The organism is Micromonospora sediminicola, assembly GCF_900089585.1.
GTDB classification, from domain to species: Bacteria; Actinomycetota; Actinomycetes; order Mycobacteriales; family Micromonosporaceae; genus Micromonospora; species Micromonospora sediminicola.
Window position 1 is genome coordinate 1,390,512 of sequence record NZ_FLRH01000003.1, and the last position, 110,834, is coordinate 1,501,345.

Genomic DNA, 110,834 nt, shown 5'->3' on the forward strand with positions numbered 1-110,834 from the left:
TGCATGCGTTTCTACGACGACGACACCCGGGTCGGCCTGCGTCTGGTCCGGGAGATCGCGGCCCGGCCGGGCCTGGGCTGGTCCGCCGACGAGGTGCGCTGGCTGCTCGACCGGTCGCACGCGGCCGGGCCCGCCGCCGCGCACCGTTTCACGCTGCCGTTCGCCGCGGCGGCGGAGCTGCCGCCGGGCGCCCTGCCCGAGGGGGTGGCGACCGACGACTGGCGCCGGTTGCTGGCCGGCTGACGGTGCCGCCGTCCGCCGCCGGCGCGCCCCGGGAGCTGACCGAGCACCATGGCGGCGACCGCCACCGCGAACCCGGCGAGCTGGGCCGGGCCCAGCGCCTCCCCGAGCACCAGCCAGCCGAGCGTCGCGGCGGTCAGCGGGCTCAGCGCGCCGAGCACCGACACCCGGGTGGCCGGCAACCGCGCCGCCCCCCGGAACCACAACGCGTAGGCCAGCGCGGTGCCGACCAGCCCGAGCCAGGCGTACCCGAGCAGGGCCGGGCCGTCCGGCGCGGGCGGGGCGCCCTCCACGGCGGCCGCGACCGGCAGGATCAGCAGGCCGCCGGCGACGAGCTGCCAGCTGGTCACCGTCAGCGTGCCCACCCCGGACGGCCGGCCCCAGCGGCGGGTGAGCACCAGCCCGGCCGCCATGGCCGCGGTGCCGGCCAGGCCGGCGGCGAGGCCGAGCGGGTCGAGGCCGGCGTCCGGCCGCAGCACCACGAGTCCCACGCCGGCCGGGGCGGCGACCGCCGCGAGCAGCGCCGGTCGGCCGGGCCGGTCCCGGAGCAGGGCGACGGTGAGCGCAACGACCAGCAGCGGCTGCACGGCCCCGAGCACGGCCGCGGTGCCGCCGGGCAGCCGGTACGCGGCCACGAAGAGCAGCGGGAAGAACGCCCCGATGTTGAGCGCGCCGAGCAGGGCGGCCCGGCCCCACCACACGCCGTGCGGCCGTCGGCGGGTGAGCGCCAGCAGGAGCAGGCCGGCCGGCAGGGCGCGGACGGCGCCGGACCACAGCGGCCGGTCGGCGGGCAGCAGCTCGGCGGTGACCAGGTAGGTGGTGCCCCAGGTGATCGGCGCCAGGGCGGTGAGCGCGACGTCGCTGCGCCGGTGGGTCATGGGAACTCCTTACCTCGCCACTAATTTGCTTAGCCCTAAGATAGTTAGGGCCGAGGAAAAGGGGAAGTGCGAGGTGCGGCACAATCGGCAACCGTGGCAACGGACGAGGTGGACCTGATCGTCGAGCAGTGGCGCCGGGAACGCGCCGGCATGCGACCCGAGCCGATGGCCGTCTTCGGTCGCATCTACCGGCTCGCCCGGCTGGTCGGCGACCGCCAGGAGAAGGTGTACGCCGGCTGGGGCATCGGCCGCGGCGAGTTCGACGTGCTCGCCGCGCTGCGCCGCTCCGGACCGCCGTACACCCTGGCGCCGAAGGCGCTCGCCGGCTCGCTGATGCTGACCTCCGGCGGGATGACCGGCCGGCTCGACCGGCTGGAACGGGCCGGGCTGGTCCGGCGCGCGCCCGACCCGGCGGACCGGCGGGCCCTGCGGGTCAGCCTCACCGAGACCGGTCGCCGGGTGGTCGAGGAGGCGGCCGAGGCCGGGCTGGAGGTGCAGCGGCGGATCCTCGACACGCTGCCCCCCGCCGACCGGGAGCGGCTGGCCGACCTGCTGCGTGCCCTGCTGGCAGGGGCCGAGGCGGAGCCGCCGGATCGGGCAGGATGATCTCGGACGCCAACGACCGGAAGGACGGGCATGCCTGCCACCGAACCGACCATCGTCGCCACCAGCATGGGTTTCTTCAGCCGCCGCCGCGGGCCGTGGGACGCCCGGCCGAGCCAGCTCTTCCCGCTGATGGCCGAGCTGGCCCGGGCCGGTGACGCCCCCCGGATCTGCTACCTGGGTCAGGCCGTCGGCGACCAGCCGACCGGTTACACGGTGTTCTACGGCGCGTTCGCCAACACCCCGTTCCGCCCGTCCCACCTGGCGCTCTACCCGATGCCGAACGTCGAGGACATCCGCGCCCACCTGCTCGCGCAGGACGTCGTCTGGGTGGGGGGCGGAAGCGTCGCCAACCTGTGCGCGGTGTGGCGGGTGCACGGCCTGCCGGAGATCCTGCACGAGTGCTGGCAGGCCGGTGTGGTGCTGGCCGGGGTCTCCGCCGGCTCGATCTGCTGGCACGTGGGCGGCGCCACCGACAGCTACGGACCGACCCTGCGGGCCTTCACCGAGGGGCTGGGCTGGCTCCCGTACGGCAACGGCGTGCACTACGACAGCGAGGAGCAGCGCCGGCCGCTGATGCACCGACTGGTCGCCGACGGCACGCTGCCGACCAGCCACTGCACGGACGACGGCGTCGGGCTGATCTACCGGGGCACCCGGCTGGCCGAGGCGGTGGCCGACCGTGAGGGCGTGGCGGCGTACGAGGTGAGCCGCGCCGAGGACGGCACCGCGCGGGAGACCCGGATCGAGCCGCGCCTGCTGCCCGCCGTGCCGGTCTGAGCGGGCCGCCGGACCTGCCTGCCGGTCACCGGCCGCGAGGCGCGTAAGCTGGTTCGTCGTGAGTCTCACCATCGGCATCGTCGGCCTGCCCAACGTGGGCAAGAGCACCCTGTTCAACGCGCTGACCAAGAACGACGTGCTCGCCGCGAACTACCCGTTCGCCACGATCGAGCCGAACGTCGGCGTGGTCGGGCTGCCCGACGAGCGGCTGGCCACGCTGGCCGAGATCTTCTCCTCGCAGAAGGTGCTGCCGGCGCCGGTCTCGTTCGTCGACATCGCCGGCCTGGTGCGGGGCGCCTCGAAGGGGCAGGGCCGGGGCAACGCGTTCCTGGCCAACATCCGCGACGCCTCGGCGATCTGCCAGGTGGTGCGCGCCTTCTCCGACCCGAACGTGGTGCACGTCGACGGCAAGGTCTCCCCGGCCGACGACATCGAGACGATCAACACCGAGCTGATCCTGGCCGACCTCCAGACGCTGGAGAAGGCGCTGCCCCGGTTGGAGAAGGAGGCCAAGCTCCGCAAGGACCGGGCCGCCGCCGTCGAGGCCGCCAAGAAGGCCGCCGAGGTCCTGGACAACGGCGTCACGCTGTACGCCGGCGCCGCCGCCGCCAAGGTCGAGCTGGAGCACCTGCGTGAGCTGCACCTGCTCACCACCAAGCCGTTCCTCTACGTCTTCAACGTCGACGAGGCGGAGCTGGGCAACGCCGAGTTCCTCGACGAACTGCGCGGGCTGGTCGCCCCGGCCGAGGCGGTCTTCATGGACGCCAAGATCGAGTCCGAGCTGGTGGACCTGCCCGAGGAGGAGGCCCGCGAGCTGCTGGAGTCGATCGGGCAGTCCGAGCCGGGCCTGAACCAGCTGGTCCGGGTGGGCTTCCGGACGCTCGGGCTCCAGACGTACCTGACCGCCGGCCCCAAGGAGGCGCGGGCCTGGACCGTCCCGGTCGGCGCGACCGCGCCGGAGGCCGCCGGGGTGATCCACAGCGACTTCCAGCGCGGCTTCATCAAGGCCGAGGTGGTCTCCTACGACGACCTGGTCGCGGCCGGATCGATGGCGGCGGCGAAGGCCGCCGGCAAGGTCCGGATCGAGGGCAAGGAGTACGTCATGCAGGACGGCGACGTGGTGGAGTTCCGCTTCAACGTCTGAGTCCCGCGGGGCGAACCGCCGCGACCCGGCGTAAAAGTGGATCGCTTGCAGCACATGCGCATATTGGCTGGCAAACCGATCGATTCCATCACGCAAATTCTCGTGTGGTCCTTCTTGATTCCGTCCGCCTTTCCGGCTTAAGGTTTTGACGCCGGGCAATGTATTTGAACGGCCCGGCGTCACTTCCACGGGGGAAGGAATCGCCATGCGATACGGAATCGCCATCGCCATGTCCGCCGCCTTGATCGTCGGTGCCGCGACGCCGGCGTCCGCCGCTCCGATCGGGACCGCCGCCCTGTCGACGTGCAACAACTGGCGGTCGTACAACGGAGCCGACGTGCCGTCCTACGGCACCAACATCAGCTGTGTGATGCGCCGGGGCAACACGGGCAAGGGCGTCTTCCAGCTCCAGGTCACCATGAACGTCTGCTACGACTACGTCCTCGCCATCCAGGGCGTCTACCCGCTGACCGCGGACAGCCAGTTCGGCCCGAGCACGGAGAAGGCCCTGCGGGCGGTCCAGCGGGCGGTGAGCGAGACCGACGACGGCATCTACGGCCCGGCGACGCGCAACGCGATGCTCCACCAGGGCTCGAATGGCGCCGGCTGCAAGTTCATCTGAGTTTCTCCGATGATGCGCCGTCGTCTTCTCCGGGCGGCGGCGCAGATTCGCGCCCGTGCTTTTTGCGCTCGCTCGATCCCACCGGAAGAACCGATTACCGCAATGTGGTCCGCTGTTCCTGCCAGCGACCAGAATTGACCCCCACCCGGGTTGCGCTCGATGGGTTGGGGTCGGGATGCGGCCCGACCGTGGACGTGAACTCCTCGACCGAGCGAGCGGGTGCGGGTCCGGAGCGTCGGTGGCCCGCGGGGCGGATGACGAGGTGCCAACGGGGCGACGGCGGGTATACCCGACGATACGGATCGACATAGACGAGCCGAGGGCCGCCGAGCAGTTCTGGGAGGGCATGCGGGAGGTGGCTGCCAGTGCCGCCCGACACCAGGACCGCGATCTCTACCGGTCTCTCGTCAAGATCGGTCGGGCGGCGCTGGCCCAGGGCGCGGAACTCGTCCCGTCCTGCGGCCTGTTCCTACCGTGTCCGGTCTGCGACTCCCTGCCCGGCGAACGGTGCATCAACGTGCCCGGTCAGCCGCTGGACGACGCCACCCTTCACCCCCAGCGCGTCCAGATGGCGGAGCGGGCGCTGCGGGGAGAGGTGCCGCTGCCCTCGCCCCTCGGCTGACCGGGCGCCGCACTCGCGCTGACCGGCTGCCGCGTCGGCTTCATGGACGGGTCCACAGTGTAGAGACTCGGCCCGTCGGGGGATGGGAGGGCGAGCCCCGGGTGCACTAGCCTGCGGCGCATGCGGACCGAGCGCGGGGTACGTCGATCTCTGCTGGCCGCCCTCGTCCTCACGGTGACCAGCATCGTCGTGAACTACTCGACGTCCCAGGTGCCCGCCTTCCTGGCCGGGAACCTGTGGATCGCGTGGACGCTGACCGTCCTGTGCGTCGTCGGTTACCTGGTGCTGGAGTTCCGGCCCGCCGTCGATCCGGCGGAACTGGGACAGGTCAGCCCGCGGGTGCGGCGACGTCACCTGCGTCCCGCTCTCGAACTGGACGCGATTCCTGTCGCGTCCAACGTCCGGATCAGCGCGGTCGAATACGGCGAGGGCCCGCAGAAACGGGTGCTGGTCCCGGGCCGGGACCTGTGCGTCCTACCGGCCGACTGGTCGCTGGCCGCCGCGGGGGCGGCGAACGCTGGCCGGCTCGACCTGCACACCGCCCTGACCGGGACGGACCTCGCCCGCGCCACGCCGCTGCCACACCGGTTCGTGGTGCGCGGCACGTGTCGCGCGGCAGCCACCGTCGTCCTGCACATCATCACCGACCTCGCCTACCTGCAAGCTGTGTCCGGGCGGCCCCCGCAGCGACGCTTCGCCGCGGTCGGCCTGCTCGACCGCGGCGGCATACTGCCCTACGTCGACGGAGTGGCCCTGCACAGCGGGCACGTCGAGGTGGCGCGATCGACTGGTACACCGGGGCTGGTCGTCGCGGTCGAGTGCGTCGGTGGCCGGCCGGTGTCACGCACGCCCTACCTTCTCGTCGTCCGTGCCGGAATCCGCTACCCCGAGGACGTCTGGCTGTCACCGGCGACCGGTCGTCCGCTCCTGTCGGGTCCGGACCCGGAACGCGCCCGGGTGGCGTTCGAGTCGCCGCAGCCGAACGGGCTGGCGACCGACATGTTCGCTTGCGACCTCGACGGCCGACGGATGAACAACCTGACCCGCAAGAGCGTCGACAGCTACGACGGTTTCGGGGACGGCACCCAGGTGACGTGGGTGGACCAGACGCACCTGCGGGTGTTCTCGGAGCTGGCTCCCGACCAGAGCACGCGCATCGTCCAGGACCGGGTCGAGGGGCGGAGTCGCCACGGCGACGAGGTGCGGTAGCGGTCGGGTGCGGTCAGGAGCATCATGGTCCCACGGGAGTCGTCCCGCTGATCTAGCTTGGTCCGGTGGCTTCGAAACCCGTGACGACCGTCCTGTTCGACTTCGCGTGGACCCTGTTCGCCAGAGACCCGGACCGCTGGGTCGGCAGCGCCGCGGCACTGATCGGCCGGGAGGTGGCCGCCGGTGACGCTCAGCGCATCACCGCGGATTTCGCCGAGATGTTGCGGGCAACGGCTGCGGACCCCGCTCATGTTGCCCGCGACCTGGACCCGCAGGTGTGGGACCGGGCGATTCTGGCCGTCCTGCAGCAGATCCGTGGGGTGGACCTGCCGTTCGCGCGAGCCCTGCACGAAACGCACGCCGAAGCACTCGAGCCGTACGCGGACACGTCCTCCACTCTCGCTGCCCTCAGCGCCCGCGGTATTCGTCTTGGCGTGGTGAGCAACACCGGCTGGGACATTCGCGAATGCTTTGCCCGGCACGGACTGGACCGCTACATCGACGCATACGTGCTTTCCTACGAGGTCGGCTTCATCAAGCCCGACGTGCAGATCTGGCGCACCGCACTCGACGCCCTGGGGGCACAGCCGGATCGGACGCTGATGGTCGGCGACCATCCCAGCGGCGACGGTGGTTCCGTGGCCGCCGGCATACCGGCCCTGGTGCTACCGATGACGAGTTCGCCGGCCCAGCTTCGCGGATTCCACCACGTGCTGACGTTGGCCGGCATGTGAGATCGATGCGGCTCCTGATTGTCGACGTTGCCCCGCGTACTACCCGGAGGGCACCGAGTTCCGCGTCGCCTGACGCCCCGGTCAGTCGATCCGCGGGCTGCGCCGTTCGATCAGCGTGACGTCCCGCCACACGCCGTGGTGCCGGCCGATCCGCTGCCGGGTGCCGACCACCCGGAACCCGCAGCGCTCGTGCAGGGCGAGGCTCGCGGTGTTCTCCGGGAACACACCGGACTGGATGGTCCAGATGCCGGCCGCCTCGGTGGAGGCCGCCAACGCGTCCAGCAGGGCCCGGCCGACGCCCCGCCCCCGCGCCCCGGGGTGCACGTAGACGGAGTGCTCGACCACGCCGGCGTAGACGCAGCGGTCCGAGACCGCCGAGCAGGCCACCCAGCCGAGCACCTGCCCGGCCGGGTCGAGCGCCACCCACCGGTGCCCGGGCAGCCGGGTGGCGGTGAACCGGGACCAGTCGGGCGGCTCGGTCTCGAACGTGGCGTCCCCCTCGGCGATGCCGAGGCGGTAGATCTCCAGCACGGCGTCGGCGTGCGTGTCGTCCATCGCGGCGACGGTGACGGTCATCGACCCCTCCTGACCCTGTGGCGGCCGAGGCCCGGCCGCGCCAGCGTAACCGGCACGACCGAGGGCCGGGAGGAACGGTCCCGGCCCTCGGCGTGGCCGCTACCGGTTCCGGTAGACCGAGATGTGCGCCCGGCTGTCGGCGTCGAACGGGGTCCGGTCCCAGTCCGCGTACCGCTCGGCGAGGCGCAGCCCGGCGCGTTCCGCCATCTCGTCGATCTGCTCCGGCCAGGCGTAGCGCATGGCGAACGGCCTGAGGTGCACACCGTCGGCGTCGAACGTGACGGTCTGCCGCACGAACGTCTGCGCCGCCCGGTCGTACCGGTGCAGTCGGATGGTGGCCGAGTCCTCGGTCACCTCCCGGACCTGGACCTGCTCGTCCCGGTCGAAGTCGGCCGGGTCGGGCACGTAGGTCTCGACCACGAACGCCCCGCCGGGGGTCAGCACCCGGGCGACGTTGCGGAAGCAGGCCGCCTGGCGCTCGGCGTCGACCAGGTTGAACAGCGTGTTGAACACCAGGAAGACCAGACGGTACGGCCCGGCCACCGGGACGTCCGCCATGTCGCCGATGGTGACCGGCATGTGCTCGCCGCCCGGCTTGGCGCGCAGCTGCGCCACCATCTCCGGGGACGCCTCGACGCCCTCCACGGTGAGGCCGCGGGCGGCCAGCGGCAGCGCCACCCGGCCGGTGCCGACGGCCAGTTCGAGCACCGGGCCGCCGTCGGCCAGCGGGGCGAGGAAGTCGACAGCGGGAGCGGGGTCGGGATTGCCCGGGCCGTCGTAGGTGGCGGCCCAGAGCCGGCCGAACAGGCCGGGATCGTCGAAGACGGACATCACGGCAGCAGACCAGCCCTCCGCCACCCGCGACAACCGGATTACCGCGCCTCAGCCGGCCCGCAGGGCGTCGTCGACAGCGGTCTCCCGGCGACCCAGGTGCACCGGGTCGCGGCCGGAGAGCACGTCCGCCGCGGCCTTCACGGCGGCGCCGTACTCCCGGGTCGTGCTGATCCGCCACTGGTCGGCGTACCGGCGGGCGGTGTCGTCGCCGACGCCGTTGGTGTCGATGCCGAGGCGCCGGCAGAGCGTCACCGCGCGGGGCAGGTGGAACGACTGGGTGACCACGGTGGCCTGCCGCACCCCGAAGACGCGTCGGGCCCGGGCGCACGAGTCGTAGGTGTCGAAACCGGCGTGGTCCAGCACCACCCTGTCCGCCGGCACACCGCGCTCGACCAGCCAGCGCCGCATCGCGTCCGGCTCGTCGTAGTCCCAGTTCATGTGGTCGCCGGAGACCAGCACCACCCGGACCTTGCCGGCCGCGAAGAGTTGCCGCGCGATCTCCAACCGGCCGGCCAGGAACGGCGACGGCGTCCCGTCGGGCTCGACCTTCGCGCCGAGCACCAGCGCCACCGGCGCCTCCGGCACGTCGGCGGCGGTGAACACGTGCCCCTCGGCGCCGTCGCGGACCCAGACCACGCTGCCGGCGGTCACGGCGGCCGACAGCACCGCGCCGGCGGCGCCGACCAGGAGGAGCCGGCGGATCAGGCGTACGACCCGCCGGTCGGTGGCCCACCAGGCGCGCCACCGCGCGACTCGTCCCCCCATGGCGGCGATTGTGTCACCGTCCGATCAGGAGATGTGGTGCAGGATCACGTTGTGTACGTGGTGGCTCTTCTCCGAGCCACGGAACTCGACCTCGTAGGTGTGCGTGCCGACGTGCACGGCGATCGCGCCGGTGGAGAAGAACGAGCCGCCCCAGTGCTTGTTGCTCACCACGCTCACGCTGGTGATCTTCGAGTAGGGGATGCTGGTGATGGCGTACCGCTTGCCGACGAAGGAGCGGTCCTGGATGATCACCCGCCGGTCGGTCAGGCCGATGAAGCCGGTGCCGGTGCCGATCGCGTCGTAGACGGCGATGATCTGCTCACCGGGCAGCAGCCCGCTCTGGATCTGCTGGAACTGTTCCTTGCGGTCGTACGTCGGGCCAGACATGTCCTCGACGGTAGGGCAGGCGCGCCAGCGCTCAGCGCTCGGTGACCGCCCGGACGGCGTCCTCGATGCGCGCGGCCAGCAGGACCTCACCCTCGGTGAGTGGTTCGTCGTCGCCGTGCCCCACCTTGATCTGGGTGCGGTCGGCCCGGCGGCTGATCTCGGGGCGCAGCCGCAACGCGTCGGCCACCACTGCCACCCGCTCGGTGAGCGCGGCGTGCTGGGTGTCGTCGAGGACGAGCGTGCGGCGGATCTGCTCGCCCTCCCGGGTCCATCCGGACAGCAGGGCGAGCGCGTCGCTGAGGTAGTCGTGCTTCGCCCGGCCGCTGAACAGCACGCGCATCACCGCACCTCCCAGGCGTCGTTGCCGGCTTGTGGCCAAATCGTCGCCATCCCGTGTCCCAGTCGACGCCCTCTAGTTTGTCGCCGCACAGATGGTGTGTCCACGCCCACACTTCCGTGTTCTGTTGGCCTGACGGTCGACTCAGCTACCCAAACCGCCGATTGATCTGGCACGCTGGTGGCTCGTGCGGACCGAACGGGTTACCGGGAACGGGCAGGCCGACCGGCGGGAGCCGAGGGTGGTCGTCGGGGCGGCGATCATCGTGGCCGGCCGGGTCCTCGCCTGCGAGCGTTCCGCGCCCCCCGAGGTGGCGGGGCGGTGGGAGTTCCCCGGCGGCAAGGTCGAGCCGGGGGAGACCGAGACCGAGGCGTTGGCCCGGGAGTGCGCCGAGGAACTGGGCGTCCGGGTCGCGGTCGGCGCGCGGGTGGGACGGGACGTGCGGATGGCCCACGGTCGCTCCGTCCTGCGCGTCTACGCCGCCCGTCTGCTTCACGGCGACCAGCCGGAGGCGCTGGAGCACGCCGAGCTGCGCTGGCTCTCGGCCGCCGAGCTGGACAGCGTCGACTGGCTGCCGGCCGACGTGCCGATCGTGCCCGCGCTGCGCCCGCTGCTCGCCGCGTCCGCCTGAGACCACGAACCGGACAACGGGTCGGAAACGAGACGGGGACCGGCGGCGTGTGCCGCTGGCCCCCGTCATCGTCGCGCTGCTCAGTGCTTCGGCTCGTCCTGCTGCGGGTGGGCGAAGTTGAGGTGCTCCGGCGGCAGCGGGAACTCCACGTCGTCGCCGAACGGCGACGGCGCGGCGGCCCGGTCGAAGGTCAACTCGGTCAGCGGCAGCTTGCCGCTCGAGTCGACGGCCGGGGCGGTCGGGTGCGGCACCTCGCGCTGCCAGTTGACACCCTGCTGGGCCTGGCGCTCGGCGCCGCTGTCGTGCGAGCCGCCGGCGTGGGAGTGCACCCCGCCGTGTGCCGCGCCGGCGGTCACCGCACCGCTGACATGCCCGCTGGTCGCGCTGGTCTGAGGCACCTGACCCCTCCGGAAGATCTTGTTACCGAGCCACACAAGGGGATCGTACCTGCGGTCGACGACGCGTTCCTTCATGGGGATGATCCCGTTGTCGGTGATCTTGATGTGCTCGGGGCAGACCTCGGTGCAGCACTTGGTGATGTTGCAGAAACCGAGCCCCATCTCGGACTGCGCGTACTCCTTGCGGTCGGTCTTCGCGTCCAGCGGGTGCATGTCCAGCTCGGAGGCCCGGATGAAGAACCGGGGCCCGGAGAAGGCCTGCTTGTTCTCGTCGTGGTCGCGGATCACGTGGCAGACGTTCTGGCACAGGAAGCACTCGATGCACTTGCGGAACTCCTGCGAGCGCTCGACGTCGACCTGCTGCATCCGGTAGTCACCGGGCGCCACGTCGGCCGGCGGCGCGAACGCCGGCGTCTCCCGGGCCTTCTCGTAGTTGAACGAGACGTCCGTGACCAGGTCCCGGATCACCGGGAACGTGCGCAGCGGGGTGACCGTGACGGTCTCGGTCTCCTCGAACGTCGACATCCGCGTCATGCAGCCCAGCCGCGGCTTGCCGTTGATCTCCATCGAGCAGGAGCCGCACTTGCCGGCCTTGCAGTTCCACCGGCACGCCAGGTCCGGCGCCTCGGTCGCCTGGAGCCGGTGGATCACGTCGAGGACGACCTCACCCTCGTTGACCTCGACCGAGTAGTCCTTCAGGTCGCCGCCGGTCTCGTCGCCCCGCCAGATGCGGAACTGGCGCTTACTTCCCATCAGTGTTCGCCTCCTCGGTGAGGGCGTCGAACTCGGCGAGTTCGGAGTCGGTCAGGTACTTGGACAGCTCCGCCCGGTCGAACAGCCCGATCAGCTCCGGCCGCATCTTCGGCAGCGGCTTGTGGGTCAGCCGGACCGTGTCGCCGTCGAGCGAGCAGACCAGGTTGACCCGCCGCCACTTCGGGTCCATCGCCGGGTAGTCCTCCCGGGTGTGCCCGCCGCGCGACTCCTGCCGCTCCAGCGCCGCCTTCGCGGTGCACTCCGAGACCACGAGCATGTTGCGCAGGTCGAGCGCCAGGTGCCAGCCCGGGTTGTAGCGCCGGCCGCCGACCGCGCTCACCTTCGCGACCCGCTCCCGCAGCTCGGACAGCCGGCCCAGCGCGTCGGCCAGCTCGCCCTCCCGCCGGATGATGCCGACCAGGTCGCCCATGACCACCTGGAGGTCCTGCTGGAGCTGGTACGGACTCTCGCCGGTGTCCCGCTGCAACGGCGCCAGGGCCGTCTCCACCGCGGCCTCCACCGCCGCCACCGACACCGCCGGGCGCGCGGTGAGCTGGTCGGTGTACGTGGCGGCGTGGCCGCCCGCCCGCTTGCCGAAGACCAGCAGGTCGGACAGGGAGTTGCCGCCCAGCCGGTTGGAACCGTGCATCCCGCCGGAGACCTCGCCGGCGGCGAAGAGCCCGCGTACGGTGCCCGCCGCCGCGCCGGAGTCGGGGTCCACCTCGACGCCGCCCATCACGTAGTGACAGGTCGGTCCGACCTCCATCGGCTCCTTGGTGATGTCGACGTCGGCCAGCTCCTTGAACTGGTGGTACATCGAGGGCAGCCGGCGACGGATCTCCTCCGCCGACTTGCGCGAGGCGATGTCCAGGTAGACGCCGCCGGCTGGCGTACCCCGACCGGCCTTGACCTCGCTGTTGATCGCGCGGGCGACCTCGTCGCGGGGGAGCAGCTCCGGCGGACGCCGGTTGTTGTCCGGGTCGGTGTACCAGCGGTCCGCCTCCTCCTCCGTCTCCGCGTACTGCTTGCGGAAGACGTCGGGGACGTAGTCGAACATGAACCGCTTGCCGTCGGAGTTCTTCAGCACGCCGCCGTCGCCGCGCACCGACTCGGTGACCAGGATGCCCTTCACCGAGGGAGGCCAGACCATGCCGGTCGGGTGGAACTGGAGGAACTCCATGTTGATCAGCGTGGCCCCGGCGCGCAGCGCGAGCGCGTGACCGTCCCCGGTGTACTCCCAGGAGTTCGAGGTGACCTTGTAGGACCGCCCGACCCCGCCGGTCGCCAGCACCACGGCCGGCGCCTCGAAGAGGACGAACTCACCGGACTCGCGGTAGTAGCCGAACGCGCCGGCCACCCGGTCGCCGTCGAGCAGAAGCTCGGTGACCGTGGTCTCGGCGAACACCCGGATCCGGGCGTCGTAGCTGCCGAACTCCCGCTTGTCCTCCTGCTGGAGCGACACGATCTTCTGCTGGAGCGTGCGGATCAGCTCCAGGCCGGTCCGGTCGCCGACGTGCGCCAGGCGCGGGTACTCGTGGCCGCCGAAGTTGCGCTGCGAGATCTTGCCGTCGGAGGTGCGGTCGAAGAGCGCGCCGTACGTCTCCAGCTCCCAGATCCGCTGCGGCGACTCCTTGGCGTGCAGCTCGGCCATCCGGAAGTTGTTGAGGAACTTGCCGCCGCGCATGGTGTCCCGGAAGTGCACCTGCCAGTTGTCGCGCGAGTTGACGTTGCCCATCGCGGCCGCCGCGCCGCCCTCGGCCATCACCGTGTGCGCCTTGCCGAACAGCGACTTCGAGATGATCGCGGTCTTCTTGCCGGCCAGCCGGGCCTCGATCGCCGCGCGCAGGCCGGCGCCGCCGGCCCCGATCACGACGACGTCGTAGTGGTGTCGTTCGATTCGCGTCTCAGTCATCTCAGGGGCCCTCAGTTGATGAACCGGAGGTCGGTGATCCACTTGGCGGCCACCGCCATCACGTAGAAGTCGGTCAGCGCCAGCGTGCCCAGGGTGATCCAGGCGAGCTGCATGTGCCGGACGTTCAACCAGGACACGCCGGTCCACGCCTTGTAGCGCACCGGGTGCTTCGAGAAGTGCTTGAGCCGGCCGCCGATGATGTGCCGGCAGGAGTGGCAGGAGATCGTGTACGCCCAGAGCATCACCACGTTGATCAGCAGGATGACGTTGCCCAGGCCGAAGCCGAAGCCCTCGGGGGAGTGGAAGGCGTAGATCGCGTCCCAGGTGTTGATCAGCGAGATGATCGCGGCGGCGTAGAAGAAGTAGCGGTGCAGGTTCTGACCGAGCAGCGGGAACCGGGTCTCACCGCTGTAGGACTGGTGCCCGTCCGGCACCGCGCACGCCGGCGGTGACAGCCAGAACGACCGGTAGTAGGCCTTGCGGTAGTAGTAGCAGGTGAGCCGGAACAGCAGCAGGAACGGCAGGGTCAGCGCCGCGTCCGGGATGATCCACCAGCCGGGCAGGAAGCTGCCGAAGTGCGAGGAACCCTCGACGCAGCGCTCGGTCACGCAGGGGGAGTAGAACGGCGTCAGGTAGTGGTACTGGTCCACCCAGTACCACTTGTGCATGAAGACCCGGACGGTCGCGTAGATGACCCACGCGCTCAGCCCGACGACGGTGATCAATGGCGCGAACCACCAGCGGTCGGTCCGCAACGTCTTCGCCGCGATGGCGGCACGTGCCCGCGCTCCCCGCGGTCTCGTTGCCGTTGATGTCATTCGAGTCATCTCCCTGACGTCACTGTCACGTCCTGCGCACGCGCGGGACCACGCCGGTGAACCAGCGCGGCTAAGTGACACACGTTACGCCGATCTTCACGGCCCGGCCGCGCAACGCAGTGTCCCGTGTGTCCCGCTGGTTGGAAAGACCCGGATCATGATCAATATCCGGACGGCGTGGCCGCGTCGGTGTTCCGGATCAGCCGGACGCGCCGCCGGTGAAGTTCCACGACGACAGCCGCAGGGCGGGTCCCTCCCACCAGGACCCGTCCATCCGGTCCGGCTGGCGGAGCGGCGACCGGCCCAGGCCGAGCACCCGGCCCGGCCCCAACGCCCGTGGGTACGACTCGGTGAACCGGAGGTCCCGCACCGCCCGCACCGGCACGCCGTCCTCGACCAGCCAGACCCCGTTGCGGGTCAGCCCGGTGACGACCAGCTGCTTCGGGTCCAGCACCCGGGTGTACCAGAAGTCGCTGACCAGCAGTCCGCGCCGCACGCCGGCCACCAGGGCCGCGGTGTCCGGGTCGCCCACCGCCCCCGTCACCCCGGCGCTCACCGGTCCGGCCGCGACCCCGGCGTCGACCGTGTCCGGCGCGCCCGCCAGCAGGCGGAGGTTGTGCGGGATCGGCCCGAACGTCGACCCGCCGGCCATGCCGTGCCCGGTGGACGCGACGCCCGCCTCCGCGCCGCTGCGCCTGTCGTACGCCACCGCCCGGGTGGTGCCGGCCTCCACCAGCGGCAGCGCCCGCCGGGGCGTGCCCTCCAGGTCGAACGGCAGCGTCGAGGCGTGCAGCGGGTCGTCCACCAGCGTCACCGCCGGGTCGAACTGGGCGGCGCCCGGCTCGGCGAAGGACTGCCGTTCGGCGTACCGCTTGCCGTTGAAGCCGAACCAGGCGAGGTTCTGCAACAGGTCGGCCACCGCCGCCGGTTCGAGCACCACCTCGTAGCGCCCGGGCGGCAGTTCCACCGGGTCGGCCGCGGCCCGTGCCTTGGCCGCCGCGCGAGCGCCGAGCGCTGCGCCGTCGAGGTCGGCGAGGCGGTCGGCGCAGTGCCGGGCCACGCCGTCGGCGCTCCCGGTGCGGGCGATGCCGTCCATGGCCGCCTCCGCCGCCCGCCCCTGCGCCGAGTGCCCGGCGGAGCTGGCGAACGCGCCGGACCGGTACGCCGTGCGGCAGTAGCCCGCCGCCTCCAGCCCTTCGACAGCGTCCACGAAGGCGCGTACCCGGGCGGCCCGCTCGTCGGGTGAGGCGTACGCGGTGGCCTCGTCGACGCCCGGGCCGGACGGCGTGGGCGTCGGCGCGGTGAGCCCGGGCCAGGCCGGGTCGGCCGGGGCGAGCCGGGCCGCGGCCCGGGTCCGCTCGACCAGCGCGGCCAGCCCGTCGGCGTCGACCCGGTTGCCGCCACCCGCGGCGGTCCGCCCGTCGGCGTGCAGCCGCAGCTGGATCGCGGTGCCCGTCTCGGCGACGTTCTGGTGGATCGAGGAGTTGGCGAAGCGGGTGAGCGCGAGGTCGGTGCGGGTCACCAGCACCTCGGCCTCCGCGCCCGGCCCGGCCACGCGCCGGACCAGCTCCACCACCCGGGCGGCGAGATCCTGTTCGGCGCTCACGCGCGCACCCCCACCCGGACGCCGCGGAAGCGGGCCGGGGCGGCCGGATGGCCGGTGTGCCCGACCTGGCCGGGCTGCCCCTTGCCGCAGTTGGGCGTGCCCCACGGGACGATCTCCGAGGAGAGCATGTCCATCGACCGCCAGAAGACCGGCCCGATGCCGGTGTAGGTGGGATTGCGCAGCATCCGCCCCCGGCGGCCCTTCTTCACCTCCCAGCCGACCTCGCAGCCGAACTGGAAGTTGAGCCGCTTGTCGTCGATAGACCAGGACCGGTTGATGTCCATCAACACCCCGTCGTCGGTGGCCGCGACGATCTCGTCGAGCGTGTGCGGGCCGGGTTCCAGGCCCACGTTCGTCATCCGCACCATCGGCAGCCGGGCCCAGCCGTCAGCGCGTACGCTGCCGCCGTAGCCCAGACCGGCGACGGCGGCCGAGTCCCGGCCGGCGAGCACCCCGACCCACCGCCCCTCGCGGACCGCGTCCCGCGACACCGCCGGGGAGCCCTCGTCGTCGAAGCCGAAGCTGCCCAGCGCGCCCGGGATGGTCGGGTCGATGGTCACGTTCATCAGCTCGGAGCCGTAGCGCAGCGAGCCGAGGCGGGCCAGGTCGAGCCAGGAGGTGCCGGCGAAGGCGGCCTCCCAGCCGAGGATGCGGTCCAGCTCGATGGCGTGCCCGACCGACTCGTGGATCTGCAACGCGAGCTGCTCGCCGCCGAGGATCAGGTCGGTCTCGCCCGCCGGGCACTCCGGGGCGGTGAGCAGCTCGCGGGACTCCTCGGCGATCCGGGCGGCGTGCGCGGCCAGGTCGAGTGAGGTGACCAGCTCCCACCCCGTGGTGCCGTACTGCCCCCGGTAGCTCGGATAGGACCGGCGCTGGGTCTCGCCGTCGCCGATCGAGGTGGCCGAGATGCCCCCGCCGCACTCCCGGATGTGCTGGTCGATCCGGTGGCCCTCGCTGGAGACGAACCACTTTGTGGTGTCCCAGATCTGGTAGAGCCCCTCGGCCAGGTCGGCCCCGTGCTCCCGCATGGTCGCGGTGGCGCCGACCAGCAGGTCGCCCTTGTCGGAGAGCGGCACCCCGAGCGGATCGACCGCGCAGGTCGAGGCCCAGCTCGCCACCGCCGCCCCGACCGGCACGAGGTCGATCGGCGGGCCGGAGACCCGCGCGCTCGCGGTGGCGATCGCCGCGGCGCGCCGGCCGGCGTCGCGGGCCGAGGCGTCGGACAGCTCGGGTACGGCCTGGAAACCCCACCCGGAGCCGACCAGGGCGCGCACCCCCAGGCCGATGCTCTCGTGCTGGGTCAGCTCCTCGACGTCACCGTTGCGCGCCGACATCGACTCGTAGCGGCGGTGCATCACCCGGGCGTCGGCATAGCGGGCCCCGGCGTCGAGGGCGGCCTGCACGGCGGCGGTGGCCGCGGCGAACTCGCTCATGACGGCACTCCGCTTCGCTCCGCGCCGCCAGGAGGCACGGCGGCGCCGCGGTGACGATTCGCTCGATGGCGCTCGCTCATGGGCCGACCCTAGGCGAGCGCACCGACATCCGTCAGGGGACGAGATCCTCCGGGCGGATCGTCGCCCGGACGGGGTCCGTCAGCTCCAGCACGTCGGCGGGCTTGGTCACCGACACCTCCCGGTAGTGCCGGCCCTGGCGGCGGTAGAGGTGCAACGTGCCGGTCTCCTGCTCGACCAGCAGGTACCACTCGATGCCGGCGGCGGCGTAGTAGTGCATCTTGAGCACCTTGTCCGTCGCCGCGTTGCTCGGTGAGATGACCTCGCAGACGAGCCGGACGTCCCGCGCCTCGATCATCGGTTCGTCGAAGTCGATCGGCTCGGTGACGACCAGGTCGGGAATCGGTATCCGGCCCGGCTTGAGCCGGACGTTGACCGTATCCAGCAGCTCCAGGCCCACGCGCCGCGCCGCGGTTTCGAGCAGGTTGCCGAGGTTCCGCTGGATCCGCTGGTGCCGCGGGGTGGGCGCTGGGGTCACGTGGAGGCTCCCGTCGAAGAGTTCGACGCGTTGCTGCGTCTCACTGAGGGCGAGGTACTCCTCTTCGGTCCACGGGCCGTCGTGGCCGAACACCGCCGCGGTCATGGTCACCTCCACCTCGTGTCGCGGGAATCTTCCCTTCGTCGCCGGGACCATGGTCGCACCTCAGGTGCGCCGACGAGACGACGATGCCCACTCGCGTCGGTGAATGTCCCTGGTGAGGGCTGTTCAGGTCGGAAACCGAGTCGTTACGCTCTGACCGCTGACAGCCCGGCCTTTGTAGCTTATTTTCGCCTCCAGAGGTTTCCTGTAGGTTCTCTTCATCAGGAGGGGGAGGCGGTCATGGGCAGGTCGGAGGCGGTGCCGTCCGGGGAGCCGGACCGCCCGGAGGTGCCGGAGCAGCGCTCCGGCGAGGGCCCCTATCTCCAGGTTCGGGACCTGCGGGTGCGGTTCGACACCGAGGACGGTGTGGTCCGGGCTGTGGACGGGGTGTCGTTCGCCGTGGAGCGGGGTCGCACGCTCGGGATCGTGGGCGAGTCCGGTTCCGGTAAGAGCGTCACGTCGTTGGCGATTCTGGGTCTGCACAACTCCAAGCGGGCGTCCATCACCGGGGAGATCTCGGTGGGTGGGCGTCAGTTGGTGGGTCTGCCGGAGGAGGAGGTGCGGCGGCTGCGGGGCCGGGACATGGCGATGATCTTCCAGGATCCGCTCTCCGCGTTGCACCCCTACTACACGGTCGGCAAGCAGATCGCCGAGGCGTACCGGGTGCACCACCCGAAGGCCGGCAAACGGGAGGCGCGTGCGCGGGCGGTGGACATGCTGGGCCGGGTGGGGATTCCGCAGCCGGCGCGGCGGTTCGAGCAGTATCCGCACGAGTTCTCCGGCGGGATGCGGCAGCGGGCGATGATCGCGATGGCCCTGGTCAACGACCCGGATCTGGTGATCGCCGACGAGCCGACGACGGCGTTGGACGTGACGGTGCAGGCGCAGATCCTGGACCTGCTCAATGATCTTCAGGAGGAGTTCCGTTCGGCGATCATCCTGATCACCCACGACCTGGGTGTGGTCGGTCAGGTGGCCGACGACGTGCTTGTCATGTACGGCGGTCGGGCGGTGGAGCACGGCAGTGTGGAGCAGGTGTTGCGGCGGCCGCAGCACCCGTACACGTGGGGGTTGTTGTCGAGCGTGCCGTCGTTGCACGGTGACGCGGACGCGGACCTGGTGCCGATCCCCGGCAACCCGCCGTCGTTGATCAACCTGCCGCCGGGCTGTGCGTTCCATCCCCGTTGCCGCTATGCCGACGTCAACGGCGACCGGTCCCGCACCGAGGTACCGGAGCTGGGTTCGGCGGGGGTGGCAGGGCATCTGGTGGCGTGTCATCTGCCGGTCGCCGCGCGGGAGCGGATCTACCGCGACGAGGTAGCCCAGGTGGGGGTGGCCCGATGAACGTTGTGCCGAACGGACACACGCCGGTGGCCGGCACGTCGGAGGCGGGCCGCGAACCGGGCGGCGCCGCCCGGATCGCGGCTGAGCCGTTGCTGTCGGTGCGAGGGCTGACCAAGCACTTCCCGGTGCGGCAGGGCCTACGGGGTAAGGCGGCGGTGCGGGCGGTCGACGGTCTGGACTTCGACGTCCGCCCGGGCGAGACGTTGGGTCTGGTCGGGGAGTCGGGGTGTGGGAAGACCACGACCGGGCGGATGCTGGTGCGACTGCTGGAACCCACCGCCGGCAGCATCACCTTCGCCGGGCGGGACATCACCCACGCCCGCCGGGGCGCGTTGCGGCCGCTGCGCCAGGACCTGCAGATCATCTTCCAGGACCCGTACGCGTCGTTGAACCCCCGCCACACCGTCGGGCGGATCGTGGCCATGCCCCTGCAGGTCAACAACATCACCCCACCCGGCGGCGTCAAGAAACGCGTGCAGGAACTGCTGGAACTGGTCGGACTCAACCCCGAGCACTACAACCGCTACCCGCACGAGTTCTCCGGCGGACAACGCCAACGCATCGGCATCGCCCGCGCCCTGGCCCTCAAACCCAAACTCATCGTCGCCGACGAACCCGTGAGCGCCCTCGACGTGTCCATCCAGGCCCAGGTCATCAACCTCCTGCGCGACCTGCAACGCGACCTCGACCTGGCGTTCGTGTTCATCGCCCACGACCTGGCCGTGGTCCGGCACTTCTGCCACCGCGTCGCCGTCATGTACCTCGGCACCATCGTCGAGATCGGCGACCGCGACACCATCTACACCCGCCCCCAACACCCCTACACCCGCGCCCTGCTCTCGGCCATCCCCGACGTCACCACCCTCGGCCCCGCCGGCCGCATCCGCCTCACCGGCGACGTCCCCACCCCCCTGGCCCCACCCAGCGGCTGCCGCTTCCGCACCCGCTGCTGGAAAGCCACCGACCGCTGCGCCACCGAAACACCCGCCCTGACCACCCGCGACGGCGGCACCCAGCTCACCGCCTGCCACTACCCGGAGAGCGGACCGGTGGACGCCACCGAGCCGGCGACGGTCGGCGGCGGCACTGGCACTGCCGGACCGGCGGCGGTCGGCGGTGGCACTGTCGCGCCCGCGGCGGTCGGCGGCGGCGACGCCCCGAAACTGAAGGAGGTGGCGGAATGAGCCTGTCCCCGGTCGAGGGCGTGGCGCTCGCGGAGATCGAGTCGCCCGGTGACGGCGACGAGCGCCGGGACAAGGAGTTCGTCGGCCGCTCACCCGGCCAACTCGCGCTGGCGCGGCTCCGGCGGGACCGCACCGCCCTGGTCAGCGGCTCCCTGCTCGTCTTCTTCGTCCTGGTCGCGCTGGCCGTGCCGCTGATCGAGGCGCTGTACGGGGTGGGGCCGAAGGAGCAGTTCCAGAGCCGTCTCGACGGCTACGGCATGCCGCTGGGTTACGCCGGCGGCGTCACCGGCGACCACTGGTTCGGGCTGGAGCCCGGCCTGGGTCGGGACATCTTCATCCGCATGGTGCACGGGCTGCGGACGTCGCTGTTCATCGCGTTCGCCGCCGCCGTGCTGACCGCCGTCATCGGCGTGACGCTGGGTACGCTCGCCGGCTACCTCGGCGGCTGGCTGGACTCGGTGATCAACTGGATCACCGACCTGACCCTAGCGATGCCGTTCCTGATCATCGCGCTGGCGCTGATGCCGACCGTCGCGCTGCGCTTCTACGGCCAGCGGGAGGCCGTCCCGGCGTCCTTCCAGATCGGCGTGCTCATCTCGATCTTCGCGTTGTTCGGCTGGACCAGCACCGCCCGCCTGGTCCGGGGCCAGATCATCGCGCTGCGCGAGCGCGAGTTCGTGGAGGCGGCCCGGGCCAGCGGGGCCGGGCTCGGGCACATGCTGTTCCGCCAGCTGCTGCCGAACGTGTGGGCACCGATCCTGGTCGCCTTCTCGCTGGCGGTGCCGCAGTACATCACCAGCGAGGCGGCGCTGTCGTTCATCGGCGTCGGCCTCACCGACGCGACGCCGAGCTTCGGCCGGATGATCTACCGCAGTCTCGACTACCTGCAGACCGACCCGGCGTACGTCTTCTTCCCCGGCATCACGATCTTCGCGCTCGTGTTCGCCTTCAACCTCTTCGGCGACGCGCTGCGCGACGCGCTCGACCCGAAGTCGTCCCGGTAGGAGGCCGACCCATGACGCGTTTCCTCGTCCGCCGGCTGCTCTCGGCCGCGCTCACGCTCTTCGCGGTCAGCGTGCTGAGCTTCCTGATGTTCTTCGCGCTGCCGCGCGACCCGGTCAGCGGCATGTGCCCGAAGAACTGCAACCCCGAGCGGCTGGAACGGGTCCGCCAGGAGCTGGGCCTGAACGACCCGCTGATCAGCCAGTACGCCGGCTACATGAAGGGCATCGTCACCGGGCGGGACCTGGGCAGCGCCCAGGGCGGCCAGTGCGACGCGCCCTGCCTCGGCTGGTCGTACGTCTCCAACGAGGCGGTCTCGGACACCATCGCCCGGGTGCTGCCGGTGACGCTGAGCATCGTCATCCCGGCGGCCATCCTGTGGCTGCTGCTCGGGGTCGGCCTGGGCATGCTGTCCGCGCTGCGCCGGGGGAGCTGGCTGGACCGGGCGGCGATCGGTTTCTCGCTGACCGGCGCCTCGCTGCAGCTGTACTTCGTCGGCGCGGTGCTGCTCATCGTGTTCGTCTACAACCTGCGCCTGCTTCCGGTGCCCAGCTACACCTCGTTCTTCGACGACCCCCTGAAATGGAGCAGCGGGCTGGTGCTGGCCTGGTTGGCGCTGGCCTTCCTCTTCTCCGCCATCTATGCCCGGCTGTCCCGGGCACAGATGTTGGAGACGCTGTCGGAGGACTTCGTCCGCACCGCCCGCGCCAAGGGCCTGGCCAAACGCAAGGTGTACGGCCGACATGCGCTGCGGGCCGCGATCACGCCGGTGGTGACCATCGCCGGCCTGGACGTGGGCGGGGCGCTCGGCGGCACCGTGATCACCGAGACGACATTCGGCCTGAACGGGATGGGTCGGACCGCGGTGGACGCGGTCCGCTCCGGTGACCTGCCGACCATCATGGCGACCGTGCTGATCGCGGCGGTCTTCGTGGTGCTCGCCAACGTGGTGGTGGACCTGCTCTACGCGGTGATCGACCCCCGGGTCCGGCTCGGCTGACCAGCCGGTCCGACGAAATTTATCGAAAACTGTTACACAACTCGTAGTTTTTCTTCTTTACGATCCTCGGGACGTCGGCGGATGCGCCCGGCGTACGGGTGGAGGAGGTAGGACATGCGACCACGCGCAGCGGCCGCCGTCGGCGGCGCCATCGCACTGGTTGTGGGGCTGGGCGCCTGCTCGGAGAACACGGGCGAGGGCACCAAGGTGGACGGCAACCGGCAGCAGACCGGGGTCATCGCGACCGACCCCAAGGACTCGCAGGGGCCGGCGGCCGAGGTGGAGGGCGCGGCCAAGGGCGGCACGTTCACCATCATCCGGGAGACCCCCATCTCCCACCTGGACCCGCAGCGGACGTACTCGTTCGCCGGTCTGATGGCCAACCCGCTCTTCAGCCGCTACCTGACCACGTGGAAGGACGACGGCAAGGGCGGCCTGGTCCTGGTGGGCGACCTGGCCGAGACCCCGGGCAAGAACGTCAACAACGACTGCAAGGTCTGGGAATTCACGATCAAGGACGGGGTGAAGTTCGAGGACGGCAGCCCGATCACCTCGAAGGAGATCGCGTACGGCATCGCCCGGTCCTTCGACCCGGACCTCACCGGCGGCCCCACCTACATCCAGGAGTGGCTGGCCGACACCCCGCAGTACGACACCAAGTGGGACTTCAAGAAGAACAAGACGTCGCTGCCGCCCGGCCTGACCACGCCGGACGACAAGACGCTGCGCTTCGAGTTCGCCAAGCCCCGCTGCGACCTGCCGTTCGCGGTTTCGCTGCCCACCACGGCGCCGCTGAAGCCGGAGAAGGACACCGGGGTCAACCTGGACCAGAAGCCGTTCTCGTCCGGCCCGTACAAGATCGCCAAGAACCAGGTGGGCGTCCAGCTCACGCTGGACCGCAACCCGAACTGGGACGCGAAGACCGACCCGGTGCGCCACCAGTACCCGGACCAGTTCGTGTGGAGCTTCGGCCCGACCGCGGACGCCGCCAACAACCGGGTGATCGCCGACAACGGCGCCGACCAGAGCGCGATCGCCTTCAACGCCGTGCCGGCCTCGCTGGTCGCCAAGGTGGCCGGTGACCCGGCCCTGAAGGCCCGCACCCTGCTGTCCCCGACCCCGAGCGCCAACCAGCTCGTGATCAACACCCAGCGGGTCAAGGACCTGAAGGTCCGCCAGGCGCTCAACTACGCGATCGACCGCGAGGGCCTGGTCAAGGCGCTCGGCGGCCAGACCGTGGCCCAGCCGATCACCACCCTGATGCCGCCGTCGACCATCGGTTACAAGGCGTACGACGCCTACCCGGCGGGTGCCAACGGCAACCCGGAGAAGGCGAAGGAGCTGCTCGGCGGCCAGACCGTGGAGCTGGTCCTCGGCGTTGCGGACAACACGACCGAGCAGCAGGAGGCGGTCCAGCTCAAGGGCAACCTGGAGCGCGCCGGCTTCAAGATCACCGTCCGGAACATCCCGGACGACGCGAAGCTGGACGAGGTCAAGAAGAAGGACAACCCGTGGGACCTGTACATCGGTAACTGGGCCGCGGACTGGCCGAGCGGTGCCTCGATCCTGCCGGTGCTCTACGACGGCCGCACCATCAAGGCCGAGGGCAACAGCAACCAGTCGTACTTCAACGACGACGCGATCAACGCCGAGATGGACCGGATCCTGGCGCTGCCCCCGGCCGACCAGGGCCCGGAGTGGGGCAAGCTGGACGAGCGGATCATGAAGGAGCACGCGCCGGTGGTGCCGCTCTACGTGAACGTGGCCTACAACGTGCACGGCTCCAAGGCCGGCGGGGTCTTCATCTCCTCCGTGTTCGGCTACCCGAACTTCGTCAACGCCTTCGTCAAGCAGTAGCCGTACCTGTGGTTGAAGGAAGGGCCCCTTCTTAACGCGCGACGTTAAGAAGGGGCCCTTCCTCTACCGCAGGCGTTAACAAGGGGCCCTTCCTTACGCCAGGTAGCGGCGGAGGAAGTCCAGTTCCAGGCGGAGCAGGCGCTCGGACACCCCGCCGGCGGCCAGGTGGCTCGCGCCGGTGAGCGGCAGCACCGCGTGCGGGCGGCCGGTGGCCAGCAGCGCGGCGGAGAGCCGCAGCGTGTGCGCGGCCAGCACGTTGTCGTCCACCAGCCCGTGCACCAGCAGCATCGGCCGGGCCTGCGCCGGGTCGCCGAGCGGCTCGGCGGCCAGCTCGACCAGCGAGTGGTGCGCGTAGACGTCCATCCCGTCGTCCGGCATGCCGAGGTAGCGCTCGCTGTAGGCGGTGTCGTACAGCGCCCAGTCGGTGACCGGCGCCCCGACGATCGCGCACTTGAACAGTTCGGGGTGGCGCAGCACCGCCAGCCCGGCCAGCCAGCCGCCGAACGACCAGCCGCGCACCGCCACCCGCTCCAGGTCCAGGTCGGGGTGCTTGCCGGCGAGCGCGGTGAGCGCGTCCACCTGGTCGCTCAGGATCACGTCGGCGACCCGGCGGTGGATCGCCTTCTCGAACGACGGCGCGATGCCCGGGGTGCCCCGGTTGTCGATGGTCACCACCGCGAAGCCCTGCTCGGCCCACCACTGCCGTTCCAGCCAGGCGCCGCGGGCCGCGATCACCTCCTGGTGGCCGGGGCCGCCGTAGATGTCCAGCAGCACCGGCAACCGGGTGCCCTTGACGTGCTCGACCGGGTAGAGCACCGCGCTGGGCAGCCGCCGGTCGGTCACCCGGACCATCGTCGGCCGCGGCGCGTACGAGCAGGTGGCGGCCAGTGAGCGCAGCTCGCCCACCTCGCGGTCGCCGTGCCACACCCGCCACCGCACGCCCGGGTGCTCCAGCGAGGCGATGCCCACGACCAGCGTGGCCCCGCCGATCGCGGCGGTGTGCCAGCCCGGGTCGCTGCCCATCCGGCGGGCGTCCATCCCACCGCCGATGGTGGTCCGCACCCGGTAGAGGTGGCGTTGGCTCGGCTCGCCCTCGCTCGCCTCCACCAGCAGGTCGGCCGCCTGGTTGGCGCCGGCCGGCAACCGCCCCACCACCCGCCGCACGTACAGCGAGGGTGGGGTGAGCAGCGTCCCGTCGGCGAAGAGGCAGCGGGCGTCGTACCCGTCGTGGGCCAGCTCGCCGCCGACCAGCACCCGCCCGTCCGGCAGGTGCGCCGGGGTGCCGGGGATCGGCTCCACCCAGCGCGGGTCGGCCAGCTCCGCGTGCACCTGCGTCTCCCCGGTGCGCGGGTCCACCGCGAGCACCAGGCCGTGCTGCTGCGAGCGGCGCAGCACGGTGATCAACGGCCCGCCGTCCGCCCAGTCCACCGAGCTGAGATAGGGGTAGGTCTCGCGGTCCCAGTGCACGTCGACCCAGCCGCCGTCGAGGTCGAGCAGGTGCAGGCTGACCTCCGCGTTCGGGCCGCCGGCGACCGGGTACGCCAGCGACGTCGGCGGGCTCGCCGGCTCGGCCGGGTCGTGCAGGTACCAGCGCTCCAGGCGGGACTCGTCGACCCGCGCGGCCAGCACGCTGCGCCCGTCCGGGGCCCACCAGTAGCCCCGGTAACGGTGGAACTCCTCGGCCGCGATGTGCTCGGCCAGCCCCCAGGTCACCCCGCTGTCCTCACCGGCGAGCAGGTTGTCCGTACCGTCCGGCTCGACGACCCGCAGCTGGCCCCGGCGGACGCCCTCGGCCGCGTCGGTGACGTAGGCCAGCCGTTCGCCGGCCGGGTCGGGTCGCGGGTCGATCACCGGCCCCACGGCGGCGACCTCGACCACGTCACCGTGCACCAGGTCGGCCCGGAACAGCCGCCCGGCCAGCGCGAACGCGGCCACCCGGCCGGTCGCGTCCAGCGCGTACGAGCCGATGCCGCCGGAGCTGAGTCGCAGCCGCTCGCGCAGCGCCCGCTCTCCGGGAGCGAGCCGGGTCGGCTCGGCGTCCGTGCCCAGCAGCACCGCCGGGTCCGCGACCAGGCGTTCCTCACCGCTGTCGACGTCGAGCAGCCAGAGCGCGTCGGCCGGGTCCTCCGGTCCCGCGGACCGCAGGAAGAGCACCCGGGAGCCGTCCCCCGCGACGGAGACGGCGCGCGGCGCCCCGTGGCTGAACCGACGGGTACGGGCGGCCAGCTCGGGAAAGTCCACGCCTGCAGATCGTAGGCGGGTGCCGGGCGTGATGTGGCCGACCTGGGCGGACGCATGAGCGCCGAGCGGGCAGGACCGCCGGTTAGAGTGACGGGCGTGACGACCCTGCCCGACCGACGCCTCCTGCTGGTCCACGCGCATCCCGACGACGAGTCGATCGGCACCGGCGCGACGATGGCGCACTACGCCGCGGCCGGCGCCCACGTCACGCTGGTGACCTGCACGCTGGGCGAGGAGGGCGAGATCCACGTGCCCGAGCTGGCCCAGCTCTGCGCCGCCGAGGCGGACCAGCTCGGCGGCTACCGCATCGGCGAGCTGGCCGCGGCGTGCGCCGCGCTCGGCGTCACCGACCACCGGTTCCTCGGCGGCGCCGGCCGCTACCGCGACTCCGGGATGATGGGGCTGGCCACCAACGACCACCCGCGGGCGTTCTGGCGCGCCGACCTCGACGAGGCCGCCGGGCACCTGCTGGAGGTCATCCGCGAGGTCCGCCCGCAGGTCGTGATCACGTACGACCCGAACGGCTTCTACGGGCACCCCGACCACATCCAGGCGCACCGGGTGGCGATGCGGGGCGTGGAGCTGGCCGCCGCCGAGGGGATCGCCCCGGCCAAGGTCTACTGGACGGCCATGCCGCGCAGCGTGCTGGACGCCGGCCTGGAGGCGTTCACCGAGTCGTCGGACAATCCCTTCGCCGGCATCGACGACGTCGACGAGCTGCCCTTCGGCACGCCGGACGCGCAGATCGCGGCGCGGATCGACGCCACCGAGCAGCACGCCGCGAAGGAGGCGGCGATGCGCGCCCACGCCACCCAGATCCCGGCCAACTCGTGGCTCTACTCGATCGCCGGCAACTTCGGCGCCGAGTTCATGGGGGTCGAATACTTCACGCTCGCGGTCGGCGGCAGGGGCCCGGGCGTCGGCCCGTACGGCTGGGAGGACGACCTCTTCGCCGGGTTGGGCCTGGACGGGCCGGACCGCACCCCGGTCGCGGCGGCCGGTCTCCGGTGACGCTGCCCGCCGCACCCGTGTCGATCCTTCCCGAGCCGCAGCCACCCGCGTCGCCGTCGCGCGCCGAGCGGGCGCTCGACCGCGTGGTACGCGTGGCCGGTGGCGTGGTGACGGTCTGGGCCGGTGTCCTGGCCGCGCTGCTCGACCTGATCTTCGCGACTTGGGCGTGGGAGACGGTGCAGGGCCGCTCCGGCGGCGCCCAGGCGCTGGTCGGGATCGGTCTGGTGCTCGCCGGGATCGCGGCCGTGGTCGCGTCGACGGTGCTGCTGGGCTCGTTCGCGCACCGGTCGACCGGCACCCGGTGGGCGGTGGCGCTGGCCGCGTTGCCCTGGTTCCTGGTGATCGTCGTGGGCGGCTTCCGCACCACCGAGGGGGACCTGGCGCTGGCCGGTGACAACGTGCTCGGCCTGGCGCTGATCGTCGCCGGTGCGGTCACCTTCGCGGTGCTCGGCTTCCGGCAGATCGTGGTGCCGCCGCCGGTCTCCCGGTGAGGTGCTGACGCCGCACAGGTGGCGGTGGTAGACATTCCTGCCAGAGGCCCGCCGCGGGGGCGGGTGGTACGGCGGGAGGCGTGCGATGGCTCAGAGGTGGCGTGCGGTCGGCGTGCTGGCGGCCGCGTTGTTCGCGGTGAACGTGGCGGCCCGGCTGGTCATCCGGTTCGCGTTCCCGGACGACGACACCGCCTCCGGCCGGGTCTCCCTGGCGATGTTCCTGGTGATCGGGCTGGTCCTGGCCGTCACCTCGTTCCGCTGGGGCGCCGACCGGCCGCTCGGGCACTGGGCGGGTGACCTGGCCGTCGGCGTGGTCGTGGCGCTGGCGCTGACCGTGTTCGTCGGCCCGCTGCTGGTCGGGGAGAACCCGTTCGGCGGGGGCGCGGGTCTCTTCTTCGCCCAGATCTGGCTCTACCTCGCGGCCACCCTGGCCGGCGTGCTGGTGGGCTACCTGATCCTCACCGCGCTCGGCCGGGACCACCGGTCCCGCCAGCTCAAGCGGTACGCCGAGATGAAGGCGTCCCGGCCCCGCAAGATCGTCCGCCGCTGACCTCAGGGGGCGACCCGGGTCAGGTAGGTGTGGTGGGTGGTGAAGCCGAGCCGACGGTAGAGCGCCACCGCGCCCACGTTGCGCTGCTCCACCTGGAGAAACGCGCGGGACGCTCCCTCCGCCGCGGCCCACCCGGCCAGGGCGCGCACGACCGCCGCGGCGAACCCCTGCCGGCGGGCCTCCGGCAGCACCTCCAGCAGGCTGACGCCGAACCAGCGGCCCTCGCCGGTGACGGTGCCCCGGCCCACCGCGAGCAGCCGCCCGTCGACCCGCAGCTCGGCGAAGCGGACCCGCGCCACGGCGGTGAGCACGTGCCGCGCCTCCGCCGGCAGTCCGCCCTTGCGGTCGGCGGCGACCGCCAGCCAGTCGTCGGCGGGCGCGTCGGCCAGCGTCACCCGCCGCTCCGGCGCGGCGTCGGCGTCCGGTGCGGTCAGGGTGGCCAGCGGGACGGTCTGGACCAGCACCGGCGGGCGGGACGTCCAGCCGCGCGCGTCCAGTTCCGCGCCGACCGGGGCGGCCAGCGGCAGCGGGGTGTTCACCAGCGCCGGTTGGCCCCGGTCGGCGTACCAGCGCTGCACGGCGTCCAGCGCGGCGGGCAGCGGGCGGTCCGGGTCGCCGATCGGCAGCGCGCTGTTCGCCCGGCCGGTCCAGCCGGCGGCCGAGCGCAGGCGCCAGTCGCCGAGCCGTCCGCGTACCGGGGCGGGCCAGGCCTCGTCGGCGGCCACCTCCAGGTCGACCACGGCGGCGGCGGTGGGCCGGCGGGCCGGCGGCACCCGCTTGGCCCGGTGCACCTCGCCGACCGGTACGCGCAGCGGACCGGCGTCGGTGGCGAGCGTGATGTGCGTCTCGCTCAGCTCCACCAGCTCGCCGAGCGCGTCGGAGAACAGCGGCCGGCCTCCCCGAATCCCCACAATCCGGCGGACCACGATCCGGTGTCCCACGTCCTGCTGTCGGAGCACGATCGACCCCCTCCCCGGCGAGATACTAGGCTCTTACCGTTGCGGATGATCGCGACGAGTCTTGCGGAGGAGAAGACCGGTGACCTACATCATCGCCGAGCCGTGCGTGGACGTGCTCGACAAGGCATGCATCGAGGAGTGCCCGGTCGACTGCATCTACGAGGGCAACCGGATGCTCTACATCCACCCCGACGAGTGCGTCGACTGTGGTGCCTGTGAGCCGGTCTGCCCGGTCGAGGCGATCTTCTACGAGGACGACGTGCCGGAGCAGTGGAAGGACTACACCGGCGCGAACTACGAGTTCTTCGAGGACCTGGGCTCGCCCGGGGGCGCCTCCAAGATCGGCAAGGTGGAGAAGGACGCCACCTTCGTCGCCGCGCAGCCGCCGCGCGGCGAGGGCCACTGAGCCGGCCCACGCCGGTCTCGGCACGGCTGCCCGAGTTCACCTGGGACACGCTGGACGCCGCGGCCGCCACGGCCGCGGCGCACCCGGGTGGTCTCGTCAACCTCTCCATGGGCACGCCGGTCGACCCGGTGCCACCGTTGATCCGGCAGGCGCTGGCCGACGCGTCGGACGCGCCGGGCTACCCGTTGACGGCGGGCACGGCCACCCTGCGGGACGCGATCGCGGCCTGGGTGGCCCGGGCCTGCGGCGCGGGCGTCGACGGGCTGGGTGTGCTGCCGACGATCGGCTCCAAGGAGCTGGTGGCCTGGCTGCCCACGCTGCTCGGGCTCGGCCCCGGTGACGTGGTCGTGGTGCCGTCGGTCGCCTACCCGACCTACGAGGACGGGGCGCGGCTGGCCGGCGCGACCACGGTGCGCAGCGACTCGCTGACCGCCCTCGGCCCGGATCCCCGGGTGCGCCTGGTCTGGGTCAACTCGCCCGGCAACCCGACCGGCCGGGTGCTGCCCGCCGCCCACCTGCGCAAGGTGGTCGAGTGGGCGCGGGAGCGCGGGGCGGTGGTCGCCAGCGACGAGTGCTACCTGCCGTTGGGGTGGGACGCGCAGCCCGTCTCGGTCCTCTCGCCCGAGGTCTGCGGCGGGTCGTACGCGGGCGTGCTGGCGGTGCACTCGCTCTCCAAGCGCTCCAACCTGGCCGGCTACCGGGCCGGCTTCGTCGCCGGCGACCCGGCGCTGGTGGCCGAGCTGCTCAAGATCCGTAAGCACGCCGGCATGATCGTGCCGGCCCCGGTGCAGGCCGCCATGGTGGCCGCGCTCGGCGACCAGGCCCACGCCGACGCCCAGCGGGAGCGCTACCGGGCCCGGCGGGAGAAGCTGCGGGCCGCGTTCACCGGTGCCGGCTTCACCGTCGAGCACTCCGAGGCCGGGCTCTACCTGTGGCTGACCCGCGACGAGGACTGCTGGGACACGGTCGACTGGCTGGCCCGGCGGGGCATCCTGGTCGCCGCCGGGGTCTTCTACGGCCCGGCCGGCGCCCGGCACGTCCGGGTGGCGCTGACCGAGTCCGACGAGCGCGTCGACGCGGTGGCCGGTCGGCTGGCCGGGTCCTGACCACCCGGCCGCCGGCCCCCGACCGGGGCCGGCGGCCGGAACGGGTCAGCCGTTGATCCGCCGGAACACCGTCAGCAGCGTGTCCCGGCTGCGCTTCTCCAGGAACTCGCTGGCCATCAGCTCCTGCATCTGCACGGTGCGGCCGTCGAACAGGGTCAGCGTGGCCTTCAACGGCACCTCCCGCCGCACCTCCACCGAGGTGATCTCCTCGTACGGCAGGTACGGGTGCCGGCCGGCCAGCTCGGCGACCGGCACCGAGCCGACCAGCGCGGTCAGCCGCTTCTCGCCCTCGCCGGCCTTGCCCGGGTCGGGGATCAGCACCAGGCCGTTGTCGAGCACCAGCACGTCGTGCTCCCGGCCGTCGATCTTGATGTTGGCCAGCCCGCCGATCAGGTCGGCGTCCCGGGCCGACGCGCGGGCCTGCACCACCGTGGCGGCGCCGACGTCGATCCCCAGCGCGGCCAGCCGGGCCAGCGCCTCGTCCAGGCTCTCCGGCGCGACCGCCAGCTTGGCCACCTCGGCCAGGTCCCACGGCTCACCCGCCGGACCGACCAGCTGCGCCGGTCCGGACCAGGAGAGCTGCCACCGGGCCCGCCCGGCGCGGACCGCCGCGTTGTCCAGCAGGGTCTCCATCGGGCCGGCGAAGGCGGCGGCGGCCTCCTCGCGGGTGGCGCCGCCGAAGAACCGCTCGGCGAACTCGCCGAGCCGACCGGCGCGGACCAGCTCCAGCACGGTCGGCAGTCCCGGCCCGGCGTTGCCGGTGAACCGGCCGGCCGCCCGGTAGATGCCGTCCGCCTGCCGCTGCACGCCGGCAGCCACCGACTCGGCGACGAACTGCGGCCAGGGCAGCAGCCGCCGGGAGCCGTGCTCGACCACCAGTGACTGGAGCGCGCGGCCGGCCCCGGCCACGTCGGCGAGCAGGATCCAGGCCGGTCGGTCGTCCGCACCCGCCGCCGTCGGCGGCACGGACGTCATCGCGGCGACGCGGACGCCGATCGGCGGGTGGGTGTCCCACCGGGACGGAGTGCCCTCCGGGGCGTTCTCCCGCAGCTCGTCGATCTCGTCACGGCGCGCCTGGAGCAGGTGCGCGAAGCCGCCGAAGAGGTCGTCCGGCGCGAGCCCGGCCGACCAGCCCGGCTCGACGTAGCGGCGCATGTAGAAGCCCCAGGCGGCGTCCAGCGCCGGCAGCGTGCGCAGCGCCGAGGTGGCCGCCTCGGTGCCGGCGAGCGCGACGGAGGCGCGGTCCGCCTCCAGCTCCTGACGGCGCGACGCGGCGTTGTCGACCATCAGGTAGAGCATCGCGTAACCCTTGAACACCCAGCCGATCGGGTTGCGCGGGCTGATCCGCTCGATGGTCTCCCCGATCGCCACCCGGCCCCGGTAGGCGACGCCGCCCAACCGGGTGTGCCGGCCGGAGTAGTGGCCCAGCTCGTGCGCCAGGACCGACCGGAGCTGGTCGATCCGCATGGCCTGGAGAAGCGGCAACCCGAGGTAGAGGGTGCGCCGTCCGGCGATCAGGCCGAGCAGCCTGCTCTGCTCGCCGACCGCCGCGTTCACCTCCGGCACCAGCCGGATCTCGTCCGGCGCCCGGGTGCCGACCGCCGTCGCCAGCTCACGCACGGTGGCCCAGAGCTGGGGCGCCGCGCGCTCGTCCAGGATCAGGCCGGGCGCCGGCTCGTTCTTCGTACGGATCGCCTTCCACATCCCCACGCCGACCGCGCCGAGCGCGACCACCAGCGGCAGCAGCAGCTTGCCGGTGATCACGCCGCTGGTGTGGCCGAACAGCCAGACCCCGAGCGCGACCACGGCGGCGAGCTGGAGCAGCGCGACGACGTAGAAACCGATCAACATGACCACCGAGGCGAGCGCCCGGTACGTCGCGGACATGCGTCTTCCTTCCCCCGTTGACGAGGGCCCGACCGGTCGATCCGGTCGAGCCGCCGGGGGACCGTACGACGCGGGTCCGACCGGGACAACCCCCGTCCGTCCGAATCGATCTCCCCCGAGGACCCGACCGTGATCCCGGGCGGGGCGGCGGGCGATATCCTCGGCGGGACTTCCCCGCGGGGCCGCCCGGCTCCGGGACGACGCGGACGCCGAGGTGGGCCGATGGTGGGCGAGGCCGGCGGGCTGGCGCGCGCGGCGGTGGTCGGCACCGGGTTGATCGGCGGCTCGGTGCTGCTCCGGCTGCGCGACGCGGGCCTCGACGTGGCCGGCTGGGATCCGCAGCCGGCGGTACGGCGTCGGCTGCGGGATCGGGGCGTCGCGGTGTCCGACACGGTCGAGCAGGCGGTCGCCGGCCGGGACGTGGTGTTCGTCTGCGGGCCGCTGCCCACGTTGCCCGCCATGCTGGCCCGGGTGGCCGCCGCCACCGACGACCGGTGCGTGCTCACCGACGTGGGCAGCACCAAGGCGGAGGTGGCCACGGCGGCCACCGCGCAGGGGCTCGGGCGCCGGTTCGTGCCCGGGCACCCGATGGCCGGCGCCGACCGGGCCGGTCTCGGTGCGGCCGGCGCGGACCTGCTCGACGGTGCCGCCTGGGTGCTCTGCCCGGGGCCGACCGGCATGGACGCGTTCCGTCGGCTCACCGCGCTGCTCGTCGACGTCTTCCACGCGCGGGTGGTGCCGATGTCGGCGCCGGAGCACGACGCCGCCGCCGCGCTCGCCTCGCACGTGCCGCACGTGCTGGCCGGCGCGTTGGCCGGCACGGTGCAGCGCTCGGCGCTGCGGGACGCGGTGCTGGCGCTGGCCGCCGGCAGTTTCGCCGACGGCACCCGGGTCGCCGGTGGCCCGCCCGAGCGGACCGCGAACATGCTGCTCGCCAACCGGGACCGGGTACTGGTCGAGCTGACCGCCGTCGGCGCGTTCCTGGACGAGGTGGCCGCGGCGTTGCGGGCCGGCGACGCCGACGCGCTGACCGGCCGGCTGGCCGAGGCGCGGGCGGCCCGGGCCACGCTGTGCGCGCGGGGGTTCACCGCGCACCGGCGGGAGTTCCCGGCCGGCGCGGACCACGCCGGCGAGCTGGCCTACCTGCGTGAGCTGGGCGCGGCGGGCGGTCACCTGACCGGGTGCCGGGTGACGGCCGGCGCGGTCGGCTACACGGCGCACCTGCCGGCCACCCCGCCGTTAGGCTGAGCGGCATGGCGGACGCACCGGTCGTGGCGGTACGCGGCGAGGCGTACCGGGAGGTGGCCCCCGAGCTGGCCCGGTTCACGGTGACCGCGGTCGCGCGGGACCGCGACCGGGAGACCACGCTGACCCGTCTCGCCGAACGGGCCGCCGCGGTGCGCGCGCTGCTCGACGCCGCCGGGCCGACCGTGGAACGGCGGGAGACCGGCCAGGTCCGGGTCTGGCCGGTGACGAAGCGCTCCGGCGAGCGGGTGGTGGCCTACCAGGGCAGCGTGAGCACCACGGTCACGGTCACCGACTTCACCGCGCTGGGCGAGCTGATGCTGCGCCTGGCCGACCAGGAGCAGGTCGAGGTGGCCGGTCCGGTGTGGTCCCTGCGGCCGGACAGCCCGGCCCACCGGGAGGCGCGGCACGCCGCGATCGCCGACGCGCTGGTCCGCGCCCGGGAGTACGCGGAGGCGCTCGGCGCCCGGGTGACCGCCCTGCGGGAGCTGGCCGACACCGGTCTGACCGCCGCGCCGCCGATGCTGGCGAAGGCCGCGTTCGCCCGGTCCGGCGACTCCGCTCCGGAGCTGGAGCTGGACCCGGCCCCACAGCCGGTGCAGGCGGCGGTCGAGGCGCGGTTCACCATCAGCGAGCCGGTGCTCGACTGATGCCGCCGGCCCAGGTGCTCCCGCTCCGCGAGCTGGTCGCCCGCGCCCGGGCGCTGGCCGAGGACGGCCCCCGGCAGTTGCTCGGCATCGCCGGCGCGCCCGGGGTAGGGAAGTCCACGCTGGCGGAACGGATCGTGGCCGAGGTCGGTCCGACCGCCCGACTGGTGCCGATGGACGGCTTCCACCTGGCCGGGTCGGCACTGGCCCGGCTCGGGCGCGCGGCGCGCAAGGGCGCGCCGGACACGTTCGACGTCAACGGTTTCGTGGCCACGCTGCGCCGGTTGCGCCGGCTGGAGCCGACGTCGGTGTGGGCGCCGGAGTTCCGCCGCGACCTGGAGGAGCCGGTCGCCGGTGCGATCGAGGTGCCGCCCGAGGTGCGCCTGGTGGTCACCGAGGGCAACTATCTGCTGCTGCGCGACGACCCGTGGGAGGAGGTGCGTTCGCTGCTGCACCAGGCGTGGTTCCTCGACCTGGACGCCGAGCTGCGGCTGCGCCGGCTCACCGCCCGCCACGAGGCGTACGGGAAGTCGCCGGAGCAGGCACGCGCCTGGGCGCTCGGCAGCGACGAGGAGAACGCCCGGCTGGTGGCCGGCACGGCGGGGCAGGCCGACCTGGTGGTCCGGCTAGCCGATCCGTTGCCGGGGTGACGGCACGGTCCGGCGCAGCAGCCGGGCCACCACGGCCCGCTCGCGGGCGAACTCGACCGCCTCGGGATATCCGCTGTGGCTGCGGATCGGCGGGTCGGCCACCTCGCCGCCGGAGGGGTGCAGCGCTTCCGGGTCGGTCACCGGCACGTCCCGCTGTCCGGCACTGACCGGCCAGCCGAGCGGGTCGGTGTTCCGCCAGAAGTTCGTCCAGGCGACGTGCCCGCCGGGCCAGGTGACCGCCCGGGCCAGCGTGCGCAGGCGCTCGGGCCCGAAGTAGGCCGGGAAGACCCGACCGTAGAGCCGGGTGAGCTGGCAGCCGTAGGAGAAGAACCAGGTTCGTCGCCGCCACCGGCGGGGCAGTTGGAGCAGCACCGCGGCGCAGATGACGGTGCCCTGGCTGTGACCGGAGAGGATCACGCCGTCCATCCGGTCGGGGTGGTGCGGCGGCAGTGCCAGCAGCCCGGCCACCCGGGTCTGGAGTTCCGGCACGGCGCGCTCGGCGTAGCTCGGCGGGGCGAGCGGGTGCGCGGCCCGGGGCCAGAACGTGCACACGTCCCAGACCACGCCGACCGAGCGGCGCACCGAGTCGGTGCGGTAGACCAGCAGCCCGAGCGCGCCCGTGATCACCGGCAGCCAGCCGAGCAGGGCGTCGCCCCGCTCGGCGGCCCAGTGGATCGCGGTCTGCCAGCCGGCGGGGGAGAGCGGGCTGGGCCGGTGGCCGGAGAGCGCCGCGGCGCAGCAGAGGGTGACCAGCACCGCGGAGACGGTGGCGTAGCAGCCCACCAGCCGGACCGCGTGCTCGCCGACGAGCCGGTGCAGCGCCCGGTAGGTGCTGACGTCACGGCACCGGCGCAGGTCGTGGGCGGAGAGGCCGCCGGCGGCGGTCAGCCGGGCGTACTCGGCGCGGCGCAGGCGGTGCAGCAGGACCGCGACCCGCACCAGCAGCGCGAGCAGTGCGAGCAGGCCGATCACGCAGGCCAGCCCGGCCCAGAAGACGGCGAGCGGGGGCACCACCCGGCTCGGCCCGCTCGGCTCGGCCCGCCCGTCGAGCCGGTCGCTGACCCAGTAGAGCAGCCCGGCGCAGTACGCCACGGCCATCATCCAGCCGAAACCCGCGATGACCGCCGGCGCGCAGCCGCGCCAGGCGAGATCGGTGTACGCCCCGAGCGGCTGGGTCGGCACGGCGGGCCGGAGGCGGGGCAGCACCAGGCCGGCGACGGCCAGCGCGACCACCGGGCCGACGAGCATCCAGGTGCGCGCTCCGTACGGCGCGGCGGGCAGACCGGGCAGGCCGCGCTCGATCCAGGCCGTCCCGACGGGCAGCAGCACGGCGCCGAGCACCGGTCCGAGCAGCGCGCGCCGACCGGAACGGTTCGTCGCGGCGATGGCCACCAGCAGCAGCACCTGGTAGGTGACGAGCCAGGCGACCGCGGTGTCGTACCCGGGCAGCGACCGATCGGTGCGGCACCCGGTCAGGTCGGGTTGCGCGACGCACCCGAGCGGCGGGCGGTAGGTCGACAGCGGCTGACCGGCCGGACCGTCCGGGAGCAACAGCAGGGCGAACGTGCCGGCCAGACCGAGCAGGGTGAGCCCGGCCACCGCCGCGCTCCACCGGCCGAGCGGGGTCGCGCCCTGGCGTCGGCTGAGCCAGGGGCGACCCACCGCGACCACCGCGATCGCCACCACGGCGACCAGCAGCGCCACCGTCGACCAGGCGACCGCGGCCCGTACGCCGCGCGGCGGGTCCATGATCATTACGGCGGCCACCGGTACGGCGGCGGCCACCACCGCCCCGGTGCACAGGTGCAGCACGGCGGCCCGGCGCAGCTGGCCCTCCCCGTTCCAGAACGTCGGGTCCTGCAACGGGTTCTCCGGGAGTTCCGGCGGTTCCGGTCGCTCGACCGGCTGACCGCCGTCCTCCGGCGCGACCGGGCGGTGGCGGGGCTCCGCCGGCATCTGCGCCTCGTACTGGTAGGTGCGCCAGGCGACCAGCCCGATCGCGCCGACCACGAGCAGCGGCAGCAACAGCCCGAGGGCGAGCGCCCGGGTGCCCTGGCGCCACCACGGGTCGCCGAGGAACTCCCACGCCCCGGGGATCTGGCCGAGGCAGTCCCGTCCCACGCACTGCCAGCCGATGAGGTCCACCCCGACCCCGGTCACCGCGATCACCAGGGTGCAGGTCAGGCTCAGGCAGAACAGCCGGATGAGCCAGGCGGTGATGCCGGAGCGGCTGGCCCAGCGTTCCTGGTCCGGGTCCGGCGGGATGCCGGCGCGGGCGTGCAGGGCGACGTTGGCCAGCGCGAACGGCAGCAGGAGCGTCCACAGGGCCCGCTCGACGTCCCGCCGGGTCCGCGCGCCCGAGGTCAGCCGCCCCCAGCTGTACGCCTCGACCGTGACCGGGTCGTCCCGCTGGGCGGCGCTGGACCGGAAGAAGCCGGTCACCGGCCCGCCGGCGACCTGTTCCGGTTGCGGACCGTCACCGCCGGGCGTGGCCCGGAGGCCGAGCAGCTGATCGGGCGGGGTGTTGGACACCCCGTGCACCCGCAGCTCCAGCACCCGTTCCATCGCGCCTCCCCGGAGTGAACTCCTCACTACCCAGGGTGCATGCTCATTCCGGAATCCGCATCCGCAGGAGCGGTTGTTTTTGCAGCTCAGGCCGTTTTGTTGACGCTCCTGATCGGACGGGCGGGGTTACCCACCGCCACCACGTTCGCCGGCAGGTCCCGGGTCACCACCGCTCCGGCGCCCACCACGGTGTTCTCGCCGACGGTCACCCCGGCCAACACGATCACCCCGCCGCCGAGCCAGACGTTGTCACCGATGGTGATGGGTTCGGCGGCTTCCCACTTGGCCCGCCGGGCCTCCGGCTCCACCGGGTGGGTGGCGGTGAGCAGTTGCACGTTCGGTCCGATCTGGACGTCGGCGCCGATGGTGATCCGGGCGACGTCGAGGAAGACCGCGTTGAAGTTGACGAAGCTGCGCGGCCCGATGTGGGTCTGGAAGCCGTAGTCGCAGTGGAACGGCGGTCGCACCCAGGCGTCCTCGCCCAGCGAGCCGAGCAGGTCGCGCAGGGCGGCGAGTCGGCCCTCCGGGTCCTCCGCGGAGCTGCGATTGAAGCGTTCGGTGAGGCGTGCGGCGCGGTCCAGGTCGGCGATGATCGCGGGGTCGTCGGCGACGTACGGCTCGCCGGCGAGCATCCGGTCCCTCATGGCGGTCATCGGTGGATCATGCCCGGTCCGCCCGGCGGTGCGGTACCGGTTCGGCCGGATTGCCGACATCGGTGCATACCCGGTATGCGATGAACCGGACCGTCCGGGTCCGCGGTGGTGCCGTCGCGGACCCGGACGGGACCTCAGTCGTTGGCGTGCAGGGCGGCGTTCAGTTCGATGCCCCGGCCGGTGCGCGGCTTCGCCTCCAGCGCACCGGTCACCGAGTTGCGCCAGAACAGCAGCCCGTCGAGGCCGGACAGCTCGCGGGCCTTGACCACCCGCCCGTCCGGCAGGGTGATCTTCGAGGCGGCGGTGATGTAGCAACCCGCCTCCACCACGCAGTCGTCGCCGAGCGTGATGCCGACGCCGGCGTTCGCGCCGACCAGGCTGCGCTCGCCGATGCGCACCTTCTCCGTGCCGCCGCCGGAGAGCGTCCCCATGATCGAGGCGCCACCGCCGATGTCCGAGCCGTCGCCGACCACCACGCCCTGCACGATCCGACCCTCCACCATCGAGGTGCCCAGCGTGCCGGCGTTGAAGTTGACGAAGCCCTCGTGCATGACGGTGGTGCCGGCGGCCAGGTGCGCGCCGAGCCGGACCCGGTCCGCGTCGGCGATCCGCACCCCGGCGGGCACCACGTAGTCGGTCATCCGGGGGAACTTGTCCACCCCGTGGACGGCCAGGTGGCGGCCGGCGGCGCGCTCGATCACGCGCAGCTCGTCCACCCGCTCCGGCGGGCACGGCCCCGCCGAGGTCCAGGCCACGTTGGCCAGCTTGCCGAAGATGCCGTCGAGGTTCAGCTCGTTGGGCCGCACCAGGCGGTGGGAGAGCAGGTGCAACCGCAGGTACGCGTCGGCGGCGTCCTTGATCGGGTCGTCCAGCGAGCCGATCACCGTGGTCACCTCGACCGTGCGCAGCCCGGGCAGCGCCCGCTCGCCGATCGCGCCCGGAGGCAGGTCGAGCACGTCGGCCTGGTCCTCCCCGGGCACCAGCGGAAGCTCGCCGAGGCCCAGCTTGCCGGTCGGGTACCAGGTGTCGAGCACCTGGTCGTCGGCTGTCACGGTGGCCAGGCCGATGCCCCACGCGGATGGTGCGGACGTCACGATGTCACCCTCTCGTCAAGGCGGCGGCGTCCGCCGCTGCTCGCGGCCGCGGGCGCGGAACGTGTGCCTCGCGCCCACCGAGGATGACGGTACCGTGCGAGACATGCAGAACCCGTTGACCCCCGAGGTCCTGGCCGATCCGGTGGCGCTCACCCGTGCCCTGGTCGACATCGAGTCGGTCTCCCTCAACGAGAAGGCGATCGCCGACTGCGTCGAGGAGGTGCTGCGGGGCGTACCGCACCTGACCACCTACCGGCACTCGAACACCGTCATGGCCCGCACCGACCTGGGCCGGGCCCAGCGCGTGGTGCTCGCCGGCCACCTGGACACCGTCCCGCTCAACGGCAACTTCCCGTCGACCATGCGCGGCGACCTGATGTACGGCTGCGGCACCTCCGACATGAAGTCCGGGGTGGCGTTCGCGCTGCACCTGGCGGTGACGCTGCCCGACCCGCGCTACGACGTCACCTACTTCTTCTACGAGGCCGAGGAGATCGAGTCGCGCTACAACGGCCTCACCCTGGTCGGGCAGACCCACCCCGAGTGGCTGCAGGCCGACTTCGCGGTGCTGCTGGAGCCCACGTACGGCATCGTCGAGGCGGGCTGCCAGGGCACGATGCGGGCGATCGTCACCACGCACGGCGAGCGGGCCCACGCGGCACGGTCCTGGCACGGGGTGAACGCCATCCACGGCGCCGGGGAGGTGCTGCGCCGGCTGACCGCGTACGAGGGTCGCCGGGTGACCATCGAGGGCTGCGACTACCGCGAGGGGCTCAACGCGGTGCGGATCACCGGTGGCGTGGCCGGCAACGTCATCCCCGACCACTGCGAGATCGAGATCAACTACCGGTACGCGCCGGACCGCGACCCGGCGGCGGCCGAGGCGCACCTGCGCGAGGTCTTCGTCGGTTTCGACCTGGCGGTCACCGACGCGGCGACCGGAGCCGCCCCCGGGCTGGAGAGCCCGGCGGCGCAGGAGTTCCTGGCGGCGGTCGGCGCCGCGCCGATCGGCAAGCTGGGCTGGACGGACGTGGCCCGCTTCGCGGCCATGGGCATCCCGGCGCTGAACTTCGGTCCCGGCGACCCCAACCTGGCCCACCACAAGGACGAGCACGTCGAGCTGACCAAGATCCGGGACGGCGCGGCCACCCTGCACCGCTGGCTCGCCCCGGCCTGACGTACGCGATCCGGGGCCCGCGCGTGGGCGCGGGCCCCGGACCGTCAGACGGTCGTGGTCAGCGGCGCGTCCGCCTCGCCGGCGTCACCGGCGAGATCGGAGCGGTGGGCCTCCATCATCCGGGTGCGGCGGCGCTCGGCCACCACGTCCCGGATCCGTCGCTGCATCTGTCGGCGGATCCGGATCATCTCGCTGTTGCTGATCAACGCTGGCTCCTCCCCCGAAGTCGCGTCGCCCGGGCATACCGGGTATGTGAATAGTAAGACGTACGGGCGACCGAATTAGTTGCCCGTGATCGCAAAGAATTTCTCGGGCTCGCCGGCCTCCGCGCCGCGTCGGCGGCGCTCCACTACGGTGGCCCCATGAGCGAGAGCAGCGGGAGGCCGGCTGAGCGGGGGCCGCGAGGGGAGCGGCACCGGGGAGCGGTCACGTTGCGCAACCGGGCGATCCCGACCAGCACCGCGGACCAGCGGCTGCTCGACTCCCGGGGGCGCAGCGACTGGAAGACCAAGGACGCCTGGCGGGCGCTGCGGATCCTGTCCGAGTTCGTCGAGGGGTTCGACACCCTCGCCGACCTGCCGCCCGCGGTCAGCGTCTTCGGCTCGGCGCGGAGCAAGCCGGACAGCCCGGAGTGCCGGCTGGCCGAGGAGCTGGGCGGTGCGCTGGCCCGGGCCGGCTACGCGGTGATCACCGGCGGCGGTCCGGGCGTGATGGAGGCCGCCAACCGGGGCGCCGGCGAGGCCGGCGGTCTCTCCGTCGGGCTCGGCATCGAGCTGCCGTTCGAACAGGGCCTCAACGACTGGGTCGACCTGGCCATCGACTTCCGCTACTTCTTCGCCCGCAAGACCATGTTCGTCAAGTACGCCCAGGCGTTCGTGGTGCTGCCCGGCGGCTTCGGCACGATGGACGAGCTGTTCGAGGCGCTGACCCTGGTGCAGACCGGCAAGGTGACCCGGTTCCCGGTCGTGCTGATGGGCGCCGACTACTGGCGCGGCCTGCTCGACTGGCTGCGCGACAGCATGGCCGCCGAGGGCAAGATCGGCCCGAACGACCTGGACCTGATCTGCGTCACCGACGACGTCAACGAGGCGGTCCGACACATCGTCGAGGCCGAGGCGGTGCTCTCGGCCGAGCAGGAGGCGGTCCGCGAGGAGGCCGTGGCCCGGGTGGCCGCCGACCAGCGCGCCGCCGCCGACGCCGCCCCCGAGGGTCCGGCGGGGCAGCCCTGACATGGCCAACGTCTGCGTGTTCTGCGCGTCCTCCCGTACCCTCGACGACCGCTGGCTGGCGCTGGCCACCGAGACCGGCGCGGAGCTGGCCCGGCGGGGCCACACGCTGGTCAGTGGCGGCGGCTGCGTCGGCATGATGGGCGCCGTGACGGACGGCGCGCGCGCCGCCGGCGGTCGCACGGTCGGCGTCATCCCGCAGTCCCTGGTCGACCTGGAGGTCGCCGACCTGGCCGCCGACGAGCTGCTGGTCACCGACGGGATGGCCAGCCGCAAGACGCTGATGGTCGACAAGTCGGACGCGTTCGTCACGCTGCCCGGCGGCCTGGGCACGCTCGACGAGTTGTTCGAGGTCTGGACCACCGCCACCCTCGCCCTGCACGCCAAGCCGATGGTGCTGGTCGACGCCGACGGGTTCTACCGGCCGCTGCTCGACTGGCTCGGTTCGCTGGCCGACCGCCACTTCCTCAAGCCGGCCGGCATGGACCTGCTGATGGTCGCGGACAGCGTGCCCGCCGCCCTCGACCTGATCGACGCCCGCCTCACCTAGCGCCCTTCCCCGCGCCGTCGTGGGTGTGCGTGCCCGGCTCGCGCCGGCCTGCTCTACGCCGTCCCCGGCTCGTGCCCGTCCCGCCCTACGCCGTCCCGGGCTCGTGCCCGCACCGCCTCGTCCTCGGCGCGTGCCCCTGCCCCGCCCACGCCGCGCCGTCGCGCCCGCGCCGCCCCGCTGACACCCATACCGTTCCACTCACCTGCAGCGAAGCGGGCCGGTGGAACGTCATGGGTGTCTGCGAGCCCGTTTGACACCCATGCCGTCCCACTCGTGGCGTGCGGGCCGGGCGGGTGGAACGTCATGGGTGTCTGCGGCGGGCGGGATCCCGCTGCGGGCGGGCTTCGCGCGGGGTTCGAGGGACTGTTCGGGGTGCGGGAGGCCGGGAGCGACCGGCGCCCGGGGCACGCCGCGTCCACTGCCGGCCCGTGTGCCAACCGTTTCCGATGCCCGGGTGAGCTGCGGCGCGTGGGGTGGCGTCGGTTTCCGGGTGTCGTACCGGCGTGGTGGGATGTCGGGTGATGCAGGCGTACCGGTTGGTGCGCCGGCCCGGCGACGCGGGGGCGGGGGTCACCCACGACGCCGGGGCGGGGCAGGGGGTGAGCCGGTCCGACGGGCCGGCCGTGACGCAGCCGCGATCCGGGGGGTCGACGGGCGATGCCGCGCACCCCGCGCACGCCCGGGCCGGGGCCGACGCCGAGGTGGGGTCGGCCGGAGGTGTTCGCCGGCGGGTGGATCCGGTGCAGGCCGAGGTCGTCGCGCACACCGGCGGGCCGATGCTGGTCGTGGGCGGTCCCGGCACCGGGAAGACCGCCACCCTGGTCGAGGCGGTGGCCGCGCGGGTGGCCGAGGGCGTCGATCCGGAACGCGTCCTGGTGCTCACGTTCGGCCGGCGCGCCGCCACCGAGCTGCGCCACCGGATCGAGGCGCGGATCGCCGGCGACGGGCACCGGGTCCTGCGCGAGCCGCTGGTCCGGACCTTCCCGGCGTACGCCTTCGGGCTGCTCCGCCGGGCCGCCGCCGAGCGCGGTGAACCCTCGCCCCGGCTGCTCACCGGCCCGGAGCAGGATCTGATCATCCGGGAGCTGCTCGACGTGGTCGGCGAGGAGCCGGACGACGACCCGGTCGGCTGGCCGGAGGACCTGCGCCCGGCGCTGCGGACCCGGGCGTTCGCCCAGCAGCTCCGCGACCTGCTGATGCGGGCCGCGGAACGGGGCGTCGGCCCGGTCGAGCTGGCCCGGCTGGGCGAGAAGCTGGGCCGCGCCGACTGGCCGGCCGCCGCGCGCTTCCTGCGGGAGTACGTCGCCGTCCTCGCGCTGCGCGACGTGAGCAACCGGGGCTCGGTCGCGTACGACCCGGCGGAGCTGGTGCGGGCGGCCACCGGCATGCTGCTCGACGACCCGGAACTGCTCGCCGCCGAACGCCGCCGGCTGACCCACGTCTACGTGGACGAGCTGGCCGACACCGACCCGGCCCAGCTCGACCTGCTCGCCGTGGTGGCCGGCGGCGGCGCGCCCCTGGTCGCCTTCGCCGACCCCGACTCGTCCACCTACGCGTTCCGGGGCGCGGACCCGGCCGGGATCACCACGTTCCCGCACCGCTTCCGGACCGCCTCTGGCGCGCCGGCCGCCCAGGTCACGCTGACCACCTCCTACCGGGCCGGGCCGGAGCTGCTGGCGGCCACCGCCCGGCTGGCCCGCCGGCTGCGCGGCCCGGCGGCGCACCGGCGGCTGCGCCCGCTCCCGGACGCCCCGCCCGGCGCGGTCGAGGTACGCACGTTCCGCTCGGCCACCAGCGAGTCGGCCTGGCTGGCCCACGCGTTGCGCGAGGCGCACCTGCTCGACGGCGTGCCCTGGTCGCGGATGGCGGTGCTGGTCCGGTCGACCGGCCGGCAACTGCCGTCGCTGCGCCGGGCCCTGCACACCGCCGGCGTGCCCACCGTCGTGCACGGCGAGGACCTGCCGCTGCACCTCCAGCCGGCGGTGGCCCCGCTGCTGCTCCTGCTGCGGTGCGCGCTCGAACCCGACCGGCTGGACGAGGAGACGGCGGTCGCGTTGCTGCACTCGCCGCTGGGCGGGGCCGACCCGTTGGCCGAGCGGCGGCTGCGCCAGGGGTTGCGGGCGCTGGCGCTGGCCGGGGGCGACCGCCGTCCCTCGGGCGAGCTGCTGGTGGAGGCGCTGCGCGACCCGGCCGAGCTGGCCGCGATCGAGCGGCGCTGGGCGGCGCCCGCGCAGGCCGTGGCCCATCTGCTGGCGACCGCCCGGGAGGCCGCCGGCACCCCCGGCGCCACCGCCGAGGACGTGCTCTGGGCGGTGTGGCGGGAGAGCGGGCTGGCCGAGCGCTGGGCCGGGCAGATCACCCGGGGGCGGGCGGCCACCGGTGAGCACGAGACCGCCCAGCGCTGGCGGGCCGAGGCGGCCGACCGCGACCTGGACGCGGTGCTGGTGCTCTTCGACGCGGCGGCCCGGTTCACCGACCGCCTGCCCGGCGCGCGCACCGAGGTCTTCCTCGACCACGTGCTCGGGCAGGAGCTGCCGGCGGACACGCTGGCCGCCTCGGCCGACCGGGGCGAGGCGGTACGCCTGCTCACCGCGCACGCCGCGAAGGGCCTGGAGTGGGACCTGGTGGCCGTCGCCGGGGTGCAGGAGGGCGTCTGGCCGGACCTGCGGCTGCGCGGCAGCCTGCTCGGCTCGGAGCGTCTGGTCGACGTGCTCGCCGGCCGCGCCGACGGGGCCGGCCTGCGGGCCAGCCTGGTCGGGCAGACGTCGGCGTTGCTGGACGAGGAGCGGCGGCTGTTCCACGTGGCGGTCAGCCGGGCCCGGCGCCGGCTGCTGGTCACCGCGGTCGCCTCCGCGGCGGTCGGCGGCGACGACCACGAGGAGCAGCCCAGCCGGTTCCTGCACGAGCTGGCCGCGACCGACCCGCCCGCCACCGGCGCGGGCGGCACCACCCCGCCGGCCCCGAACACCGACGGCCCGAACGATGACGGCCCGAATGGTGACGGCCCGAACGGTGCGCGACCGGACGGTGACGGCCCGAACGGCGACGGCCCGGACGGCGCGCGACCGGACGGTGACGGCCCGAACGGCGACGGGCCGAGGGGCGCCGGCGGGCGCGGCAGGGGACAGCAGCCGGACGGGCCGGTGCCGCACGGCGACGAGCATCCGCAGGACGCGACGCCCGGCGTGCTCCCGGTGACGCTGCCGCCGCGCGGGCTCACCCTGTCCGCGTTGGTGGCGGAGCTGCGTACCGCGGTCACCGACCCGGCGGCGCCGATCAGCCGGCGGCACGCGGCGGCGGGCGAGCTGGCCCGGCTGGCCGCCGCCGGGGTGCCCGGCGCGCACCCGGAGGACTGGTGGGGGCTGCGCGGGCTCTCCGACGACCGGCCGCTGGTCGACGAGGGCGAGCCGGTGCGGGTCACGCCGTCGGCCATGGAGAGCGCGTTGCGGTGCAGCCTGCGCTGGCTGCTGGAGCGGCACGGCGGCAGCGGGCCGGCCAGCGCCGCGCAGGGCGTCGGCAACCTGGTCCACGCCGCCGCGATGCTGGCCGAGGACGCCAGCGTCGACCGGGAGGCTCTGCTGGAGTACGTGGCCGCCCGGTTCGACGCGATCGAGCTGGCCGCCCGGTGGATGGCCGGGCCGGAACGGCAGCGCGCCGAGGCGATGGTCGACAAGTTGCTGCGCTGGCTGGCCGGCAACCCGCGCCGGCTGCTCGCCATCGAGCACGAGTTCGCGGTCCGCCTCGACGACCCGTCCCGCCCGGTCGAGCTGACCGGCCGGGTGGACCGGCTGGAGGTCGACGCCGAGGGGCGGCTCGTGGTGATCGACCTGAAGACCGGCAAGTCGACGGCGGTCACCGAGCGGGAGGTCGCCGAGCATCCGCAGCTCGGGGCCTACCAGGCGGCCGTGGAGGCGGGCGGGTTCGCGGAGTTCGGCGGGGAGTCCGGCGGAGCCGCGCTGGTGCAGCTCGGCACCGGCGCCCGGGACGCCAAGGAGCAGGCCCAGGCCGCGGCCGGCGAAGGCCCCGAGGCCGGTTGGGCGACCGCGTTGGTCCGCCGCACCGCCGACACGATGGCCGCCTCGACATTCGCCGCCGTGGCCAACTCGAAGTGCCGGGTCTGCCCGGTACGCACCAGCTGCCCGGTCTCCGGCCAGGGCCGCCAGGTGGTCGAGCCGCCCCCGGAGAGCTCATGACGATCCAGCCGACGCTGTTCGGCGCCACCGCCACCCCGACGCCGCGCGCCGCCGACGCCGGGCCCCGCTACACACCTGTCGAGCTGGCCCGGCTGCTCCGGCTGCCGGCGCCCACCCGGGAGCAGGCGGCGATCATCGCGGCGCCGGTGGAACCGCTGCTGGTGGTCGCCGGCGCCGGTTCGGGCAAGACCGAGACGATGGCCGCCCGGGTGGTCTGGCTGGTCGCCAACTCCTACGTCCGCCCCGAGCACATCCTCGGGCTCACCTTCACCCGCAAGGCGGCCGGCGAGCTGGCGCACCGGGTGCGGACCCGGCTCGACCAGCTCGTCCGCCGGCTGGGCCGGCAGGGGCGGGACCCGCAGGACGACCCGCTCGCGGGCGAGCCGACCGTCTCCACCTACCACTCGTACGCCGGGCGGATCGTCACCGAGCACGGGCTGCGGGCCGGGTACGAGCCGACCACCCGGCTGCTCACCGAGGCGTCCCGCTGGCAGCTGGTCGACCTGCTGGTCCGCAACTACGACGGCGACATGTCCGAGGTGGACCGGATGCCGTCCACCATCACCGACGCGGTGCTCGCCCTCGCCGGCGAGCTGGACGAGCACCTGGTCGACCCGGACGAGCTGGCGGCCTGGACCGGCCGGTTCTTCGCCGAGGTGCAGTCGCGTCCCGGGCGGGTCTACGCCGACGTGCGCAAGGCGCTCCAGCTCCAGCAGACCCGGCTGAAGCTGCTGCCGCTGGTGCGCGCGTACGCCCGGCGCAAGGACGACTTCGAGGCGATGGACTTCGCCGACCAGCTGGCCCGGGCGGCCCGGGTGGCCCGCGACCACCCCGGCGTCGGCGTGATCGAGCGGGACCGGTTCCGGGTGGTGCTGCTCGACGAGTACCAGGACACCAGCCACGCCCAGGTGGTGCTGCTCAACGCGCTGTTCGGCGGCGGCCACCCGGTGACCGCGGTGGGCGACCCCTGCCAGTCCATCTACGGCTGGCGCGGGGCCAGCGCCGGCACGCTCGACCGGTTCCCCGGCGAGTTCGCCCGCGCCGACGGCACGCCCGCCGCCGTGCTCGGCCTCACCACGAGCTGGCGCAACCGGCCGGAGATCCTCGCGGTCGCCAACGCGCTCTCGGTGCCGTTGCGGGCCGCCGGCGCGCGGGTGCCGGAGCTGCACGCCGCGCTCAGCGTCCGCGACCCGATCCCGCACCGCACGCCGGGCGGGCAGGCCGCCGGCACCGTGCACTGCGCGCTCCTGGAGACGTACGCCGACGAGGCCGACTGGATCGCGGACAGCGTGCTGGCGGCCTGGCGGGGTGCGGCCGCGATGCCGGGCGCGCTGCCGGAGCACATCCCGGCCGACCGCCGGCCGACCACGGCGGTGCTGGTGCGGCTGCGCAGCCAGATCCCGGCGATCGAGGCGGCGCTGCGGGCCCGTGGTCTGCCCGTCGACGTGGTCGGCCTCGGCGGCCTGCTGGACACCCCGGAGGTACGGGACGTGGTCTGCACCCTGCGGGTGCTCGCCGACCCGACCGACGGGGCGGCGCTGCTGCGCCTGCTCACCGGCGCGCGCTGGCGGATCGGCCCGCGCGACCTGGTCGCCCTGCACCGGCGCGCCCGCGCGATCGCCCGGGGTCGCCGGGAGCTGACCGGCGACGACGGGCCGGAGATCACCGTGGACGCGCTGGACGAGGCGACGCTGGTCGAGGCGCTGGCCGACCTGGGGCCCGCGCAGGCGTACTCGGCGGAGGGCTTCGCCCGGCTGCGGTCGTACGGGATGGAGCTGGCGCTGCTGCGCTACCGGCTGGACCAGTCGCTGCCGGAGCTGATCGCGGACATCGAGCGCACGATCGGGCTGGACGTCGAGGTGGCGGTCCGGGCCGGCCGGGACGGCGCCGGCGACGCCGGGCTGGCCCGGGCCCACCTGGACGCGCTGGGCGACGTCGCGGCCCGGTTCAGCGGTGAGACGCCCGGCGCCACGCTCGCCGGTTTCCTCGCCTACCTGACCGCCGCCGAGGACGAGGAGCGCGGGCTGGCGCCGGGCGAGGTCGAGGTGGTGGCCGGCGCCGTGCAGGTGCTCACCGCGCACGCGGCGAAGGGCCTGGAGTGGGACGTGGTGGCGGTCGCCGGGATGACCCGGGGCGTCTGGCCGGGACCGGTCCGCAACTCCGACCACTGGCTGGGCGGGCTCGGGGTGCTGCCCTTCCCGCTGCGCGGCGACGCCGACGGGCTGCCCGAGCTGGGCCTGCCGGAGGCGGCGGACCAGCGCGGCGTGGCCCGGGCGGTGACCGACTTCACCGACGCCTGGCGGGCGCACGACGAGCGGGAGGAGCGCCGGCTGGCGTACGTGGCGGTGACCCGGCCCCGTCGGCTGCTGCTCTGTTCCGGCTACTGGTGGGGGGAGGGGACGAAGCGGTTCCGTGGCCCGTCGGTGTTCCTCCGCGAGATCTACGACGTCGGCCTGGCCGGCGTCGACGGGCACGTGGTCGACGCCTGGGCGCCGGAGCCGGCGGGGGACGCGGTCAACCCGACCACGGAGACGGTGCTGCGCGCCGAGTGGCCGGCCGACCCGCTCGGCGCCCGGCGGCCCGCGCTCACCGACGCGGCGGCGCTGGTCCGCCGTCACCTCGCCGACCCGGAGGCGGCCCGCCGCGAGGCCGCCCTGCTGGCCACGGTCGGTCCGGTCGCGACCCCGGCGGCCCCGCCCGACCCGGCGTCGCCCCCCGCCGACCCGGCGGGCGACGATCCGGAGGTGGCCCGCTGGCGGCGCGAGGCCGACCTGCTGCTCGCCGAGCGGGCCGAGCTGGCCCGCCGGGCCGAGGCGGTCGAGGTCGAGCTGCCCGGCCAGCTCTCGGTGACCCAGCTGGTGGCGTTGCGTCGCGACCCGGAGGCGCTGGCCCGTACGCTGCGCCGGCCGATGCCGAGCGAGCCCAACCCGTACGCCCGGCGTGGCACCGCCTTCCACGTCTGGCTGGAGCAGCGCTTCGGTGCCGACCGCCTGCTGGACGTCGACGAGCTGCCCGGCGCGGCCGACGACGACGCCGCCCCGGACGAGGCGCTCGCCGAGCTGCAGGAACGCTTCCTGGCCAGCGAGTGGGCCGACCGGGTGCCGCTGGAGGTCGAGGTGCCGTTCGCCACGGTGATCGCCGGTGTGGTGGTCCGGGGTCGGATGGACGCCGTCTTCGCCCGCCCGGGCGGGCGCTACGACGTGGTCGACTGGAAGACCGGCCGGCAGCCCGTCGGCCGGGAGGCGGACGCCGCGGCGGTGCAGCTGGCGGTCTACCGGCTGGCCTGGGCCGAACTGGCCGGGGTGCCGGTCGACCGGGTCGGCGCCGCCTTCCACTACGTCCGGGACTCCGCCACGGTCCGCCCGACCGACCTGCTCGACGCCGCCGGTCTGACCGCGCTGGTCGCCGACGTCCCGGAATTTTCCCGGTGATCTCCCCACCGGCCGAGATCCGTGATACGTTGTCCGGGTTGCAGTTTTGGTTTCCAGAGACTCTGTGTGCGCCTGGCGGATTGTGGCCCCAGGCGCTCTTTGTTGTGTCCGGAGTTCTCCGGGCGGGGCGACCAGCAGCGACAGGCACGCCGTGCGACCATCGCGCGGTGGGCTCCTCTCCGGCCCGCAACACGTGCGGGCCGACCGTTCCGTCAAGGAGACGAAACACATGGCAATTGGCACCGTCAAGTGGTTCAACGCTGACAAGGGCTTCGGCTTCATCACCCCGGACGACGGCGGCGCCGACGTCTTCGCCCACTTCTCGGCGATCCAGACCTCCGGCTACCGGAGCCTGGACGAGAACCAGCGGGTCGAGTTCGAGGTGACCCAGGGCCAGAAGGGCCCGCAGGCGGAGAACATCCGTCCGCTCTGATCTTCGGATCAACCGGCACCACCACCGCGCCCCGTCGGGCGTGGTGCACGGGCCGGCCCGCCGCGCCGCCCTCCCGTACGCGGGACGTGGCGCGCCGAGGCGGGCCGGCCCGTACCCTTTTCGGTTCGTGCTTGTGACCACCGGTGACGCCGGTGACGCGCCGGCTCCCGGCGCCCTTCCTCGACACGTGCCGCCTCGAGGAAGGCTTTCCGCATGACCGTGAGCACCACTGCGCCCACTTTCGCCGACACCGGCCTGGCCCCGGCGCTCGTCGCCGAGCTGACCCGGCAGGGCATCACCGCGCCGTTCCCGATCCAGTCCGCCACGCTGCCCGACTCGCTGGCCGGCCGGGACGTGCTCGGTCGCGGTCGCACCGGCTCCGGCAAGACGCTGGCGTTCGGGCTCCCGCTGCTGCACCGCACGGCCGGTCACCGGGCCCGCCCCGGCCGCCCGCTCGCCCTGGTCCTGGTGCCCACCCGGGAACTGGCCCAGCAGGTGACCGCCGCGCTCACCCCGTACGCGGGCGCGCTCAAGCTGCGCTGCGCCACCGTGGTCGGCGGGCTGTCCCTGACCCGCCAGGCGGACGCATTGCGCGCCGGCGCCGAAGTGCTGGTGGCGACGCCCGGCCGGCTGCACGACCTGATCGACCGGGGTGACGCCCGGCTGGACCAGGTGGCCGTCACCGTGCTGGACGAGGCCGACCAGATGGCCGACATGGGCTTCCTGCCGCAGGTGACGAAGCTGCTGGAGCAGGTCGCGCCGGGCGGGCAGCGGATGCTGTTCTCGGCCACCCTGGACCGGGGCGTGGACCGGCTGGTCCGGCGCTTCCTGACCGATCCGGTGACGCACTCGGTCGACCCGGGCACCGCCACGGTGACCGCGATGACCCACCACGTGCTGCACCTGGAGGCCGAGGACAAGCAGACCGCGCTGGCGCACATCGCCGCCCGCGAGGGCCGCACCATCGTGTTCATCGCCACCAAGCACCGCGCCGACCGGGTGGCCCGGCAGTTGCTTTCCAAGGGCGTACGCGCGGCGGCGCTGCACGGCGGCAAGTCGCAGCCGCAGCGCACCCGGATCCTGGAGCAGTTCCGCACCGGACTGGTCACCGCGCTGGTGGCCACCGACGTGGCCGCCCGGGGCATCCACGTGGACGGGCTGGACCTGGTGGTCAACGCCGACCCGCCGACCGAGGCGAAGGACTACCTGCACCGGGGCGGCCGGACCGCCCGCGCGGGGGAGTCGGGCACGGTGGTCACCCTGGTCCTGCCGGAGCAGCGTCGGGACGTCGCCCGACTGATGAGCACCGCCGGGATCAACCCGCAGACCACCCGGGTACGCGCCGGGGACGCGGAGCTGGGCCGGCTGACCGGGGCGCGGGAGCCCTCCGGCGTGCCGGTGACCATCACGCCGCCCGCCGCCGCGCACCCCGCCCCGGCGACCCGGCCCCGCCGCCGCCCGCGTCGCCGCTGACCGGCCGTTTTCCGGTGGCCCTCCCCGGCGTCGCCGACCGGTAGTTCGCCGGCGTCCCGGACCGGTCGCTCCGCGCTGCCCCGCTGAGTCGGGGATCAGCGGATGTTCAGTCGGGTGGCCGACTGTCCGATGCCGGCCGGGCGACGATGCTGGGTCCCGGGGCGGTCCGGGGGGACCAGCCGGATGTGGAGGGGCGGCCATGGCGGGTGACGCCGGCCCGGGCGGTGCCCGGGAGGTGCTGCTGGTGCTCGCGGTCGCGGGCGCCGGTCTGGCGCTCGCCGTGGTGGCCGCGTTCGGCCCGTGGCACCCGGCCGTGGACGGTCCCCAGGACCGTGGCGCGGCCCGCACGTTCAACCCAGGGTGATCCGCAGCGGCCAGCCAGGTCGTGGCATTGTTACGCAGTGTCACGTCCGCCGGCGACTGTTCGGTACAAACGGATATACCGCTGAGGCATAAATATGCCTCAGCGGTATATCGCCTCGGAGGGATGCCTTCTTCTGTGGGGCACTGACCACCGTCGAGCATCCCGGCCGGGCCGATCCGCGCCTGTCGACGAGATAGCGCGGCCACCGGCCACCGGTGCACCCGACCCGACCGCCCGGGGGCGTGAGCAGCCGGGCGGGGCCCCGGCACCGGGCCCCGCCCGGCGTCAGGGCGCCGGCGCGCGGTCCGCCAGCAGGTCCGCGAGCGTGGTCCGGTCCACCACCAGCGCGATCGCCCCGTCCACCGCCAGCCAGACGTCCCGCAGGCCGGTGGCCACGCCGTGGTAGCCGGTCCGGTCGGCCGGCATCCCCCGGACGCTGGTGAGCGCGCCCCCGACCGCGCGGAGCACGTCACCGACGCTGATCTCCGCCGGCGGCCGGGTCAGCGCGTATCCGCCCTCGGTGCCGCGATGGCTGTGCAGCAGCCCGGCCCGCCGCAGGTCGAGCAGGATCCCCTGGAGGAAGCTGAGCGGAATGTCCTGGCTGTCGGCCAGGCTCGCCGCCTTGACCAGCTCACCGCCGCCGGAACCCCCGTCGCCGGAACCCCAGCCGCCGGAACCCCCGTCGCCGGTGGACCCGGCGTCGGCGACGGCGAGCATGGCCCGGAGCGCGTAGTCGGCGCGCGCGGAGATGTACACGGCGTCAGTTGCCGGCCTGGTCCAGCACGCCCCAGCGGCGGCGGATCGCCTTGTCGGCCGCGCCGAACGCGGTGTCCACCAGCAGGCCCACCACCAGGATGACGATCATGATGGCCATCAGCCGGGGCGCCTCGCTCAGCTCACGGGCGTAGGTGAGCTGCGCGCCGATCGAGGTGCGGGTGGCGATGACGACCAGCAGCTCGCCGGCCATCAGGCTGCGCCAGGCGAACGCCCAACCCTGCTTGAGCCCGGCCACGATGGCGGGCAGCGCGGCCGGCGCGATCACGTACCGGTAGAGGTTGAGCCCCCGGGCGCCGAGGTTGCGACCGGCCCGGACCAGCAGCGGCGGCACGTAGTCCACGCCGTGGATGACGCCGTTGGCGACCGACGGCGCGGCGCCCAGCACCACCACGAAGAAGATCGCCTGCTCGCTGAGCTGGAACAACAGGATGGCCAAGGGGAACCAGGCGATCGACGGCATGGTCTGCAACGCGGTGATCATCGAGCCGAGCGCGGCGCGGAGCACCTTGACCCGGGCCACCCCGAGACCGAGCAGCAGACCGACCGCGACCGCCGCGGCGAACCCGACCGCCGCGCGCCGGGCGGTGGTGGCCAAGCCCTCCCAGAGCGCCGAGCTGAGCAGGTAGTCCCCGAGGTCGCCGAAGACCACCGCCGGGCCCGGTAGCGCCCACGGCTCCTTCCAGCCGCTCCAGACCACGGCCTGCCAGATGGCGATCGCCAGGGCCAGCGCGGCGAACTTGGGCCAGGTGGCCGACCACAGGCGGCGGACCCGGGACGGGCCCTTCTCCCGGCCGGCGATCTCCAGCGCGTCCAGACCGGAGATCTCCGCGTCGGTACGCGCCGAGGCGGCGAGGGTGTCACTGGCCATGGCGGCCCACCTCCTTGCGCAGCCGGTCGGTGACCTCGGCGGCGATGGCCGATACCTCCGGCGAGTCGATCCGCCGGGGCCGTGGCACGTCGACCCGGGTGGAGTAGATGATCCGGCCGGGCCGGCTGGACAGCAGCACGATCCGGTCGGCGAGCCGGGCCGCCTCGCGCACGTTGTGCGTGACGAACAGGACGGTGAGCTTGCGCTCGCCCCAGATCCGCTCCAACTCGTCGTGCAGGATGTCCCGGGTCATCGCGTCGAGCGCGCCGAACGGCTCGTCCATCAGCAGCACCGGCGTGTCCAGCGCGAGCGTGCGGGCCAGCGCGACCCGCTGCCGCATGCCGCCGGAGAGCTGGTGCGGACGCTTGCGGCCGAAGTCGGACAGGTGGACCGTGCGCAGCAGCTCGGCCACCCGCGCCCTGCGCTGGTCGCGGGGGAGCCCGCGCAGCTTCAGCGGCACCTCGACGTTGCCCTCGACGGTCGACCACGGGAACAGCGCCGGCTCCTGGAACATCAGGCCCGGGTTGACGCCCTCGCCCAGCTCGATCGTGCCGCCGCTGATCCGGTCCAGGCCGGCGACCAGGTTGAGCAGCGTGCTCTTGCCGCAGCCGGACGCGCCGACCAGACAGACGAACTCGCCGGGCGCCACGTCCAGCGACAGCCCGTCCAGCGCCAGGACGGCCTGCTCGCCCTGGCCGTACACCTTGGTCACGCCGCGCAGCGCGACCGAGCCGGTCGCGCTGCGCGGGGTCGTCGTGGTCGACGTCACGGCTGGGTGACCTCGGGCTTGCCCTGCGCCTTGAGCACCTCGTTGAGGTACGTCAGGTCGTAGAGGCCGTTCAGGTCGACCGGCTGGGTCAGCCCGACCGCGACGGCGTGGTCCAGGCCGGCCTTCAGCGAGGACGCGATCGGGTCGTTGGTGAACTCCAGCGTCGGCCAGGCCTGCTTGATCAGCTTGGTGTCCAGCGGCTTGCCGGTGATCTTGCCGATGTGGTCGGAGATCGCCTGCTGCGCCTCGTCCGGCTTGGTGTTGACGAACTCGTTCGCCGCGACCTGTCCCTCGACCAGCTTCTTCACCACGTCCGGGTGCGCCTTGAGGAACTTCGTGCTGACCAGCAGGTTGGTGATGACGAACTTCTTGTCCGGCCAGAGGTCGCGCTCGTCGACCAGCACCTTGCCGCCGGCGTTGACCAGGCGGGAGACGAACGGCTCCGGCACCCAGGCGCCGTCGATCGCGCCGCTGCCGAACGTCTCGACGGTCTGCGCGTTCTCCTGCGGGACGACCTTGACGTCGCCGCCGCCCTCCTTGGTGGTCTCCAGGCCCTTCTCCTTGAGCCAGTAGCGCAGCGCGACGTCCTGGGTGTTGCCGAGCTGCGGGGTGGCGATCTTCTTGCCGCGCAGCTGCTCCACCGAGGTGATGCCGGGCTTGACCACCAGCGCCACGCCGCCGGACGCGGCGCCGGAAACCACCCGGACCGCCTCGCCCTTGGACTTGGAGAAGGCGTTCACGGTCGGGTTCGGACCGATGTACGTGGCGTCGAGCGCGCCGGAGAAGACCGCCTCGATGGCCGCCGGGCCGGCGTTGAACGTCTTCGTCTCCAGCGTGACGTCGCCGCCCAGCTTCTCCTTGAAGATCCCCTTCTCCACGCCGACCACGGCGGGCGCGTGGGTGATGTTGGGGAAGTAGCCCAGGCGCAGCGTCACCGGGCCGGAGTCGCCCGCGGCGTCGCTGTCGTCGCCGCAGGCGGCGGTGGCGCCGAGCGTGGCCGCGCCGACCACGGCCAGGGTGGCCAGGGTGGCCAGGCGGCGCAGGGGGAGCCGTCTCATCACATGTCCAATCCGCAGTATTCCTATTTAGTTGGTAGGAAGAGTGGGGCAAGCGGCCGCCGCCGTCAAGACCCGTCCCGCGACAGTCCACCGTTCGGCCGGGGCACACCGCCGGTGCGGTCGGTACGGAGGCGCTAGTGTCGATCTCGTGCCGACGCGCAGAGCGAAGATCCCAGCGACGAAGTACCCGGTCGAGCGGTTCGTCCTCGACAACGGCCTGCGGGTGGTGCTCACGCCGGACCGCAGCGCCCCGGTGATCGGGGTGGCGGTGGTCTACGACGTCGGCATCCGCTCCGAGCCGGAGGGGCGCACCGGCTTCGCCCACCTCTTCGAACACCTGATGTTCCAGGGCTCGGAGAACCTGGAGAAGCTGGCCCACTTCCGGCACGTGCAGGGCGCCGGCGGCACGTTCAACGGCTCCACCCACCTCGACTACACCGACTACTTCGAGACGCTGCCGAGCAACGCCCTGGAACGGGCGCTGTTCCTGGAGGCCGACCGGATGCGCGGCCCCCGGCTGACCGAGGAGAACCTGCGCAACCAGGTCGACGTGGTCAAGGAGGAGATCCGGGTCAACGTGCTCAACCGGCCGTACGGCGGCTTTCCCTGGCTCACGCTGCCCCCGGTGATGTTCGACACCTTCCCCAACGCGCACGACGGCTACGGGTCCTTCGACGACCTGGAGTCCGCCACGGTGGCCGACGCGGCCGACTTCTTCCGCCGCTACTACGCCAGCGGCAACGCCGTGCTCGCGGTCAGCGGCGACATCGACGTGGCCGAGGCGACCACCCTGATCGAGCGGCACTTCGGCGACGTGCCGGCCCGCCCCGCCCCGGAGCGACCCGACTTCGCCGAGCCGGACCTGACCGCCGAGCGGCGCAGCACGTACACCGACGCGCTGGCCCCGCTCCCGGCCGTGGCGGGCGCCTGGCGGGTGCCCGACCCGATCAGCGACTTCACCGGCTACCTGCCCTACGTGGTGCTGGCCGAGGTGCTCACCGACGGTGACGCGTCCCGGCTGGTCGAGCGGATGGTGCAGCGGGACCGCTCGGTCACCGGGCTGGGCGGCTACCTCGGCTTCATGGGCGACCCGTTCGACGTCCGCGACCCCACCGCGCTGCTGCTCCAGGCGCACCTGCCGCCCGGTGGCGACGTGGACAAGGTGCTGCGCACCGTCGACGAGGAGTTGGACCGGCTGGCCACCGACGGGCTGACCGAGGGAGAGCTGGCCCGGACCCAGGCCCGGATGGCCACCCACCTGCTGCGCGACACCGACGCGGTGCTCGGCCGGGCACTGCGGATGGCCGTCCTGGAGCAACAGCGCGGCGAGCCGGGCCTGCTCAACGAGCTGCCCCGGCTGGTCGGCGAGGTGACCGAGGAACAGGTCCGCGCCGCCGCCGCCACCCTGCGGCCCGAGCGCCGCGCGTCCGTCGAGGTCGTCGCCGGAGGTCTGAAATGAGTACGCCGACCACCGTCCGGCCGCTGCCGGCGCTCGGACCCAACCGTCGCCTCAAGGTGCCGAAGCAGGCCGAGCGCACGCTCGGCAACGGCCTCACCGTGATCGCGGTACGGCGGCCCGCCGTACCGCTCGTGGAACTGCGCCTCTGGATGCCGTTCGGGCGCGCCCACCTGGCCCGCGGCGCCATGCTGGCGCAGACCGTGCTCGCCGGCACCGAGGCGCACAGCGCCACCGAGATCGCCGCCGAGCTGCAGAAGGTCGGCGGCGGGCTTTCCGCCGGCGTGGACCCGGACCGGCTGATGCTCTCCGGCGCGGCCCTGGTCACCGGGCTGGACCGGGTGCTGGAGCTGCTCGCCGAGGTGCTCACCGGGGCCACCTACCCGGGTGACTGGGTCCAGACCGAACGGGACCGCCTGGTCGACCGGATCCAGGTCGCCCAGAGCCAGCCGTCCCACCTGGCCCGGACCGCGTTGCTCAAGCGGGTCTACGGCCGCCACCCGTACGCGGTGCAGACCCCGGAGCCCGACCAGGTCCGGGCGGTCCGCCCGGCCGCGTTGCGCCGGCTGCACGCCGAGCGGGTCCACCCGGCGGGCGCGGTGCTGGTGCTGGTCGGCGACGTCCAGCCGGAACGGGCGCTGGACGCCGCCGAGCGGGCGCTCGCCGGCTGGCGGGGGGACGGGCACACCGCCGACCTGCCGCCCGCGCCGCCGCTCGAACCCGGTCCGCTGGTGCTGGTCGACCGGCCCGGCTCCGTCCAGTCCTCGCTGCGCCTCGCGCTGCCCGCGGTGCCCCGCACCCACCCCGACCACGCCGCGTTGCAGCTGGCGAACCTGATCTTCGGCGGCTACTTCTCCTCCCGCTGGGTGGAGAACATCCGCGAGGACAAGGGCTACACCTACGGGCCGCACTCGCTGGTCGAGCACTCGGTGGCCGGGTCGGTACTGGTCGCCGGCGCCGACGTGGCCACCGAGGTGACCGCGCCGGCACTGGTGGAGACGCTGTACGAACTGGGCCGGCTGGCCACCGTGCCGCCGAAACCGGAGGAGCTGGAGCAGGCCCGCCAGTACGCGCTCGGCACACTCCAGCTCGGCATGTCCACCCAGGCCGGCCTCGCGTCGCTGACCAGCGCGTACGCCGGCAACGGGCTCCGGCTGGACTTCCTCGCCGAGCACGCCGCCCGGCTGGCCGCCGCGACCGTGGACGACGTGGCCGAGGCGGGGGCCCGTTACCTGGCCCCGGCCCGCGCGGTCACCGTGGTGCTCGGTGACGCCGCCCGGGTGGCGGACTCGCTGGCCGTGCTGGGGCCGGTGCGGACGGAAACCCCGTGACGGGCGGCGGCCGGTGACCGGCGAGTCCGCGCCGCCGCTGGCCCGGTCCACGCTGGACCGGGCCGCCCACCTGCGGACCGACCCGACCTGGCTGGCCGAGGCCTGGGAACGGGCACGGGTGCTGGTACTGGACTCGGCCGACGACGGGCGCGCGCTCGTCCGGGGTGCGGCGGCCCCGCCCGAGCTGGTCCTCGTCGGCCCCGGTGAGCTGCCCGAGGTGCCCCGCTCCGTGCCGATGTTCCTCGGCGTCGAGCCGGACGGGGTGCCGGTCTTCGCGGTGGACGGGCCGCTGCCGGAGCTGCCGGGCACCCGCCGGGCGCACCTGCGCGAGGTCGGCCACCTCATGAGCGACCGGGACGCCGGTGTGTTCACCACCGCGTTGGCCCTGCTCAACTGGCACCTCCGGCACGAATACTCGTCCCGCACCGGGCACCCGACCCGGATCGACGAGGCGGGTTGGTCGCGGATCGATCCCGACGGCGACCGGGCCTGGCCGCGTACCGATCCGGCCATGATCGTGCTGGTGCACGACGGGGTGGACGGCCCGGACGGCCGGTGCCTGCTCGGCAACAACGCGGCCTGGCCGAGCACGCCCGGGCTGCGCCGCTACTCCTGCCTGGCCGGCTACGTCGAGCCCGGCGAGTCGGCCGAGGCCGCCGTCCTGCGCGAGGTCCGCGAGGAGGTCGGCGTCGAGGTCGCGGAGATCGCGTACGTGGCCAGCCAGTCCTGGCCGTTCCCCGGCTCGCTGATGCTCGGCTTTCTCGCCCGGGCCGACGCAAACGCGCCGATCCGGGTCGACCCGGCCGAGATCGCGCACGCCCGCTGGTTCACCCGGCGGGAGATCGGCGCGGCGTTGGCCGACGAGCCGGTGACGGTGGACGGCGGGGACCGCCTGCTCCTGCCCCCGCCGTCGTCGATCGCGCTCTTCCTGGTGCACCGCTGGCTCGACGGCCACTGCTGACCCGCTCGGTCCGAGGTGCACGGTCCGTGACCGGCCCACCCGAAGAGTGGGGTTGAGTGCGATATACCGCTGGGTCATAAATATGACCGAGCGGTATATCGCACTCGTCGAGGGTGACTGGGCGGCGAGCGCGACAGGACGATCCGCCGGCCACGCGTCGCGGGGTCCGGCGCGCGCGTCGCGCAACCTCGGCGTGGTGGAGTGGTCCGCGGCGGGTTGTTGCCGCCAGTTCGGCGAGGTGGCGGGCCAGGCGGATTCCGGCGGGGCGGGGCGGGCCCGATGGTGCCGGGCCGGGCCGGGCGGGCGGGCCGGGCGGGCGGGCCGGGCGGGCGGGCCGGGCGGGGGTGGGCACGGTCCCGGCCCGGACCGTCGTTGCCGCGGCGGTCGCGGGCCGGGAACACGGGCCGTCATGGCCGGGTGAGGCGTGGAGTGCGGCGGGGGAGCCGGTCCGGCCACGACGGACGTCAGCGGCCGCTCATCCGCCGTCCCAGCGGTAGGGGTGGCCGGGTGCGGTCTCCTCGACGGGCAGCACCTTGACCCGGTGCCGGCCGGCGCGTACCGCGCCGACGGCGGACAGGGCGCGGGCGAGCAGGAGGGCGGCGTCCCGGTCCTCCGCGTGTACGACCTGACGGCGGGCCTCCGGCGCGCTCGTCTCGTCCCGCAGGCGGCCCCCGCCCGCCCAGGCGGCGGCGATGTCGGCGTCGGCGGCGCTACGGATCTCGGTGCGGACGATCAGGAACCGCATGGTGTCCCCCGGAGAGCGGACGGATGCGCTGGAACTTCCACGTCACTCCCGCGTCATGTTACGCCCGCATGTCGTCCCAGCAAGTGAAACCGGCCGGCTCGACCGATCGGGGGACCCCAGGTCAGCCCGGTTGTCGGGGATGGACACGCGAGGGGCCGCCGGCGTGACGCCGACGGCCCCCGGGCACTCGCCGGATCAGTTCAGGTCGAACCGGCCGTTCTTCGCCCCGGCGATGAAGCCGAGCCAACCGGCCCGGTTGAACAGCAGCACCGGCCCGCTCGGGTCCTTGCTGTCCCGCAGCGCCACGGTGGCCGGCCCGGTGCCGAGCGGCGCGACCTCCACGCAGTTCGAGGTCTGGCTGCGGGTGCTCTTGCGCCAGGCGGCGCCGGCGAGCTGCCCCGAGAGGGAGGTCGTGCTGGTGCGGATCTCGTTCATGGTCCTGCTCCTGATGTGGTGCTCCGATGGGAACGAGCGACGCCGGAGCGCGGGCGGTGTCCGTGAGGGATCACCGTTCCGTGGTGAGGCGCCCCGAGTCCCGGCGACGCTGGGTCGGCGCCGTTGCCGGCCCGTACGCCACCGTGGACTCGACTGCCGTGCCGGTCAGCCGTCCCGTCGCCTCGATCAACCAGGAGAGGGTGTCCGATGCGGAGAGTGCCGACGCGCATAGCCACTCGAACACCACTTTATAGCGATTTAGGGTGTTTACCTCGGTCGACATGACGTCGGTGAACCCACCTTCGATGGCCAATGTCTCCGGATCGAGGGGATCGGCGAACCGGTAGACCGAGAAGGCGGTCGGCGGAAGGTACCAATCGCCCACCCGCGTGTCGCGCAGCAGCAGCCGCAGCGTCACGTTCGGCAGCAGGGCCAGCTCGCACAGGTGGACGAGCTGCTCGTGCAGCACCTCGGGCGGCCCCGCCCGCCGGCCGAGCGCGGCCTCCTCCAGCACCGCGGTGTAGCGGGGCACGTCGGGGGAGCGGGTCAGCAACGACTGGCGGGACTGCCGGGCGCGTACCTCGGTCTCCGGGTCCTCGGTCTCCGGGTCGCCGGCCTCGGCGGCCACCTGGGCCGCGGACATGATCCGGTGCCGGGCGTAGCCGGGAGTCTGCAACAGCCCCGGCACCAGCACCGGGTTGTACTCCGAGATCTCCGCGCAGCCGGCCTCCAGCTCGGCGAAGGCGCGTTGCTGCTGGGTCATCACCGGGAAGTTGCGCAGCCAGCCCCGCATGTCACCGGCCTCGTGGGTGATCCCGGTCAGCTCCGCCCGCAGCTCCTCGTCGGCGCCGTAGAGCGTCAGCAGGACGTCGACGTCGTCCGGGTCGGGCCGGCTCCGGCCGTTCTCCAGCCGGGACAACTTGGATGCGGAAGCCCAGCCGATCCGCTCGATGACCTGGTCACCGGTGAGACCGGCCTGTTCGCGGAGCCGACGCAGCTCGGTGCCGAGTCGACGACGGCGCAGAATCGGGCCTGGTGCGGCAGGAGGCACGGCGTCCTCTTTCCCGTGGACCGTCGCAGGACGCGACGGTAACTGTATGAAATTCGCCCCCCACGGTCAGTATGGACGGCGCGACCGGTGTCGGAGGTTCCGGCGAGGGCGTGTCACGAGACAAAAAGAGGACCGTGGAGAGCGCCTTCACCGGCGCCCGCCCCCGACGCGCCCGGAGTGGCGCACCCCCGCCGGAGGGAACCGATGCGCACCGTCCTGCGCCGCCCCGACTTCCGCCTCCTGTTCGCCGCGCTGGTGGCGAGCATGGCGGCGGAGTCGATCCTGCTGCTCGCACTGGCCGTCTGGGTGAAGGACCTGACCGGTTCGGACAGCATGGCCGGAGCGACCATCTTCGCCGTCATCGCGCCGATGGCGCTGGCCCCGCTGGTCGGCTGGGTGGTCGACCGCTACCGCCGGCGGCCGTTCTTCATCGCCGCCAACCTGGTCGCCGCCGTGCTGCTCGGCCCGCTGCTCACCGTGCGGGACCGGACCGACGTCTGGGTGATCTACGTGGTCGCGGCGCTCTACGGCCTGTCCTACATCACCCTGACCGCCGTGCTCAACGCGCTGATCCGGCAGCTGGTGCCGGCCGAGTTGCTGCCCGACGCGAACGGCGCGTTGCAGACGGTCCGGCAGGGGCTGCGGTTGATCGGCCCGCTCGCCGGGGCCGGCGTGTACGCCGCCGTCGGCGGCTGGCTGCTGGTCACCCTGGCGATGACCGGGTTCCTGGTCGCCGCGGCGGTGGTCGGCCGGCTTCGGGTGCAGGAGAGCGGGCCGCCGCGACCGGTCCGTCGCGGCCCCGCCGAGCTGGGCGCGGGGCTGCGCCACCTGGCCGGCGAGGCCGCGCTGCGCCGGGCGCTGCTCGGATACGGGCTGGGCTCGCTGGTGATGGGCTTCACCGAATCGCTGATCTTCGCGTACGTCGACCTGGGTCTGGGCCGCGACGCCGCGTTCGTCGGCGTGCTGGTCATGGTGCAGGGCGTGGGCGGCCTGGTCGGCGGCCTGTTCTCGGCCGCGGTGGTGCGCCGGTTCGGCGAGGTCGGCGCGCTGGCCGCCGGGGTGACGTTCTTCGGCCCGGCCGCGCTGGCGCTCGCGTACCCCCGGCTCTGGCTCGGGGTGGTGGCGTTGCTGCTGGCCGGCGTCTCGCTGCCGCTGACCATGGTGGGGTTGCACACGCTGGTCCAGCGGCGGACGCCGCCGGCGCTGCTGGGCCGGGTGACCGCCGCCTCGGAGGCGCTGGTCAGCGGGCCGCAGGCGGCCTCCATCGGCACCGGCGCGCTGCTCGTCGGCGTGTTCGACTACCGGCTGCTGTTCGCCCTGGTGGGGGCGGTCACCACGGCTGCCGGCCTCTACCTGTGGCGGGGCCGCGGCCTCACCCCGCCGGCCGTGGGCTCGGCGCGTGTCCCGACCCCGCGCCGGCCGCTCGACGACGAGATGCTGGCCACCGCCCGCCGACGCCGGGCCCCCTGAACGGCGACGAGCGGCCGTACCCGGAACCGGGTACGGCCGCTCGCGTGGCGCGGGCAGGTCAGCCGGGCAGGCTGGCCAGGTGCTGCTTGACCTGGTTGATCGAGGGGTTGGTCAGGGCGCTGCCGTCGTCGAAGCGCAGGGTCGGCACGGTCTGGTTGCCGCCGTTGACGCCCATCACGAACTCCGCGGCCGCGGTGTCCTGCTCGATGTCGACCACCTCGTACGCGATGCCCTCCCGGTCGAGCTGCGACTTCAGCCGGTGGCAGTAGCCGCACCACGGGGTGGAATACATCGTCAACATGGTCTGGTCCTCCAAGGGATGGCTCGCGCCCGGTCCGATCAGGCCAGGCTAACCGCTGCAACGTCACACGATGCTGGGATGATTCCCTGCTGTGGGCGTTCACTCAGCGGCGGAACGGGTGCTGGCCGGTCTGGATCCGGAGCAGCGGTCCGCGGTGACCGCCCCGGCCGGCCCGGTCTGCATCCTGGCCGGTGCCGGGACCGGCAAGACCCGGGCGGTGACCTCACGGATCGCCCACCGGGCGCTGACCGGCGACATCGCCGGCCGGCACGTGCTGGCGGTCACGTTCACCGCCCGCGCCGCGGCCGAGATGCGCAGCCGTCTCACCGTGCTCGGGGTGCAGGGTGTGCAGGCGCGCACCTTCCACGCCGCGGCGCTGCGGCAGGTCCGCTACTTCGCGCCCCGGCTGCTCGCCGGCCGGGCCATGCCGGAGCTGCTGGACAGCAAGGTCCGGGTGGTCACCCTGGCCGCCGCCAAGGTGGGCCTGCGCGCCGACCGGGCCGCCGCGCGGGACCTCGCCGGCGAGATCGAGTGGGCGAAGTCGTCCCTGGTCGAGCCCGGGGAGTACGTGGTGGCCGCGGCCAAGGCGCTGCGCGAGACGCCGTACGAGCCGGCCCGGGTGGCCGAGGTGTTCGACGCGTACGAGCGGCTCAAGCGCGGCAACGGGGTGATCGACTTCGAGGACATGCTGCGCGCCGCGGTGTGGGGCATCGAGGAGCACCCCGACGTGGCCGAGCAGGTGCGCAACCAGTACCGGCACTTCGTCGTCGACGAGTACCAGGACGTCAACCCGCTCCAGCAGCGGCTGCTGGAGTCCTGGCTCGGCGGTCGCGACGACCTGACCGTGGTCGGCGACGCCAGCCAGACCATCTACTCGTTCACCGGCGCGACCTCGTCGTACCTGGTCGACTTCCCGCGCCACCACCGGGGCGCGACGGTGGTCCGGCTGGTCCGCGACTACCGCTCGACCCCGCAGGTGGTGGGGCTGGCCAACGCGGTCATCGCGCAGGCCCGGGGCGCCGAGGCGCGGCTGCGGCTGGAGCTGCACGGCCAGCGCCCGCCCGGCCCGGAACCGGAGCTGCGGATCTTCACCGACGAGCCGGCCGAGGCCAACGCGGTGGCGGCCCGCTGCCGGGCGCTCGTCGCCGGCGGCACCCCGGCCCGGGAGATCGCGGTGCTGTTCCGCACCAACGCGCAGTCCGAGGCGTACGAGAAGGCGCTCACCGAGGCCGAGGTGCCCTACGTGCTCCAGGGCGCGGAGCGGTTCTTCGAGCGGCCCGAGGTGCGCCAGGCGATGATCGCGCTGCGCGCCGCCACCCGGTCGGTCCCCGGCGAGACGCCGCTGCGGGCGGCCGTCGTGGAGGGGCTCGCCGCGGTCGGCTGGGCGCCGGACGCGCCCCCGGCCGGCGGCGCGGCGCGCGAGCGCTGGGAGGCGCTCGCCGCGCTGGTCCAGCTCGCCGAGGAGTTCGCGGCCACGCCCGACCTGCTGCCGATCGGCGAGGCCGCGGCGGTGGAACGGCAGCGTGGCCTGGCCGACTTCACCGAGGAACTCGCCCGGCGGGCCGCCCAGCAGCACGTGCCCACCGTGGAGGGGGTCACGCTGGCCTCGCTGCACTCGGCCAAGGGCCTGGAGTGGGACGCGGTGTTCCTGGTCGGGCTCGCCGAGGGCACGCTGCCCACCACCTACGCGAAGACCCCGGAGCAGGTCGAGGAGGAGCGGCGGCTGCTCTACGTGGGGATCACCCGAGCCCGGGAGTGGCTCTGGCTGTCGTACGCGACGGCGCGCTCGCCCGGCGGCCGGGCGCGGCGCCCGTCCCGCTTCCTGCCCCAGCTGGACCGCTCGGGCGGCGGCGAGCGGGCCGGCGCCGGGCCGGCCCGGCGCCCCGAACGGCGCCGGCCCCAGGTGGTCTCGTGCCGGATCTGCGGCGCCACGCTGCTCGCCGGCGCGGACCGGAAGCTGGGCCGCTGCCCCACCTGCCCGTCCGACCTGGACGAGGAGCTGTACGAGCGGTTGCGCGAGTGGCGGCAGCGGGTGGCCGGCGCGCAGAAGGTGCCGGCGTACGTGGTGTTCACCGACGCCACGCTCACCGCGTTGGCGGAGCGGAAGCCGGCCCGCACCGAGGACCTGGTCGCGATCGCCGGGATCGGGCCCCGAAAAGTGGGGCTTTACGGGGATACGGTGCTGGCCCTGGTGGCCGGCGCGGCGGTCGACGACGTCTGCCCGCAGAAAACTTTCGAAATCTAGCCGTAAATCGTTTGCCCTCGCCCGCGGGCGAGGAATAGCCTCAGGACACACCTCGCGAGCAGCGCCGTTCTGGCTGCTCAAGGGGGATGAGTCCATGGTCGGCACGAGGAAAGTCAGGGAGGTGGCACCAATGGAGATCTACACCTACGAGCGTCCGGCGGCGATGCCAGCTGCCGGCGTTCCGCTGTCGGCCGTGCGGGTGGCCCTCGCCGCCCGACCGTCGGCTCCGCAGGTGCACCAGGTCCGGGTTCAGGCCGAGCTGAACCTGACCGTCGCGCCGATCACCGGAGTCGAGGGGACCAGTGGCTTCACGGGCATGGGCATCGATGGCGGCAAGAAGCGCACGGATGTCCGCGGCGTTCCACCTCGAGGTAGACCGGTCTGATCCACAGACCACCGGCTCACCTCGAGGCCGCGGAACCCGCATACCGGGATCCGCGGCCTCAGTTTTTTGCCCGTCGAAGTACGTCGGAAATGCGATCCACGAGATCGAAGTGAGAGAGAGGTGACCGGAGGATGAGTCTGGCGTTGGCCCCACTCGACGTGAGCGTCGAGGTGGAGGCGAACCTGCCCTGCCGGAAGTTCGACCCCGACCTGTGGTTCTCCGACTCGCCCGCCGAGCTCGAGCTGGCCAAGTCGCTCTGCGGGGACTGCCCGCTGCGCGTCGAGTGCCTGGCCGGGGCGGTGGAGCGGGCCGAGCCCTGGGGCGTCTGGGGCGGCGAGATCTTCGAGCGTGGCGCGGTCGTCCCGCGCAAGCGGCCCCGTGGCCGGCCGCGCAAGGAGGACCTCGCCCGTGACGCCCAGCTCCGGGTCGAGGCGGAGGCGCGACTGGCGGCCAGTGGGCTGTCCGAGTCGCGCAGCGCCGTCCGACTGGCAGCCTGACACACCTGCGTTCCGAAACCGACCGATGCCGGTGTCCCTCCACCGGCCGACCTGAGAGAGAAAACCGATGCTGCACCTGCCGAACGGAACCGAGATGCAACTACTCCACGAAGCGTTGTCCCGGGCTCGAATGCGCCGGCCTCAGGCCGGTCGCACCACCACGAGCACTGAGGCAGCCCGTTCCGCCCGTACCGTCGCCATGCGGGGTCGTAGCCAGTCGGCCCGCGACCTGGGCGTTCTCTAGTACCACCACGATGACGAAAGGGGCGGTGACCAGATGGTCACCGCCCCTTCGACGTACCCGCGTCAGGCCACCGGGGCGAAGCCGGGCAGCCAACGCTCCAGGATCGCCCGGTAGGACGCCTTCGCCTCCAACTGGCACAGCACCCCGATCGAGCCCAGCGTGACCCGGTGGATCATCAGGTACGACGGTGGCAGGTTGAGCTGCCGACTGAGCTGGTAGGCGGGGGAGCGAGGGCTGGCCAGCCGGGTCGCCTCACCGCGCAGCCAGGCGCGGGTGAAGCGGAACTCGTCGGCGGCGATCGGCTCCAGCATCGGACGGAGGAAGTCGAGCACGCCCTGGGCGTCGATCGGCTCGGTCCGGCTGACGAAGCCCTCGGCGCGCAGCCCGTCCACCACGCCGTCGGCGTCGCCGCGCAGCGCGAGCGCGGCGATCCGGCCGATCGGCTCGGGCGTGCCCTCCGGCATCCGGGCCACCGCGCCGAAGTCGATCACGCCGAGCCGGCCGTCCGGCAGCAGCCGGAAGTTGCCCGGGTGCGGGTCGGCGTGCAGCAGCCCGGCCCGCTCCGGCGCGGAGAGGTGCAGCTCGGCCATCAGCCGCCCGGCCTCGTCGCGCTGCTCCTCGGTGCCCTCCCGGATGATGTGGGACAGCGGGATGCCCTCGACCCACTCGGTGATCAGCACCCGGGGCGCGGCGTCGAGCACCTCCGGGATGTAGATGTCCGGGTCGTCCGCGTACGCGGCGGCGAAGGCGCGCTGCGACTCGGCCTCCAGCTCGTAGTCCAGCTCCTCGGTGATCCGCTCGCGCAGCTCGGCCAGGAGCGGCTTGACGTCCAGCCCCGGCTGGATCGCCCGGAACATCCCGCCCAGTCGGGAGAGCTGCTTGAGGTCGGCGAGCAGGGCCTCACCGGCACCCGGGTACTGGATCTTCACGGCCACGTCCCGGTGCCGGGGGCCGCCGTTCGGCCCGTACCCCGGGTCGCGCCAGACCGCGCGGTGCACCTGGCCGATGCTGGCCGCGGCGGCCGGGGTGTCGTCGAAGGAGACGAACCGGTCCCGCCAGTCCGGCCCGAGCTGCTCGGCGAGCACCTTGTGCACGGTCGCCACGGGCAGCGGCGGGGCGGCCTCCTGGAGCTTGGTGAGCGCCTGCCGGTAGGGGGCGGCGACCTCCTCGGGCAGTGCGGCCTCGAAGACCGACAGGGCCTGGCCGAACTTCATCGCCCCGCCCTTGAGCTGCCCGAGGACGCTGAACAACTGCTCGGCCGTGCGCTGCTGGATCTCGGCGGAGATGACGTCGGACGCGAGCCCGGTGACCCGCTTGCCCATGCCCAGGACGGTTCGACCGGCGAATCCGAGCGGCAGGGCGGCGAGTTTGGCGGTGCGGGACACGGCCCGGCGCGGGATGTCGGTCACCCGGCCATTGTTACCGACGCGAGGGGCTCGCTGCTGCCGTGCGGCCGGGAGCGGACGCGGCCGACCGGATCGGGCGACGCCCGGAGCAGCCGCAGGAGGGGTGCGGCGACCACCGGCGGTGTCGGAGGCGGCCGGCGGCCCGGACCTCCACCGCGCCGCCGAGCGTCTCCGGTGTGCCCCCGTCGAGCTGGGTCAGCGCCTCGGCCGCCGCCACGGCCGCCGCGGCGAGCCGGGTGGTCGCCGCGCAGGCCCGCTCGTCCCGGTCGGCCGCGAGCTGGGCGGCGAGCGCCGGCCAGTCCGGGTCGCGGTCGGCGCGGTGCAGGTCCAGGCAGCGCAGGCAGGGGCCGGCGGGCGGCCGGACCAGGGGCCCGACGACGGGTACGCCGCCGCGCAGGTCGAGCAGGAGGTGGGGTTGGCGACGGCGGGCGTACCCGGTGGCGAGCGCGTCGGCCGGGCGGTCGACTCCGAGCTGCACCACCAGGTCGGCCCGGGCCGAGCGCAACGGGTGGCAGCTGGTGCCCGGCGCGCAGCGCCCCAGCGCCGCGCGCAGCGCCGGGGCCAGCGGCCGACCCAGCTCCTCGGCGGTCAGGCCGGTCCCGACCAGGTCACCGGCGCGTACCGGGCCGGTCAGATCGGGTACGACGTGCCCGATCCCGGCCTGGGCCAGCGCGACGGCGACCGCCGCGCCGAGCCGGCCGGCGCCGGTGACCAGCACCCGGGCGGCGCGACGCCGGCGCAGCAGCGCGGCCGGCGTGCCGGGCAGGTCGGGTGTGGCCAGGGCGAGGGCGTCGGCCTCCGTGCCGAGCCGGGCCCGGACCGGCCCGGAGAGGCCCCGGGGGAGCAGGCTCTGCGCCGGTACGACGAGCCCGGCGGCCCGCAGCGCGTCGAGCAGGGCGCGCGCCTCGCCGGCCGGCACCCGGGCGGCGGTGGCCGCGACCAGCACCGCCCGCTCGCTGCGGGTGCCGTCGAGCAGGTCGAGCAGGTGCACGGTGGCCGGGGTGGTCACCTCCAGCAGCACCGCCGGGCCGGGCTCCACGCCGAGCTGGAGCGTGTGCCGGTCCCGCCAGAGGCGGGTCAGACCGGGCAGCAGGGTCGGGCGGGTGATCGGATTCGGTTCGGTCACGCCACGAACAGTGACCGCATCCACGCGCTCCGTCGCTCGTTGTCCACAGGTGCGGCGCGCCGTGGCCAGCGTTGTCCACAAGACATTGCCGTTTTTCCACAACTGGCCGGTAACCGTGTCGGATAGGCGACGGGGGAGGGGCGGCCCGACGGCCGCCCCTCCCCCGTGCGACCCGGACGGGTCAGACCTTGGCCTTGCCCAGGATGCGGTTCACTGTTGTGCCGCACACCGGGCACTTGCCCTTGGCCATGTTCATGCCGGTCTTCGAGACCTCCACGTGCCCCTCGAAGTCCCGCTTCTCCTTGCACTTCACGCAGTAACCGTTGTAGGTCTGGGCCTGGTCGGCCACGGTAGCCTCCTCGTCTCGTCCGCCGGAGGTGCCCGGCGGGTCTCCCTGCGGCGGGGCCACCTGTGGCTCCGGCGCCGGGGGTTCTCCGCGGTCAGTCACCTGACCGCTGGTTGGCGGACCCTACCCAGGTCTGGGCAGTTCCATGTCAGCTGCACGCCGACTCTGTGAGCAAGTCGACGGCAAGAGTGTGCACGCCGGGTAACGTCTGATAAGTCAGTTTCGCGGGGACACGCCGGTTAAATACGCTCAGATCCCCTTCGCGTGGCCCCACCGCCGACGACCCGTGGTAGATCACCTAACGTGGTGGACGGCCGCCAGGTGATGGTCAACTTTGCCCGCAAAGAATTTTTTCAGGACTCCTGACAATCAACCGCCATTTTCCGGGCGCGTGTCGTCGTGTTGACTCTTGCGGAGTCCTGGTCAGTACGCATTAGCTTTCCCTCGTGACAGTCAACCGAGGCTGCGCGGGTCGGTAATGGCCGGGACGCGGAAGCCCGTCGTCGAGGTGCGGCGCAGCCAGCGTCGGCGGCGCACGGTGTCCGCGTACCGGGACGGGGAGCGCGTCGTCGTGCTCATCCCGGACCAGTTCTCCCGGGCCGAGGAGAGCGAGTGGGTCGACCGGATGCTGGCCCGGCTCGCCGCCCGCGAGGGCCGGCTGGCCCGCTCGGACGCCGAACTGCTCGCCCGCGCCACCCGCCTGATCGGGCTCTACCTGCCGGAGCACATGTCGGCCGCCGCGCCGGCGAGCGTGCGGTGGGTGACCAACCAGAACGGCCGATGGGGCTCCTGCACCCCCGCCGACCGCACCATCCGGATCTCCCACCGCATCCAGGACATGCCCGACTGGGTGATCGACTACGTGCTTCTGCACGAGTTGGCGCACCTGATCGTGCCGAGCCACAACGCCGAGTTCTGGTCGCTGGTCGCCCGCTATCCGCGCTCCGAGCGCGCCCGCGGCTACCTGGAGGGCGTAGCCGCCACCGCCGCCGTCCCCTGACCCGCCCCCACCGCCTTTCGTGGTCGATCATGAAGTTGGCGGCACCAGTCGGTCCGATTTGTCGCGGCCAACTTCATGATCGACGCTGCCGGTCGGGGGGTGGGCGGCGGGGCGCTGGGTGGGGTGGGGTGGACGCTAGGGTCGGCGGATGGTGCGACGTGTGGTGGTGGCGTTGCTCGGCCCGGTGAGCTGGTCGCCGCCGGGGATCGAGCCGGCGCGGTGGCGGACCGCCCTGGCCGAGGACGTGGTGGACCTGCTGGCCACGCTCAACGAGGTGGAGACCGCGGTGGCGGTGACCCCGGAGGACCGCTGGCTGGCCGACGCCGTGGTGTGGCCCGGCACCCCGGTGTACGAGGTGCCCGAACCGACGCCGAACGCGGTGTTCGCGGCCCTCACCGGCCACCACGACCGACCGGCCTTCGACCAGGTGGCCGTGGTGGCCGCCGACGCCCCGGACGTGCCCGGCCTGACGCTGGGCAAGCTGCTGCGGCCGCTCTCCTCCCGGCCGGTGGCGGTGGCCCCGGTGGACGGGGGTGGGCCGGGGCTGCTGGGGGTGGCGGCGCGGCTGCCCGTACCGGCGTGGTTGCCGGCGGTGCACCTCGACACGACCGCCCCGGCCGAGGTGCGGCGGGCGGCCCCGAGCCCGGGGGAGGTGGCGGTCGGTGCCGGTTGGCGCCGGCTGCGCGGACCGGCGGACCTGGCCGCGCTCGACCCGGCCGTCGAGGGCTGGGAGGCCACCCGCGCCCTGTTGTCCGCCCGCCCGGCCTGACCCACCGCCTGTGCCGTCCCGCCCGCCGAAAACGTCGATCTTGGACTTGTGGCACCTAACAAAAGGCGCCACCCGGGCATCTTGGGCGCCAAAACTCCAAGATCGATAGGCCGGGGCCGGGGCCGGGGCCGGGGCGGGCTGGGCTGGGCGGCGGGGTGGGGACGCGGACGGGGCCCGCACGGTGATCCGTGCGGGCCCCGTCGCGTACGTGTCAGTGCTTGTCGTCGTCCTCGCCGGGGGGCTTCTCCTCGGGCGCGCCCGGCGCGGTGAAGTCGAAGTTTGCCAGCTCGTCGTCGAGATCGGTGCTCGTCCTGGCGAACGCCTCCGGGGCGGCGAAGTCGTCGTCCGAGGGAAGCAGGTCGGGGTGGCCCCAGACCGCGTCCCGGCCGGCGATGCCGCGGTGCTCGGTCAGCGCCGCCCAGAGCACCGTCGCCTCGCGCAGCCGGCGCGGCCGCAGTTCGAGGCCGACCAGCGCGGCGAACGTCTGCTCGGCCGGGCCACCGGCGGCGCGGCGGCGGCGGAACGCTTCGCCGAGGCGTACGACGTTGGGCAGGCGGTCACCGGCGGCGCTGTCCACGACGTGGCACACCCAACCCTCGACCAGGGCGAGCACGGTCTCCAGCCGGGCCAGCGACGCCTTCTGCGCCGGGGTGTCCTCCGGAGTGAAGATGCCCTCCAGCGCGATCGCCTGCATCGACTCCGGGTCGGTCGGGTCGACCCGGCCCATCGCCTCCTCGATCGCCTCCCGGTTGACCCGGATGCCGGCGGCGTAGTTCTCCACCGCCGTCAGCACGTGCCCGCGCAGCCACGGCACGTGCTGGAAGAGGCGCTGGTGGGCGGCCTCGCGCAGGGCCACGTAGAGGCGTACCTCGTCCTCGGGCAGCTCCAGGCCCTCGCCGTACGCCTTGATGTTGGCCGGGACGAGCGCGGCGGTGCCGGCGGGGCCCAGCGGCAGGCCGATGTCACCGGCGGAGAGCACCTCGGCGGCGAGCGAGCCGAGCGCCTGGCCGAGCTGACCGCCGAAGAGGGCGCCGCCGAGCGTGGCGACCATCGACTGCATCGGGCCGAGCTGCGCCCGCGCCTCCGGCGGCACCAGGTCGCCCATCGCGCCGACCATCCGGCTGGCCACCGGGTCGCAGAGCTTGCGCCACACGTCGAGCGTCTTGAAGATCCACTCGTTGCGGTTCCAGGCGACCGAGGTGCGGATGCCGGAGGGCCACGAGGTCGCCGGTTCCAGCCAGAGGTCGGCGATCCGCAGCGCCTCCTCCACCGCGTTGCGCTCGAACGGCGAGACCGCCGGGTCGCCGGCGGCGGCGAGCTGGCTGGCGGCCACCTGCCGGGCCAGGTCCCAGTTGACCGGCCCGCTGCCCGGCGCGGACAGCAGGTGCTGCAACTGCGACATGAACTGCTGCATCTGCGCGGGATCGTTGGGGTCTGGTGGTTGACCACCCGGGAGCGCGAAACCGAACGGAATATCAGGCACGACGTCTACGGTACGCGGGCCGCGCCGCAGGTCGTGCCCGTCGGCGTTGCGCTGAGGGCGAAGTCCACCGGTCACCGCGCCGGACGGCGCGGGACGGATCGGTACGCTCTGGCGCATGAGACGTCGCGGCGTGACCGTCCTGCTCGGTGCCCTGCTCACCGCCCTGCTCAGCGTCGGCGTGCTGAGCGTCCCCCTGCCGTACGTGGTGCTCGGCCCCGGTCCGACGGTCAACACGCTCGGCAGTGAGAACGGCAAGGAGATCATCCAGGTCAGCGGCCGCGCGACGTCGACCTCCGCCGGCCAGCTCCGGCTCACCACGGTCGGCGTGCAGCCCACCGTGCGGCTCCGGTCGGCGCTGGCCGGCTGGTTCTCCTCGGACGAGGCGGTGGTGCCGCGCGAGCTGGTCTACCCGCCGGGCGAGTCGCAGGAGGAGGTCGAGAAGCGCAACGCGGAGGACTTCCAGAACTCCCAGACCAGCGCCGAGACGGCGGCCCTGCGGGAGCTGGGCTACCCGATCAAGGTGCTGGTCAAGGCGGTCACCCCGGGCGGGCCGTCGGTCGACGTGCTCCGGCCGGACGACGTGCTGACCTCGGTCGACGGCGCGCCGGTGACCAGCGCGGCCAAGCTCACCGAGCTGATCCGGGCCAAGCCGGCCGGCACCGCGCTGACGATCGGCTACACCCGGGACGGCGCCCCGGGGACGGCCAGGGTGACCAGTCGCGAGCAGGACGGCCGCCCGCGCATCGGGGTGGAGATCGACCAGCAGCAGCCGCACCCGTTCACCCTCAAGATCGACCTCGGGGACATCGGCGGCCCGAGCGCCGGGCTGATGTTCACCCTGGGCATCATCGACAAGCTGGAGCCGGCCGACCTGACCGGCGGCCAGGTCATCGCGGGCACCGGCACCATCGACGACGAGGGCCGGGTCGGCCCGATCGGTGGCATCGCCCAGAAGCTGGTCGGCGCCAAGGACGCCGGCGCGAAGGTCTTCCTGGTGCCCGCCGACAACTGCGCCGAGGCGGTCCGCAACCCGCAGCCCGACCTGCCGCTGCTGAAGGTGGCGACGGTGGACGACGCGCTGACGGCACTGGAGAAACTGCGCGCCGGGGGTCAGCCGACCCGCTGCTGAACCGGGCCGCCGACGGCCCCGGGCGATCGTGACGTGACCTTGACCCGACGTGTACAGGAACACCCCGTACTCTGGGGTGCCTGGTCGGAGCCGATCACATCGAGCGTGCGGAGCCAACAGTGGTCATGCGTAGCAGTCCCCTGCCGAGGATGAGCCGGCGCGGACGCGTCACCATCGGGGTCCTGGTCGGGGTGTTCGTGCTGTTCACCCTGCTCGGTTGGGGGGTCAACGCCTGGACCGACTGGCTGTGGTTCGACGAGGTCCGCTACACCCAGGTCTTCACCGGCGTGCTCGCCACCCGGCTGCTGTTGTTCCTGGTGGTCGGCGTCGGCATGGCGCTGATCGTCGCCGGCAACCTCTGGTTGGCCTACCGGCTGCGGCCCCGGATGCGCCCGCACTCGGCCGAGCAGGCCACGCTGGAGCGCTACCGGATGCTGCTGAGCCCTCGGCTGGGCACCTGGATCGCGCTGGCCTCCGCCGTGATCGGGCTCTTCGCCGGGCTCTCCGCGCAGAGCCGGTGGACCCAGTGGCTGCTGTTCCGCAACGGTGGCGACTTCGGCGTGAAGGACCCGGAGTTCGGCGTCGACGTCGGCTTCTACGTCTTCCAGCTCCCGTTCTGGCGCTACCTGCTCGGCGTCGGCTTCACCGCGGTGGTGCTGGCCCTGCTCGGCGCGCTGGCCGTGCACTACGTGTTCGGCGGGGTGCGCCTGCAGGGTGTCGGCGACCGGATGACCAACGCCGCCCGCGCCCACCTCAGCTCGCTGGTCGCCGTCTTCGTCCTGCTCAAGGCCGTCGCGTACGTGCTGGACCGGCGCGCGATGCTGCTGGAGTACAACGAGGGCGCGAAGCTCTACGGCGCCGGCTACGCCGACGTGAACGCGTTGCTGCCGGCGAAGGAGATCCTCGCCTGGATCTCCGTCCTGGTGGCCGTCGCGATCATCGTGTTCTCCAACGCGGTGATGCGGAACCTGGTCTGGCCGGGCATCTCGCTGGCCCTGCTCGGGGTCTCCGCGGTGGCGATCGGCGGCATCTACCCGTGGGCGGTGCAGACGTTCGAGGTGAAGCCGAGCGCCCGTGACAAGGAGGCGCCGTACATCGAACGCAGCATCAAGGCGACCCGGTCCGCGTTCGGTCTCGAGGTCACGAAGACGACGCCGTACGCGGCGAGCAACCTCGTGCCACCCGCCAGCCTGGCCACCGACACCTCGGTCGTGCCGAACGTCCGGCTGCTCGACCCGCAGCTGGTCTCCGAGACCTACACCCAGCTCCAGCAGGTCCGCGGCTTCTACGACTTCGGCTCGAAGCTGGACATCGACCGCTACGCGGTGAAGGACAAGACCTCCGACTACGTGGTCGGCGTCCGTGAGATCAACTACGGCGAGCTGACCGACCAGCAGAACAACTGGATCAACCGGCACACCGTCTACACCCACGGGTACGGCCTGGTGGCCGCCCCGGCGAACCAGGTGGTCTGCGGCGGCCAGCCGTACTTCGTCTCCGGCTTCCTCGGGGAGAAGGCGCAGGAGGCGTGTTCCTCGCCGACCGAGGAGATCCCGGCCCAGCAGCCGCGGATCTACTACGGCGAGCGGATGGAGGGCGACGACTACGCGATCGTCGGGCAGACCGGTGACCGCAACGTCGAGTTCGACCGGCCCACCTCCACCGGTGGCGAGCAGTACTACACCTACACCGGCGAGGGCGGCGTCAAGATCGGCTCGTTCCCCCGGCGGCTGCTCTACGCGATCAAGGAGCAGGAGTCGAACTTCCTGCTCTCCGAGGCGGTCAACGAGAACTCGAAGCTGCTCTACGTGCGCAACCCGCGCGACCGGGTGGAGAAGGTCGCGCCGTTCCTCACCCTCGACGGCGACCCGTACCCGGCGGTGGTGAACGGTCGCGTCCTGTGGATCGTCGACGGCTACACCACGGCGGCGACCTACCCGTACGCCGAGCGGGTCAACCTCCAGGCGGAGACCGCCGACGAGCTGACCGGCCGGGGCACGTTCCAGCTCGCCCGGGAGAACGTCAACTACATCCGCAACTCGGTGAAGGCGACGGTCGACGCGTACGACGGCACGGTCAAGCTCTACTCGTACGACGACACCGACCCGGTGCTGAAGGCGTGGAACAAGGCGTTCGGCGGTGACCTCGTGCTGCCCAAGGGTGACATCCCGCCGGAGCTGGCCGAGCACTTCCGCTACCCGGCCGACCTGTTCAAGGTGCAGCGCAACCTGCTCACCAAGTTCCACGTCACCGACCCCGGCGACTTCTACTCCGGCCAGGACTTCTGGCAGGTGCCGAACGTGCCGGACGCGCCGGACAGCGGGCAGAAGCAGCCGCCCTACTACCTGTTCACCCAGTTCCCCGGGCAGGACGGGCCCCGCTTCCAGTTGACCTCCGCGGTCACGCCGAACGGGCGGCAGAACCTCGCCGCGCTGGTCTCCGGCTCGTACGTCGACGGCAAGCCCCAGCTGGAGGTGCTGGAGTTGCCGGACCAGACCCGGGTCTCCGGGCCGACCCAGGTGCATCAGCAGATGACCAACAACGGCGACATCCGCCAGCAGCTCAACCTGCTCTCCTCCAACCAGGCCCAGGTGCAGTACGGCAACCTGCTGTCGCTGCCGTTCGCCGACGGGATGCTCTACGTCGAGCCGGTCTATGTGAAGAGCAGCAGCCAGGACGCGTACCCGCTGTTGCAGAAGGTGCTGCTCTCCTACGGCGACGGCGGCTCGTACGTGGTGCTCGCCAACAACCTCAGCGACGGCATCAAACAGCTCGTCGAACAGGGCAAACGCGCCCAGAACGGCACCCCGCCGCCGCCGAGCGACGACGAGAACACGCCGCCGCCGACCGGGGGCACGAACACCCCGCCGCCGCTCACCGGTGAGCTGGCCCAGGCCGCCGGCCAGGTGCAGGCCGCGATCGCCGAGGTCAAGGCCGCGCAGACGTCCGGCGACTTCGAGCGGTACGGGCGGGCGCTCAAGGCGCTCGACGAGGCGATGGCCGCCTTCCAGCAGGCCCAGGCGGCGGCCAACGGGTCGGCCGGCCCGGCGCCCTCGGGCAGCGCCTCGCCGTCGGCGCCAGCCTCACCCTCACCCTCACCGAACGGCTGACGCCGAGCGACACCACGAGCCCGTGCTCCGGGACCCGCAGCGGTCACCGGAGCACGGGCTCGTGTCGTGTACCGGACTTCCCGGCCGCAACCCGGCACCCCGCTCCACCGTCAACAGAGCAGGTGGACGTGAGGGGAGGCGGGAGGGCAGATGCGTGACGCGAACAGCTTCGACGACTTCTACCGCAGCACGTCGGGGCGGGCGCTCCGGTACGGCCACGCGGTGGCCGACGACCCCGCCGAGGCCCAGGACCTGGTGCAGGAGGCGTACGCCCGGGCCTGGCGGCAGTGGGCGAAGCTCGCCGGCCATCCCGCGCCGGAGGCGTGGCTGCGGCTGGTGATCAGCCGGCTCGCGACCGACCGGTTCCGGCGGCTGCGCGGTTGGCGACTGGCGGTCAGCCGCACCGGCCCGCCCGACGACGTCGGACCACCGGGCGAGGACACCGTCCTGCTGGTGGCGGCGCTGCGGCGGCTGCCCGCCCGGCACCGGCAGGCGCTCGCCCTGCACTACCTGTTCGACCTGCCGGTGGAGGAGATCGCCCGGGAGGCGGGCGTCCCCGCCGGCACCGTGAAGTCCTGGCTGTCCCGCGGACGGGCCCGGCTGGCCGAGTTGCTGCCCGATGTCGCCGCCGAGGAGCTGGAGGTCAACGATGTCGCGTGAACTGCACCGCTACTACCACGCCCTGGCCGACGACACCGACGAGCGGGTGCTGCCGTCGCCGGACCGGCTGCGTCACGGCGCGGACCGTCGGGCCCGGCACCGGGCCGCGCTCGCGTCGCTGGCGGTCGCCGGTCTGGTCGCCGCCACGGTGGCCGGCAGCCAACTGGTACTCGCCGCCGGGCCGGAACCGGTCGCGCCGCCGCCCGCGGGTACGCCGGCGCCCACCCCGCCGCCCACCACCGCCGGGTTGGCCGAGAAGCCCTCGCCCGCCCCGTCCACACCCTCCGGCACCCGTACCCCGGGGGGCCGGAGCCCGGCCGCGCCGTCGAGTGCCGGACGTCCGACGGCGGGGGCTCCGACCGCGATCCCGGACCGGGCGTTCTTCGCCCTGCCCGCCGCCAATGACGCCGGTACGGGCAACCAGTTCGGCCCGGGAGCGGTGCTGCCGGTGCTCTGCGGATCGCGCCCCGGCACCGAGTCGATCGTCGCGTCGCGGGCCCGGACGCTGCCGTACCGGCGGGCCGGCGCGCCGGCCGACGCGGTGCCCTCCGGCAGCTACCGGCACAGCATCACGATCTACCGGGCCGGGCGCGCCGGCGAGGCGCTGGCCGAGCTGCGGGTGGCCGTCCGGGCCTGCCCCGCGCAGCCGGTCCCCGAGGCACCGTCGACGATCGTGCGTCAGCGCCTGCTGCCCGACTCCGGGTACGGCGACGAGTCGGTGCTGTTCGAGACGCGCAGGCCCTACCTGGACGCCAACGGCGAGCCGAGCGGCGGTGACGAGGTGCACCTGGTGCGCGCGGTGCGATCCGGTGACGTGGTGACGGTGCTGTGGGAGCAGGGCTGGGAGAGCACCTCGACCGAGCGCGCCCAGTTCGACGCGGACAGCCGGCGGGCGGTCGACGCGCTCCGGCGGTGGCTGGACTGAGCACCCGTTTTGCGCCTCCCCGGGTCGGTGCGCTACGGTTGTCGAGCCGACGCGGGGTGGAGCAGCTCGGTAGCTCGCTGGGCTCATAACCCAGAGGTCGCAGGTTCAAATCCTGTCCCCGCTACTCGTGACGAAGGGCCCCGGAATCCGTTCCGGGGCCCTTCGCCGTTCCCCCCGTCGGGCCTCTTCGGCGGGATCGGGGACCCGGCTGATCTCCACGATTCCAGTGCGATAAGCTGTACGAGCCGACGCGGGGTGGAGCAGCTCGGTAGCTCGCTGGGCTCATAACCCAGAGGTCGCAGGTTCAAATCCTGTCCCCGCTACTCGTGACGAAGGGCCCCGGAGTTCGCTCCGGGGCCCTTCGCCGTTTCCGGATTCCTCCGCCGCGTCCGGCGTGCCCCGGTTGCGCACCTCGGCAAGGATGGGGGCATGGCTGGATGGAACAGATGGTGGGGCCGCCTGGGCGCGGTCCTCGGAACGGTCGCGCTCTCGGTCTTCGTACCGGTCGCGGCCTGGGCGTCGACCGGCACCGGTGAACTCGTGGTGGAGGCCGCACGACGGCGGTCCCGGGGCGGCTTCGGCTTCCTCGGCCTGCTCTGCTGCCTCGTGGTGGTCGGCGGGATCGTGCTGCTGGTGGTGCTGTTGACGCGGAACCGGCGGAACCGCCCGCCGCGCTGACGACCACCCGGGGCTCCGCCCGCCGCGCCCACGCGTGGCGGGCGGCGGTCACTCGGCCAGGGCGGCGTTCGCCCGGGCCATGAACCGGGAGGTCGCGGATCGGGCGCCGGCCCGCTTGCCCCGGATGCTCTCGGCCGCCTCGATGAGCAACGTCCGCACCTTGGCGTGCCCCTTCGGCGGCGGCGCGGGCGCCGGGCCGGCCAGCTCGTCCAGCTCCACGCCCAGGCTCGTCACCCGCTTCTCGGCCCGGTCGGTCACGCCCGCGGCCACGTACGTGCGGACCTGGGTGCTGGGGTTCACTCCCCGCTCCACGCCGAGGATCCGGCCGGCCGCCACGTTGCTGGTGAGGAAGTTGAGCACGTCCACCACCACACCCGGGTGCCGGGTGCCGCGGAAACCGGCCCAGTACATCGACGCCCGGGGCCACTGCGCGGCCGGCGTGCCGGGGAAGGCGACCGCGCCCAGCTCGTCCTCGGTGAGGCGTTGCAACTCCGGCAGCTGGTGGGACCAGGCGAAGGAGGCCGCGGTGTGGCCGGTGACCACGAGCTGGCGGTTCAGTTCGCCGGTGTCCGCCTGCTCCACGAGCGCGGCGCTCGGGGTGACCCGGTCGAAGCGGGCGACCTCCCAGAACTCGAACCAGGAGAGCAGCTCCGCCGAGCTGAAGCCGAGCTGCCGCCCCTGGTACAGCTCGCTGCCCTGGCCGCGCAGCCAGAGCCAGAGCGCCCGGTAGTCGCCGGAGGCGTCCATGGAGCCGGCCACCCGGTTACCGGACGACCGGGTGACCCGGGCGGCCCAGCGGGCGTACTCCTTCCAGGACATGCCGGTGCGCGGCTCGGGCTGGTCCAGCGAGCGCAGCAGGTCGCGGTTGTAGACCAGCGCCGCGTTGGTCTGGGCGGCGGGCACCGCCACGGTCCGCTCGTCCACCCGGCCGTAGCGGGCCAACTGCTCCGGCAGGTCGCGCAGGTCGAGCCGGCCGTCGTCGGCGTACGCGGTGAGGTCGAGCAGGATGTCGCGGCGGGTGTACTCGGTGAGCAGCGTGTCGTCGATCTGGAACAGGTCCGGCACGTTGCCGCCGGTGCCCTGGGTGGCGAGCCGGTCGTAGTAGCCGGCCAGCCCCTGCCAGGTGATCCGGAAGCTGACCCGGGGGTTCTGCTGGGTGTAGAGGCGCAGCGCCTGCTCGGTGGCCTGGGCCCGGCGGCTGCCGCCCCACCAGAACACCGACAGCTCGATCGGGCCGTCCTCGGCGGCCGCCTCCTCCTCCGGGGCGCAGCCGGCCAGTCCGGCGGCGAGCAGCGGCAGCCCGGTGAGCGCGCCGAGGAACCGTCGCCGGTCGAGGCCGGGACGGGGGACGGACCGTTCAGCGCGCACGGTTCTCTCCGAAACTGGGGTGGACGGATCATTCCACCGGCCCCGGGCCGGGGTGTCAACGCCGGGCGGGACGGCCGGTGGGCGCGCCGGGCGGGCGGTCGCGCCCATGGTGTACTAGCGCCGTGGAACTTCTGCACTCGGGCAAGGTCCGGGACGTCTACGCCGACGGCGCGGACCTGATCCTGGTCGCCTCCGACCGCATCTCCATCTACGACGTGGCGCTGCCGACCCCGGTGCCGGACAAGGGCAGACTGCTCACCGCGCTCTCGCTGTGGTGGTTCGAGCAGTTGTCGGACCTGGTGCCGAACCACGTCATCTCCGCCACCGACGTGCCGGCGGAGTTCGCCGGCCGGGCGATCCGGTGCCGCCGGCTGGAGATGGTGCCGGTCGAGTGCGTGGCCCGGGGCTTCCTGACCGGCGGTGGCTTCGCCGAGTACCAGCGCACCGGCTCGGTCTCCGGCGTGGCGCTGCCCCGAGGGCTGGTGGAGGCGTCGATCCTGCCCGAGCCGATCTTCACCCCGTCGACCAAGGCGCCCAAGGGTGAGCACGACGAGCCGATCACCTACGACCAGGTGGTCGACAAGGTGGGGCCGGAGACCGCCGAGCGGCTGCGGCAGATCACCCTGGACGTCTACCGGCGGGGTGCCGAGATCGCCGCGGACCGGGGCATCCTGATCGCCGACACCAAGCTGGAGCTGGGCTGGGCGCCGGACGGCACGCTGATGCTCGCCGACGAGCTGCTCACCTCCGACTCGTCCCGGTTCTGGCCGGCCGAGTCCTACCAGCCGGGCCGGGCGCAGTTCTCCTTCGACAAGCAGTACGTGCGGGACTGGGCCACCGGCAGCGGCTGGGACAAGCAGCCGCCGGCGCCGGAGGTGCCGGCGGAGGTCGTCGAGGCGACCCGGGCCCGCTACGTCGAGGTGTACGAGAAGCTCACCGGAAACCGTTGGGACTGACATGACGACGCGGCTTGTCCAGATCAACTTCAAGGCCCGCGACGAGGTCGCGCTGGGCGCGTTCTGGGCGAGGGTCCTTGGCTGGAAGACCTCCAGCGAGGCGCCCGGGGTGATCAACCTCGAACCGCCGGGCGTCCCGTATCCCGATCCCTCCGCCCTCTTCATCGACCTCGTGGTCTCCGCGGAACCCAAGACGGCGAAGAACCGGGTGCACGTCGACCTCGCCACCACCTCGCCGGAGCACCAGGCGGAGCTGGTCGCGCGGCTGACGGGCCTCGGCGCGACAGCCGTCGACATCGGCCAGGGTGACGTCCCGTGGACGGTCATGGCCGACCCGGAGGGCAACGAGTTCTGCGTGCTGGAGCCGCGCGAGGTCTACCGGGACACCGGGCCGATCGCCGCGGTGGTGGTCGACTGCGCGGACCCGCGGGAGATGGCGCGGTTCTGGGGCGAGGCGACGGACTGGACCCGGCACGAGGTCACCGACCGGTACGCGTCACTGCGTTCCGCCGCCGGCGTCGGCCCCTACCTGGAGTTCGTCCGCAGCACCGACGCGAAGCCCGGGTGGAACCGCGTCCACCTCGACGTCCGCCCCTATGCCGGGGACGACCTGGCGGCCGAGGTGGCCCGGTTGCGCACGCTCGGCGCCACCGCCATCGACCTGGGCGACCCCGAGATGCACTGGCGGGTCATGGCCGACCCCGAGGGCAACGAGTTCTGCGTCCTCACCCCGAGCTGAGCCCTGCCCCCGCCCCGCCGCTCACGATCTTGCACTTTCGGCCCGTGATCCGTCCGGAACGCCCCGGATGTCGGGGCAGCAAGTGCAAGATCGCGAAGGTCGGGGGAGGGGTCAGTCTTCCCAGTTCAGGGTGCATTGGACGGCCTTGTGCCACTGGTGCAGCTCGCGGTCGCGGTGCGTCGGGTCCATGGCCGGCTCCCACTGGGCGTCGGAGCGCCACTTGTCCCGCAGCGTGGGCAGGTCGGGCCAGAAGCCGACCGCCAGGCCGGCGGCGTACGCGGCGCCGAGGCAGGTCGTCTCGGTGATCCGGGACCGCACCACCGGCACGTCGAGCACGTCGGCGAGGAACTGCATGAGCAGCGCGTTGCCGGTCATCCCGCCGTCCACCCGCAGCCGGCGCAGCGCCACGTCGGAGTCGGCGTTCATCGCGTCGACCACCTCGCGGGTCTGGAAGGCGGACGCCTCCAGCACCGCGCGGGCCAGGTGCCCCTTGGTGATGTAGCCGGTCAGGCCGGCGATCACGCCCCGGGCGTCGCTGCGCCAGTGCGGGGCGAACAGGCCGGAGAACGCCGGCACCACGTAGCAGCCGCCGTTGTCGTCGACGGTGCGGGCCAGCTCCTCGACCTGTGGGGCGGTGGAGATCAGGCCGAGGTTGTCGCGCAGCCACTGCACCAGCGAGCCGGTGACCGCGATCGCGCCCTCCAGCGCGTACACGGCCGGCTGACCCTCGATCCGGTAGGCCACGGTGGTGAGCAGGCCGTGCCGCGACGGCACCGGGCTGGCGCCGGTGTTGAGCAGCAGGAAACTGCCGGTGCCGTAGGTGCACTTGGCCTCGCCGGGCTGGAAGCAGGTCTGTCCGAACAGCGCGGCCTGCTGGTCGCCGAGCGCGCTGGCCACCGGCACCCCGGCGAGGACTCCGTCGGCGGTGCCGTAGACCTCGGCCGAGCAGCGGATCTCGGGCAGCATCGCGGCCGGGATGCGGAGCGCGTCGAGCAGCTCCGGGGCCCAGTCGAGGGTCTCCAGGTCCATCAGCAGGGTGCGGCTGGCGTTGGTGACGTCGGTGACGTGCCGCCCGGTCAGCTTCCAGATGATCCAGCTGTCCATCGTGCCGAACAGCACCTCGCCCCGCTCGGCCCGCTCGCGCAGCCCGTCGACGTGGTCCAGCAGCCACCGCAGCTTCGGGCCGGCGAAGTAGGTCGCCAGGGTCAGCCCGGTGCGGGCGCGCAGTCGCTCCTCGTCGTACGCCTCGGCCAGCTCGCGCAGCAGCGGGCCGGTGCGGGTGTCCTGCCAGACGATCGCGTTGGCCACCGGCCGACCGGTGGCCCGGTCCCAGACCACTGTGGTCTCGCGCTGGTTGGTGATGCCCACCGCGGCCAGCTGCTCCGGACCGATGTCGGCGCTCGCCAGCGCCTCGCGCACCACGTGCTCGACGCATGCCCAGATCTCGTCCGCGTCGTGCTCGACCCAGCCGGGCCGCGGGAAGATCTGCCGGTGTTCGCGTTGGGCCACCGCGACGATCTCGCCGTCGGCGTCGAAGACGATGCACCGCGAGGAGGTGGTGCCCTGGTCGATGGCGGCGACGAACTCTCCGGTCACCGCAGCACCGTACCCGCCGGGAGCGTCCACCGTCTCCCCTCGATCGACCCGTACGATCACCAGACGTGCGTGACATTGCCGTGTTCAGCGGGACCGCCCACCCGGACCTCGCCGCCGAGATCTGTGCCCACCTCGACGTTCCGCTGCACCCGGTGCGGGTGTCCCGGTTCGCCAACGACTGCCTCGAGGTGCAGTTGCAGGCCAACTGCCGGGAGCGCGACGTCTTCCTCATCCAGCCACTGGTGCCGCCGGTGCAGGAGCACCTGGTCGAGCTGCTGCTCATGATCGACGCCGCCCGGGGCGCGTCGGCCGGCCGGATCACCGTGGTGCTGCCGCACTACGCGTACGCCCGGTCGGACAAGAAGGACGCCCCGCGCATCTCCATCGGCGGGCGGCTCGTGGCCGACCTGCTCACCTCGGCCGGGGCGCACCGGGTGCTGGCCATGACGCTGCACTCGCCCCAGGTGCACGGTTTCTTCAGCGTCCCGGTGGACCACCTGCACGCGCTGCGCGAGCTGGCCGCCCACTTCAAGGGGTACGACCTGAGCAACGCGGTGGTCGTCTCGCCCGACCTCGGCAACGCCAAGGAGGCCGCCGCGTTCGCCCGGATGCTGGGCACCCCGGTCGCGGCCGGCGCCAAGCAGCGCTTCAGCGACGACCGGGTGCAGATCAGCACGATCATCGGTGACGTGGCGGACCGGGACGTGATCGTGCTCGACGACGAGATCGCCAAGGGCAGCACGGTGATCGAGTTGATCTCGCACCTGCGCGAGCGGCAGGTCCGGTCGATCCGGCTGGCCTGCACGCACGGTCTGTTCTCCAGCGGGGCGCTGGAGCGGCTGAGCGCCCAGGACGGTGTGCTGGAGATCGTCTGCACCAACACGGTGCCGATCCCCGTGGAGAAGCGGGTGCCGAAGCTGGAGGTGCTCTCCGTGGCGCCGGCCCTGGCCGAGGCGATGCGTCGGATCCACAACGGCGAGTCGGTGAGCGCCCTCTTCGGCTGAGCGGGCGGCCCGGTGGCCGGTCAGCCGTCCAGCGGATGGTCGGCGGGCCGCCGGGCGCCCAGGGCCGCGGTGATCCGGACGACGGTGCCGGCGTCGCCGGTCTCCACCTCCATCGAGTCACTCAGCTCCCGGGCCAGCCAGAGCCCCCAACCGCCGGCGGTGTCCGGCGCCGGCCGGTCGCGGTCGCGCAAGCGTCGCTCGCTGATCCCCTGGCCGTGGTCGGCCACCTCGCAGACCAGGTCGCCGCCCCGGCGCCAGAGCCGCAGCCGGCCCTGCCCGCCGCCGTGCCGAACCGCGTTGGTGATCAGCTCGTTGACCGCCAGCACGAAGTCGTCGAGTCGCTGGCCGGCCAGCCCCGTCGCGTGCGCGCAGGAGGTGACCGAGTGCCGAAGCTCGGTCACCTGGGCCTGGTCGAAGGCCTCGGCGATGAGGAGGGAAGGTTCGATGGGCACAACCGTACGCTGTGCGGGGGATTCTCCGTCCGTCATGACCCCGTCCCAGCGCTGCTTCTCGACGACTTTCGCGGCATTTCCACCGTACGTCAGGGTTTATCGGCCCGCACCAGGCGGCCCGCCGGTGACGGGCTGTGGCATGGTGACGCCCATGCCGTCGTCCTCCGGCCTGGAAGGCCCGTTCTGGCGGTCCATCGCGGTGTTCCGCTTCGCCTCGCTGGCGTACGTCGGCCTGCTCGTGCTGCGCGACGCCACCCGGTACGCGCACCCGGTCGCCGCGGGCGCCGTCCTGCTGGCGATGCTGGCCTGGACCGGTGTCACGGCGGCCGGCTACGGACGCCCGGGCGGACGGCGCTGGCCGCTGCTCCTGGCCGACCTCGGCGTGGTGCTCGCGATCATCCTGGCCACGCCCTGGGTGGTGGGCCGCGCGGCGCTCGCCGCCGGCGTGCCCACGCTGACCGTCGCCTGGCTGGCCGGGCCGGTGCTGGCCTGGGCGGTCTCCGGCGGTCGGCGGCGCGGCGCGGTGGCCGCGCTGGTGCTCGGCGGCGCCGACCTGGCCACTCGGGACCGGATCAGCCCGTCCGCGCTGACCGGCGCGATCCTGATGCTGCTGGCCGGCGTCGTGGTCGGGCACGTGGCCCGGCTGGCCGTCGAGGCGGAGGCCCGGTTGCAGCGGGCGGTGGAGCTGGAGGCGGCGACCCGCGAGCGGGAACGGCTGGCCCGGGACATTCACGACTCGGTGCTCCAGGTGCTCGCGCTGGTCCGGCGGCGCGGCGCGGACCTGGACGGCGAGGCGGCGGAGCTGGCCCGGCTGGCCGGTGAGCAGGAGGCCGCGTTGCGGGCGCTGATCGGCCGGGCGGGCGTCGCGCCGGACCGGGACACCGACGAGCGGGACCTGCGGGACCTGCTCGACCGGTACGCCTCGGCCACGGTCCAGGTGGCCGCCCCGGCGACCCCGGTGCCGCTGCCGGCGCGGACGGCCGGGGAACTGGCCGCGGCGGTCGGCGCGGCGCTGGACAACGTGGCCCGGCACGCCGGCGGGCGGGCCTGGGTGCTGATCGAGGACGAGGAGGAGACGGTGACCGTCTCGGTACGCGACGAGGGGCCGGGCATTCCGGAGGGGCGGCTGGCGGAGGCCGCCACGCAGGGGCGCCTCGGGGTGGCCCAGTCCATCCGGGGCCGGGTGGTCGATCTGGGCGGTGAGGTGCGGATCGTCTCCACGCCGGGCGCCGGGACCGAGTTCGAGCTGATCGTGCCGAGGAGCCGGCGGTGAGCATCCGGGTGATGGTGGTCGACGACCACCCGATGTGGCGGGAAGGGGTGGCCCGCGACCTCACCGAGGCCGGCCACCAGGTGGTGGCGACCAGCGGTGAGGGACGGCAGGCGGTCCGGGTGGCCGCGGCGGCCCGGCCCGACCTGGTCGTGCTCGACCTGCAACTGCCGGACGTCTCCGGTGTGGAGGTGATCCACGGGCTGCGCGCCGCCCTGCCCGACGTGCGGGTGCTCATGCTGTCGGCCAGCGGCGAGCCGCAGAGCGTGCTGGACGCGGTCAAGGCCGGGGCCACCGGCTACCTGGTGAAGTCGGCCGCCCCGGCCGAGTTCCTCGACGCGGTGCGCCGCACAGCGGCCGGCGAGCCGGTGTTCACGCCCGGCCTGGCCGGGCTGGTGCTGGGGGAGTACCGGCGGCTCGCGGCCGCGCCGCCGACCCCGCACGACGACGCACCCCGGCTCACCGAACGGGAGACCGAGGTGCTGCGTCTGGTCGCCAAGGGGCTGTCCTACAAGCAGATCGCCGAGCGGCTCGGGGTGTCCCACCGGACGGTGCAGAACCACGTGCAGAACACCCTGGGCAAGCTCCAGCTGCACAACCGGGTCGAGCTGACCCGGTACGCCATCGAGCGGGGCCTGGACGGCTGAGAGCTCAGCGCGCCTCGGGCGGCCGGGTCTCGTGGATCGCCAGCTCCTCCGCGGTGGCGCCGCCGCCGGCCGCGCCGGCGTCGTAGGCGACGTTGTCGGTCTCCTGGTCGGTGCGCGCGCCCTCGTCCGGCTCGACCAGCCGGCCCACCTGGTGGTCGGCGACGGTGCCGAGCTGGCCGTGGTCGTAGATCGAGACCGGGGAGTTCGGGTCGGAGACCGGCCCCGGGTCGATCACGTCCGCGTCGAGCTGGGCCTGCGCCGCGGCCTCCTCGCTGTCCGCCTCGGCGGCGATGTCCGGGTCGACCGGGCCGGCGAGCGGGTCGTCGGCGGGCCGCTCGTACTGCTCGCGGTCGAGCTTGTAGTCCAGCGACTCGCCGTCGAGCTGCTCCTCCGCCGTGGTGCCGAACCGGTCCACCGCGACCGGCGTGCGGTCACCCGGGATCTGGGCCGGCTCGGGACCGTCCGCCTCGCGCCCGGTCAGGACGTCGTCGTTGGCGGTCGAGTCGTCGTCGGCGGTGTCGGGCAGGCCCTCCGCCTCGGGGTCGGACACGGGGGTGGGGTACTCGTCGTCGCGCATGGGGGTGAACTACCCACTGCGTTGACCGCATTAACCGCGACCGAGCGGGTGGATCGGGAGCAAGAGGGCGAAAACCCCGCCTCAGTTGCGGAAGGCCGCCTCGTCCTCGGCGTGGAGCACGCACCACACCACCTTGCCGTCGGGCAGCGGGGTGCTGCCCCAGCGCCGGGCCACCACGTCGATGAGCAGCAGCCCCCGGCCGCCCACCGAGTCGACCGGGGCCGGCCCCGCGTACGTCGGACGCCCGGGGGCGTGGTCCCGTACCGCCACGTGCAGGGCGCCGCCCCGGGGCGCCAGCCGGAGGGTCATCGGCGTCGCCGCGTGCGCCACCACGTTGTTGACCATCTCGGTGACCGCGATGCAGGCCGGCTCGGCCAGCTCCGGCAGTCCCCAGCGGGCACAGCCGTCGGTGACCAGCGCGCGGGCCTCGCGCGCGGCCTCCACCACCGGGAGCAGCTCGACGTCGAGCAGCTCGGGCGGCGCGTCCGCCGGTCGGGGGACCGGCCGGTCGCCGGAAACGAACAGCAGGTCGGTGGCGGGCCAGTCGGCGACCGCGCGGCCGACCTCGTCGAGCGCCTCGCGCGCCTGCGGGTCGGGGATCCGGACCCCGGACAGGTCGACCACCATCGGCCCCGGCCGGGCCCAGAGCCGGCCGAGCAGCGCGCCCCGCACGGCGTCGACCCCGGCCCGGTCGAGCACACCGGTCAGCCGGACCGTCGCGGAGGATTCGGCGGTCTCGACCAGGCAACGTGCGTCCGTCGGCATGATCGTCCCATTGTGCACGTCGGCCTCCCCCCGCGCATCGGTCCGGTCGACGGGACTCATGAGCGACCGGCCCGGGACCGTCGGCCGATCGCCGCGACGGTGCCGACCGCCGTGCCGGCCGCCGCCAGCCCGAACGCCGCGGTCAGCCGCAGGAGTTGGCCGCGCCGACCCGACCAGCCGTCGGTCCGCTCGGCCGCCGCGTCGGGGGTGAACACGTTGCCGGTGGCGTCCAGGCGTACGCCGGGACCGAACTGGGTGCGCGCGGTGTACCAGCCGAGCACCCGCTCGGCCACCGCCGGGGCGAGCCGCCACTGGAGCCCGATCAGCCGGGCCGCGCCCCCCGCGTACGCCTCCCGGCGGGGACGGCGCAGCAGCCGGACGATCGTCTCCGCCACCATCTCCGGCGGGTAGACCGGCGGCGGCGGGGTCAGCTCCCGGCCGGTGTGGTTCGCCGCGTGCCGGAAGAACGGCGTGTCGATGGTGGCCGGCAGCACGGTGCAGATCGAGATGGCGCCCCGGCCGGTCACCCGCAGCTCCTGCCGGACCGTGTCGGCCAGTCCCCGGATGGCGTGCTTGGCGGCGTTGTACGCCGACTGGTACGGCATGGCCACCTCGGCCAGCACGGACGCGTTGTTGACCAGCACGCCGCCCCCGGCCGCCCCGAGCCAGGGCAGCGCGGCCCGCATCCCGTGCACGGTGCCGAGCAGGTTCACCTCGACCACCCGGCGGAACTCGGCCACCGGGATCTCGTCGAACAGCCCTACCGTGCCGACGGCCGCGTTGTTGACCCAGGCGTCGATCCGGCCGAACTCGGCCGCCGCGCGCGCCGCCAGCCGCTCCACCGCATCCGGATCGGTCACGTCCGTGGGCACCACCAGCGCGCGCCCGCCCAGCTCCCGGCAGTGCGCGGCAACCCGCTCCAACGCCGCCTCGGTCCGGGCGGCCAGCACCACGGCGGCGCCACGACGGGCCAGCGCGTAGGCGGTGGCCGCGCCTATCCCGCTGGAGGCGCCGGTGATGACGACGGTGGCGTCGGCGAGGGTGCGGGTGAGCGGCATCCTTCGCCGGTACCCCCGCGCCGGCCGGTCATGCCGCCCGGGTCGGCCTGATCGGGACCGGTCGGCACGGTGTCCCGCCCGCGCGACGCTCCGTCGCCACCGGCGATCTGCCAGGTTTGGGCGCACCGGACCCGGGTTAATGGGACGCTCTGACCGGGAGACCCCGCTCGCGAGAACGCATGGAGGTGCACCATGCGCGTCGGCCTTGTATGCGCGCACGCCGGCTCGTCCACCGACGGTCCCACCGTCGGGACCCAGGAGCACATTGCGCGTGTGGCGGCGGAACTCGCCGCCCGGGGCCACGAGGTCCGGGTGTACGAACGCCGCGACGCGGCGGCCCAGCCCGCGCTCACCGAGCTGGACGGCTACCGCCTGGAACGGGTGCCGGTCGGCCCGGCCGACCCGCTGCCCACCGCCGAACTGGTGCCGTACGTGTCCGAGTTCGGCCGCTGGCTGGCGCAGGAGTGGGCCGGTGAGTGGGCCCCCGAGGTCGTGCACGGTCACTACTGGGTGGGCGGTCTCGCCGCCGCCCACGCGGTCCGGGCCACCGACATCCCGGTGGTGCAGACCTTCCACTCGCTCGGCGTCGAGCAGCTGCGTCACCTCGGCCGGAGCTACGGCGGGCCGGGCGAGCGCATCCCGCTGGAGCGGGCACTGACCCGGGCCGTGGACGTGGCGGTCGCCCAGTGCAACGACGAGGTCGACGAGCTGACCCGGATGGGCCTCCAGCGCACCTCGGTGGCGATGGTGCCGACCGGCGTGGACCTCGGCCAGTTCCACCCGGACGGCGAGGCCGCCCCCCGGGACCAGCGCGCCCGGATCCTCTCCGTGGGCGGGCTCTCCGCCGGCCACGGCCAGGACGACCTGATCCGGGCGATGCGACTGGTCGGCGACGCCGAGCTGGTGATCGCCGGCGGACCGCCGGCCGAACGGCTGGCCGGCCACGCCGAGGCGCGCCGGCTGCGCGAGCTGGCCGAGCGGGCCGGGGTGGCCGAACAGGTGAAGCTGGTCGGCGCGGTCCCGCACGACCAGATGGCCACCTGGTACCGCTCCGCCGACGTGGTGGCCTGCACGCCGCACTACTCGTCCGCCGGCCGCGTCTCGCTGGAGGCGATGGCCTGCGGGGTGCCGGTGGTCGGCTACGCCATGGGCGGCATCGCCGACGCCGTGGTGGACGAGGTGACCGGCAAGCTGGTGCCCCCGGGCGACGTCCGCACCCTCGGGGTGACGCTGCGCCGGATGCTCACCGACAACGCCGGGCGGTTCGCGTACGGCCACGCCGCGGTGGACCGGGTGCGGTGCAGCTACACCTGGGAACGGACGGCGGCGGCGCTGGAGCGTCTCTACGAGCGGGTGATCGGGCGCCGTCGCCCGGCCACCCCGGTGGAGCCGACCCCGCCGGTCGAGGTGGTCGTCGAGGCCCGGGGACCGGTCGAGGCGGCCTGAGCGGGCACCACTCCGGCGCCGATCATCGCCGGCCCCCGGTCGCGGGCGGTCGCGTGGTGGTGCTGCGGCTCGGCGTACCGGGTCAGGCCCACCACGGCCGCCAGCGTGACCAGGAAGCCGAGCCCGGCCAGCCACTCCCGCCCCGGCCAGATCTTGTCGTTGAGCAGCAGCAGGCCGACGATCGCCGCGGGCACCGCGCCGGCGGCGTCCATCGCGGCCACCGCGGCCGTGGTCGAGCCGCGCTGCATCGCCAGGCCGAGCAGCAGCTGGCCGACCACCGAGTGGGCGATGAGCAGGTAGAGCAGGGGGTCGCGGACGAACGCCTCCGCCGAGTCGGCCGAGGCGAGCGGCCGGGCCGCCACCGCGGCGGCGGAGAACGCCATCCCGGCCAGCGAGCCGAGCACCACCGACCCGGGCGCGCCGTGCAGCCGGGCGGCGAAGAAGCCGGACACGGCGATCGCGCCGAGCGCCACCACCAGACTGATCAACCCGGCGGTGCCCAGCTGCCGCGACGGCGCCGGCTCGGCGGAGAGCACCAGCGCGGTGATCCCACCGAAGAGCAGCACCAGCAGGGCCACCTCGGCGGCCGGCAGACGCCACTTCAGCACCAGCACACCGAGCACGGCGGTCACCCCGAGCCCGGCCGCCACACTCGCCTGGACCAGGAACAGCGGGAGGTCGCGGCGGGCCAGGAAGGCCAGCACGAAGCCGACGACCTGGCAGGTCAGCCCGATCAGGTACGTCCGGTGGCCGGCCAGCCGCAGCAGCAGCCCCGGGTCGAACGTGTGGTGCACGGTGGTCCGTGCCGCGGCGACCGACTGGAGGAGGTTGGCGAAGCCGTACGCGACGATCATCGCCGCGAGGAAGCACCAGCCGGAGGAGACCACCTGGCGAGGATAGAGCTCCCGCCGGGTCAGCGCTCGGCCGGCCGGCCGAGCCGGCGCAGGATGTCGTCGTGCAGCGCGCCGTTGCTGGCGATCGCGCTGATGTCGCCGGAGTCCGCGCCGGCCGGCGCGGGCCGCCCGGCCAGGTCGGTGAACGTGCCGCCGGCCTCGGTGACGATCGGCACCAGCGCGGCGATGTCCCACAGCGACAGCTCCGGCTCCACCATCACCTCCAGCGCGCCCTCGGCCAGCAGCATGTAGCCGTAGAAGTCGCCGTACGCCCGGCTGCGCCAGGTGTCCCGCATGAGCTGGAGCATCGCGTCCAGCCGACCGGCCTGCTCCCATCCGGTGAGCGAGGAGTAGCAGACGCTGGCGTCGGCCAGCGCCGTGACGCCGGAGACCCGGATCGGCGTCGCCTCGGCCGGACCGGGCCCGGCGAACGCCCCCGCGCCGACCGCGCCCCACCAGCGCCGCCCGAGCGCCGGCGCGGAGACCAGGCCGAGCACCGGCCGGTCGTGCTCCAGCAACGCGATCAGGGTGGCCCAGACGGGTACGCCCCGGACGAAGTTCTTCGTCCCGTCGATCGGGTCGACCACCCAGCGCCGCCCGTCCGGGCCGGCGGCGGGCTGCTCCCCGTACTCCTCGCCGAGCAGGCCGTCGTCCGGTCGGTGCGTGGCCAGCAGGGCCCGGATCTCCCGTTCCACGGCGGTGTCCGCGTCGGAGACCGGGGTCAGGTCCGGCTTCGACTCGACCCGCAGGTCGAGGGCGCGGAACCGGGCCGTGGAGACGGCGTCGGCGGCGTCGGCGAGCAGGTGGGCGAGGGCGAGGTCGTCGGCGTACCCGGTCATGGTCGACACGCTAGCGCCGGCCGCGCCGGCGGCACCGGCGGGTGGGGCGTCCGTCCGCCGGTCAGGACCCGGCGAGCGGGTCGCCCGGGTTGCGCTCGGGCTCGCGCGGGTCGCCCTCGCCGCTGCGCGAGGCCAGCAACCGCCGGTACGAGGCCAGCCGGCGCGGGTCCGCCTTGCCGGCGGCCACCCAGGCGTCCAACGCGCAGTCCGCCTCGTCGGCGGTGTGCGGGCAGTTGGCCGGGCAGTCGACGGTCGCCTCGACCAGGTCGGGGAAGCCGTGCAGCAGGCTCTCCGCCGAGACGTGCGCCAGCCCGAAGCTGCGGACGCCGGGAGTGTCGACGATCCAACCCGGGTCACCGGCCGGATCGGGCGGCGGCGGCAGGCGCAACGCCACCGCGCTGGTCGAGGTGTGCCGGCCGCGGCCGATCGCGCTGACCGTCCCGACCGCCCGCTCCGCATCCGGGCACAGACGGTTGACCAGCGTCGACTTGCCCACCCCGGAGTGGCCCACCAGCACCGAGATCCGGCCGGCGAGCAGCGCCCGCAGCTCGGCGAGGTCGGACTCCGGGCGGATCAGCACGTACGGCAGCTCCAGCTCGGTGTAGTAGCCGAGCACCGCCTCCGGGCCGGCCAGGTCGGCCTTGGTGAGGCAGAGCAGCGGCTCGATGTCGGCGTCGTACGCGGCCACCAGGCAGCGGTCGATGAACCCGGTGCGCGGCGGCGGGTCGGCCAGCGCGCTGACGATCACCAACTGGTCGGCGTTCGCCACCACCACCCGCTCCAGCCGGCCCTCGGCGGTGGTCTCGTCGTCGTCGGCGGTGCGCCGCAGCACGGAGCGGCGCTCGGCGATGCGGACGATGCGGGCCAGCGCGCCGGACGCGCCGGAGGTGTCGCCGACCAGCCCCACCCGGTCGCCCACCACCACCGACTTGCGTCCCAGCTCGCGGGCGCGCATGGCGGTGACGACCGGGGTTTCGGGACCGGCGTCGGGCAGCACGCAGGTGTAGCGCCCCCGGTCCACGGCGATCACGAACCCGTCGACGGCGTCGGCGTGCCGGGGCCGGGTGCGCGTACGGGGCCGCGACGACCTGCCGGGGCGTACCCGGACGTCGTCCTCGTCGTACTCCCGCCGCTTGGTCGCCAGGACGTCCCCCCGCTGTCAGTTCTTGCCGGTCGCCATCCCCGACCATAGTGCCGGGAACTCCGGCATGGTCTTCGAGGTGCACGTCACGTCGTCGACCTCGATGCCGGGGACGGCCAGGCCGGCCACGGCCGCGGCGTGCGCCATCCGGTGGTCGGCGTACGTCCGGAACGTGCCGCCGCGCAGCGGTCGGGGCCGGATCTCCAGGCCGTCGTGGGTCTCGGTGACGTCCGCGCCCAGCCCGGCGAACTCCTTGGCCAGCGCGGTGACCCGGTCGCTCTCGTGGCCCCGGATGTGACCGATCCCGGTCAGCCGGGACGGGCCGTCGGCCAGCAGGGTGAGCGCGGTCAGCACCGGGGTCAGCTCACCCACGTCGGAGAGGTCGGCGTCCAGCCCCCGGACCGTGCCGGTGCCCCGCACGGTCAGCCCGTCGGTGCCGAGCGTGACCTCGCCGCCCATCCGGTGCAGCAGCTCGCGCAGCTGCTCGACCGGCTGGAGGCTGCTGCGCGGCCAGCCCTGGAGCGTGACCTCACCGCCGGTGACCAGCGCGGCGGCGAAGAACGGCGCGGCGCCGGAGAGATCGGGCTCGATCTCCCAGCCGCGCCCGGTGAGCGGGCCGGGCTCGACCACCCAGACGTCGGGCGTGGTGTCGTCCACCGCCGCCCCGGCGGCCCGCAGCATCTGCACGGTCATCCGCAGGTGCGGCGCGGACGGCACCGGCGGGCCCTGGTGCCGGACCACCACGCCCCGGTCGAAGCGGGGGGCGGCCAGCAGCAGCCCGGAGACCAGCTGACTGGACGCGGAGGCGTCGATGACGACCTCGCCGCCGGTCACCCGGCCGGCGCCGAGGACCACCAGGGGCAGGCTGCCGGTCGGTGGGGTGTCGATGCGGACGCCGAGCGTGCGCAGCGCGCCGATCAGCGGGCCGAGTGGACGGGTGCGCGCGTGCGGGTCGCCGTCGAACGTGACCCGCCCGGCGGCCAGCCCGGCCACCGGCGGCAGGAAGCGCATCACGGTGCCGGCCAGCCCGACGTCGACGTGCGCCGGACCGACCAGCGGGTGCGGCCGGACCAGCCAGCGGTCGTCGTCGGAGGCCGACATGTGGGCCCCCAGCTCGCGCAGGCCGCCGGCCATCAGCTCGGTGTCGCGGGCGCGCAGCGGCCGGGCGAGCGTCGACGGCCCGCTGGCCAGCGCGCCGAGCACCAGGGCCCGGGCGGTCATGGACTTGGAGCCGGGCAGGCGCAGCGTCGCGGCGACCGGGTCGCTCGCGGTCGGCGCGGTCCACGGCTGCGGCGGACGCGTCGCGGTCAGATTCCCCACGCCTCCATTCTGCCAACCCGACGGCCCGGTGGAACCGTCCCCGCGCCCTGCTCCCGGTGAGCGGGACAGCCGAAACCCCGGGGTGGGGCTAGCGTGGGCGCCATGTGCGGGAGGTATGCGACGACCCGGAGCGCGGGGGACCTGAGCGCGCTGTTCGAGTCGGCCGACTCCACCGGCGGCGTCGGGCCCGACTTCAACGTCGCCCCGACCGATCCGGTGCCGCTGGTCCGGCTCGCGCCCGAGGGGCACCGGCTGCTCTCCCTCGGGCGTTGGGGCCTGCTCCCGCCCTGGTCCCGCAGTGCCGCCGGCGCCGCCCGCATGATCAACGCGCGGGTCGAGACGGTCGCCACCAGCCGCGCGTACGCCCCGTCCTTCGCCCGCCGGCGCTGCCTGGTCCCGGCCGACGGGTGGTACGAGTGGGTCCGTCGTCCCGACGGCGGTCGGCAGCCCTACTTCATGACCCCACGGGACGGCTCGGTGCTGGCGTTCGCGGGCATCTGGTCGCTCTGGGAGTCGGCCGGCCAGGCCCGGCTGACGTTCAGCGTGTTGACCACCGCGGCGCTCGGCGAGCTGGCCGAGGTGCACGACCGGATGCCGCTGCTGCTGTCCCCGGACCGCTGGGCGGCGTGGCTCGGCCCGACCGACGAGCCCGCCGCGCTGCTCGCCCCGCCCGACGACGCGCAGCTCGCCGGGTTGGAGATCCGGCCGGTCTCACCGGCCGTCGGCGACGTCCGCAACGACGGGCCGGAGCTGATCCGACGGGTCGGCCCGGCGGGGGCGGAGGCGGATTCCGAACTGACGCTGTTCTGATCACGCTCGGCACATTGTCGTGTGCTGATTTGCCGGGGTTACGCCTGAAACGTCGCCCGGACGTTCAGCCAGGTTTACCGGAGACCCTTGTCCCCGCGTGCGCGAGTGCGATAGAACACAGCGCCGGTGGTGGGTGTCCGTTCGCACGGGGCGGATGACACCCATCGATCTCTTCGAAGATCCTCGCCGGTCCCACGGGGGAGGTGGGTGTATTGACACGGGCACGCATGCCCCGCCCGCACGAGGTGGCCGCCGCGCGGCGCGATCCACGACTGCTACGGGCTCTGCGCGAACGGCGACAGGACGACGCCTGGCGCACCAGAGGCACCTGCCAGAGCGTCGATCCGGAGACGTTCTTCCCGGCGCCCAACGAGCCGGCCGACGCGGCGGTGGCACTCTGCCGCACCTGCGACGTCCAGGGCTCCTGCCTGGCCTGGGCGCTGGAGGTCGGCGACTGTCACGGCGTCTGGGGCGGCACCACGCCGCGTGAGCGGCGGGCCATGCTCGTCGCCTGGCGCAGCGAGGTGCAGCCGGATCCGGACGCGATCGACGAGGCCGGCCCGCCGGTCCGGGACCGTCTGCTCACGCTGGTGCCGTTGAGCTGATCGCGCCGTTACCCGCGGTCCGGTTCGCCGGCCCGCGGGTAACGGCACTGCCGATCTCGCAGCGATCATTGGTGCCGTCCGCGGGCGCCGGATTACCGATCGCGCGCCGATCGGTGCCGGCGGGGTTGTCCGGTCGCGCTGATCAAGCGTCGGCGACGATGCCGATCTGACGCGGTGTCGACGGGCGTCGTCGTGCGCGGCCGGCCCGGGGTGCCTGGCGCGCCTCGGTCCGGTCCCGGCCGCGTTCCCCGTGCTTGGCTCAGCCGTGGCCGTGGCCGTGGCCGTGGCCTCTTCGGTCGGTGACTTGCCACTGGGCGGGATTCCGCTTCCAAGGAATGAGACCGGCGGAGATCTTGGTAGGAAAGGGCCCCTATAGGGGCCATTCCGTACCAAGATCTCGCGTGCGGCGTGCGGCGTGCGGCGTGCGGCGTGCGGCGTGCGGCGTGCGGCGCGCGGCGTGCGGCGTGCGGCGTGCGGCGTGCGGCGTGCCGCGCCGCGAGCTGTCAGCCGTGAGCCGTGTGCTGTGCGCCGCCAGCGGGGGCCGTGCGCCGTGAGCGACGAGCCGTGGGCCGCAGGCGGCTGAGGCCGTGGCTGGGTGGGATGTCCCTCCCTTCCGCGTCGTGCGTCGCGTCGCGTGACGTCGCGCGCAGAATGAGGCGGTGCGGCACGACGACGAGATCCGCGCAGAATGAAGCGGTGCGGCACGACGACGAGATCGACACTCCGCGGGGGCCGGCCCGGATCCGGCTCGACCGGCCGGCGGCGGCCGGTTCCACGGTCCTGGTGCTGGGCCATGGGGCGGGCGGGAGCGTGGACGCGCCGGACCTGGTCGCGGTCCGCGACGCGGTGTGCGACGCCGGGGCGGGAGTGGTGCTGGTGACCCAGCCCTACCGGGTCGCCGGCCGGCGCGCGCCGGCACCGGCCGGGCACCTCGACGAGGCCTGGACGGCGGTGCTGGCCGAGCTGCGCCGACGCCTGCCCGACGCCGGCCGCTGGGTGGTGGGCGGCCGGTCCAGCGGCGCCCGGGTGGCCTGCCGGACCGCCGGGACGGTCGGGGCGTCGGGGGTGGTGGCGCTGGCGTTCCCCCTGCACCCGCCGGGGCGGCCGGAACGCTCGCGGGCGGCGGAACTGGACACCGGCCTGCCGACGCTGGTGGTCAACGGCGACCGGGACCCGTTCGGTGTACCCGCCGCGGGGCCGGGAGTCGAGGTGGTGGTCCGGCCGGGGGAGCGCCACGACCTGCGGGTCGATCCGACGGGTACGGCGGCGGCGGTCCGCGACTGGCTCGCCGCTCGCGGTTGGTTGAGCTGAACCACGGTCCGGGAGGCGTGACCCTCCCCGGCGGTGGTCGTTGCACCGGGTGGCGCCGGCCGCCCGGTTCGGGCGCGCCGGGGTCACCTCCCAGGCCCTTCCTGGTCCCAGCGTCGGTCGCGGCCGAGGCTGGGGCCGGGAACGGGTGGACGGGTGGTCGAGCCGGTGCGATGGAATGCGACGGCCCGCGCTTCGCGTTGAAGCCCCTTGGATGACATTGTCAGCGCGAGGGGGGTGACCGGTGCCGATCGAGACACGGAACCGGGAGCGGGACGAACGGGACGAACGGCGGCTCCGGCGGCTGCTCGACGCGCCGGAGTGGCCCGCGTCGGGGTCGGCCGTGAGCACCGGCACACACTCGGGAACTGAATCTGCCGGCTCCCGGCTACGCGTATCCTCGGCGGGAAAGCATCCGACGCGAGGGGATGTGCGGTTGACCACCGAGAAGACGGACGAGCGCAGGGCCCGCTTCGAGCGGGACGCGATGCCCTTCGTCGATCAGCTCTACGCTGCCGGGCTGCGGATGACCCGCAACCCGGCGGATGCCGAGGACCTGGTCCAGGAGACCTACCTGAAGGCGTACGCCGCCTTCCACCAGTTCGAGCAGGGCACGAACCTGAAGGCCTGGCTCTACCGGATCCTGACCAACACCTACATCAACTCCTACCGGAAGCGGCAACGCCAGCCGATCCAGGCGCCGACCGACGAGATCACCGACTGGCAGCTCGCCGAGGCGGAGTCGCACACGTCCAGCGGTCTGCGTTCGGCCGAGACCGAGGCGCTCGACCGGCTGCCGGACAGCGACGTCAAGGAGGCCCTCCAGCAGTTGCCGGAGGAGTTCCGCCTGGCCGTCTACCTGACCGACGTGGAGGGCTTCTCCTACAAGGAGGTCGCCGACATCATGGGCACGCCGATCGGCACCGTGATGTCCCGCCTGCACCGGGGGCGGCGCAACCTGCGCAAGCTGCTCGAGGGGTACGCGGCCGAGCGCGGTTTCAGCGCCGCGTCGTCGAAGGGCTCGACCGCCACCGCCGGCCGGGAGGTGTGACCGTGAGTTGTGGAGAACCGCACGAGACGGACTGCCGCGAGGTGCTCGCCGAGGTCTACCTCTACCTCGACCTGGAGTGTGCCGAGGAGCGCCGGGTGCTGATCCGGCACCACCTCGACGAGTGCGGCCCGTGCCTGCGCGAGTACGGCATCGAGCAGGAGGTCAAGGCGCTGGTCGCCCGGTGCTGCGGCAACGAGGCCGCGCCGGAGAAGCTGCGCGAGCGGCTGCGGCTGCGGCTGACCGAGCTGGTGGTCTTCGAGACGACCGAGTCGCGCGAGCTGGCTGACTGACTGGGCACGTACACCGGTGGCCCGGGTCCGCACGGACCCGGGCCACCGGTGTGTCCGGCCCCGGGCCGGCGCGCTGATCGCGGACGATCAGGAGTTGGGGCGCTTGCCGTGGTTCGCGCCGCTCTTCTTCCGGGCCTTCTTCTTCCGGGCCTTCTTCGCCATGCTCTGCCTCCTTGTGCTGGTCACGGTCCGTCCGCGGCGAAGCGCGGCGGAGGTCGCGTGTGGTCCCCGGGCGCGCCGGGAGCCGACCCGCACGATGCTAGTGCCGCCCGGTCCGTCCCGTGGGCGGCGGGGCGGGTCCGCGCCCGGGTGGTCCGAGGGTCGGCGTGACCGGCGTCATGATTGGATACCGTCGCAGGACTGTCGGACAGAGGGAGGGCCGGACATGGCCGAGGAGATCCGCGCCGAGATGGTGGCGAACGTCTGGAAGGTCGTCGCGTCGGCCGGGGACACCGTGTCCGAGGGCGACACGCTGGTGATCCTGGAGTCGATGAAGATGGAGATCCCGGTGGTCGCCGAGTCCGACGGCGTGGTGCAGCAGCTCGCGGTCAACGAGGGCGACGTGGTGCAGGACGGTGACCTGATCGCGGTGATCGGTTGAGCGGCCTGCTCGTCCGCCGCGCGGAACCGGCGGACTTCCCGGCGGTGGCCCGCCTGACGGTGGCCGCGTACGAGGCGGACGGCCAGCTCAAGGGCGAGAACGGGTACGCCGTGGTGCTCGCCGACGTGGCCGGCCGGGCGGAGACCGGTGAGGTGCTGGTGGCCGTGGACCAGCCGACCGGCTCGGTACTCGGCGCGGTCACGTTCGTGCTGCCCGGGACGCCGTACGCGGAACTCGCCGGGCCGGGCGAGGCGGAGTTCCGGATGCTCGCGGTGGACCCGGCGGCGCAGGGGCGGGGCGCCGGCGCGGCGTTGGCGCGGGCGTGCGTGGCGCGCGCCGTCGAGCTGGGCTGCACGGCGGTGGTGATCTGCGTACGCGACGGCATGGCGGCGAGCGCGCGGCGCCTCTACGACGGGCTCGGGTTCGTCCGGCTGCCGGAGAAGGACTGGTCGCCGCTGCCCGGCGTCGAGCTGCTCGGCCTGCGTCTGGCGCTGACCGCCGAGGGCTGAGCCGGCTCAGCCGCCGATCTTCGCCAGCAGCTCGTCGGCCACCTCCAGGGCGATCTTCTTCCGCTCGTCGTCGGAGATGCCCGGCGCGCGCACCGCGAACCAGCTGGTGTGCACCGCGAACAGGGTGAGCGCGGCCCGCAGCTGGGCGGCCGGTGACTCGTCGCCCCGGCACAGCTCGCCGGCCAGCCGCATCATCCGCTCGCGCATCTGCTGGCCGGCGGCGAGGCTCTTGAGCACGGTCTGGTTCTGCTCGAAGAAGCGCATCACCTTGGGCAGCTCGCCGGCGAACATGGCGTCGGCGTACCGGCCGATCAGCGCGCGCCGGGTCTCCAGCGTGGCGGGCTGCTCGGCGGCCCAGGCGATCAGTTCGTCCATCCGGCGGAGCCGGTCGTCGACGAAGCTGGTGACGATCTCGTCCTTGCTCTTGAAGTGGTAGTAGAGCGCGGCCTTGGTCACGTTGAGGCGCTCGGCGATCTCCCGGAGCGAGGTCTTCTCGTAGCCCTGCTCGGTGAACAGCTCCAGCGCGACCGCCTGGATCCGCTGGCGCGTGCCGCCTGTGCCCTCGCTCACCGACCGACACCTTCCAATCCGCTTGACGCTCGTCCGTACCCCAGCTTACCGTGCGGCTAGTAAGCTAACTAGCCGGGCGGCAAGTAAGTCGATCACCGATCTGCGGGGGAGCCTACCCATGAGTCAACCAGCCGAGGTCACCGCGAGACCCAATGTCCGCGTCGTCCTCTTCGGCCTGATGATCGCGATGATGCTCGCGATGCTCGACAACATGATCGTCAGCACCGCGCTGCCACGCATCGTGTTCGAGTTCGGCGGCGCCGACCACTTCACCTGGGTGGTCACCGCGTACGTGCTCGGAACGACGGTCTCCACCCCGATCTGGGGCAAGCTCGGCGACCTCTACGGCCGCAAGGCCGTCTTCCTCACCGCGGTGGTCGTCTTCCTGGTCGGCTCCGCGCTCTGCGGCATGTCCGGCTCCGGCGTCTTCGGCGGCACCGACAACGGCATGGTCGAGCTGATCGCGTTCCGGGCGGTCCAGGGTCTCGGCGCCGGCGGTCTGATGGTCGGCGTCATGGCGATCATCGGTGACCTGGTCCCGCCCCGGGAGCGGGGCCGCTACCAGGGCATGATCGCCGGCATCATGGCCATCGCCATGGTGGCCGGCCCGCTGGTCGGCGGTTTCATCACCGACAACCTGTCCTGGCGTTGGGCGTTCTACGTCAACCTGCCGCTGGGCGGCGTGGCGCTGCTGGTCCTCGCCACCACCATGCACCTGCCGAAGTACCGCACCGAACACAAGATCGACTGGCTGGGCGCGGCGCTGCTCTCGGTCGGCATCACGGCGCTGGTGCTGGTCACCACGTGGGGCGGCAACGAGTACGACTGGGGTTCGCCGCAGATCCTCGGCCTCGCCGCGCTGGCCGTGGTCGCGCTCGGCGCCTTCGCCCTGGTCGAGCGGCGCGCGCCGGAGCCGATCCTGCCGCTGGGCCTGTTCGCCAACCGCAACTTCGCGCTCATCTCGGTGATCGGGTTCCTGCTCGGCTTCGCCATGTTCGGCGCGATGAACTTCCTCCCGCTCTACCAGCAGACCGTCCAGGGCGCCTCCGCAACGAACAGCGGGCTGCTGCTGCTCCCGCTGATGTTCGGCATGCTCGTGGTCTCGCTGGTGGTGGGTCGGACGATCACGAAGACCGGGCGCTACCGCGCCTTCCCGATCATCGGCGGCGTGGTGATGGCGCTCGGCATGGGGCTGCTCAGCCTGCTCGACCTCGACACCAGCAAGACGCAGTCCTCGATCTACATGGTCGTGCTCGGCGTCGGCATGGGCTTCCTCATGCAGACCTCGATGCTGATCGCCCAGAACAGCGTCGAGCAGAAGGACCTGGGCGCGGCGAGCGGCGCGGCGACCTTCTTCCGGTCCATCGGCGGCTCGTTCGGCGTCTCGCTCTTCGGCGCCGTCTTCGCCAACCGGCTGGCCGACTCGGCGGCCGGCCCGGCGTTCGCCGGCAAGGGCGGCGGCGAGGGCGGAGCGCTGGACCTGGAGAAGCTCAAGCAGCTCACCGGCGCGACCCGGGAGGTGGTGCTGGGCGCGCTCGCCGACGCCATCTCGCACGTCTTCCTGTGGGCCGTCTTCTTCACCGTGGCGGTCCCGGTGCTCGCCTGGTTCATCAAGGAGGTGCCGCTGCGGGCGACGAACGACGCCCCGCCGGCCGGCGCCACGCCGGAGGACGAGGCCGAGATCGCGCTCGGCAAGGCTCCGGTCTGACCCACCGGCCGCGGCCCCGCCGACCCCACCCCGGGGTACGGCGGGGCCGTCTCGCATCCGGGACGGGGGCGGTCAGGCGCGGCGGAACAGCGCGGTGAGGCGGTGCCACAGGCGGCGGAGCGGACCGGCGCCGGCGGCCGTGACCAGCGCCTCGGCGGTGGCGCGGGTGGCCGGGTCCAGGGCCGGGGTGGCCCGGGCCAGGTGCGCCAGCGACACCGCCGCCGGGGTCCGGCGGGCCCGCCCGCCCGCCACCTCGGCGAGCCGCCCGGCCACCAGGCCGGCCACGTCGGTGCGTACCCCGGGTTCCACCCAGGCGGCGGTGACCAGCGCGAACAGCGCCGCCTCGGCGACCGGGCCGGGACCGCCGGCGGCCAGTGCCCCCAGCACCCGGCGGCGGGTGGACTCCGCCCACGGCTCGTCGGTGCGGTGGTGCAGCAGGCCGAGGCAGGCCCAGACCTGGGCGCACCGCACCCAGAGCGCGGGATCCTGGCCGGCGAGCACCCGCCCCAGCGCGGTGGGCGGCGTCTCCGGCGGATGCGCCAGCAGGCCGAGCAGGTCGTCGAGGTCGACGGTGGCGAGGCCGACCGCGGCGTCGTACGCCGCCGGGGGATGGGCCCAGGCCGGCTGGGCGAGCTGCTGGAGCCGTCGTACCGCGCCGGCCGACGGGAGCGTGCTGTCGGCGAGGCTCTCCGGCACCAGCGGGTCGTCCGCGCCCACCGGGGTCACCTGACCCAGCCAGGGGCGGCCCCGGCAGCACTCGGCGAGGTCGCCGTGCTCGTGCGAGTCGTCCGGGTGGTCGCGGACGAAGTCGGCCAGCGCCACCAGGTGGTCGACGTTCCCGTCGCGCTGGAAGCGCAGCCGGTGCGCGGTGTGTACGGCGCAGTCGAAGGACGGGTCCTTCGCCAGCGCGCGGTCCACCCAGTCCAGCGCGGCGTCCAGCCGGCCGTGGTCGGCCAGCGTGCCGGCGATGTCCGCGTAGACCGCCAGGTCGTCCGGGTCGAGCGCGACGGCGCGCTCCAGCGCGGCCAGCGCGTCGGCGGTCCGGCCCGCGCTGCGGTACGCGTACCCGAGCCAGACCTCGCCGAGCTTGGTCTGCTTCGCGCGTACCCCCCGGGTGGCCCAGGCGACCGCCAGGGCGACCTCGCCCAGGCGTCGGGCCAGCGCGGACGCCGCGCCCAGCAGCAGCGGGTGCTCGGGGTGCACGGTGATCGCGTTGCGGGCCAGCGCCAGGTAGGGCTGGAGCGGTTCGCGCAGCCGGCGCGGCACCGGGTCCGGCACGGCCGCGCAGACCTGCATGAGGATCCGCGCGGTGCGCTCCGGGTCGAGGCGTTCCGGCAGGTCGGCGGCGGTCACCCAGGGCACGGCGGCCCACGGCGCGCCGGGCGCGTAGCCGGTGGCGGCGGCCAGCAGGTCGAGCCCTTCGGCGGGACGGCCGGCGGCGGCGAGCAGGTGTGCCCGGGCCACCACGGCGCCGACGAACGCGTGCTGTCCCAGCGGGAAGAGGTCCAGGTCGCCGCCGCTGGCGGCGGCGAGCCGGGCGAGCGTCTCGTGCGCCTCGGGCAGGGTGGGGGAGCGGACCAGCGCCGCAGCCACGTGGTCGGCCGCGTGCCGCAGGTCGCCCTCGCCCAGCGCCAGGCGGGCCAGCGCGAGTTCCTCCTCCGCGGAGAGCGCGGCGTCGTCCTCGGGCACGTCGTCCTCTCGCCGGTCGGGTCGTCAGCCGGGCAAGCGTAGGGGATCTTGTCCAGCATTGGTGATCCACTGCGCACTACTGTTCGTTGCGTTGCCTGAGGCGGCTCAAACGTGCAAGACTGAGCATCGATCGCGCGGCAATCGCGCAGAAGGGGGTGCGGGGTGACCCGTCCAGGGGTCGGCATGGCCGCCGACATCGACGAGCAGCCGGCCGGCTACGAGCGCCTGCTCTCCACCGAGCACGCCACCGCGATCGCCGAGGTCGCGGCCGTCGTCGCGGACCGGCGGCCCCGGCACGTGGTCTTCACCGCCCGGGGCACCTCCGACCACGCCGCGCTCTACGCCGCCTACCTCACCGAGATCCGCCTCGGGCTGCCCGCCGGGCTCGCCTCGCCGAGCGCGATCACCGTCTTCGGCGCCCGGCCCGACCTCTCCGACGCGCTGGTCGTCGGCGTCAGCCAGAGCGGCGGCTCGCCCGACCTGGCCGAGGTGCTGCGGGTCGCCCGGGCCTCCGGCGCGCTCACCCTCGCCGTCACCAACAACCCCGACTCGCCGCTGGTCGAGACCGCCGAGCTGAGCGTCGACATCGCCGCCGGCCACGAGCGGGCCGTCGCCGCCACCAAGACCTACACCGCCGAGCTGCTCGCGCTGCTCATGCTGGTCGAGGGGGTACGCGCCGGCGACGGCGTGCTGCCCGCCGAGGAACGGGACGCGCTGGCCCGCCTGCCCGAGCTGGCCGCGCGCACCCTCGCCGACGACACCCCGGCCCGGCTCGCCCCGCGCTACCGGTTCGCCGCCCAGCTCGTCACCACCGGCCGGGGCTACGCGTACCCGACCGCCCGGGAGGCGGCGCTGAAGCTGATGGAGACGTCCTACCTGCCGGCGCTCGCCTTCTCCGGCGCCGACCTGCTGCACGGCCCGCTCGCCATGACCGACCCGGACGTGCCGGTGCTGGCCGTGGTCGGCTCCGGCCCCGGCGGCACGTCGATGCGCGAGGTGCTGCCCCGGCTCGGCGAGCGCCGCGCCGACGTGGTGGTGGTCGGCTCCGCCGACGTCGGGGAGACCCGGATGGCGGTGCCCGAGGTCGACGAGCGGTACGCGCCGCTGCTCGACATCCTGCCGCTGCAACGGCTCGCGCTGGCCCTGGCGCTGGCCCGCGGGGAGGACCCGGACGCACCACGCGGGTTGAAGAAGGTCACCGCGACGATGTGAGGCCCGGCGTGGCACGCTGTGGAGCGTGTCCACCCTCCGTGACCTCGCCGAGGAGCACACCGCGCTCCGTCCGGCGGACATCGACCACCTGCACCGGATCGCCGGCGACTGGCAGCTGCTGTCCGACCTCTCCTTCGCCGACCTGCTGCTCTGGGTGCCGGTGGACGGTGACGGCACCTTCCTCTGCGTGGCCCAGGTCCGCCCGACCACCGCGCCGACCGCCTACCTGGACGACCAGGTCGGCCGGATCGTCGGCGGGCCCGAGGTGGCGCACCTGGAGGTGGCCCACCGGCAGGGTCGGATCTGGCGCGAGGGCGACCCGGTCTGGTACGGCGACGTGCCCGCCCGGCACGAGGCCATCCCGGTGCGGCTGCGCACCGGCGACGGCGAGAACGGCGAGGTGATCGCCGTGGTGGGGCGCGACACCAACCTCTCCACCGCGCGCACCCCGAGCCAGCTCGAACTGAACTACCTGACCACCGCCGACGACCTGGCCCAGATGATCGCCGACGGCACGTTCCCGCCGCCCCGGCACCCGGGTGAGACCACCTCGGCGCCCCGCGTCGGCGACGGGCTGGTGCGGCTCGACGCCAACGGCAAGGTCACCTACGCGAGCCCGAACGCGCAGTCCGCGTACCGCCGGCTCGGCTTCGCCTCCCACCTGGTGGGGGAGGACCTGGCCAAGCTGCACCGCCGGCTGGCCGGCGACCCGCTGGAGGGCACCGACGCGGGCAACGCGGTGCTCGCCGCGTTGCGCGGCGAGGCGCCGCCCCGACGGGAGATCGACGCCCGCGGCGCCACCATGCTGACCCGGGCGTTGCCGCTGATGCCCGCCGGCGTGCCGATCGGCGCGCTGGTGCTGGTCCGCGACATCACCGAGGTGCGCCGCCGCGACCGCGCCCTGATCACCAAGGACGCCACCATCCGGGAGATCCACCACCGGGTGAAGAACAACCTGCAGACCGTCGCCGCGCTGCTGCGCCTCCAGGCCCGCCGGGTGGCCATGCCCGAGGCCCGGGTCGCGCTGGAGGAGTCGGTACGCCGGGTCGCCTCGATCGCGCTGGTCCACGAGACGCTCTCCATGTCCAGCGACGAGGCGGTGGAGTTCGACGGCATCGTCGACCGGGTCGCCAGCGCCGCGACCGAGGTGGCCGCCACCGAGGTGACCGTCGGCATGCGCCGCAGGGGCACCTTCGGCGTGCTGCCCGCCGAGATCGCCACCTCGCTGGTGATGGTCCTCAACGAGCTGCTGCTCAACGCCGTGGAGCACGGCTTCCCGCCGGCCGACGAGGACGGCGCTCCCGCTGCGCCGGACGGGCCGAAGCCGGAGGTGGTGGTCTCGGTGCACCGGCTCCGCAAGGAGCTGCACGTCTCGGTCACCGACAACGGGCGCGGCCTGCCCGGGCAGTTCGACGCCGAGCGGGGCGGCAACCTCGGCCTCCAGATCGTCCGGGCGCTGGTCACCGGTGAGCTGCGCGGCACCATCGAGCTGCGCAACGGCGCCGGCGGCGGCACCGAGGCGGCGCTCGTCGTCCCGCTGGCCCGGGGCACCACCGACCGCCTCACCGGGCGAGCAGGGCCACCGTGAGGCCCGGGCGCGGCCAGACCTGACGCACCGTGAAGCCGTCGCGCAGCGCCGCGCCCTTCGCGCCGGGCACCGCCGCCAACGGGTCCGCCCGACGCCCGGTGACCACCAGCCAGACCCGGTCCACCCCGGCCAGGCACCGCGCCGGGGCGTCGCACTCGGTGGCCCAGAGGTCCGCCCCCTGCCGCTGGTCGCGGACCACCAGCACGTCACGCGGCAGCCGCGACCCCAGGTGGTACGCCATGCCCAGATCCGGGAACAGCCAACTGTCCCGGGGCGAGTAGACGATCGCGTCACCCGGCCGTTCGCCGGCGGCGATCACCCGGGCCGCGCCCGCGTAGTCGACGGGCGCGCCGCGCGGCCACTCGTGGGTACGGCGCAACGCCGCCTGGTCGGGCAGCCCGAGCAGCCCGGCGAGCGCCACCAGGGCCAGCGCCGCCCCGAGCCCTGCTCCGGCCGGAGCGGTCCCCGTCGGCTTCGTCCCGTTGACCGCTGCGCGGGTGGGCGAGGCCCGGGTGGGCGAGGTCCCGGCCGGCGTGGCCCCGGTGGGCGTGGCCGCGGCCGGCGTGGCCCTGGTGGGCGTGGTCCCTGGCGGTGTGGCTCCGTTCGGTGTGGTCCCGGCCAGGGCCGCGCCGGCGAGCAGGCAGGCGAACGGCACGGTGAAGACCAGGTAGCGGGTCACCCAGAGCGGCACCACCGTGCCGGCCGCCAAGAGCAGCAGCACCGGCAGCAGCACGGCGGTGGCGGGCAGCAGCGCCCGCCGGCCCAGCCGGACCGCGCCGAGCGCCGCGAGGGCCAGCAGGAACCCGCCCACCACGCCGCTCTGCGCCAGCCCACCGGGCAGCGCCGCCAGGTCGGACAGGCGGGCCGGGTCGACCCAGTCGAGCTGCCGACCGCGCTGGCCCCGGGCGACCAGCGCCAGTGGGGTGACGAGCACGACGGCCGGCACCAGCGCCAGCAGCCACCGCGCCAGCACCCGCCGGCCGGACACCGGCGCCCCTCGGGCGTCGCGGGCCGCGCCGGCCCCGTCCCACGGCTTCGCTCCCGGCTCGCCGGGTGCCTCCGTGCCGTGCGCGGGGTGCGGTGACACCTGTGGCGTTCCACTCCCGGTCGGTATCGACGGTGGGTGGAACGCTGTGGGTGTCTCCGGAGCGCTGTGAGACCCGTGCCGTTCCACCCGTGCCCGATCTCGGGGGTGGGTGGAACGCTGTGGGTGTGTGCGGCTCGGCCACGGTGCGTCGAGCCCCTCGGATCGGGACCGGTCGGGCGGGTCGACGACCGTCGCCGGACCGCGTGCGGCGGTCAGCAGCACCACCACGGCGTGCGCGGCGAGCAGGGTGAGCGCGATCAGGTGGACCAGGGCGAGCGCGGCGACGGCGAGCGCGTACCCGGCCCAACGCCTCCAGGTCGGCCGGCGCAGCGCGTCGACCAGCAGCAGCGTGGCGAGCACGGCGAGCAGCGTCGCGAGGGCGTACGGGCGGGCCTCCTGGCCGTAGCGCGAGGTGGCCGGCAGCACCGCGAACAGCAGCCCGGCCAGCAGCCCGGCCCGGTCGCCGACGAGGCGCGCGCCGAGCCGGGCGGTCAGCGCGGCGGCGGCGGCCATGGCCAGCGCGGAGGGCAGCCGCAACGCGGTCGGCGAGGTGCCGACCAGCGCCGTCCACCCGTGCATGAGCGCGTAGTACGGCCCGGTGGCGGCGTCGATGACGCGGGTCAGCCGGAGCAGGTCGGGCAGCGGGCGGGTGGCGGCGCTCCAGGTGGCCAGCTCGTCGCGCCACAGCTGCGCGTGTCCGATCCCGACCAGCGTGATCCCCAGCGTGAGCAGCCCCGGTACGACCCACACCGGCCAACCGAGGCGGGCTCGGGACGGCGCAGGCTCGGCGAACGCGCTCACATCCCGCAGCGTCACACGCCCACCCACCCCCGCCACCCCGCTCCGCCGATTCCACCCCCACGGGCCCCCCACCCCCCCCGGCCCCCAGGCGGGTCGATCATGAGGTTGGCGGCACCCGCCGTGCCCTTTGTCGCCGCCAACTTCATGATCGACGATCCCGGGGTGGGGTGATGCTGGTCACGGGGGGTGGGGGGGTGGACGGGTGTCGATCTGGGCGGGGGCGCCCGTGATGTGGGATCACCGGGGCGGGCGGTGGTCGGTGGGGCGGTGGTGTGGCAGCATGAGGCCCATGACCGCCGCTGTCGTCCGCCGCTTCGTGGCCCGTCGCCACGTCGACTACGGCCGCGTGCGCAGCGCGATCTGTCCGGCCCACTGACGACGCCCGACCCTTCCGTCTCGGGCGCGTACTCGCGCCGGCCGTCACCGACATCGCCGTCCACGGCCCTTCTCAGGGCCGGCCGCCGCGTCCGCGCTCCAGGCACCGCAGCAGACCATGGAGGACGCCGCGATGGCGGTCAGCAGCACCCCGACCCGTCCCGACACCCCGGCGCCTGCCGCCCGTGCGCCCCGCCGGCCACGCGGCGAGGGGCAGTGGGCGCTCGGACACCGTGAGCCGCTCAACCCCAACGAGCGGATCAAGAAGGACGACGACCCGCTCAACGTGCGGGACCGGATCGAGAACATCTACGCCCACCGCGGTTTCGCCTCGATCGACCCGCAGGACCTGCGTGGCCGGTTCCGCTGGTGGGGGCTCTACACCCAGCGCAAGGCCGGCATCGACGGCGGGCGCACCGCCGTGCTGGAGCCGCACGAGCTGGAGGACGAGTTCTTCATGCTCCGGGTCCGGGTGGACGGTGGCCAGCTCAACCTGGCCCAGCTGCGCGTGGTCGCGGACATCTCCCGCGAGTTCGCCCGGGACACCGCCGACATCACCGACCGGCAGAACATCCAGTACCACTGGATCCGGGTCGAGGACATGCCGGAGATCTGGCGCCGGCTGGAGTCGGTCGGCCTGCAGACCACCGAGGCG

General features: G+C 73.6%; 105 protein-coding genes, 2 tRNA genes and 1 pseudogene (2 of these 108 cut by a window edge). 63 read left to right on the top strand and 45 right to left on the bottom strand.

Features of this window, described 5'->3' with window-relative positions; translation table 11 throughout:
* On the top strand, nt 1-243 hold the 3' portion of the coding sequence (locus GA0070622_RS32995; RefSeq protein ID WP_245666138.1) for a hypothetical protein. It extends 210 nt beyond the left edge of the window; 243 of the gene's 453 nt are visible here — the last part of the coding sequence; its start codon lies off the left edge, out of view; it ends in the stop codon at nt 241-243.
* Nucleotides 244-296: 53 nt separating this feature from the next.
* Here the strand turns inward: GA0070622_RS32995 and GA0070622_RS07160 are convergent.
* Nucleotides 297-1,118 (bottom strand): annotated as a pseudogene (locus GA0070622_RS07160) (EamA family transporter); the annotation flags it as partial.
* A gap of 93 nt (nt 1,119-1,211) precedes the next feature.
* Between GA0070622_RS07160 and GA0070622_RS07165 the strand changes: the two are divergent.
* The 7 genes from GA0070622_RS07165 to GA0070622_RS07195 all read left to right on the top strand — a co-directional run bounded on the left by GA0070622_RS07165 (nt 1,212) and on the right by GA0070622_RS07195 (nt 6,832).
* Nucleotides 1,212-1,724, top strand: coding sequence for a MarR family winged helix-turn-helix transcriptional regulator (locus GA0070622_RS07165; RefSeq protein WP_091570581.1), 513 nt, complete (start codon nt 1,212-1,214; stop codon nt 1,722-1,724).
* A gap of 30 nt (nt 1,725-1,754) precedes the next feature.
* On the top strand, nt 1,755-2,501 hold the full coding sequence (locus GA0070622_RS07170) for a Type 1 glutamine amidotransferase-like domain-containing protein (protein WP_091570585.1): 747 nt from the start codon (nt 1,755-1,757) through the stop codon (nt 2,499-2,501).
* Nucleotides 2,502-2,559: 58 nt separating this feature from the next.
* Nucleotides 2,560-3,645, top strand: a complete 1,086-nt coding sequence (gene ychF, locus GA0070622_RS07175; RefSeq protein ID WP_091570589.1) for a redox-regulated ATPase YchF — start codon at nt 2,560-2,562, stop codon at nt 3,643-3,645.
* A 205-nt stretch (nt 3,646-3,850) separates the two neighbouring features.
* Nucleotides 3,851-4,267 carry a peptidoglycan-binding domain-containing protein gene (locus GA0070622_RS07180; protein ID WP_091570592.1) on the top strand — a complete coding sequence of 139 codons (417 nt, stop codon included), beginning with the start codon at nt 3,851-3,853 and terminating at the stop codon, nt 4,265-4,267.
* Between the two features lie 346 nt (nt 4,268-4,613).
* Nucleotides 4,614-4,889: a zinc finger domain-containing protein gene (locus tag GA0070622_RS07185; RefSeq protein WP_141684538.1), complete on the top strand. Its 276-nt coding sequence runs from the start codon at nt 4,614-4,616 to the stop codon at nt 4,887-4,889.
* 120 nt (nt 4,890-5,009) lie between these two features.
* Entirely contained in the window at nt 5,010-6,098 is a 1,089-nt protein-coding gene (locus tag GA0070622_RS07190; protein WP_091570598.1) for a hypothetical protein, read from the top strand.
* A gap of 65 nt (nt 6,099-6,163) precedes the next feature.
* Entirely contained in the window at nt 6,164-6,832 is a 669-nt protein-coding gene (locus GA0070622_RS07195; RefSeq protein WP_245666139.1) for an HAD family hydrolase, read from the top strand.
* Between the two features lie 81 nt (nt 6,833-6,913).
* Here the strand turns inward: GA0070622_RS07195 and GA0070622_RS07200 are convergent, their stop codons facing one another.
* From GA0070622_RS07200 to GA0070622_RS07220, 5 genes are all read right to left on the bottom strand, one after another.
* Nucleotides 6,914-7,408, bottom strand: coding sequence for a GNAT family N-acetyltransferase (locus GA0070622_RS07200; RefSeq protein ID WP_091570604.1), 495 nt, complete (start codon nt 7,406-7,408; stop codon nt 6,914-6,916).
* Between the two features lie 99 nt (nt 7,409-7,507).
* Complete coding sequence (locus GA0070622_RS07205; protein WP_091570608.1) at nt 7,508-8,239, bottom strand: class I SAM-dependent methyltransferase; 732 nt, start codon at nt 8,237-8,239, stop codon at nt 7,508-7,510.
* 51 nt (nt 8,240-8,290) lie between these two features.
* Entirely contained in the window at nt 8,291-9,007 is a 717-nt protein-coding gene (locus GA0070622_RS07210) for a SanA/YdcF family protein (RefSeq protein WP_091570612.1), read from the bottom strand.
* A 24-nt stretch (nt 9,008-9,031) separates the two neighbouring features.
* The gene (locus GA0070622_RS07215) at nt 9,032-9,394 is read right to left on the bottom strand and encodes a PH domain-containing protein (protein ID WP_091570616.1); all 363 of its coding nucleotides are present in this window, start codon (nt 9,392-9,394) and stop codon (nt 9,032-9,034) included.
* Between the two features lie 31 nt (nt 9,395-9,425).
* On the bottom strand, nt 9,426-9,734 hold the full coding sequence (locus GA0070622_RS07220; RefSeq protein ID WP_091570621.1) for a 4a-hydroxytetrahydrobiopterin dehydratase: 309 nt from the start codon (nt 9,732-9,734) through the stop codon (nt 9,426-9,428).
* A 238-nt stretch (nt 9,735-9,972) separates the two neighbouring features.
* Between GA0070622_RS07220 and GA0070622_RS07225 the strand changes: the two genes are divergently transcribed.
* Nucleotides 9,973-10,362: a (deoxy)nucleoside triphosphate pyrophosphohydrolase gene (locus tag GA0070622_RS07225; RefSeq protein ID WP_091576964.1), complete on the top strand. Its 390-nt coding sequence runs from the start codon at nt 9,973-9,975 to the stop codon at nt 10,360-10,362.
* Between the two features lie 80 nt (nt 10,363-10,442).
* On the opposite strand, the gene GA0070622_RS07230 is transcribed toward GA0070622_RS07225, so the two are convergent.
* The 6 genes from GA0070622_RS07230 to GA0070622_RS07255 all read right to left on the bottom strand — a co-directional run bounded on the left by GA0070622_RS07230 (nt 10,443) and on the right by GA0070622_RS07255 (nt 17,943).
* The gene (locus GA0070622_RS07230) at nt 10,443-11,513 is read right to left on the bottom strand and encodes a succinate dehydrogenase/fumarate reductase iron-sulfur subunit (RefSeq protein ID WP_091570626.1); all 1,071 of its coding nucleotides are present in this window, start codon (nt 11,511-11,513) and stop codon (nt 10,443-10,445) included.
* Nucleotides 11,503-13,425, bottom strand: a complete 1,923-nt coding sequence (locus tag GA0070622_RS07235; RefSeq protein WP_091570630.1) for a fumarate reductase/succinate dehydrogenase flavoprotein subunit — start codon at nt 13,423-13,425, stop codon at nt 11,503-11,505. The genes GA0070622_RS07230 and GA0070622_RS07235 overlap by 11 nt, the downstream gene beginning before the upstream one ends.
* 11 nt (nt 13,426-13,436) lie before the next feature.
* Nucleotides 13,437-14,243 carry a hypothetical protein gene (locus tag GA0070622_RS07240; protein WP_091570634.1) on the bottom strand — a complete coding sequence of 269 codons (807 nt, stop codon included), beginning with the start codon at nt 14,241-14,243 and terminating at the stop codon, nt 13,437-13,439.
* A gap of 199 nt (nt 14,244-14,442) precedes the next feature.
* Nucleotides 14,443-15,849, bottom strand: a complete 1,407-nt coding sequence (locus tag GA0070622_RS07245; RefSeq protein WP_091570637.1) for a TldD/PmbA family protein — start codon at nt 15,847-15,849, stop codon at nt 14,443-14,445.
* A complete protein-coding gene (locus tag GA0070622_RS07250; RefSeq protein ID WP_091570641.1) occupies nt 15,846-17,282 on the bottom strand; it encodes a TldD/PmbA family protein in 1,437 nt (478 codons plus the stop codon). Before GA0070622_RS07250 ends, GA0070622_RS07245 begins: the two co-directional genes overlap by 4 nt.
* A gap of 112 nt (nt 17,283-17,394) precedes the next feature.
* Nucleotides 17,395-17,943, bottom strand: a complete 549-nt coding sequence (locus tag GA0070622_RS07255) for a Uma2 family endonuclease (protein WP_091576967.1) — start codon at nt 17,941-17,943, stop codon at nt 17,395-17,397.
* A 237-nt stretch (nt 17,944-18,180) separates the two neighbouring features.
* Here GA0070622_RS07255 and GA0070622_RS07260 point away from each other — a divergent pair, with 237 nt between their 5' ends.
* The 5 genes from GA0070622_RS07260 to GA0070622_RS07280 all read left to right on the top strand — a co-directional run bounded on the left by GA0070622_RS07260 (nt 18,181) and on the right by GA0070622_RS07280 (nt 24,327).
* Complete coding sequence (locus GA0070622_RS07260; protein ID WP_091570645.1) at nt 18,181-19,284, top strand: ABC transporter ATP-binding protein; 1,104 nt, start codon at nt 18,181-18,183, stop codon at nt 19,282-19,284.
* A complete protein-coding gene (locus tag GA0070622_RS07265; RefSeq protein WP_425412755.1) occupies nt 19,281-20,468 on the top strand; it encodes an ABC transporter ATP-binding protein in 1,188 nt (395 codons plus the stop codon). Before GA0070622_RS07260 ends, GA0070622_RS07265 begins: the two co-directional genes overlap by 4 nt.
* Nucleotides 20,465-21,472 (top strand): ABC transporter permease, encoded by a 1,008-nt coding sequence (locus GA0070622_RS07270; RefSeq protein ID WP_091570649.1) that lies wholly within the window; start codon nt 20,465-20,467, stop codon nt 21,470-21,472. Before GA0070622_RS07265 ends, GA0070622_RS07270 begins: the two co-directional genes overlap by 4 nt.
* A gap of 11 nt (nt 21,473-21,483) precedes the next feature.
* Nucleotides 21,484-22,470 (top strand): ABC transporter permease, encoded by a 987-nt coding sequence (locus GA0070622_RS07275; RefSeq protein WP_091570654.1) that lies wholly within the window; start codon nt 21,484-21,486, stop codon nt 22,468-22,470.
* Nucleotides 22,471-22,584: 114 nt separating this feature from the next.
* Entirely contained in the window at nt 22,585-24,327 is a 1,743-nt protein-coding gene (locus GA0070622_RS07280; RefSeq protein WP_091570659.1) for an ABC transporter substrate-binding protein, read from the top strand.
* Between the two features lie 93 nt (nt 24,328-24,420).
* Here the strand turns inward: GA0070622_RS07280 and GA0070622_RS07285 are convergent, their stop codons facing one another.
* On the bottom strand, nt 24,421-26,568 hold the full coding sequence (locus GA0070622_RS07285) for a prolyl oligopeptidase family serine peptidase (RefSeq protein WP_091570663.1): 2,148 nt from the start codon (nt 26,566-26,568) through the stop codon (nt 24,421-24,423).
* Between the two features lie 87 nt (nt 26,569-26,655).
* Here GA0070622_RS07285 and mshB point away from each other — a divergent pair, with 87 nt between their 5' ends.
* The 3 genes from mshB (at nt 26,656) to GA0070622_RS07300 (ending at nt 28,620) form a co-directional block, all read left to right on the top strand.
* Entirely contained in the window at nt 26,656-27,579 is a 924-nt protein-coding gene (gene mshB / locus GA0070622_RS07290; RefSeq protein ID WP_091570667.1) for an N-acetyl-1-D-myo-inositol-2-amino-2-deoxy-alpha-D-glucopyranoside deacetylase, read from the top strand.
* Nucleotides 27,580-27,596: 17 nt separating this feature from the next.
* The gene (locus GA0070622_RS07295; RefSeq protein ID WP_245666140.1) at nt 27,597-28,070 is read left to right on the top strand and encodes a hypothetical protein; all 474 of its coding nucleotides are present in this window, start codon (nt 27,597-27,599) and stop codon (nt 28,068-28,070) included.
* Between the two features lie 85 nt (nt 28,071-28,155).
* Entirely contained in the window at nt 28,156-28,620 is a 465-nt protein-coding gene (locus tag GA0070622_RS07300; RefSeq protein ID WP_091570676.1) for a hypothetical protein, read from the top strand.
* Between the two features lie 2 nt (nt 28,621-28,622).
* Here GA0070622_RS07300 and GA0070622_RS07305 read toward each other — a convergent pair whose 3' ends face one another.
* On the bottom strand, nt 28,623-29,579 hold the full coding sequence (locus GA0070622_RS07305) for a GNAT family N-acetyltransferase (RefSeq protein ID WP_091570679.1): 957 nt from the start codon (nt 29,577-29,579) through the stop codon (nt 28,623-28,625).
* A 79-nt stretch (nt 29,580-29,658) separates the two neighbouring features.
* Between GA0070622_RS07305 and fdxA the strand changes: the two genes are divergently transcribed.
* A complete protein-coding gene (gene fdxA / locus GA0070622_RS07310) occupies nt 29,659-29,985 on the top strand; it encodes a ferredoxin (protein WP_007464872.1) in 327 nt (108 codons plus the stop codon).
* A complete protein-coding gene (gene dapC / locus GA0070622_RS07315) occupies nt 29,982-31,091 on the top strand; it encodes a succinyldiaminopimelate transaminase (RefSeq protein WP_091576969.1) in 1,110 nt (369 codons plus the stop codon). Before fdxA ends, dapC begins: the two co-directional genes overlap by 4 nt.
* A gap of 45 nt (nt 31,092-31,136) precedes the next feature.
* Here the strand turns inward: dapC and GA0070622_RS07320 are convergent, their stop codons facing one another.
* Complete coding sequence (locus GA0070622_RS07320; RefSeq protein WP_091570686.1) at nt 31,137-32,978, bottom strand: M48 family metallopeptidase; 1,842 nt, start codon at nt 32,976-32,978, stop codon at nt 31,137-31,139.
* Between the two features lie 222 nt (nt 32,979-33,200).
* On the opposite strand from GA0070622_RS07320, the gene GA0070622_RS07325 reads away from it, so the two are divergent.
* From GA0070622_RS07325 to GA0070622_RS07335, 3 genes are read left to right on the top strand one after another with little or no spacing between them, the layout of a single operon-like run.
* Complete coding sequence (locus tag GA0070622_RS07325) at nt 33,201-34,226, top strand: prephenate dehydrogenase (RefSeq protein WP_091570690.1); 1,026 nt, start codon at nt 33,201-33,203, stop codon at nt 34,224-34,226.
* A gap of 5 nt (nt 34,227-34,231) precedes the next feature.
* Complete coding sequence (locus GA0070622_RS07330) at nt 34,232-34,873, top strand: SIMPL domain-containing protein (RefSeq protein WP_091570694.1); 642 nt, start codon at nt 34,232-34,234, stop codon at nt 34,871-34,873.
* A complete protein-coding gene (locus GA0070622_RS07335; protein ID WP_091570699.1) occupies nt 34,873-35,520 on the top strand; it encodes a nucleoside/nucleotide kinase family protein in 648 nt (215 codons plus the stop codon). The genes GA0070622_RS07330 and GA0070622_RS07335 overlap by 1 nt, the downstream gene beginning before the upstream one ends.
* On the opposite strand, the gene GA0070622_RS07340 is transcribed toward GA0070622_RS07335, so the two are convergent.
* From GA0070622_RS07340 to dapD, 3 genes are all read right to left on the bottom strand, one after another.
* Complete coding sequence (locus GA0070622_RS07340) at nt 35,497-38,085, bottom strand: hypothetical protein (RefSeq protein ID WP_091570703.1); 2,589 nt, start codon at nt 38,083-38,085, stop codon at nt 35,497-35,499. The two genes, GA0070622_RS07335 and GA0070622_RS07340, sit on opposite strands and share 24 nt — an antisense overlap.
* An 86-nt stretch (nt 38,086-38,171) precedes the next feature.
* On the bottom strand, nt 38,172-38,738 hold the full coding sequence (locus GA0070622_RS07345; RefSeq protein WP_091570706.1) for a sugar O-acetyltransferase: 567 nt from the start codon (nt 38,736-38,738) through the stop codon (nt 38,172-38,174).
* A gap of 134 nt (nt 38,739-38,872) precedes the next feature.
* Nucleotides 38,873-39,832, bottom strand: coding sequence for a 2,3,4,5-tetrahydropyridine-2,6-dicarboxylate N-succinyltransferase (gene dapD / locus GA0070622_RS07350; protein ID WP_091570708.1), 960 nt, complete (start codon nt 39,830-39,832; stop codon nt 38,873-38,875).
* A 103-nt stretch (nt 39,833-39,935) separates the two neighbouring features.
* Between dapD and dapE the strand changes: the two genes are divergently transcribed.
* Nucleotides 39,936-41,009 carry a succinyl-diaminopimelate desuccinylase gene (gene dapE / locus GA0070622_RS07355; RefSeq protein ID WP_091570712.1) on the top strand — a complete coding sequence of 358 codons (1,074 nt, stop codon included), beginning with the start codon at nt 39,936-39,938 and terminating at the stop codon, nt 41,007-41,009.
* Nucleotides 41,010-41,053: 44 nt separating this feature from the next.
* On the opposite strand, the gene GA0070622_RS32445 is transcribed toward dapE, so the two are convergent.
* On the bottom strand, nt 41,054-41,215 hold the full coding sequence (locus GA0070622_RS32445; RefSeq protein ID WP_172967923.1) for a hypothetical protein: 162 nt from the start codon (nt 41,213-41,215) through the stop codon (nt 41,054-41,056).
* Between the two features lie 156 nt (nt 41,216-41,371).
* Here GA0070622_RS32445 and GA0070622_RS07360 point away from each other — a divergent pair, with 156 nt between their 5' ends.
* The 7 genes from GA0070622_RS07360 (at nt 41,372) to GA0070622_RS32450 (ending at nt 52,679) form a co-directional block, all read left to right on the top strand.
* Nucleotides 41,372-42,238 (top strand): LOG family protein, encoded by an 867-nt coding sequence (locus tag GA0070622_RS07360; protein WP_091570715.1) that lies wholly within the window; start codon nt 41,372-41,374, stop codon nt 42,236-42,238.
* A 1-nt stretch (nt 42,239) separates the two neighbouring features.
* Nucleotides 42,240-42,785: an LOG family protein gene (locus tag GA0070622_RS07365; RefSeq protein ID WP_091570718.1), complete on the top strand. Its 546-nt coding sequence runs from the start codon at nt 42,240-42,242 to the stop codon at nt 42,783-42,785.
* A 521-nt stretch (nt 42,786-43,306) separates the two neighbouring features.
* Nucleotides 43,307-46,978, top strand: coding sequence for an ATP-dependent helicase (locus tag GA0070622_RS07370; protein ID WP_091570723.1), 3,672 nt, complete (start codon nt 43,307-43,309; stop codon nt 46,976-46,978).
* A complete protein-coding gene (locus tag GA0070622_RS07375; protein ID WP_091570728.1) occupies nt 46,975-50,409 on the top strand; it encodes an ATP-dependent helicase in 3,435 nt (1,144 codons plus the stop codon). Before GA0070622_RS07370 ends, GA0070622_RS07375 begins: the two co-directional genes overlap by 4 nt.
* 229 nt (nt 50,410-50,638) lie before the next feature.
* Nucleotides 50,639-50,842 (top strand): transcription antiterminator/RNA stability regulator CspE, encoded by a 204-nt coding sequence (cspE, locus tag GA0070622_RS07380; RefSeq protein ID WP_013288421.1) that lies wholly within the window; start codon nt 50,639-50,641, stop codon nt 50,840-50,842.
* A gap of 213 nt (nt 50,843-51,055) precedes the next feature.
* Nucleotides 51,056-52,315, top strand: a complete 1,260-nt coding sequence (locus tag GA0070622_RS07385; protein WP_245666141.1) for a DEAD/DEAH box helicase — start codon at nt 51,056-51,058, stop codon at nt 52,313-52,315.
* A 199-nt stretch (nt 52,316-52,514) separates the two neighbouring features.
* Nucleotides 52,515-52,679, top strand: coding sequence for a hypothetical protein (locus GA0070622_RS32450; RefSeq protein ID WP_172967924.1), 165 nt, complete (start codon nt 52,515-52,517; stop codon nt 52,677-52,679).
* 285 nt (nt 52,680-52,964) lie between these two features.
* On the opposite strand, the gene GA0070622_RS07390 is transcribed toward GA0070622_RS32450, so the two are convergent.
* From GA0070622_RS07390 to GA0070622_RS07405, 4 genes are read right to left on the bottom strand one after another with little or no spacing between them, the layout of a single operon-like run.
* Entirely contained in the window at nt 52,965-53,435 is a 471-nt protein-coding gene (locus GA0070622_RS07390) for an RrF2 family transcriptional regulator (RefSeq protein WP_091570732.1), read from the bottom strand.
* Between the two features lie 4 nt (nt 53,436-53,439).
* Nucleotides 53,440-54,324, bottom strand: a complete 885-nt coding sequence (locus tag GA0070622_RS07395; RefSeq protein WP_091570736.1) for an ABC transporter permease — start codon at nt 54,322-54,324, stop codon at nt 53,440-53,442.
* Entirely contained in the window at nt 54,314-55,093 is a 780-nt protein-coding gene (locus tag GA0070622_RS07400) for an ABC transporter ATP-binding protein (protein WP_091570741.1), read from the bottom strand. Before GA0070622_RS07400 ends, GA0070622_RS07395 begins: the two co-directional genes overlap by 11 nt.
* Nucleotides 55,090-56,151, bottom strand: a complete 1,062-nt coding sequence (locus GA0070622_RS07405) for an ABC transporter substrate-binding protein (protein WP_091570745.1) — start codon at nt 56,149-56,151, stop codon at nt 55,090-55,092. Before GA0070622_RS07405 ends, GA0070622_RS07400 begins: the two co-directional genes overlap by 4 nt.
* A gap of 148 nt (nt 56,152-56,299) precedes the next feature.
* Between GA0070622_RS07405 and GA0070622_RS07410 the strand changes: the two genes are divergently transcribed.
* Genes GA0070622_RS07410 through nudC form a run of 3 tightly spaced genes read left to right on the top strand, consistent with a single transcriptional unit; the run spans nt 56,300 to nt 59,899 of the window.
* The gene (locus tag GA0070622_RS07410; protein ID WP_091570749.1) at nt 56,300-57,610 is read left to right on the top strand and encodes a M16 family metallopeptidase; all 1,311 of its coding nucleotides are present in this window, start codon (nt 56,300-56,302) and stop codon (nt 57,608-57,610) included.
* Complete coding sequence (locus tag GA0070622_RS07415) at nt 57,607-58,938, top strand: M16 family metallopeptidase (RefSeq protein WP_091570753.1); 1,332 nt, start codon at nt 57,607-57,609, stop codon at nt 58,936-58,938. The genes GA0070622_RS07410 and GA0070622_RS07415 overlap by 4 nt, the downstream gene beginning before the upstream one ends.
* 13 nt (nt 58,939-58,951) lie before the next feature.
* Nucleotides 58,952-59,899: an NAD(+) diphosphatase gene (gene nudC, locus GA0070622_RS07420; protein ID WP_091570756.1), complete on the top strand. Its 948-nt coding sequence runs from the start codon at nt 58,952-58,954 to the stop codon at nt 59,897-59,899.
* A 475-nt stretch (nt 59,900-60,374) separates the two neighbouring features.
* Here the strand turns inward: nudC and GA0070622_RS07425 are convergent, their stop codons facing one another.
* The 3 genes from GA0070622_RS07425 to GA0070622_RS07435 all read right to left on the bottom strand — a co-directional run bounded on the left by GA0070622_RS07425 (nt 60,375) and on the right by GA0070622_RS07435 (nt 62,130).
* A complete protein-coding gene (locus GA0070622_RS07425; protein WP_091570759.1) occupies nt 60,375-60,644 on the bottom strand; it encodes a hypothetical protein in 270 nt (89 codons plus the stop codon).
* Nucleotides 60,645-60,839: 195 nt separating this feature from the next.
* The gene (locus GA0070622_RS07430; protein WP_091570763.1) at nt 60,840-61,079 is read right to left on the bottom strand and encodes a DUF397 domain-containing protein; all 240 of its coding nucleotides are present in this window, start codon (nt 61,077-61,079) and stop codon (nt 60,840-60,842) included.
* A gap of 70 nt (nt 61,080-61,149) precedes the next feature.
* Complete coding sequence (locus tag GA0070622_RS07435; protein ID WP_091570767.1) at nt 61,150-62,130, bottom strand: helix-turn-helix domain-containing protein; 981 nt, start codon at nt 62,128-62,130, stop codon at nt 61,150-61,152.
* Nucleotides 62,131-62,334: 204 nt separating this feature from the next.
* Between GA0070622_RS07435 and GA0070622_RS07440 the strand changes: the two genes are divergently transcribed.
* The gene (locus GA0070622_RS07440) at nt 62,335-63,600 is read left to right on the top strand and encodes an MFS transporter (protein ID WP_091570772.1); all 1,266 of its coding nucleotides are present in this window, start codon (nt 62,335-62,337) and stop codon (nt 63,598-63,600) included.
* A gap of 58 nt (nt 63,601-63,658) precedes the next feature.
* Here the strand turns inward: GA0070622_RS07440 and GA0070622_RS07445 are convergent, their stop codons facing one another.
* The gene (locus GA0070622_RS07445) at nt 63,659-63,901 is read right to left on the bottom strand and encodes a mycoredoxin (protein WP_091570776.1); all 243 of its coding nucleotides are present in this window, start codon (nt 63,899-63,901) and stop codon (nt 63,659-63,661) included.
* Between the two features lie 91 nt (nt 63,902-63,992).
* Between GA0070622_RS07445 and GA0070622_RS07450 the strand changes: the two genes are divergently transcribed.
* From GA0070622_RS07450 to GA0070622_RS07460, 3 genes are all read left to right on the top strand, one after another.
* Complete coding sequence (locus tag GA0070622_RS07450; protein ID WP_091570780.1) at nt 63,993-66,146, top strand: ATP-dependent DNA helicase UvrD2; 2,154 nt, start codon at nt 63,993-63,995, stop codon at nt 66,144-66,146.
* 130 nt (nt 66,147-66,276) lie between these two features.
* Nucleotides 66,277-66,531 carry a hypothetical protein gene (locus tag GA0070622_RS07455; RefSeq protein WP_091570783.1) on the top strand — a complete coding sequence of 85 codons (255 nt, stop codon included), beginning with the start codon at nt 66,277-66,279 and terminating at the stop codon, nt 66,529-66,531.
* Between the two features lie 131 nt (nt 66,532-66,662).
* Nucleotides 66,663-67,028, top strand: a complete 366-nt coding sequence (locus tag GA0070622_RS07460) for a WhiB family transcriptional regulator (protein WP_073828771.1) — start codon at nt 66,663-66,665, stop codon at nt 67,026-67,028.
* A 306-nt stretch (nt 67,029-67,334) separates the two neighbouring features.
* Here the strand turns inward: GA0070622_RS07460 and GA0070622_RS07465 are convergent, their stop codons facing one another.
* The 3 genes from GA0070622_RS07465 to GA0070622_RS31970 form a co-directional block, all read right to left on the bottom strand.
* The gene (locus tag GA0070622_RS07465) at nt 67,335-68,681 is read right to left on the bottom strand and encodes an ABC1 kinase family protein (protein WP_091570788.1); all 1,347 of its coding nucleotides are present in this window, start codon (nt 68,679-68,681) and stop codon (nt 67,335-67,337) included.
* A gap of 10 nt (nt 68,682-68,691) precedes the next feature.
* Nucleotides 68,692-69,804, bottom strand: coding sequence for a TOMM precursor leader peptide-binding protein (locus GA0070622_RS07470; RefSeq protein WP_141561945.1), 1,113 nt, complete (start codon nt 69,802-69,804; stop codon nt 68,692-68,694).
* 181 nt (nt 69,805-69,985) lie between these two features.
* Nucleotides 69,986-70,153, bottom strand: a complete 168-nt coding sequence (locus tag GA0070622_RS31970) for a DUF5679 domain-containing protein (RefSeq protein ID WP_007464795.1) — start codon at nt 70,151-70,153, stop codon at nt 69,986-69,988.
* Between the two features lie 475 nt (nt 70,154-70,628).
* Between GA0070622_RS31970 and GA0070622_RS07475 the strand changes: the two genes are divergently transcribed.
* Nucleotides 70,629-71,150, top strand: coding sequence for a M48 metallopeptidase family protein (locus tag GA0070622_RS07475; protein ID WP_091570795.1), 522 nt, complete (start codon nt 70,629-70,631; stop codon nt 71,148-71,150).
* A gap of 148 nt (nt 71,151-71,298) precedes the next feature.
* Nucleotides 71,299-71,919 (top strand): hypothetical protein, encoded by a 621-nt coding sequence (locus GA0070622_RS07480; RefSeq protein WP_091570798.1) that lies wholly within the window; start codon nt 71,299-71,301, stop codon nt 71,917-71,919.
* A gap of 211 nt (nt 71,920-72,130) precedes the next feature.
* On the opposite strand, the gene GA0070622_RS07485 is transcribed toward GA0070622_RS07480, so the two are convergent.
* The gene (locus GA0070622_RS07485; protein WP_091576975.1) at nt 72,131-73,402 is read right to left on the bottom strand and encodes a zinc-dependent metalloprotease; all 1,272 of its coding nucleotides are present in this window, start codon (nt 73,400-73,402) and stop codon (nt 72,131-72,133) included.
* A 115-nt stretch (nt 73,403-73,517) separates the two neighbouring features.
* Between GA0070622_RS07485 and GA0070622_RS07490 the strand changes: the two genes are divergently transcribed.
* The 7 genes from GA0070622_RS07490 to GA0070622_RS07520 all read left to right on the top strand — a co-directional run bounded on the left by GA0070622_RS07490 (nt 73,518) and on the right by GA0070622_RS07520 (nt 79,904).
* On the top strand, nt 73,518-74,531 hold the full coding sequence (locus GA0070622_RS07490; protein ID WP_172967925.1) for a YlbL family protein: 1,014 nt from the start codon (nt 73,518-73,520) through the stop codon (nt 74,529-74,531).
* Between the two features lie 125 nt (nt 74,532-74,656).
* Nucleotides 74,657-77,641, top strand: coding sequence for a UPF0182 family membrane protein (locus GA0070622_RS07495; RefSeq protein WP_245666142.1), 2,985 nt, complete (start codon nt 74,657-74,659; stop codon nt 77,639-77,641).
* 150 nt (nt 77,642-77,791) lie between these two features.
* A complete protein-coding gene (locus tag GA0070622_RS07500; RefSeq protein WP_091570811.1) occupies nt 77,792-78,301 on the top strand; it encodes a SigE family RNA polymerase sigma factor in 510 nt (169 codons plus the stop codon).
* Nucleotides 78,291-79,226 carry a hypothetical protein gene (locus tag GA0070622_RS07505; protein ID WP_091570815.1) on the top strand — a complete coding sequence of 312 codons (936 nt, stop codon included), beginning with the start codon at nt 78,291-78,293 and terminating at the stop codon, nt 79,224-79,226. Before GA0070622_RS07500 ends, GA0070622_RS07505 begins: the two co-directional genes overlap by 11 nt.
* 50 nt (nt 79,227-79,276) lie before the next feature.
* Nucleotides 79,277-79,350 (top strand) — tRNA-Met (locus tag GA0070622_RS07510).
* 125 nt (nt 79,351-79,475) lie between these two features.
* A tRNA-Met gene (locus tag GA0070622_RS07515) sits at nt 79,476-79,549 on the top strand.
* Between the two features lie 106 nt (nt 79,550-79,655).
* Entirely contained in the window at nt 79,656-79,904 is a 249-nt protein-coding gene (locus GA0070622_RS07520; protein ID WP_091570819.1) for a hypothetical protein, read from the top strand.
* Nucleotides 79,905-79,952: 48 nt separating this feature from the next.
* Here GA0070622_RS07520 and GA0070622_RS07525 read toward each other — a convergent pair whose 3' ends face one another.
* On the bottom strand, nt 79,953-81,272 hold the full coding sequence (locus GA0070622_RS07525; protein WP_091570823.1) for an ABC transporter substrate-binding protein: 1,320 nt from the start codon (nt 81,270-81,272) through the stop codon (nt 79,953-79,955).
* Between the two features lie 122 nt (nt 81,273-81,394).
* Here GA0070622_RS07525 and GA0070622_RS07530 point away from each other — a divergent pair, with 122 nt between their 5' ends.
* Complete coding sequence (locus GA0070622_RS07530) at nt 81,395-82,228, top strand: phosphoribosylaminoimidazolesuccinocarboxamide synthase (RefSeq protein WP_091570827.1); 834 nt, start codon at nt 81,395-81,397, stop codon at nt 82,226-82,228.
* A 1-nt stretch (nt 82,229) separates the two neighbouring features.
* Nucleotides 82,230-82,967 (top strand): VOC family protein, encoded by a 738-nt coding sequence (locus tag GA0070622_RS07535; protein WP_091570831.1) that lies wholly within the window; start codon nt 82,230-82,232, stop codon nt 82,965-82,967.
* A 111-nt stretch (nt 82,968-83,078) separates the two neighbouring features.
* Here the strand turns inward: GA0070622_RS07535 and glpK are convergent, their stop codons facing one another.
* A complete protein-coding gene (gene glpK, locus GA0070622_RS07540; RefSeq protein ID WP_218060568.1) occupies nt 83,079-84,563 on the bottom strand; it encodes a glycerol kinase GlpK in 1,485 nt (494 codons plus the stop codon).
* Nucleotides 84,564-84,628: 65 nt separating this feature from the next.
* Here glpK and GA0070622_RS07545 point away from each other — a divergent pair, with 65 nt between their 5' ends.
* On the top strand, nt 84,629-85,567 hold the full coding sequence (locus GA0070622_RS07545; RefSeq protein WP_091570839.1) for a ribose-phosphate diphosphokinase: 939 nt from the start codon (nt 84,629-84,631) through the stop codon (nt 85,565-85,567).
* A gap of 20 nt (nt 85,568-85,587) precedes the next feature.
* Here the strand turns inward: GA0070622_RS07545 and GA0070622_RS07550 are convergent, their stop codons facing one another.
* Nucleotides 85,588-86,055 carry an ATP-binding protein gene (locus GA0070622_RS07550; protein WP_091570843.1) on the bottom strand — a complete coding sequence of 156 codons (468 nt, stop codon included), beginning with the start codon at nt 86,053-86,055 and terminating at the stop codon, nt 85,588-85,590.
* A gap of 115 nt (nt 86,056-86,170) precedes the next feature.
* On the opposite strand from GA0070622_RS07550, the gene macS reads away from it, so the two are divergent.
* Complete coding sequence (gene macS, locus GA0070622_RS07555) at nt 86,171-87,292, top strand: MacS family sensor histidine kinase (protein ID WP_091570847.1); 1,122 nt, start codon at nt 86,171-86,173, stop codon at nt 87,290-87,292.
* 11 nt (nt 87,293-87,303) lie between these two features.
* Complete coding sequence (locus GA0070622_RS07560) at nt 87,304-87,936, top strand: response regulator (RefSeq protein WP_172968067.1); 633 nt, start codon at nt 87,304-87,306, stop codon at nt 87,934-87,936.
* A 4-nt stretch (nt 87,937-87,940) separates the two neighbouring features.
* Here the strand turns inward: GA0070622_RS07560 and GA0070622_RS07565 are convergent, their stop codons facing one another.
* The 3 genes from GA0070622_RS07565 to GA0070622_RS07575 form a co-directional block, all read right to left on the bottom strand.
* On the bottom strand, nt 87,941-88,513 hold the full coding sequence (locus tag GA0070622_RS07565) for a DUF5709 domain-containing protein (protein ID WP_091570855.1): 573 nt from the start codon (nt 88,511-88,513) through the stop codon (nt 87,941-87,943).
* 81 nt (nt 88,514-88,594) lie between these two features.
* Nucleotides 88,595-89,278 carry an ATP-binding protein gene (locus GA0070622_RS07570; RefSeq protein ID WP_245666143.1) on the bottom strand — a complete coding sequence of 228 codons (684 nt, stop codon included), beginning with the start codon at nt 89,276-89,278 and terminating at the stop codon, nt 88,595-88,597.
* A gap of 56 nt (nt 89,279-89,334) precedes the next feature.
* Nucleotides 89,335-90,336 (bottom strand): SDR family oxidoreductase, encoded by a 1,002-nt coding sequence (locus GA0070622_RS07575; RefSeq protein WP_091570862.1) that lies wholly within the window; start codon nt 90,334-90,336, stop codon nt 89,335-89,337.
* A 192-nt stretch (nt 90,337-90,528) separates the two neighbouring features.
* On the opposite strand from GA0070622_RS07575, the gene GA0070622_RS07580 reads away from it, so the two are divergent.
* The gene (locus tag GA0070622_RS07580) at nt 90,529-91,782 is read left to right on the top strand and encodes a glycosyltransferase (protein ID WP_091570865.1); all 1,254 of its coding nucleotides are present in this window, start codon (nt 90,529-90,531) and stop codon (nt 91,780-91,782) included.
* Here GA0070622_RS07580 and GA0070622_RS07585 read toward each other — a convergent pair.
* From GA0070622_RS07585 to aroA, 4 genes are all read right to left on the bottom strand, one after another.
* Entirely contained in the window at nt 91,680-92,636 is a 957-nt protein-coding gene (locus GA0070622_RS07585; RefSeq protein ID WP_176558958.1) for a hypothetical protein, read from the bottom strand. The genes GA0070622_RS07580 and GA0070622_RS07585 overlap by 103 nt on opposite strands.
* A gap of 59 nt (nt 92,637-92,695) precedes the next feature.
* Nucleotides 92,696-93,514 (bottom strand): histidinol-phosphatase, encoded by an 819-nt coding sequence (gene hisN, locus GA0070622_RS07590; RefSeq protein WP_091570871.1) that lies wholly within the window; start codon nt 93,512-93,514, stop codon nt 92,696-92,698.
* A 61-nt stretch (nt 93,515-93,575) separates the two neighbouring features.
* On the bottom strand, nt 93,576-94,511 hold the full coding sequence (gene rsgA, locus GA0070622_RS07595; protein WP_091576977.1) for a ribosome small subunit-dependent GTPase A: 936 nt from the start codon (nt 94,509-94,511) through the stop codon (nt 93,576-93,578).
* Between the two features lie 162 nt (nt 94,512-94,673).
* Nucleotides 94,674-95,975 carry a 3-phosphoshikimate 1-carboxyvinyltransferase gene (gene aroA / locus GA0070622_RS07600; RefSeq protein ID WP_091570875.1) on the bottom strand — a complete coding sequence of 434 codons (1,302 nt, stop codon included), beginning with the start codon at nt 95,973-95,975 and terminating at the stop codon, nt 94,674-94,676.
* A 102-nt stretch (nt 95,976-96,077) separates the two neighbouring features.
* Here aroA and GA0070622_RS07605 point away from each other — a divergent pair, with 102 nt between their 5' ends.
* The 5 genes from GA0070622_RS07605 to rsrA all read left to right on the top strand — a co-directional run bounded on the left by GA0070622_RS07605 (nt 96,078) and on the right by rsrA (nt 100,039).
* Complete coding sequence (locus tag GA0070622_RS07605) at nt 96,078-96,785, top strand: SOS response-associated peptidase (protein ID WP_091570878.1); 708 nt, start codon at nt 96,078-96,080, stop codon at nt 96,783-96,785.
* Between the two features lie 212 nt (nt 96,786-96,997).
* A complete protein-coding gene (locus tag GA0070622_RS07610) occupies nt 96,998-97,390 on the top strand; it encodes a WhiB family transcriptional regulator (protein WP_091570883.1) in 393 nt (130 codons plus the stop codon).
* A 651-nt stretch (nt 97,391-98,041) separates the two neighbouring features.
* Nucleotides 98,042-98,701 (top strand): alpha/beta hydrolase family protein, encoded by a 660-nt coding sequence (locus tag GA0070622_RS07615; protein ID WP_425412756.1) that lies wholly within the window; start codon nt 98,042-98,044, stop codon nt 98,699-98,701.
* Nucleotides 98,702-98,942: 241 nt separating this feature from the next.
* Nucleotides 98,943-99,749, top strand: coding sequence for a sigma-70 family RNA polymerase sigma factor (locus GA0070622_RS07620; protein WP_091570891.1), 807 nt, complete (start codon nt 98,943-98,945; stop codon nt 99,747-99,749).
* A gap of 2 nt (nt 99,750-99,751) precedes the next feature.
* Nucleotides 99,752-100,039, top strand: coding sequence for a mycothiol system anti-sigma-R factor (gene rsrA / locus GA0070622_RS07625; protein ID WP_091576980.1), 288 nt, complete (start codon nt 99,752-99,754; stop codon nt 100,037-100,039).
* 87 nt (nt 100,040-100,126) lie between these two features.
* Here rsrA and GA0070622_RS33660 read toward each other — a convergent pair whose 3' ends face one another.
* Nucleotides 100,127-100,201, bottom strand: a complete 75-nt coding sequence (locus GA0070622_RS33660) for a 50S ribosomal protein bL37 (protein ID WP_369700219.1) — start codon at nt 100,199-100,201, stop codon at nt 100,127-100,129.
* A gap of 223 nt (nt 100,202-100,424) precedes the next feature.
* Here GA0070622_RS33660 and GA0070622_RS07630 point away from each other — a divergent pair, with 223 nt between their 5' ends.
* Together GA0070622_RS07630 and GA0070622_RS07635 are read left to right on the top strand one after the other, a co-directional pair.
* Nucleotides 100,425-100,640 carry a biotin/lipoyl-binding carrier protein gene (locus tag GA0070622_RS07630; protein ID WP_091068708.1) on the top strand — a complete coding sequence of 72 codons (216 nt, stop codon included), beginning with the start codon at nt 100,425-100,427 and terminating at the stop codon, nt 100,638-100,640.
* Entirely contained in the window at nt 100,637-101,149 is a 513-nt protein-coding gene (locus GA0070622_RS07635; protein WP_091570895.1) for a GNAT family N-acetyltransferase, read from the top strand. The genes GA0070622_RS07630 and GA0070622_RS07635 overlap by 4 nt, the downstream gene beginning before the upstream one ends.
* A gap of 6 nt (nt 101,150-101,155) precedes the next feature.
* Here the strand turns inward: GA0070622_RS07635 and GA0070622_RS07640 are convergent, their stop codons facing one another.
* Nucleotides 101,156-101,719, bottom strand: coding sequence for a TetR/AcrR family transcriptional regulator (locus tag GA0070622_RS07640; RefSeq protein WP_091570899.1), 564 nt, complete (start codon nt 101,717-101,719; stop codon nt 101,156-101,158).
* A gap of 118 nt (nt 101,720-101,837) precedes the next feature.
* Here GA0070622_RS07640 and GA0070622_RS07645 point away from each other — a divergent pair, with 118 nt between their 5' ends.
* Entirely contained in the window at nt 101,838-103,427 is a 1,590-nt protein-coding gene (locus GA0070622_RS07645) for an MDR family MFS transporter (RefSeq protein WP_091570904.1), read from the top strand.
* A gap of 72 nt (nt 103,428-103,499) precedes the next feature.
* Here GA0070622_RS07645 and GA0070622_RS07650 read toward each other — a convergent pair whose 3' ends face one another.
* Nucleotides 103,500-105,116 (bottom strand): tetratricopeptide repeat protein, encoded by a 1,617-nt coding sequence (locus GA0070622_RS07650; protein WP_091570908.1) that lies wholly within the window; start codon nt 105,114-105,116, stop codon nt 103,500-103,502.
* 183 nt (nt 105,117-105,299) lie between these two features.
* On the opposite strand from GA0070622_RS07650, the gene GA0070622_RS07655 reads away from it, so the two are divergent.
* Nucleotides 105,300-106,328, top strand: coding sequence for an SIS domain-containing protein (locus tag GA0070622_RS07655; protein WP_091570911.1), 1,029 nt, complete (start codon nt 105,300-105,302; stop codon nt 106,326-106,328).
* A gap of 25 nt (nt 106,329-106,353) precedes the next feature.
* Nucleotides 106,354-107,916, top strand: coding sequence for a PAS domain-containing sensor histidine kinase (locus GA0070622_RS07660; RefSeq protein WP_091570916.1), 1,563 nt, complete (start codon nt 106,354-106,356; stop codon nt 107,914-107,916).
* On the opposite strand, the gene GA0070622_RS07665 is transcribed toward GA0070622_RS07660, so the two are convergent.
* Nucleotides 107,891-109,819 (bottom strand): glycosyltransferase family 39 protein, encoded by a 1,929-nt coding sequence (locus GA0070622_RS07665; protein ID WP_342672775.1) that lies wholly within the window; start codon nt 109,817-109,819, stop codon nt 107,891-107,893. The two genes, GA0070622_RS07660 and GA0070622_RS07665, sit on opposite strands and share 26 nt — an antisense overlap.
* 493 nt (nt 109,820-110,312) lie before the next feature.
* On the opposite strand from GA0070622_RS07665, the gene GA0070622_RS07670 reads away from it, so the two are divergent.
* Nucleotides 110,313-110,834, top strand: partial view of a nitrite/sulfite reductase gene (locus tag GA0070622_RS07670; protein ID WP_091570923.1) — the 5' portion only. The gene runs 1,188 nt beyond the window's last position; the window shows 522 of its 1,710 coding nt (coding positions 1-522); its start codon is at nt 110,313-110,315; its stop codon lies off the right edge, out of view.

What these genes read in the sequence shown, in the direction of transcription:
- GA0070622_RS07490 (WP_172967925.1), top strand. Translation starts at nt 73,518, where the DNA reads ATGAGACGTCGCGGCGTGACCGTCCTGCTCGGTGCCCTGCTCACCGCC.
- GA0070622_RS07430 (WP_091570763.1), bottom strand. Translation starts at nt 61,079, where the DNA reads ATGAACGAGATCCGCACCAGCACGACCTCCCTCTCGGGGCAGCTCGCC.
- GA0070622_RS07220 (WP_091570621.1), bottom strand. Translation starts at nt 9,734, where the DNA reads ATGCGCGTGCTGTTCAGCGGCCGGGCGAAGCACGACTACCTCAGCGAC.
- GA0070622_RS07205 (WP_091570608.1), bottom strand. Translation starts at nt 8,239, where the DNA reads ATGTCCGTCTTCGACGATCCCGGCCTGTTCGGCCGGCTCTGGGCCGCC.
- GA0070622_RS07395 (WP_091570736.1), bottom strand. Translation starts at nt 54,324, where the DNA reads ATGGCCAGTGACACCCTCGCCGCCTCGGCGCGTACCGACGCGGAGATC.
- GA0070622_RS32450 (WP_172967924.1), top strand. Translation starts at nt 52,515, where the DNA reads ATGGCGGGTGACGCCGGCCCGGGCGGTGCCCGGGAGGTGCTGCTGGTG.
- GA0070622_RS07440 (WP_091570772.1), top strand. Translation starts at nt 62,335, where the DNA reads ATGCGCACCGTCCTGCGCCGCCCCGACTTCCGCCTCCTGTTCGCCGCG.
- GA0070622_RS07560 (WP_172968067.1), top strand. Translation starts at nt 87,304, where the DNA reads ATGGTGGTCGACGACCACCCGATGTGGCGGGAAGGGGTGGCCCGCGAC.
- GA0070622_RS07500 (WP_091570811.1), top strand. Translation starts at nt 77,792, where the DNA reads ATGCGTGACGCGAACAGCTTCGACGACTTCTACCGCAGCACGTCGGGG.
- GA0070622_RS07240 (WP_091570634.1), bottom strand. Translation starts at nt 14,243, where the DNA reads ATGACATCAACGGCAACGAGACCGCGGGGAGCGCGGGCACGTGCCGCC.
- GA0070622_RS07340 (WP_091570703.1), bottom strand. Translation starts at nt 38,085, where the DNA reads ATGGAACGGGTGCTGGAGCTGCGGGTGCACGGGGTGTCCAACACCCCG.
- GA0070622_RS07645 (WP_091570904.1), top strand. Translation starts at nt 101,838, where the DNA reads ATGAGTCAACCAGCCGAGGTCACCGCGAGACCCAATGTCCGCGTCGTC.
- GA0070622_RS07605 (WP_091570878.1), top strand. Translation starts at nt 96,078, where the DNA reads ATGTGCGGGAGGTATGCGACGACCCGGAGCGCGGGGGACCTGAGCGCG.
- GA0070622_RS07375 (WP_091570728.1), top strand. Translation starts at nt 46,975, where the DNA reads ATGACGATCCAGCCGACGCTGTTCGGCGCCACCGCCACCCCGACGCCG.
- GA0070622_RS07270 (WP_091570649.1), top strand. Translation starts at nt 20,465, where the DNA reads ATGAGCCTGTCCCCGGTCGAGGGCGTGGCGCTCGCGGAGATCGAGTCG.
- GA0070622_RS07320 (WP_091570686.1), bottom strand. Translation starts at nt 32,978, where the DNA reads ATGTCCGCGACGTACCGGGCGCTCGCCTCGGTGGTCATGTTGATCGGT.
- GA0070622_RS07445 (WP_091570776.1), bottom strand. Translation starts at nt 63,901, where the DNA reads ATGTTGACGATGTATTCCACCCCGTGGTGCGGCTACTGCCACCGGCTG.
- GA0070622_RS07185 (WP_141684538.1), top strand. Translation starts at nt 4,614, where the DNA reads ATGCGGGAGGTGGCTGCCAGTGCCGCCCGACACCAGGACCGCGATCTC.
- GA0070622_RS07550 (WP_091570843.1), bottom strand. Translation starts at nt 86,055, where the DNA reads ATGACGGACGGAGAATCCCCCGCACAGCGTACGGTTGTGCCCATCGAA.
- GA0070622_RS07385 (WP_245666141.1), top strand. Translation starts at nt 51,056, where the DNA reads ATGACCGTGAGCACCACTGCGCCCACTTTCGCCGACACCGGCCTGGCC.
- GA0070622_RS07345 (WP_091570706.1), bottom strand. Translation starts at nt 38,738, where the DNA reads ATGACCGCCATGAGGGACCGGATGCTCGCCGGCGAGCCGTACGTCGCC.
- GA0070622_RS07455 (WP_091570783.1), top strand. Translation starts at nt 66,277, where the DNA reads ATGGAGATCTACACCTACGAGCGTCCGGCGGCGATGCCAGCTGCCGGC.
- GA0070622_RS07170 (WP_091570585.1), top strand. Translation starts at nt 1,755, where the DNA reads ATGCCTGCCACCGAACCGACCATCGTCGCCACCAGCATGGGTTTCTTC.
- GA0070622_RS07580 (WP_091570865.1), top strand. Translation starts at nt 90,529, where the DNA reads ATGCGCGTCGGCCTTGTATGCGCGCACGCCGGCTCGTCCACCGACGGT.
- GA0070622_RS07370 (WP_091570723.1), top strand. Translation starts at nt 43,307, where the DNA reads ATGCAGGCGTACCGGTTGGTGCGCCGGCCCGGCGACGCGGGGGCGGGG.
- GA0070622_RS07655 (WP_091570911.1), top strand. Translation starts at nt 105,300, where the DNA reads ATGGCCGCCGACATCGACGAGCAGCCGGCCGGCTACGAGCGCCTGCTC.
- GA0070622_RS07495 (WP_245666142.1), top strand. Translation starts at nt 74,657, where the DNA reads ATGCGTAGCAGTCCCCTGCCGAGGATGAGCCGGCGCGGACGCGTCACC.
- GA0070622_RS07570 (WP_245666143.1), bottom strand. Translation starts at nt 89,278, where the DNA reads ATGCCGACGGACGCACGTTGCCTGGTCGAGACCGCCGAATCCTCCGCG.
- macS (WP_091570847.1), top strand. Translation starts at nt 86,171, where the DNA reads ATGCCGTCGTCCTCCGGCCTGGAAGGCCCGTTCTGGCGGTCCATCGCG.
- GA0070622_RS07365 (WP_091570718.1), top strand. Translation starts at nt 42,240, where the DNA reads ATGGCCAACGTCTGCGTGTTCTGCGCGTCCTCCCGTACCCTCGACGAC.
- GA0070622_RS07265 (WP_425412755.1), top strand. Translation starts at nt 19,281, where the DNA reads ATGAACGTTGTGCCGAACGGACACACGCCGGTGGCCGGCACGTCGGAG.
- GA0070622_RS07280 (WP_091570659.1), top strand. Translation starts at nt 22,585, where the DNA reads ATGCGACCACGCGCAGCGGCCGCCGTCGGCGGCGCCATCGCACTGGTT.
- GA0070622_RS07335 (WP_091570699.1), top strand. Translation starts at nt 34,873, where the DNA reads ATGCCGCCGGCCCAGGTGCTCCCGCTCCGCGAGCTGGTCGCCCGCGCC.
- GA0070622_RS07300 (WP_091570676.1), top strand. Translation starts at nt 28,156, where the DNA reads ATGGCTCAGAGGTGGCGTGCGGTCGGCGTGCTGGCGGCCGCGTTGTTC.
- GA0070622_RS07460 (WP_073828771.1), top strand. Translation starts at nt 66,663, where the DNA reads ATGAGTCTGGCGTTGGCCCCACTCGACGTGAGCGTCGAGGTGGAGGCG.
- GA0070622_RS07250 (WP_091570641.1), bottom strand. Translation starts at nt 17,282, where the DNA reads ATGAGCGAGTTCGCCGCGGCCACCGCCGCCGTGCAGGCCGCCCTCGAC.
- GA0070622_RS07215 (WP_091570616.1), bottom strand. Translation starts at nt 9,394, where the DNA reads ATGTCTGGCCCGACGTACGACCGCAAGGAACAGTTCCAGCAGATCCAG.
- GA0070622_RS07275 (WP_091570654.1), top strand. Translation starts at nt 21,484, where the DNA reads ATGACGCGTTTCCTCGTCCGCCGGCTGCTCTCGGCCGCGCTCACGCTC.
- GA0070622_RS07255 (WP_091576967.1), bottom strand. Translation starts at nt 17,943, where the DNA reads ATGACCGCGGCGGTGTTCGGCCACGACGGCCCGTGGACCGAAGAGGAG.
- GA0070622_RS07330 (WP_091570694.1), top strand. Translation starts at nt 34,232, where the DNA reads ATGGCGGACGCACCGGTCGTGGCGGTACGCGGCGAGGCGTACCGGGAG.
- GA0070622_RS07180 (WP_091570592.1), top strand. Translation starts at nt 3,851, where the DNA reads ATGCGATACGGAATCGCCATCGCCATGTCCGCCGCCTTGATCGTCGGT.
- GA0070622_RS07535 (WP_091570831.1), top strand. Translation starts at nt 82,230, where the DNA reads ATGACGACGCGGCTTGTCCAGATCAACTTCAAGGCCCGCGACGAGGTC.
- hisN (WP_091570871.1), bottom strand. Translation starts at nt 93,514, where the DNA reads ATGACCGGGTACGCCGACGACCTCGCCCTCGCCCACCTGCTCGCCGAC.
- GA0070622_RS07565 (WP_091570855.1), bottom strand. Translation starts at nt 88,513, where the DNA reads ATGCGCGACGACGAGTACCCCACCCCCGTGTCCGACCCCGAGGCGGAG.
- GA0070622_RS07260 (WP_091570645.1), top strand. Translation starts at nt 18,181, where the DNA reads ATGGGCAGGTCGGAGGCGGTGCCGTCCGGGGAGCCGGACCGCCCGGAG.
- GA0070622_RS07630 (WP_091068708.1), top strand. Translation starts at nt 100,425, where the DNA reads ATGGCCGAGGAGATCCGCGCCGAGATGGTGGCGAACGTCTGGAAGGTC.
- GA0070622_RS07325 (WP_091570690.1), top strand. Translation starts at nt 33,201, where the DNA reads ATGGTGGGCGAGGCCGGCGGGCTGGCGCGCGCGGCGGTGGTCGGCACC.
- GA0070622_RS07210 (WP_091570612.1), bottom strand. Translation starts at nt 9,007, where the DNA reads ATGGGGGGACGAGTCGCGCGGTGGCGCGCCTGGTGGGCCACCGACCGG.
- GA0070622_RS07575 (WP_091570862.1), bottom strand. Translation starts at nt 90,336, where the DNA reads ATGCCGCTCACCCGCACCCTCGCCGACGCCACCGTCGTCATCACCGGC.
- GA0070622_RS07475 (WP_091570795.1), top strand. Translation starts at nt 70,629, where the DNA reads ATGGCCGGGACGCGGAAGCCCGTCGTCGAGGTGCGGCGCAGCCAGCGT.
- GA0070622_RS07615 (WP_425412756.1), top strand. Translation starts at nt 98,042, where the DNA reads ATGAGGCGGTGCGGCACGACGACGAGATCCGCGCAGAATGAAGCGGTG.
- GA0070622_RS07520 (WP_091570819.1), top strand. Translation starts at nt 79,656, where the DNA reads ATGGCTGGATGGAACAGATGGTGGGGCCGCCTGGGCGCGGTCCTCGGA.
- dapE (WP_091570712.1), top strand. Translation starts at nt 39,936, where the DNA reads ATGCAGAACCCGTTGACCCCCGAGGTCCTGGCCGATCCGGTGGCGCTC.
- GA0070622_RS07235 (WP_091570630.1), bottom strand. Translation starts at nt 13,425, where the DNA reads ATGACTGAGACGCGAATCGAACGACACCACTACGACGTCGTCGTGATC.
- GA0070622_RS07360 (WP_091570715.1), top strand. Translation starts at nt 41,372, where the DNA reads ATGAGCGAGAGCAGCGGGAGGCCGGCTGAGCGGGGGCCGCGAGGGGAG.
- GA0070622_RS07505 (WP_091570815.1), top strand. Translation starts at nt 78,291, where the DNA reads ATGTCGCGTGAACTGCACCGCTACTACCACGCCCTGGCCGACGACACC.
- GA0070622_RS07425 (WP_091570759.1), bottom strand. Translation starts at nt 60,644, where the DNA reads ATGCGGTTCCTGATCGTCCGCACCGAGATCCGTAGCGCCGCCGACGCC.
- GA0070622_RS07585 (WP_176558958.1), bottom strand. Translation starts at nt 92,636, where the DNA reads ATGATCGTCGCGTACGGCTTCGCCAACCTCCTCCAGTCGGTCGCCGCG.
- cspE (WP_013288421.1), top strand. Translation starts at nt 50,639, where the DNA reads ATGGCAATTGGCACCGTCAAGTGGTTCAACGCTGACAAGGGCTTCGGC.
- GA0070622_RS07190 (WP_091570598.1), top strand. Translation starts at nt 5,010, where the DNA reads ATGCGGACCGAGCGCGGGGTACGTCGATCTCTGCTGGCCGCCCTCGTC.
- GA0070622_RS07405 (WP_091570745.1), bottom strand. Translation starts at nt 56,151, where the DNA reads ATGAGACGGCTCCCCCTGCGCCGCCTGGCCACCCTGGCCACCCTGGCC.
- GA0070622_RS07230 (WP_091570626.1), bottom strand. Translation starts at nt 11,513, where the DNA reads ATGGGAAGTAAGCGCCAGTTCCGCATCTGGCGGGGCGACGAGACCGGC.
- GA0070622_RS07480 (WP_091570798.1), top strand. Translation starts at nt 71,299, where the DNA reads ATGGTGCGACGTGTGGTGGTGGCGTTGCTCGGCCCGGTGAGCTGGTCG.
- GA0070622_RS07200 (WP_091570604.1), bottom strand. Translation starts at nt 7,408, where the DNA reads ATGACCGTCACCGTCGCCGCGATGGACGACACGCACGCCGACGCCGTG.
- GA0070622_RS07415 (WP_091570753.1), top strand. Translation starts at nt 57,607, where the DNA reads ATGAGTACGCCGACCACCGTCCGGCCGCTGCCGGCGCTCGGACCCAAC.